This is a genomic window from Janthinobacterium agaricidamnosum NBRC 102515 = DSM 9628 (genome assembly GCF_000723165.1).
Classification (GTDB): Bacteria; Pseudomonadota; Gammaproteobacteria; order Burkholderiales; family Burkholderiaceae_D; genus Janthinobacterium; species Janthinobacterium agaricidamnosum.
Map to the genome: position 1 here is coordinate 2392917 of NZ_HG322949.1, position 84580 is coordinate 2477496.

The window sequence follows — 84580 nt, forward strand, 5'->3', positions numbered from 1 at the left end:
TGCGAGCCCTGATCCGAATGAACCATCACAGGATCGACCGGCTTGCGTCGCCAAACCGCCATCAGCAGCGCGTTCATCGCCAGTTCCGTATCGATCCGCGAACTCATCGACCAGCCGACGACCTGGCGCGAAAACAGGTCAAGTACCACTGCCAGGTACAGCCAGCCTTCATGGGTTCGAATGTAGGTGATGTCCGTCACCCAGACCCGATTTGGCTCAAGCACGTCAAATTGCCGCTGCAAATGATTCGGCGCCACCACCGATGGCGCGCTGCTACCTTTCCATTTGCGCTTACCGTATCCGGTTTGCGAGCGCAGGCCCGCTGAGCGCATGATGCGGTGAACGCGATTGATGCCGCATCGCTCTCCCAGGTCGCGCAGATCGTCGGAGACCTTGCGGTAGCCGTAGACCGCGCCGCTTTCCAGCCATGACTATTGAATGTGACCGAGCAGGCGCTTGTCTTCCTTGGTGCGCTTGCTTTCCGGCTGAAGGCGCCACGCATAGAAACCGCTGGGATGCACTCCCATCATCTTGCACAAACGCCGCACTGGAAATTCGTCCTGTACCTCTTGAATGAAGGCGTACCTTACCCGGACGTCTTGGCAAAGTACACCGCGGCCTTTTTCAAGATATCGCGCTCCTCGGTGACGCGCTTCAATTCCACCTTCAGTCGCCGCATCTCGTCTGATTGGGCGTCCTGGGCCTTGCGCTCGGCTTCTGGCACCTCGTACCGTTTTGTCCACGCATAGATGCTGTGGATACTGACGCCCAGCCGTTCAGCGACTTCGGCCGTTGGATGCCCACGCTCAACAACCTGCTTGACCGCAGCGACCTTAAATTCTTCCGTATAACGCTTACCCCTCATGATTTCTCCTTTGCCTAAATTATGGCTCAGGAGTATCTACGATGGTTGTGGCGATTCAGTTTTTACTAACTACGCTCTACTTTTGAATATGATCATTTGGTGGTGGTATTACCATGTCCACGTTATTTCAGAGCATTGCGCTCGTCGGCGATGTGGGAATTTTTCCGAAGCTGAAAAAGACCATGTACGAAAGTTGTCGAAAAAAATGTAGAGCCTCAACACTGTGACCGGTGATCGATGAGCATGCTTCTGCTGTCATAAACAAAAGCACATTCAGAACTTTTTGTCCTGAATTTTTCTTCGATATTTTTCGCCTATTCGCTACATTGCTCTCAAAACATGCAGACGAGATTGATCGAGATATCGCATATTTCGGACTGTACCATGACTGCCGTACGTCTCCCAGGGGCGAGGAGATGAGGTGCGGCCACTTATGATAGAGATATAACGTAGATTCAGGCGCTACTGGCATGCACAATAAGCTCAGCGCCCGCGTTCATCCGGTATGCTGCCCGCCGCATGCTTGCGTATCTGTTCCAGAAACAGCCGCGCGCCCTTGGCCAGCTTGGGCGAGCCATACACCGCATGGATGCTCGGATCGAGTCCCTTCGACGAGGTCAGGTGATAGGCCGCGCACACCCTCACCAGCTTGCCTTCCTTGACCAGCGGTTCGGCCAGCCAGCTGCCGAGACGGGCGATGCCGGCGCCTTCCAGCGCGACGTGCAGCACCGCGATGCCGGACGTAAAACGGTAGCGTGGCTTGACCTGGTAGCGCACGGTGCGCTCCAGCGATACAAAATGCCAGTCGCGCAAGATCCTCGGCGCGGTATGGATGACCACGTCGTACGCCGCCAGGTCTTCCGGTTCGTGCGGTATGCCCATGCGGTCCAGGTAGTCCGGCGACGCATACATATAGCGCCGGTATTTCCACAGTTCGTAGCCGATCAATTCGCTCGACCGGGGAAAGGCGCCGCGGATTGCGAAGTCGAGCTTTTCCTCGATCGGATCGACGGTCTTGTCGGTGAAGTTGATGTCGATCGACACGCTCGGATAGTCGCGCGAAAATTTTGCCACCACTTTGGGCAGGAATCCCAGGCTGAGGATTTCCGGCGCCGAAATGCGCACCCACCCTTGCGGCGAGTTGCTCAGTTCGGATAGCTGGTCTTCCGCCTCGGCCTGGGTTTCCAGCAATTGCTGGGCGAAGACGTGGTACGCCGTGCCGGCCATGGTCAGCGTGAATTGCTTTTGGGTGCGCAGTATCAGTTCGGCGCCGATCGCTTCTTCCAGGTACTGGATGGCGCGCGTCACGGCACTCGGCGAGCAGCCCAGCATGCGCGCGGCGTGGACGAAGCTGCGTTTGTCGACGACGGTGCAAAAGGCGCGGATTTCCCACATCAGTTTGATGGACATTATGCTCACTCCAGGACGATGCCTGCCAGTAGACCGCATCGCGGGTAATTCCGTCAAGCGCCATGGTTGATTGCGTTTTTCGCAATTTGAAGTTGCATCCAGAAAAGTATCCACCGCCTATACTCGGTTTGTCAGACTCATATTCAATCCAGGAACAGCGGCGATGCTCACGATTTCCCTTTTATGCATGTTCGCCTTTTTTGCCGGGCTGATCGATGCCGCGGTCGGCGGCGGCGGCTTGATCCAGTTGCCGGCGTTGTTCAACCTGATGCCGGGCATGGTCTCGACCTCCCTGCTGGGCACTAACAAGATCGCCTCCGCTTGCGGCACCGCGTTTGCCGCCCGTTCTTTCATCGGCAAGGTCAGCATTCCCTGGCTGCTGGTGCTGCCGGCGGTGGCCGCGGCGTTCGTCATGTCGTTCATCGGCGCGGCGGCGGTATCGTTCGTGCCGCAGCACGTGGTGCGCCCGCTGGTGCTGGTACTGATTATCGTGATGGCGATCTATACCTTCATCAAGAAGGATTTCGGCACGGTGCGCGAGAGCCGGCCGATCGGCCCGCGCGAACGGATACTGGCGATGGTGATCGGCGGCGCGATCGGTTTTTACGACGGCCTGTTTGGTCCCGGCACCGGCAGCTTCCTGATTTTCCTGTTTATCCGGGTGTTCGCCTTCGATTTCATCCTGGCGTCGGCTTGTTCGAAACTGGTGAATATCGCCACCAATATCGCGGCGCTGGCTTTTTTTATCCCGGCCGGCCATGTGGTATATGCGGTGGCCGCGCCGATGGCGGTCTTTAATATCCTCGGCGCGATGACCGGCACCTGGATCGCGGTGCGCCGCGGCGCGGCTTTTGTGCGCGTATTGTTCCTGGTGTTGCTGGCGCTGTTGATCGTCAAACTGTCGTACGACATATTCTTCCATTAAACAGGCGCGATCATGAAAAAGATCAAAGGCGTGCTGTGGGATAACGACGGTGTGCTGGTCGATACCGAGCGTTTATTTTATGAAGCTAACCGCCAGTTATTGCGGGAGCATGCAGTCGATTTGACGGAAAAACAATATTTCGACTGGTTTTTGGATGAAAATTACGGCGCCTGGCATTTATTAAGGGCCAAGGGCTATGGCGACGAGCGTATCCAGTTATTACGTATCGAACGGCGCCGGCGTTTCAGCGCATTGCTGCGCCAGGCGCAGCATGTGGCGATCCGCGATATGGAGCAGCTGCTGTCCCATTTCTGGCGCCGCATACCGATGGCGGTCGTCACCAGCGCGCATGGCGAGCATTTCCGGCAAAGCCATGCGACGTGCGCATTGCAGGGCTATTTCGATTTTGTATTGACGCGCGAAATGTATGCAAACAGCAAACCGGCGCCCGATGGTTATTTGATGGGCCTGCAACGCTTCGGCTTGCATCCCGATGAATGCATCGCGGTGGAAGATTCTCCGCGCGGTTTGCGGGCGGCCAATGCGGCGGGACTGGAATGCATCGTGGTGCGTAACAGTATGAACCGGCATTATGCGTTCGATCATGCTTTTTGCGTGGTCGACAGCGTGGCCGAGTTGCACGAAGTGATCGATTCCTTTGTGAATTAGAAGATATCCTCCCAATACGATCCGTTTGCCGGCGATTACAATTAGCCAACTCAGCAAACGGATGCCGTCCAGCCAGGCCGTTACCGGCGCTGGCGGCACAGATACTCATGACCAGACCGCAGTTACACTTCGCGCACGCCAATAGCTATCCGGCGGGCACTTATCGCCAATTCTTCGATTTGCTGGGCGAGCATTACCGGATCCAGGCGCTCGACATGCACGGCCATGATCCGCGTTATCCGGTCAGCACCGGCTGGCACGAACTGGTGCAGGAATTGATTGCCGACCTGGAACAACGTTATACCGAACCCGTCATCATGGTCGGCCATTCGCTGGGCGGCATGTTGAGTTTGATGCTGGCCAAGGCGCGGCCGGACCTGGTGCGCTGCGTGGTCTTGCTCGATGCGCCGGTGGTGGCGGGCTGGCGCGCGTGGTTCGTGCGCCTCGCGCGCGGCACCAGGTGGGGTGAGAGTTTGTCGCCGGCGCGGTTTTCGGCCAAGCGGCGCAAGCTGTGGCCCGATGCGCAAGCGGCGTATCGGCATTTCGCCGGCAAGGACCTGTTTGCGGCGTGGGCACCGCAAGTGTTGCGCGACTATATAGCTAACGGCCTGGCGCCGCATCCGGACGGTGTGCAACTGCGTTTTACGCGCGAAATCGAGACCCAGGTATATCTCGGTTTGCCGCATCATATCGGTGCGCTGGTCCGCGACGGCTTGCCGGTGCCGATCGGTTTTATCGGCGGCAGCGAGTCGGTCGAATGCCGCCAGGCGGGTCTGACCGCCACGCGCAAGCTGGTCGGGCGCTTTTTCCGGCAAGTTCCGGGCGGCCATTTGTTTCCGATGGAGTCGCCGCGGGTGGCGGCCAACGAGGTGCACAAGATGATTTCAGCGTTGCTTTCCACGTAGCATGCGCATTTTTTGAAGGAAAAGTAAGATGGAGAAGGCCAAAAGCAGGGTCTTTTCGCGTAAAATCCTGCCATCCGGGCCGCGCGCCCTCCAGTTGTTTCCCTCCGAAGCGCCGCGCAGCCCAGCCATTCCCCTGAAATTCTTAAGAAAATGCCTTTGCGATGACGATTAAAAGCGATAAATGGATACGCCGGATGGCGGAACAAACCGGCATGATCGAGCCCTTCGAACCGGGCCAGGTGCGCAGCGTCAATGACCGCAAGGTGATTTCCTACGGCACCTCGTCGTACGGTTACGATATCCGCTGCGCCGATGAATTCAAGATTTTCACGAATATCAACAGCACCATCGTCGATCCGAAAAACTTCGATTCGAATTCCTTCGTCGACGTGAAAAGCGATGTCTGCATCATTCCGCCGAATTCGTTCGCCCTGGCGCGCACCATCGAATATTTCCGCATTCCGCGCAGCGTATTGACGATTTGCCTCGGTAAATCGACTTATGCCCGTTGCGGCATCATCGTCAACGTGACGCCGTTCGAACCGGAATGGGAAGGTTATGTGACGCTGGAATTCTCGAATACCACGCCGCTGCCGGCCAAGATCTATGCCGGTGAAGGCTGCGCGCAAGTGCTGTTCTTTGAAAGCGATGAAGAGTGCGAAACCTCGTACAAGGACCGCGACGGTAAATACCAGGGCCAAAGCGGCGTAACGCTGCCGAAGGCTTGATGCAAGACAGCTCAAGCATGTATTCAGCGCAACTTTAATCCTGCTTCAGCGGCAGCAGGATTTCCACGCACAGGCCGCCGCCATCGCGGTTGTGCGCGCTGATCGTGCCGCGGTGGACTTGCACCACGTGCCTGGCGATCGCCAGTCCCAGGCCGTGGCCTTCGGTTTTTTCGGTATTGGCGGCCCTGAAAAACGGCTGGAAGATCGCCTTCAGGTCGGCCTGCGCCACGCCCGGGCCGCGGTCCAGCACCGCGATGCGCACCGACTGGCCGTGGTCCTGCACGCCGACTTCCAGTTCCACGGCGCCGCCCTCGGGACTGTGCTTGATGGCGTTGCGCACCACGTTTTCCACCGCGCGGCCCAATAGGTCGGCGTGGCCGGCGACCGTCACGTCGGCTTCGCCGGCCACGCCGATGGCGATAGTGCGGCTGGCTGCCTCGAAGCGGGCGTCGCCGGAGATTTCATCGATCAGGTCGGCGATACTGATGTCTTCACCCATCGCATGCAGTGCGCCGGCTTCCAGGCGCGACAGCGTCAGCAATTCTCCGACCAGTTTATCCATGCGCACGCTTTCGCGTTCGATGCGCTCCATCGACGCCGCCATCTTGTCGGGCTGCTGGTGCGCCAGGCCGATCGCCGCCTGCAGCCGCGCCAGCGGCGAGCGCAGCTCGTGCGACACATCGTGCAGCAAGCGGGTCTGGCCATCCATCAGGCTGCGCAGCCGGCCCGTCATGCGGTCGAAGTCGTATCCCAGCGCTTGCAGCTCGTCGCTGTGCTTGCCTGGCGGGCCGAAGCGCGGCGCCAGGTCGCCGCCCGACGCGGCTTCGAACGCTTGCCGTAATTCACGGATCGGACGCGAAAAATACCAGGCCAGCAAGAAGGCGAACAACAGGCTGGCCAGCGTCGCGCCGACGATCGGAATGACGCTGCGGAACGGCGAGTAGATCGGCACCGGCGGCAAGCCGCGCATGGCAGGGGGCCTGGCGCCGTCATACGCGGGGCCGGGGGCTGGATTGGGCTTGCCATCGGCCAATGGCGGGACCATCCCGCCGGGGAAAAACCTGCGGAAATGTTCGGAAAAGGGCAGGAATAGCAGGTAGCGGTGGCCGTCGGCGGCGCTGACTTCGCGCACCACCCGCTGTTTGTCGGGCTGGCCCAGCAAGTGGCGGGCTTGCAGCAGCAGCGCCGCCTTGACTTCACGCTGCAAGATGTCATGTCCGCTTTCATCGACCGCCATCACGCGGTGGCGCTGCATCTGGTCGAGGAACTGGCGCAGCGCGTCGGCGCCGCCGAATTGCAGCGTGGCGGCGGCCGCGTCGATCGCGCTCTGGGCCGGTGGGCTGCTGTCGATATCTTGCGCCTGTTGCAGGCGCATGGCGCGCTCCTTGAGCCAGAACGTGCCGCCGATGCCGATGGTGGCGGTCACCTGCGCCAGCAGGATCGACAGGAAAAACTTCCAGAACAGGCGGCCCACGGCTTATTCCTTGATCAGCTGGTAACCCAGGCGGTACACGGTTTGCAGGCACGAGCGGCCGTCGTCGAGCATGCCCAGCTTGCGCCGCAGGCTACTCAGGTGCACGTCGATATTGCGGTCGAAGCGCGCCATCGGCCGCCCCAGCCCTTGTTCCGACAGCAGGTTCTTGCTGACCGGCCGGCCGGCGTTGCGCACCAATACTTCGAGCAGGTTGAATTCGGTGCTGGTCAATTCCAGGTGCACGCCGGCCCACGAGGCGCGCCGCTGTTCCGGCCACATCGTCAGATGGCCGACGCTGAGCGGGGCCAGGCCCGGCGTTTCGCCCGGGCTGGCGTTGCTGCGGCGCAGGATGGCGCGGATGCGCGCCGTCAGTTCGCGCGGCGTGCACGGCTTGGTGACGTAATCGTCGGCGCCCAGTTCCAGGCCGACGATGCGGTCGGTATCGTCGCCGCGCGCGGTCAGCATCAGGATCGGCAAACGGCTGCCGGCGCGGATGCGGCGCAGCGTTTCCAGGCCGTTCATGCGCGGCATCATCACGTCGAGGATGGCGATCGCATACAGGCCGGTCAATGCTTCGGCCGCGCCGCTTTCGCCGTCATGCACGGCCTTGGCCTGGAAGCCTTCCTGCTCCAGGTATTCCTGGAACATGCCGACCAGTTCGATGTCATCGTCTATTAGCAATACTTTGCTCATGCGCCGCGCTTCTCTTCCGTCTGTGCTGTGGTGCTGTCCATGATATCAAACAAGGCTGCCGGGGCCGCTCCAATTTACGCGCTTTTACACGGCGATGTAAGCGTTTCGACACATTTTCTTTACATGATTTTACTTTACGCTAACGGCGCTTTACATGAGCCAGCCAGACAATCACCGTTCCGATTACTTTCCAGGACTCTCATAGTGAATCACTCGAAAAAACCGTTCAACATCCTGTTGCTGGCCGCCGCACTGGCATTGCCGGGTGCCGCCTGGGCCGATCAGCCACCGCCACCGGGCGGTCCCGGGCAGCATCCCGGCCCTGCCGGCGCGCCGCCGTTCATGCATCGCGGCCCGGGTCAGGGCCCGGGCTTTGGCCATGGCTTCGGTCATGGCTTTGGCGGTGCGCAAGGCCAGCCGCCATTCCTGCGCGGGCTGGACTTGAGCGAGACGCAGCAAGACCAGGTTTTTGCCATCACCCATGAACAGGCGCCGGCGTTGCGCGAGCAGCACAAGGCCGCCGCCAAGGCGCGCCAGGAATTGCGCGCGCTGAGCCGCGCCGCGCAATTCGACGAAGCCAGGGCCGCCGCGCTGGCCCAGGCCGAAGGGCAGGCGATTGCCGCGATCAGCCTGCAGCGCGCCCGTTCGGAACAGAAAATCCTGGCCCTGCTGACGCCGGAACAGCGCAAGCAGCTGGAACAGCGCTTCACCGGCCCGCAGCGCGGCCCGCGCCCACAATAAAAATTCTTTCACCACCGGCCACCAAGGAGACCGCCATGTCGATCAGCGCTCTTACGTCCAATAGCGCGGCGGCCCAGGCCAGCGGCAACCTGGTCAACACCACGGCTTGAGCATCATGCGCCGCAGCCCTGTCCCAATGCCGCTGTTGCTGCTGAGACTGGCGTTCTTTTGCGCCGGACTGAACCCGGTGCTGGCGGGGTTGCCGCATTTACTGGAATATGCATGGCATTACCGCGCCGCGCTGAGCACGGCCTGGCATCAGATCTGGAAGCGATGCCGGCCGGCCTGAAGCTCGGCCGGGCGGCGTCGCAGAGCAGCGCCGCCAACCTGGCGCAGAGCAGCGACGCCAGCGACGGCGTGTTCAACGACGGCTACGCGCTGACGCTGGCCGTCAACGGCTGCTTCCAGCCCCTCATCTTTTTCATCCGTTCGCCGCGCCGAACTGCGATTCGCTGAATCAGGCGCCGCGCACCCTGGGCCGAAAGGCGTTTCGCCGCCCCGTGAGCTGCGGCGGCCAGCCAGCCTTGCCATGCGCTGGCACGCCGCTTGCAGTACCGACGCTATCGGCGGCATGGCCCGCCTTCTTGCACCGGAGACTGCGATGAACCGCCGCCTGCTCGACTATATGCCCGTGATGGAAATCCCCGACCAGCCCGGGCTGGCCGACGCCGGCGAAACGGCGCGGCTCGACGATGAAAGCGAAATGGTGCTGGGCGCGCAATTGCTGGAAGTGCGCAACCCGGCACAGCTGGACCTGTTCCTGTCCGGGCTGGTCGCCGACACCGGAGCCGGCGCCGCCGCGCTGTCCGGCACGCCGCTCGGCGGCGCGCTGCTGCAAGCGTTGCGGCGCGCCGCGCTGGCCGTGCTGCCGATACGCGGCGCGCCGGCCGAAGCGCTGAAAAACCGCGCCGCGACCATCTTCGGCCTGGAACTGGAAGGCTTGAGCCCGGAAGACAAGGAATTCGAGCTGGCGCGCCATCTGGTGCGCTTCGCCGGCGCGGTGGCCGGCGATGTCGCCAACAATGTCGCCAAGAGCAGCCGCGCCGGCGGCGACCGGCCCCGGCGCCAGGTGCAGGCCGCGCTGCTGGACGCGGCGCGCAGCCATGCGCCCGGCCTGCTGGGCCTCGGCCAGGTGCGCTTGCGCGGCAGGCCGGGCGCCGGCCGCTGGCAGCGCCAGGGCAGCCACATCGTGGTGCTGGATGGTTGACCGGGGCGGGTGGTCCGTGCCGGGATTTTGTTGTTTCACCTTCACTGGAGCTCATCATGCATGACATTGATCGTACAACCTTGGAATACGGCCAGGAGATGTCTGGCTTTGAAGCGGAGCAGTTCGAATTCGGCCAAGGCGAGTGGAATCCCGAAACCGGGCAGCAAGGCATGTTTTCGGAAACCGAAGAAATGGAACTGGCCAATGAATTGTTGTCGGTTAGCAACGAAGCCGAGCTGGAACAATTCCTCGGCAATTTCCTGCGCAAGGCCGCTTCGGTGGCCGGCAACATCATCAAGTCGCCGGTCGGCCAGGCGGTCGGCGGGGTCTTGAAAGGCGTGGCCAAGAAGGCGATTCCGCTGGCCGGCGGCGCCATCGGCGGTTATTTCGGCGGCCCGCTGGGCGCCAGGATTGGCAGCGGCCTGGCCAGCGCCGCCGGCAGCGCGCTGGGGCTGGAAGCGGAAACCCAGTCGAACGAGGAACGCGAATTCGAGGGCGCCAAACAGTTCGTGCGGCTGGCCGCCGACACCGTCAACCGCGCCGCGTCGGCGCGCGGCAATGGCGACCCGCGCGCGATCGCGCAGGCCGCCGCCGCCGCCGCCGCGCGCCAGTTCGCGCCGGGCCTGCTGGGCAAGGGCGGCGGCCAGCTGGCGCTGCAAAACGGCAGCGGCATGGTGCGCGGCAATGCCGGCAGCGGCGGCCAGCGCGGCAATAGCGGCCGCTGGGCGCGCCACGGCCAAAAGATCATCCTCTACGGCGCCTGACTGCCATGGCCATCGATCCCTATGCCGCGTGGATGCTGGCGCAAGAGGCGCGCTCGCTGCTGACCCGGCTGGCGCGCGTCGAACCGTTCGCGCTGACCGAGCCGATGGTGCCGGCCGCCGCCTTGCTGCCCAGCGCGCAATCGGCGATCGAAAGCCATCTGGTGCGCGGCCGGCGCGAACTGCATGCGATGGTGGCCAGCTTCATGTTGTGGCTGCGCGGGCCGCAGGCGCGCGCCGGCAGCGCTGCCGACGCGCAGCGCCGCTTCACTTTCCTGCGCCTGAAATTCAACGCCACGCTGACCCAGTTCGACTTGTTCAACGACGTCATCACGCAGCGCAGCGAACATAACACCGGGGTCTGGCTGTCCGGGCTGGACGTGGTGTCGGCCGACGCGCTCCACTTGCCGGGCGATTATTACCAGGCGCCGCCGGTGATCTGCTACCTCGACCGCGGTCCCGGCGCGGCGATCCGGCGCGCCCGCACCCGCTTGCCGGGCGGCGGTGACAATCCGGTCGCCATCATCCGGGTGCCGCGCGAACGCATGATCGGCAGCGGCATCGCCTCGTCGCTGATCCATGAAGTGGGGCACCAGGGCGCGGCGCTGCTGGACCTGGTCAATTCGTTGCGCCCGGTGCTGCAATCGATGCAGCACGGCGGCAGCGGCGCGCCGCACGTGTGGCGTCTGTGGGAGCGCTGGATTTCCGAGATCGTCGCCGATTTCTGGTCGCTGCTGCGGGTCGGCGTGGTGGCGACGCTGGGCCTGATCGGCGTGGTCAGCCTGCCGCGCACCTTCGTGTTCCGCCTGAGCGCCGACGATCCGCATCCGGTGCCGTGGCTGCGCGTCAAGCTCAGTTGCGCGATGGGCCGGGCCGTGTACCCGCATCCGCAATGGGACCGCATCGAACAATTGTGGCAAGCGTATTACCCGCTGGACGGCGTGCCGGCCGCCCAGCGCCAGTTGCTGGAACAACTGCAGCGCGGCATGGCGGCGCTGGCCGGCTTGCTGCTGCATCACCGGCCGCCGGCGCTGCGCGGCGCCACGCTGGCCGAGGTGATGGACGTGGCGGCGCGCCAGCCGGCGGCGCTGCAGGCGCTGTACACCGGCTGGAACCGGACGCCGCAGCAAATGTACCGGACCGCGCCGTCGCTGGTGTTCGCCGTGATCGGCCAGGCGCGCGCCGACGGCCGCCTCAATCCCGAGGATGAAAGCACCTTGCTGGCGCGGCTGCTGACTTACTGGGCCTTGCGCAGCACGCTGGATACGTCGCAAAGCTGCGCCGGCATGGCGCGCCCGGAAAAGCCGGCCCGGCCGCCCTTGCACAGCACCGCGAACCTGCGCCGGACCTTTGAAGACGCTTGATTACCCTATGAGGAGATCGACATGAGCAGCAAAATTACGGCGGTCAAAAAAGCCCGCCAAGGCACTATCCAGGTCAGCGTGCATGACGAGGGCAGCGCCGCGGTGATCGTCAACGCGGCCATCAGCCTGTACCACGGCGGCGATGGCGGCTGCGCCAACTTCAATCCGGCCACCTGGACGCCCGACGGCGCGGTGCTGGCCGGCATGCGCTGGACCGACAATGCCGGCGCGGCGGTGTTCGCCAACCTGGAGCCGGCCGCCTATATCGCCGTCTACGAGAACTTCCCGGCCACGGATGCGCAATGCGCCGAAGTGCGGACCGGCTGCAGCGTCATGCTGTGCTTCGAGCCGCATATCGATCCCAAGGTGGCGCTGACGTTCGAGACCGGCGACTGCCAGCCCAGTAACTGCCGCACCGGCCGGGTCACCGACCGGGCCATCGCCAGCGTGACCTTCGACGGCGACCAGAGCAGCGCCGGGCGCGACCTGGTGCAAGTGGTGGCGGCGGCGCCGTGGACGCCGTTGCGCGGCGACGGCCATTCCTTCGGCAATACCTTGCGGCGCGTCGGTCCGCACCGCTTCACGGCGCAACTGATGCTGTCGCGGCGGCCCGAAATGAGTTCAGGCATCGCCATGCCGGAAGGCCCGAACAACGGACCGAACGCGATGCTGGCGCTGGCCGCCGAATTCGAGGCCGAGGAACGTCCGCCGCAGCCGGTCTCGGGCAGCGTCGGCGTGTCGCTGACGCGCACCGAAACCGAACCGACCGAGGATTTGCCGCTGTGGACGCTGATCCGCAACAGCACCGAGGCGATGTCGTTCACCAATTACCTGCATTTCATGGACAGCCTGTTTTGCAGCGACAGCAGCGGCGTGCGCGGTTTCGAGCAAGACCGCTTTGCGAAAAAGACCGAGCTGTTCCACCAGTTGCGCCAGCGCCGCGCATTGCCGTTTTCCGATGCCGACGCCTACCGCGTGCTGAAGGTGGCGACCGAGGCGTTCGTGATGGTCAATTGCGGCGTGCTGAACCAGCCGCTGGCCTTCAATCCGGCCGAAGACAACGCCTACCTGGACCGGCGCGACATTCCGCCCGGCCGCGACCTGGAAACCGTGCTGCGTACCGAGTACCTGGAAAATGTCGACGGCTTCCCGACCTTGCCCTACCTGGCGGTGATACGGCGCAAGCTGCCGGACATCCCGATCAGCATCCCGCGCGGCCAGGAAGGCGATGTCGATTTGTGCTTCGGCATCATCCAGGAAAAGCTGGCCAATCCCTGCCTGCTGGAGCTGATCTGGTCGTACTGGCACGAAGAGGGCATGCTGGTGCAAAGCATGAACGCGATCACCCAGCGCTTCCAGAACCTGCGCGCGACTAACATGGTCAACGACCCGCTGGCCAATACCGAGATCGACATGCTGCGCCCGTTGAACAACCTGTTGTGGGGCTATACCCAGGATGAACAGCACCGGCTGACCGTGGTGCGCCGCAATTACGAGTACGACCACCATTACGGCGTGCGGCTGGAAGGCAAGGCGGTGCAGAATTTCCGGCCGGCCGACAGCCGCTCCAAGTTTCTCGAAGCGTTCCACCATTTGCTGCGCTTGCTGACCTCGTTCTACAAGCAGGACGACGATACCACTGTCAAGGCCGACGCATTCCCGGTCCTGAACGCGCTGAAGGAAGTGCATCTGATCCTGTCGCAGGGCGCGCACAACCAGTTCGGCGACTTGCCGTCGACCGCGCGGATTGAAATGCTGATGCAGCAATGGCTGCTGGCGCGTCCCGAATTCCGCGAATTCCTGCCGACCCGGGTCATGGTGGCGTATCCGGAACCGTGGATGGACCGGGTCGACGCGATGAAAAAACTGCAGGGCTGGACCGATACCAGCGTGATGCATTTCCGCAGCCTGGCGATGTTCGGCGAACAGCTGCTGCTGTCCGTGCGCTACGGTAACTGGAGCGATATCTACGAACCGACCCAGGCGTTCAACTGGGCCCGTTTCTGGCGTCCGCAGGTGCAAGGCTATATCCACGCCTACCGCGCCGCCACCGGCGTCGATCTGTCGGTCGCGGTGGCCGACCCGAAGATGGAAGCGATGCTGCCATCGGCGCTGCTGCGCCAGCGGCTGAACCTGCAAGTGCGCAGTGCCTGAAGCGTCAGCACGTGGCCGACTTCACCAGCGCGCTATACCTCGGCATGCGCCATCCTTCGTCCGCGCTGGCTGGCTGGGATGCGCTGACGCCGGGCCGGCCGGCCGCGCTGCGCGAAGCGTCCGGCGCGCGCCGGCTGGCGCGCGAACTGGCGGCCTTGCAGGGCTGCGAAGCGGCCACCTTGCTGCCATCGACCTTGCACCTGTTCTGGGATGTATTCGGCATGCTGGCGCGCGAGCGGCTGGTGCTGCTGATCGATGGCGGCGCGTATCCGGTGGCAAGGTGGGGCGCCGAACGGGCCGCCGCGCTGGGCGCGCCGCTGCAGGTGTTTGCGCATGGCGACGCCGCCGCGGCGGCTGATCTGGCGCGGCGCTGGCTGCTGCGTGGGCGGCGGCCGCTGATACTGGCCGACGGGGTGTGTCCGGCCAGCGGCAAGGCGCCGCCGCTGGCCGCGTATGCGCACATCGCCGGCGCCGGCGGCGGTTACCTGGTGCTCGACGATACCCAGGTGCTGGGCCTGTCCGGGCCGCGCGGCGGCGGCTCCATGGCGCGGCATGGCTGGTCCGGCGACGGCGTGCTGGTCGGCGCTTCGCTGGCCAAGGCGTTCGGCGCGCCGCTGGCGGTGCTGAGCGGCAGCGCGGCGATGGTGGCGCGTTTCGAGGCGCACAGCCAGACCCGCATCCATAACAGCCCGCCGTCGTGCGCCGCGCTCGCCGCCGGGCAGCGCGCCTTGCGGCTGAACCGCAGCCATGGCGCCGTGCTGCGCCAGTTGCTGCGGCAGCGTATCGCGTGGTGGCGCGGCGCGCTGGCCGCGGCCGGCATCGCCTGCCGGGGCGGCGCTTTTCCGGTGCAAAGCGTGGTCCTGGCGGCGCACATCGATGGCGCCGCGCTGCAAGGCGCCTTGCGCGGCGATGGCATCGACGCCGTGCTGAGCGGGCGCCACAGGCTGACTTTTTTGCTGCGGGCCGATCACCGGCCGGGCGAACTCCGCGCCGCCGCGACGGCGCTCCGACATCATCTTCTGGAGGTGCTATGAACGAGGAATTTGAAACCCTGCCGTTTGCGGCGGAATGGAATCCCGAGGCGGATTTTGAAGAGGAATTCGAGCTGCAGGACGAGCGCGGCCGCCGGCCCGGACCAGTGCGCGGCGCAGCTGGACGCGCACGCGGCGGCGGCCGGCCGCTGCCGCTGCGCAAACCGGTCCCGCGCCGCCGGCCGCCGTTTTTCGGGCCGTATTACGGCGGCGCCTGGCCTTATGGCGCGCTGCCGCCGGCGCCCGTGGCGGAGCCGTTCCCGTATCCCGGGCCGCAGCCCGGGCCGTATCAAGACCAGGACCAGGACCAGGACCGGCAGTCCGGCGAGCAGGACGAAACCCCGGCCACCTTGAGCGATACGCTGGCGCGGATACCGGCCTCGCAGCGCCCCGATTACCAGCTGCTCGGGCCGATCGCCGATGCGGTCAAGGATGAGCGCACCAGCGGCGGCGGCCTGTACCTGATCGAATTCACCAGCAATGGCCAGCCGCGCGCCTACAGCGGCCAGACCGGCGACTTGCGGCGGCGCTTGCGGCAGCATGTATTGTGCGGCCAGATGATGGGGCTGCCGATGGGTGGCCACCGGGTGTACATCGCGCCGCTGGCCAAGGCCGGGCCGCGCCGCAGCATGGAGCGGCGCATCCACCGCGACATGCTGACCCGCCACAAGGGCGTGCTGACCAATCAGCGCCAGGAACTGGAAATGCAGTTGCTGGGCAGGGACTGGCTTTAATTATTGAGTCGACAGAGGAGAACATCATGCATGGAATGGGATGCAAATGCGGCGCTTGCCGTAATAGCGGCAGCGTCTTTGAAGTGCTGGAATGGGGCGGGGCCAGCGGCGAAACGCCGTTCAGCGAGGCCGAGGAGATGGAGCTGGCGATGGAATTGCTCGACGTGAGCAGCGAAGCGGAGCTGGAGCAATTCCTCGGCAAGATTTTCAAGGGCGCGTGGAAGGGCATCAAGAAGGTCGGCTCGGTGATCGGCAAAGTGGTCAAGCCGCTGGGCGGCGTATTGAAGGGTATCGCCAAGACGGCGTTGCCGTTTGTCGGCGGCGCGCTCGGCTCGATGATCCCGATTCCCGGCGTCGGCACCGCGCTGGGCTCGGCGCTGGGCGGCGCCGTCAGCAAGGCGCTGGAGCTGGAGTTCGGCGACCTGGAAATGGAACAGCAAGAGCTGGAATTTGAAATGGCGCGCCGCTTCGTACGCATCGCCCGCAGCGCGGCCGCCGAGGCGGCGCAGGGCGATGGCGGCCTGCAGGCGGTGCAAGGCGCGGTGCAGGCCGCGCTGCAACGCCATTTGCCCGGTTTTGCGGCATCGGGCGCGCAGGCGCAAAACGGGCGCTGGCGGCGGCGCGGCAATACCATCGAATTGTTCGGCGGCTGAGCTGAACGTGTTTGTCGTCAGCCATCCTTGCATGCCTCGGCGCGCGTCTTGCGGCGGATTTGCAGCGCGCGGTCGGTCACGCCCAGGCGCTGGGCGGCGCGCTGGTTGTTCTGGCCTTCCTGTTCCAGCACCAGCCGGATCGCCACGTCGGCCGCGCCGCGGCTGATGCGCGACATGCTGATGCCGAGCTCCAGCGCATGGCGGATCGCGGCCTCGAAATACTGGTCCGGCCAGGCCGCCTGGCCGGCCGCCAGCCGTTCGTCGGGCGGCACGTCGCCGATGGTGATCGGCCCCGGACCGCAGTGACGGTGCCAGATGCGGCACACGGTCTGGCGCAAGTCGCGCACATTGCCCGGGTAGTCGCGGGTCAGCAGATATTCGCGCACGGCCGGGTCGAGTTCCGGCTGGCCGGCCTGGGCCGACAGTTCGGCCAGGAAGTGCATCACCAGCGGCAGGATATCTTGCGGCCGTTCGCGCAGCGGCGGCGGCCGGCAGCGCCATCCGGCAATGCGGTAATACAGGTCGGCGCGGAACGCGCCATTGGCGACCTGCGTTTCCAGGTCGCGGTTGGTGGCGCACACCAGGCGGAATTGGGTCGGCTGCCAGGAATTGCCGCCGACCCGTTTGTATTTGCGCTCCTGTATCGCGCGCAGCAATTGCGCCTGCATCGTCAACGGCAATTCGCCCACTTCATCGAGGAACAGCACGCCGCCGTCGGCCAGCGCAAACGCGCCGTCGCGCGCGCCGGCCGCGCCGGTAAAGGCACCGCGTTCGTGGCCGAACAATTCGCTGCCCGCCAATTCCTGCGACAGCGTGGTGCAGTCGAGCACCGTCAACTCGCCCTTGCAGGCGCTGAGGCGGTGTATCAGCTGCGCGATCAAGTCCTTGCCGGTGCCGGTTTCGCCGGTGATCAGCACCGACGCCTGGGTGAAGGCGGCCACTTCGACCACGCCGCGCACCAGCGCGCGCCAGGCCGGACTGTCGCCGACCAGGCAACGCCGCACGCTGCTGGAATCGACCAGCTCCTGCACCGTGCTCCAGCGGCGCAAGCGCGCCAGCACCTGTTCGGCGCACAGCGGCGCGGGGCGCCAGCTCAGCAGGTCGGCAGCGCCGGCGCCGAGCACGGCGCGGATCTCGCCAGCGCCGAGCGGCCGGACGGCGATGGCCAGTACGGTGGCGCTGCAGCATGCGGTGCGCAGCATGTCGAGCAGGGCGCTATCGGGCCGCTCGAACAGCACGATGCCGAAGGCGGCGTGTTGCTGGTCGCACATATTAAGCTGAGCCTGCTTCAAGGCCGCCAGCAACGCTGCGCCGTTGCCGTGCGCGGTCTGGTGCAGGCATTCCAGCCATACCGAGAGCGCCATATGGTTGACCTGGGTCTGTTACTTCAGTCCGTTATCTAAGGCGGCCTTGACAATTGTCTGTGCCGATGTCATGGAGGGCGAGTATAAGGCGGCCGGTAGTGGCCGGGTTTGATGTGCGCCAAGCGGGTGGCGGGGCGCTACTGCAGACGTAAAAAAGCCGCCAAGGCGGCGGCTTTCTGGAACAACAAAGCAGTTTATTTTCCAGCTTACTGGCGCACGCAATCGACGAAATAACCGCGCTTGCCATCGACTTCGCGCTTGACCAGGCCATGCACGTCGGTTTCGAAGCCCGGGAAGCGTTCGTTGAAGTCGCGCGCGAAACGCAGGTAGTCGACGATGGTCTTGTTGAAGCGCTCGCCCGGGATCAGCAGCGGAATGCCCGGTGGGTAAGGCGTCAGCAGGATCGACGTGATGCGGCCTTCGAGGTCGTCGATCGCCACCCGTTCGATTTCGCGGTGCGCCATCTTGGCGAACGCGTCCGACGGTTTCATCGCCGGGATCATGTCCGACAAATACATCTCGGTGGTCAAACGGGCGACATCGTACGCCTTGTAGAAATCGTGGATTTGCTGGCACAGGTCGCGCAAGCCCATTTTTTCATAGCGCGGATTGGCCGCCGCGAATTCCGGCAGGATGCGCCACATCGGCTGGTTCTTGTCGTAGTCGTCCTTGAACTGTTGCAGCGCGGTCAGCAAGGTATTCCAGCGGCCCTTGGTGATGCCGATGGTGAACATGATGAAGAACGAGTACAAGCCGCATTTTTCAATGATGACGCCGTGTTCCGCCAGGTACTTGGTGACGATCGACGCCGGGATGCCGGTGTCGCCGAACTGGCCGTCCAGCGCCAGGCCCGGGTTGACGATGGTCGCCTTGATCGGGTCGAGCATGTTGAAGCCCGGCGCCAGCTCGCCGAAACCGTGCCAGTCGTCTTCGGCGCGTATCATCCAGTCGTCGCGCTCGCCGATGCCTTCTTCGGAGAATTTGTCCGGTCCCCATACCTGGAACCACCAGTCCTTGCCCCATTCCTGGTCGATCTTTTTCATCGCGCGGCGGAAGTCCAGCGCCTCGGCGATCGACTCCTCGACCAGCGCGGTGCCGCCCGGCGCTTCCATCATCGCCGCCGCCACGTCGAGCGAGGCGATGATCGAGTATTGCGGCGAGGTCGAGGTGTGCATCAGGTACGCTTCATTGAAGGCGTCCTGGTCGAGCTTGACCTTGTCCGATTCGCGCACCAGGATTTGCGACGCCTGCGACAGGCCGGCCAGCAATTTGTGGGTCGACTGGGTCGAGAAAATCATCGATTCCTTGGCGCGCGGGCGATCCTTGCCGATCGCGTGCATGTCTTTGTAGAAATCGTGGAAAGTCGCGTGCGGCAGCCATGCTTCGTCGAAGTGCAGCGTATCGATCTTGCCATCCAGCATTTCGCGCAGCACTTCGACGTTGTAGATCACGCCGTCGTAGGTCGATTGGGTGATCGTCAGGATGCGCGGCTTCTTGTTTTTTGCTTCGCGCGCGAACGGGTTGGCCTCGATCTTGCGGGCGATGCTTTCCGGCGTGAATTCTTCCAGCGGGATCGGGCCGATGATGCCCAGATGGTTGCGGGTCGGCATCAGGAATACGGGAATCGCGCCGCACATGATGATCGAATGCAAGATCGATTTATGGCAATTGCGGTCGACGACCACGATATCGCCCGGCGCGACGGTCGAATGCCACACCATCTTGTTCGAGGTCGAGGTGCCGTTGGTGACGAAGTAGCAATGGTCGGCATTAAAGATGCGCGCGGCATTGCGTTCCGACGCCGCCACCGGGCCGGTATGGTCGAGCAACTGGCCCAGTTCCTCAACCGCGTTGCAGACGTCGGCGCGCAGCATGTTTTCGCCGAAGAACTGGTGGAACATCTGGCCGATCGGCGACTTCAGGAACGCCACGCCGCCCGAGTGGCCTGGGCAATGCCAGGAATATGAACCGTCGTTGGCGTAATTGACCAGCGCGCGGAAGAACGGCGGCGACAGGCCGTCCAGGTACGCTTTCGCTTCGCGGATGATGTGGCGCGCGACGAATTCCGGGGTATCTTCGAACATATGGATGAAACCGTGCAGTTCGCGCAGGATATCGTTCGGGATATGGCGCGAGGTGCGGGTTTCGCCGTACAGGTAGATCGGGATGTCCGCGTTCTTGTAGCGGATTTCTTCGACGAAGGCGCGTAGCGACTTGAGCGCATCGTCGGTTTCCTGCACCGAACCGCCGCCGAATTCCTCGTCGTCGATCGACAGCACAAAGGCCGAGGCGCGCGACTGTTGCTGGGCGAACTGGGACAGGTCGCCGTAGCTGGTCACGCCCACCACTTCCATGCCTTCTTTTTCCATCGCATCGGCGAGGGCGCGGATGCCCAGGCCGGACGTGTTTTCAGAACGGAAATCCTCGTCGATGATGACGATAGGGAAACGAAATTTCATGGAAGTCTCCAAAGGGAAGAGCCGGCCCGCAAGCTTGTGGCCGGGACTGGCAGCTCGCCGCAAATGCGCCGAAAAAAATAAGAACCGGATTCTCGCAGAAATGACGGGTATCCGGTGAAAAAAATGGCTGTTATAAAACGTTTGTTGTACATCTGCCCGATTATCCGACAGACGCAGCGTGGATGCGGTGGTAGGTGACAAAAGCGTAGTGCAATCCGGTGCTGTCCGAATCATGCTCTTCACGCGCGCTTTCCTGCCACACCGCAGCATCGGGACGCGGGAAAAACGCGTCGCAATCGAAGGTCCGCGCGATCTCGGTGACGATCAGCCGATCGGCGACATCCATTGCCTGGGAGTAAATCTCGGCGCCGCCGATGATATACGCCGGCGCCGCGCCAACCAGGGCCACCGCCGCCGCCAGCGAAGTGACCGCTTCGATGCCGTCGCGCGACCAGTCAGGGTTGCGGGTGATCACGATATTGCGGCGGTTCGGCAGCGGGCGGCCGATCGAATCGTAGGTCTTGCGGCCCATGATGACCGGATGGCCCGACGTCAGGCGCTTGAAATGCGCCATGTCTTCCGGCAAGCGCCAGGGCAGGGTATTGTTGATGCCGATGCCGCCGCCAGCGTCGGTGGCGACAATGATATTAATCTGTGTCATAACGGTGTAATAAAGAAGTGATAGCAAAAAATGAGGCTGGCATCGCCGCCGTTGAGCGACGTAGACCGCCCGTTATGGCGCATGCGAGCGGTATTATCGGTCATTTTTGGCCGCTTAACATGGCCCCTGTCGGCCGCAGGCGTTTTTTGACGATTTTGCCGCTTTGCCGCCTTACATGATTGCGCCCATTTATATACTTTCCTAATTGCACAGGTTTATAGCCGGAAAGCGCTATTTGTTGCTCCGGTTCAATAGTGCGCAGGTATCGATATGGTAGGCTGGCAGCCGCACCCGCATCGAAGCGGAACGCTTGATGCCGCTTCGTTGCATGCCGATGTCAGTGGCCGATGCCGGCCTCCATTCACCGTGTCCAATAGAAGGGATTTACCATGGCAATCAGTCTGCAAAAAGGCGGTAACGTTAATCTGAGCAAGGAAGCGCCGGGCTTGAAAAAAATCGTCATCGGCCTGGGCTGGGATCCGCGCGCCACCGACGGCGCCGCGTTCGACCTGGACGGCAGCGCCTTCCTGCTGAAAACCGATGGCAAGGCGCGTTCCGACGCCGACTTCATTTTTTATAACAACCTGAAATCGGCCGACGGTTCCATCGTGCATGCCGGCGACAATACCACCGGCGGCGGCGATGGCGACGATGAAAAGATCAGCGTCGACCTGGCCACCGTGCCAGCCGATATCGATCGCATCGCGATTGCCGTGACGATCCATGAAGCGGACAGCCGCCGCCAAAACTTCGGCATGGTCGGCAAGGCGTATATCCGCTGCCTGAATGGCGACGGCGGCGCGGAAATCGCCCGCTACGACTTGTCGGAAGACGGTTCCAGCGAAGCGGCGATGATCTTCGGCGAGATTTACCGCGCCGGCAGCGAATGGAAATTCAAGGCCATCGGCCAGGGTTTCCAGGGCGGCCTGGGGCCGCTGGCGCGCTCGTTCGGCATCAACGCCTGAAGCAGGCATGGCATCCAGTTGCATCCGCTGGAAGGCGACACCCGTTACGGCAAGGCGATGCAGGCGCTCCGCGCGTTTTATTTCCCCGATGCGCAGCGGGCCATTCATGGCTGGCAAGGCAAAACGGCTTGCTGGCTTGAGATCAGCTTGAAGAGCCGGCGTTTGTCATTTTCTTGTAATGATTAAGTCATCTGGCTGACGGGGCGGGCCATGCATACTGGCCCCGTCACCATCACTTCAGTACCAGGAAATATCATGCGCTGCACTCTCTGTTGCCTCCTGCATCATGCCCTTGTACCGATATTGTCCCGGATCGTGAAATAATACGGAAAAATGCCGGGTAACAATTTTAGCTAAAAAGGGCATGTCATGAGAATCCTTGTCATCGAAGACGAACCCAAGGCCAGCGAGTACATGCGCAGCGGCTTGACCGAGGCGGGTTATGTGGTCGACGTGGCGCTCAACGGGCGCGATGGTTTGTTCATGGCGCAAGAATTGCGCTACGACTTGATCTTGCTCGACGTTATGATGCCCGAAATGGATGGCTGGGAAGTGATGCGCAAGCTGGACCAGCAAGCCAATACGCCGGTACTGTTCCTGACCGCGCGCGGCACGCTGGAAGACCGCCTCAAGGGGCTGGACCTGGGCGCCGACGATTACCTGGTCAAGCCGTTTTCCTTCGCCGAATTGCTGGCGCGCATACGCATCGCCTTGCGCCGCGGCACCCAGGTGCGTCAGGAAGACGTGCTGGAAATGGCCGATCTGCAAATCGATGTGCCGAAGCGCCGCGTGGTGCGGGCCGGCACGCGGGTCGCGCTGACCAACAAGGAATTCAATCTGCTGCACTTTTTTGTGCTGAACCAGGGACAGGTCTTGTCGCGCTCGCTGATCGCTTCGCGCGTGTGGGACATGAATTTCGACAGCGACACCAATGTGGTGGACGTGTCGGTGCGCCGGCTGCGCCAGAAAATCGACGAACCGTTCGCCACCCGGCTGATCCATACCGTGCATGGCGTCGGCTACCGTTGCGAAGTGGAGCCATGATCATGCGCGCCATGAAACGCTATTCCCTGGTCAGCAGGCTGGCGCTACTGTTTGCCTTGCTGTCGTTCAGCGTGCTGGCCGCGACCGGTTCCGCCTTGTATGGCGCGCTGGAAGGGCAACTGGTACTGCGCGACGATGCGGCGCTGGTCAACCGGGTCGACCAGATCCGCGCCGTGCTGCGCGATGTCGACGTGATGGATCTGATCGACCGCAAGCCGGAATTGTTCGCCAATATGATGGGCAACCACGAAGCGTTGCTGGTGCTGAAATTTCCCGGCCAGCCGCCGCTGATCGAAGTCAATCCCGGCAATCTCGTGGTGCCCGAAGTCAGGTCGGTCGCGGCCGACGCCACGCTGTCACTGGACGCGGTACACCACTCGCTGGGCAAGAACAATACGCCGTTTATCCTGTTGTCGGCCGCCGCGCTGACGTCCGAACCGCGGCACGAGTTGCAAATCATTACCGGCCGGCTGTTGACCGAGCGCACCCGCATGCTGCATGAATACCGCAATCACATCATCCAGGTGTCGCTGGCGGCGGCGGCGCTGATCGCGCTGCTGGCGTTCTTGATCGCGCGGCGCGGCCTGCGGCCGTTGCGGCTGCTGGCTGACCAGACCGCCGCCATCGGCATCCGCAACTTGTCGGTGCGCATCGATAGCCAGCATGCGCCGAGCGAATTGCTGCCATTGATCGACAGTTTTAACGGCATGCTGGACCGGCTCAATATCAGTTTTACCCAGTTGAGCCAGGTGTCGGCCGACATGGCGCACGATTTGCGTACGCCGATCGGCAATATGCTGGGCCAGACCGAGGTGGCGCTGGGGCAAAGGCGTGATGCGGCTTATTATGAAAGAGTGCTGGGCTCAAACTTCGAGGAATTGCAGCGCTTGTCGAAAATGACCGACAGCATGCTGTTCCTGGCGCGTGCCGAACACGCCGACCATGTGATTGAACGCAGGGCCATCGACGTCGGCGCTGAATTCCAGCGCATCGCCGATTATTTTGAAGGCCCGGCCGACGAGCGCAGCTTGCGGCTGGTGCTCGATGGCGGCGGCGTGGTGTGGGCCGACGCCGAGTTATTGCGGCGTGCGCTGGCGAATTTGCTGGCCAATGCGGTGCGTTACGCGCAGGCCGACACGGAAATCATCCTGATCTCCCGGCAAGACGCGACCGGCACCACGCTGAGCGTGCAAAACACCGGCACGACCATCGAAGCCCATCACCTGGCCCGCCTGTTCGACCGGTTTTACCGGGCCGACGCGGCGCGCCGCGAATCGTCGGCGTCCAGCGGCCTGGGCCTGGCCATCGTGCGCAGCATCATGTCGCTGCATCAGGGCAAGTGGAGCGCCGAGAGCCAGGAGCGCTGTACCCGGTTTACGCTATTTTTCCCGGCGAAATCTTGACCGCATTGCAAGGGCGGTAAATAAATCCAGCCGCACTTCCCCACCTTTTTTCCTGACAGATCTCCAGGCGGATAGCCAGCTGCTGGCCGCGTCATTGCGCCTGCTGCGGCGAGGCGGGTGGTCGCGAGCAATGGTCACCTTCCGGGGCGGCAAGGCCGCTTGTGCCGTCTACCCGCGCGATCTGTGTTGCAGGGTGACAGGACTGCAAGCTGATCGATCTGATCCTGTTTTGACTGTACCAACCACAAGGAGTATGCAATGCATTACGATAAACACCGCCGCCAGCTGTTCCGCATGGGAGCCGCGCTGGGCCCGGGCACCGCATTTTCACTCGATAGATGGATCCGGCAACTTCCGCATTGCTATCCAGCGCGTACTTCCAGTTTGAACACGATCCTTCCTTGAGGGCCGCGGTTCTGTTCGGCCATGGCCAGCATTTTTGCCAAGGGGTCGATGTCGCCGCGTGGGCGCCGCGGATCGCTGCGCATGGGGATGCCGTGGCGAAACCCGAGACCATCGATCCAGTGGGGAAAACCAAGCCTAGGCTGACGAAGCCGGTGCTGGTCGCGGTGCACGGCAATACCTGGAACCTCGGCCACGAGCTGCATCTGGCCTGCGACATTCGTATCGCGGCGGCGGACACCAGTTTTGCGCAGACTGAAAATACGCATGCCCGTTTCCCCGGCGGCGGCTCGACGATACGCTTCGTGCGCGAAGCCGGGTGGGCCCAGGCGATGCGTTATCTGCTCACCGGCGATGCATGGAGCGCGAACGATGCGCTACGCATGGGCATCATTCAAGAAATTGTGCCGACCGCGGACGCCGCGTTGCAGCGCGCCATTGAACTGGCCAATAAAATTGCCGCTTGCGCACCGTTGTCGATCAAGACCACCCTCGCATCGGCGCACCTCGCCCTGACTGAAGGAGAGGACGCGGCATTCGCGGCATTGGGGCCGCAGCGCAGCGCGCTGTATGCCAGCGACGATTTCAAAGAAAATCTGCGCGCCATCGCGGAACATCGGGCACCGGTTTATCAGGGGAAATAAAACACTGGCCCTGCCATGTCACGATCGGTGCATCTGGCTGGCCGGCCCTCGTGCGGCAAAGAGGCCGCGCGCCGCGACCAGCGGCAGCCGTCAGGCCCGCTGGAATGACACGGCCTCAGACCGCCATCGCCGCCTTGATCGGCGCGTGGTGCTGATACCCTTCCAGCGAAAAGTCGTCCGGTTCGATCCGTTCCAGCCATTCCGGTTCGTATTTGCCGGTCTTGGCGAAGTCCGGCACGCGCTCGGAAATGACGAATTGTGGCGCCGGGAACGGCGTGCGTGTCAATTGTTCCTTGACCATGTCGAGGTGGTTTTCATAGATGTGCGCGTCGCCGATGAAATACGTGAACCAGCGCGGCGTGTAGCCGGTCAGGCGTCCGACCAGGTGCAGCAGCGCCGCGCCTTCGGCCAGGTTGAACGGCGTGCCGAGGCCGATGTCGTTGCTGCGCACATACAGGCACAGCGAGATTTCGCGGGTGCTGGCGTTCGGGATGAATTGGTACAGCAAGTGGCAGGCGGGCAGGGCCACCGCGTCCAGGTCGGCCGGGTTCCAGCCGTGGAACAAAATGCGCCGGCTACCCGGATTGTGGATGATGGTGTCCAGGCACTCGCGCAACTGGTCGACGGCTTTGTACAGCAACACTTTTTGCACGCCTTCATCGAGCATGGTCGCCACCACCCGGAAGCCGTTTTTTTCAGCGTCGGCGATTTGCAGCGGCTGGTCGGCCGCGATCAATTTGTAGGCCGGCCAGCCGCGCCATTGCACGCCGTACACCGGACCCAGGTCGTCTTCGCCTTCGCGGTACGGATTGGCCAGCCATTGCGCATTTTCATTGGCGTTCTGGTCCCATACTTTACAGCCCAGCGCGCGGAATTCGGCCGCGTTGCGCGAACCGCGCAAGAAGGCGATCAATTCGCCGATCACCGATTTGAACGCCAGCTTCTTGGTCGTAACGGCTGGAAAGCCATCCTTGGCCAGGTCGAAACGCATCATCGCGCCCGGTACGCTGAGGGTGCGGATGCCGGTGCGGTTGTCTTGCCAACTGCCGGTGTCGAGCACGGTCTTGATCAAATCCTGATATTGCTGCATTGATTTCTCCAACGGAATAGGGGCTGGCGGCGCATTTGCAGCGTGTGCATGGGCGGCCTTGCCAGGCAGACAGCGATTGTAACGCAGGCGGGAGTTGCCGGCATAGGCCCGCGCGTGTGATTGGATGGCCGATAAAAGTGCTGCTGAAGTCACCGTAAGGCAACATTTCAATATCACTATGTGTTAATTTATGTGTCTGCATGGAAATAAAACATGGCTTCATGCTATTCCTGCACCGGCACCCCTGTTGCAGGCAAGAAAAATCAAAGTAGCAGCGAGATGATGAAATTCGATTTCCTGAAAAGCAATTTGCGCGTGGTGCTGGTGTGGCCGCTGGTCGGACTGGTCTTGTGCGCGTCGATGTGGGCCGTCACGCTGCTGCAATTGAAGGCGGAAAAGGTGGTCGCGGAAAAGCATGCGCTGGTGACGGTCGCATCGCTGTCGCGCGCCTATGCGCAGTATCTGGCGCGTACGCTGGAACAGATGGATCAGGTCACGCTGCAATTGAAGTATGAGTGGGAAAAGTCGCATGGCGCCTTGCGCCTGGAAGAGTTGAAGTACAGTGGTTTGTATGCCGGTCCGCACTATGCGATCGTCGCGGTGCTGGACCGCAAGGGCAATCCGCTGAGCGCCACCGCGCCGTTTTCGCGCTTGCGCAAGAGCGATATTACCGAGTATTTGCTGAAACACTGGCGCAACAAGACCGGCACCGTGCGCATCGGGCTGGGCCAAAGCCGCGGCGACGACAAGCCGCTGATCCATTTCACGCGCCGGCTGGAAGATGACAAGGGCGATTTCGACGGCGTGATCGTGGTGGCCATCGATCCGCTGCATTTGTCGGAATTTTATGACAGCGCCAATTTCGGCCAGTTCGGCCTGTCGGCGATGGTCGGCGAAGACGGCGAAGTATTCAGCACGCGGCTCGGTTCGAGCGTGCTGGACGCCAACCGCACGCCGTTTCTCGATACGTCCTTCCTGGAAAGCGACAGCGGTGCGCTGCAATCGGCGGGACGAGTCGCGTTTGCCGACAAGGAAAACCGTTTTGTTGGCTGGCAATCGCTGAAATCCTATCCATTCACCGCCGTGATCGGCCTGGCCGAGTCGGAGGTGTTGCGCCCATACCAGGAAACGCGCGCCATTTATATCGGCATCGCCAGCGCGGTCAGCGCCTTGCTGCTGGTATTCAGCGGCATCGCCTGCGGTTTGTCGCTGCGCCTGGCCTTGCGCCAGCAACAGTCGGAAGGCGTGCGCAACGCTTACCGCATGGCGACCGAAGGCACCAGCGACGGGTTTTATATTATTACCGCGATCCGCGATGCGGCGGGAGCCATCATCGATTTCGAATTGGTCGATTGCAATGAGCCGGGCGCGCGCTTCTTTGGCGTGCACCGCGAACAATTGCTGGGCATGCGCGTGCAATCGCGCATCCACGAGGCATATTTCCGCGATTTAATGCAGAGTTACCGCGAAGCGATGATCAGCGGTTTTTCCGAGCAGGAAATCGAACTGGCGGACGACAATCCTTTCCATTTGCGCTGGATCCGCCGGCGCCTGGTGCGCAGCGGCGACCGGCTGGCGGTGACCTTGCAGGATATCAGCGACGCCAAGTCGCATGAAGCCGACCTGCACCGGCTGGCCAATGAAGATGGCTTGACCGGCTTGCCGAACCGCCACTGGCTGGGCCGCTTCCTGCCGAACGCGCTGGCGCGGGCCCAGGCCGGCGAGAGCAGCCTGGCGCTGCTGTTCATCGACCTCGACGGCTTCAAGGATATCAACGATACCAAGGGCCACGCCGAGGGCGACAAGGTATTGCGCGCCGCATCGCAGCGCTTGAAATCGGTATTGCGTCCGAGCGACAACGTGGTGCGGCTCGGCGGCGACGAGTTTGTCGTGATCCTCGATCCGGTCGAGGACGATGCCCGCGCCGAACGCGTCGCCGAGCGCATCGCGGAAGCGTTCGACGAACCGTTTTATGTCGGCCTCGACCGTCACAAGATGGGCGCGTCGATCGGCATCAGCCTGTATCCGCGCGATGGGCTGGACACCGCAACCTTGCTCAAGAATGCGGATATCGCGATGTACGCCGTCAAGATGGCGGGCAAGGGCCATCACCGCTTTTACCAGCCGGAACTATATGAAGTGATACGCAACCGCCGCGATATCGAGCAAAACCTGGTCACGGCGCTGGAAGAAGACCAGTTTGTCGTGTATTACCAGCCGCGCGTCGATACCATGAGCGGCGAGTTGTGCAGCGTCGAAGCGCTGGTGCGCTGGATGCATCCGCAGCAGGGCATGGTGCCGCCGCTGGACTTTATTTCCGTCGCGGAAAGCAGCGGCCTGATTTCGCAACTGGGCGAAGTGGTGATCGAAAAAGTGTGCCAGCAAATGGCGCGCTGGAAAGCCCACGGCCAGTCACTGGTGCCGGTGTCGATCAACGTGTCGGCGCGCCAGTTCGGCCGCGGCGACGTGCACCTGGTACTGGCTGAAGCACTGGCGCGGCACGGTATCGACGCCCATTTGATCGAAGTCGAGATCACCGAATCGGCGATGATGGACCAGCAAAACCGCGCGGTCGAGCAATTGGCCGCGATCCGCGCGCTCGGCGTGCGCTTGCTGGTCGACGATTTCGGCACCGGTTATTCATCGCTGTCGCAATTGCAGAAATTCGCGATGGACGGCTTGAAGATCGACCGCGCCTTCACTACCGAGCTGGGGCGCTCGGAGCAGGGCGAGATTTTCATCCGCGCGATCTTGTCGATGGCGCATGCGCTGGGCATGAGCGTGGTGGCCGAGGGGGTGGAGAGCATGCGGCAGCTGGAAATTTTACGCAGCCTGCAATGTAATGAAATTCAAGGTTATTTTGTTTCCAGACCGGTTCCCGCCGAACAAATGCTCGGTTTAATGCGCAAACGTTTCTTGATTGATGCGCCGCAAGCCCTGCTGGCGCCATACTGCCCGATTTTTTAAAAGAACGACCGTTCGCTCTTTTTTCTAAAGTATTGTATGCTGCCATCAGGCTGTAACCACGGATCAAGCGTCGTTACAGACCAAGAGTGCCAAGTAGCATGCGCCGCCCCGCGGCCCGGCATCTGATCGCCCCTATAAAAAAGAGAGACCTATCTTGAAACACAAATACCTGTCCTTGATGATTGCCGCCGCATTGGCTGGCCTGTCGGCCACCGCCCAGGCGTCCGGCTACCGTTTCGGTTCGCAAAGCGTGTCCGGCCAAGGCACGGCCGACGCCAACGGCGCCGAAGCGGCCGACGCGTCGACCATTTTCTACAACCCGGCCGGCCTGTCGCGCCTGGACGGCGCGCAAATCGTCGGCGGCGCCACGGTGGTGGTGCCGCATTCGAGCTTCAACGACACCGGCTCGACGACCTTCCTCGGCAAGCCGAGCGGCGGTACCCCGGCCAGGGGTTACGCGCCCGGTTCGGTGACCGCGCCATCGCTGTACGCCAGCAAGAAAATCAACGATCAGTGGACCATCGGCGCGGGTGTGTTCGTGCCGTACGGCGCCAAGCTCGATTACGGCAATACCTGGACCGGCCGCTACGCGCTGACCGATATCGACCTGAAATCGGTGGCCATCAATCCATCGGTGGCGTTCAAGCTGGACCAGCACCATTCCTTCGGTTTCGGCATGAGCGCCGAATACATGAAGGCGGAACTGGGCCAGGCGGTCGACGTGCCGGGTTCGGTGGCCTACCTGGGCCAGCACGCGCCGGGCGCGGCCGCGGCCTTCCTGAACGGTATTGCCCAGTCGCAAGGTCCGGCCGCCGCGCAAGCCGCCGGTGCGGCCTTGCTGGGCGCCAAGGATGGCCATGGCTTGATGGGCGGCAGCGACTGGGGTTACGGTTTTAACGCCGGTTACCTGTTCCAGTTGAATGAAGCGACCCGTTTCGGGCTGGCCTACCGTTCGTCGATTTCGCACAAGCTGAAGGGCGATACCATCTGGGATTTCTCGGGCGTATCGAATAACGCGGCGGTGAATGCATTTATCGCAAAGGCGTCGAACAAGGTCAATTCGCAGGCGCTGGTCGAGTTGCGCACGCCGGAAACGCTGTCGGCCAACGTATTCCACCAAATTGACGCCAAATGGGCGGCGATGGCCGACGTGACGTGGAGCCGCACCTCGCGCCTGGATAACCTCGACATCCAGTTCCCGCCGACCGGCGAAGGCGCCGAACGCATCCGCCAGCAATGGAAAAACACTTATCGGGTATCGCTGGGCGGCAATTACCGCTACAACGAAAACCTGCTGCTGCGCGGCGGTATCGCCTACGACCAGGCGCCGACCCAGGGGCCGGAACTGAGCCATCCAGCGTTGCCGGACAGCGACCGTTACCAGTTCTCGCTGGGCGCCAACTGGAAATTGAACGCCAATTCGTCGATCGACCTGGCCTACAGCTACCTGAACTTCAAGGATACCAGCATCAATTACACCAACGCGTGTTCGCCGGTCACCCCTGGCTGCACCGGCAATGGCGAAACCACGCGCGGCAATTACCAGACCCATTTGCAACTGCTGGGCCTGGCTTATAACTACAAGTTTTAAGCCAGCACGCAAGTAGGCAAGTCGCGGGCATAAAAACGGGCGCCATCCAGGCGCCCGTTTTTTCATCGCGGCGCGCTTACAGCGCCGCCGCCAGCAGGCCGATGACGTCGCGCACGCGCTGGTCCGGCATGTTCAGCAAGTTGTCGCCGACATACAATTCGACCACGCTGTGGTCCGGCAGCGCCGCATGGCTGGCGCGGCCGAACAGCCAGACGCCGTCGCGTTCGGCGATCTGGTTGCGGATCTGGATCGCGCGTTCGCGGCTGACCGGCAAGTGCAGGTGCAGCATATTGGCGTGCGGCCGGGCCGGATTGGCCTTGATCGCCGGATAGTCGCGCAGCAATTCGTAAAACCACTGGGTGCGCTTGAAGTAGGCCGGCATGGCCGCCAGCCGGGTATCGAACTGCATCGCCGCCGCCACCAGGTACGGGGTGCGCTGGTACACATTGCCGCCCAGCCGGTGGAACCATTCGCGCGCCCGCGCAACGAAGCTGGCGCTGCCGGCCAGCATCGCGCCGCTCATGCCGCCGATGCCCTTGTACAGCGATAGATAGACGCTGTCAAAACCTTGCGTGATCTCTGGCAGCGGGCGCTCGAACGCGGCTTGCGTTTCCAGCAGCCGGGCGCCATCCATATGCAGGTGGATATTTTGCTCGTCGCAATAGCGCTTGATGTCGTTCAATTCTTGCCACGACGGACATTGGCCGCCGATTTCACGCGCCGGCAATTCGACGGCGGCCGCGCCCACTTGCTCGGGAATGGCCTGTAAATCGTTCAAGGTCCATGGCCGGTGCGCATCGCCGATCGGCAGCGCGGTGAAATGGTCCAGCAGCGCATGGTTGCCGCGTTCGTGCAGCAAGATGTGCGCAGTCGGATGCAAGGCCACCAGGCGGCTGCCGCGGTCCTGGCAAGCCAGCCGCAGCGCGGTCACTTGCGTCATGGTGCCGGTGATGCAAAAGACCGCCGCTTCGAAGCCCAGCAGGCTGGCGATTTTTTGTTCGAAAGCCTGTATCAACGTCCCCGAACCATAGACATCGTGGGCAACGTTATTGGTTTCGCACCAGGCCGCCATCGCGGCGAAGGTTTCGGCGGGCGAGGCCTGGCGGTGGCCAGGCAGGACGGTGTGGCATTGCAGGCGCAGTTCGGCGTCGGTCAAGATACTTTCTCCAGTCGGTGATTACAAAGTGGCGCTGGCGAGCTTGGCGCCAAAGCCGATGAACATGGCGCCGACTCCGCCCGCCATGCTGGTGGACAGGCGCCGGCGGCGGCGGAATGCCTCGGCCAGCCTTGCGCCGATCAGGATCAGGACGATCATATAGCTCCAGTTGATGATTTCGGCAACCAGGCCCAGCATTGCAAACGACAATGCCGGCGTGCTGAAATGCGGATCGACGAACTGGATAACGAAGGAAATGAAGAACAGGATCGCTTTCGGATTCATCAGGCCGATCACCAGCGCCTTGCGGAAAGGAGCGCTTTCCCTTTCTTTGTGTTGCGCGGCTTCGTCCGGTGTGTCTGCTGCGCCGCCGCGCAGGCTGCGCCAGCAAGAGAGCATCATGTGCAAGCCTATCCAGCAGAGGTAGGCTGCTCCGATATATTTGACCACATAAAATAGCGCCGGGCTGGCTTTCAGCAGCGATGCGACGCCGCAAGTGGACAGCAGCATCAACACGATATTACCGAGGCTGATGCCGGCCGCGCCTTGATATCCCTGGCGCGCGCCGCGCCGGGCCGCCAGGCTCAGGATATACATCGAGCTTGGGCCGGGCAAGACGATCAGCAAGGTGGTGCCCAGTAAATAAGTCCAAAAGTCGATAATGCCAAAGCTGGCGTGCATCAGGGCGTTCATGGCGTTCCAGAGAGTCGGTGATTACAAAGTGGCACTGGCGAGCTTGGCGCCAAAGCCGATGAACATGGCGCCGACTGCGCCCGCCACGCTGGCGGACAGGCGCCGGCGCCGCCGGAAGGTGTCGGCCAGCCGTGCGCCGAGGAAGATCAGGGCGGTCAGGTAGCTCCAGCTGAGGATTTGGCAAACCAGGCCCAGCAGCGCGAACGACAATACCGGCTTGCCGAATTCCGGATCGACAAACTGGATGAAGAAGGAAATGAAGAACAGGATCGCTTTCGGATTCATCAGGCTGATCAGCAGCGCCTTGCGGAACGGATCGCTTTCCTTCACCGGCTGCGTCACGGCCGGCGCAAGCTGCGCGTGGTGGCGCAGCTTGCGCCAGCAGCCGGCCAGCATGTGCAGGCCGATCCAGGCCAGATAGGCGGCGCCGATATACTTGACCACATAAAACAGCGCCGGGCTGGCTTTCAGCAGCGACGCCACGCCGCAGGCGGACAGCACCATCAGCACGATATCGCCGACGCAGATGCCGGCCGCGCCCTTGTAAGCCTGGCGCACGCCGCGTTGCGCCGCCACGCTCAGCACGTACATCGAATTCGGGCCGGGCAGGATGACGATGAAGACGGTGCCGAGCAAAAAGGTCCAGAAATCGGTAATGCCAAAGTGGGTCTGCATCAGGGTGTTCATCGGGTTCCGGATAAAAAGGTGGGGTACGCCGGCGGGCGGCGGCGACAGGCTGCTATTTTACTTGTTTGCTCACAGGCTTGCAGCGGAGCAAGTGAAAAGCCGGAACCATGCCGATAGCGGCGTGCCGCGGCGCCGGCTTCTGTTACAAGTGAGTGGTTCGCAACTGTATTTCTGCCAGTCAAACGATACCATCAAGGTAGGCAGCTGCGCGGTTTGAGCGGCAAATCCGGGAGTACAATAAAAGCCGTCGTGCTGTGGCGCTCGCTGGCGGCATTGCGCGCCTGGGCACGGCCATTGGAGAATGGTTTCGATGGAAACAATTTTCAGTTGATGCTAGCATACCGCGCGGCGATTTTTTTTCAATGGTGTTGAACCATTTCACGCCGACACGGAATAGACGGCTAGAAATGGAGAATTGTCGATGTTTGGATTACTCGGAAAGACCACTGAAACCCCGCGGACCAAGGCTGGCAGAGATGAATCCGCCGACTTGCGGCTGATCGGCCAGATCGTGGACGGCGACCGGCGCGCCTTTGAAACCTTGTACCGGGCGTATTTTTCGCGCCTGACGCGCTTTCTTGACCGAATGACGCATAATACGGCGATGATCGAAGAGATCGTCAACGATGCGATGCTGGTGGTGTGGCGCCGCGCCGACACCTTCGATGGCAGTTGCAAGTTGTCGACCTGGATTTTTGCGATCGCCTACCGTACCGCGCTGAAGGCGATCAAGCACCGCGACGAGCCGGTCGACGCCGATCCGGACTTGCTGTACGGCGACGAGACGTTCGAACCGGAAGCCGGTTTCAGCCAGCAGCAATTGCAAGACCGGGTGGCGCAGGCACTGGATGTGTTGCCGATGGAGCAGCGCATGGTGGTCAACCTGACGTATTACCACGGCATGGGTTACGAAGAGATCAGCGGCATCATGGAATGCCCGCTGAATACGGTCAAGACGCGTATGTTCCATGCCCGGCGCCGCTTGAAAAACCTGCTGGCCGATGATGCGGAGTGACTATTATGATGACAGGAAAAATCGTGGAATTCGAAGCATCGACCCACCAAAAAGTGCAAAAATTATTACCATGGATGCTGGAAGAGTCGCTGACCGGCGCTGAACTGTCGATGGTGCGCAAGCATTTGCTGCATTGCGAAGAATGCCGCGCCGACCTGGCCTGGCAGCGCCAGATCCAGGCGGCCCGGCCACCGATGCAGTCGGCCCCGGATGTCGACCGCGCGTTTGCGGCGCTCAGCGGGCGGCTGGAGCCGGTGGCCCGTGCGCGCCGTCCCAGGCACGCTGTATCTGAGTGGCTGCGCAATGCCGGGCAAAACCTGTGGCAGGGCGGCAACGGCGGCGCACAATGGCAGCGCTGGGCAATGGCGACGCAGTGTGCGGTCATCGCCGGCCTCGCGCTGGCGCTGCTGAAACCGGCCAGCGACGTACCGCAGCAATATCACGCGCTGTCGGCGGCGGGCTCGCCGGCGACAGCGGCCGCCGCAGCGTCCGGCAATGTGATGGTGCTGTTCAAGCCGGACACCACCGAGCGTGAATTGCGCCGCATCCTGCAAGCGAGCGGCGCCCACATCGTCAATGGCCCGACCGTCACCGACGCCTATCTGCTGTATTTGCCGCCGGCGGGGCTGCATGCGGCGCTGCTGGCGTTGCGCCGCGAGCCGGCGGTGACGCTGGTCGCGCCGCTCGACAGTGGAGCGGCGCGGTGAAGGCGAGCCTGCTCAGTCTGCTATTGACGGCGCTGCTGGCCAGCGCTTCGTTGCGGGCCAACGGCGCCGAGCCGCTTCAAGCGGTCCCGTCCCAGCCAGGCGCGGCGGCGCCGGGCGCGTATCGCGACGCCTCCGAGCGGCAAGTGCTGGTGATGCTGCACATGCCGGCGCCGCATTTCCGGCCCGATTCCGGTTATTCCGGCGCCTATACCGACAATAGCGGCCACAGCGCGCGGCGCCGCATCGCCGCCGAACTGGCGCAGCGCCATGGCTTGACGCTGTTGTCCGACTGGCCGATGCCGATGCTGGGCATCGACTGCTACGTGATGGAAGCGCCGCCCGGCGTGCAGCGCCAGGACGCGGTGAAAGAACTGGCGGCCGACCCGCGCGTCGAATGGGCCCAGCCGATCGCCAGTTTCAGCGCCCTCAATCATGGCGACAGTGCCCGCGATCCCAAGCTGCGCGATCCGCTGTATGCGACCCAGCCGGGCGCGAAATTCTGGCATATCGCCGAATTGCATACCCGCGCCTATGGCCGCAATGTGAAGGTAGCGGTGATCGACAGCGGCGTCGAGGACAACCATCCCGATCTGGCTGGGCAAGTCGCTGTGAAGGAAAACTTCGTCGATGGCTCGGCTTACGCGTCGGAAAAACACGGCACGGCGGTGGCCGGCATCATCGCGGCCAAGGCCGGCAACGGCATCGGCATCGAAGGCGTGGCGCCCGGTGCGCGGCTGATGGCCTTGCGCGGCTGCTGGGAAGAAGCCGACCACAGCACGCGCTGTAACAGTTTTACCTTGGCCAAGGCGCTCAACTTTGCCGTGGTCAACAAGGCGCAAGTGATTAACATGAGCCTGGGCGGTCCGCCGGATATCTTGCTGCGCCGCTTGATCGATGCCGCGCTGCAGCGCGGCGTGACGGTGGTGGCGGCGGTCGATCCGAATCTTCCCGGCGGCGGCTTCCCGGCCGCCTATCCGGGCGTGATCGCCGCCGCGGCCGAGCGCTCGCAGGCGCCAGGACTCGATCCGGTGCTGGCACCGGGCCAGGATATTCCCAGCACCGTGCCGGGCGGAGGCTGGGGCCTGGTCAGCGGCACCTCGTTTTCCGCCGCCCATGTGGCGGGCATGGCGGCCTTGCTGGAAGGGCTGCATCCAAAACAGTCTTTGCGACGTAACTCTTTTTTAGGTAGTGGTATTGGCAGCGCCGGCGGCTTTGACGCCTGCGCGACAGTGTCGCGTGCCACCGGAGATTGCGTCTGCGCCTGCGCTCCCGTACCATTGTTAAAGGCGAATAAATAATTTGACTACATGACCCTTGCCGTCCCGCGCCGCAGCCTGGCGATCTTGATGTTTTTTCAACTTGGCGGCGCGCTGGCCCAGGTCAGCACCAGTGTCGCCATCGTTTCCGATTATCGGGCGCGCGGGGTCTCGCTCAGCGACGGCAAGCCGACGCCGCAGCTGAGCATCGGCTACGACCACCCGGACGGCTGGTACCTGGGCGGTTTCGCTTCCCGCGTCACCTTGCGCGGGATCGATGACAGCAATCAGCTGATTACCTATGCCGGTTATGCGCACTTGCTGGCGCCCGGCCTGAGCTGGGAAGCCGGCGCCAGCAAGTCCATCATCCAGCGCGGTTCCGGGTTCGACTATGCCGAAACCTTCATCGGCCTGGCCAGCGACCAGCTCAGCGGCCGGCTCTCTTACGCGCCCCATTATTTAGGCAAGAAGGACGGCTCGCTGTATGCCGAATTGAACGGCAACTATCCATTGAGCGACCGCTTGCGCCTGACCGCCCATGTCGGCTTGCTGCGTTCGCCTTCGCCGCCGCAAAGCGCTACGCCGACCCAGCTCTACCGCGCCGACCTGCGGCTGGGGATTAATTTCGATATCGAAGCGTGGAAGCTGCAACTGGCCTGGCTCAGCACGCAAAAAAAACATCCGGCCTATGCTTACCGCGATGGCGGCAGTCCGCAAACCTGGACCGCCAGCGCCGGGTATGAATTCTGAGCGGCTGATTGGCCAGTTGGCTGGCGCAAAAAAAAATTTGATTTTTTGGGGATTTGATTGAAACCTTTCTTTTCGGCATAGGCATATACGGTGGCAAGTTCCTTCCACCGTATCCGACATAAGAGAGAAAAGCATGATCCAGCAACCTCAAATCAAACGTATCGCCGGCCTGTTGATGATCGCAGGTTTCGCCGCAACCCTGGCTGCTTGCGGTGGCGGCTCCGACAACAATGTGAGCCAGCCCGCGCCTCCAGCCGGTCCTGTGGCAGGCGCGACCTTCGCCGCCAAGGCGCTGGTCTCGGATATCGCCGGCGCCGCAACCACCACCGACGCCAGCATGATCAATGCCTGGGGCCTGGCGTTCAACCCGACCGGCGCATCGTGGGTGGTCAACGACGGCACCTCGACCTCGACCTTGTACGACGGTAACGGCGTCAAGCAAAACCTGGTGGTCAGCATCAATCCTGGCTCGCTGGGCGTGGCCAAGCCTACCGGCATCGTGTTTACCGGCAGCGCCACCGATTTCAAGATCAGTTCCGGCGGCAATACCGGTCCTAGCCGTTTCATCTTCTCGAACCAGGCCGGTACCATCGCCGCATGGGCGCCTACCGTTGACGGCACCCATGCATTGACCATCGTCGACAATGCCGCCAAGGGCTCGGTCTACAAAGGCCTGGCGATCGCCAACGCCGGCGGCGCCAACATGATTTACGCCACCGACTTCAAGAATAACCATGTCGATGTGTTCGACGCCAACTTCAATCCGGTCGCCTTGCCGGCCGACTTCAAGGATCCTGCCGTGCCGGCCGGTTTTGCGCCATTCGGTATTCAAGCCATCGGCAACAGCATCTTCGTGACCTACGCCAAGCAAGATGCGACCGGCCGCGTGCAAGTGAAGGGCGCTGGCCTGGGCATGGTCAGCCAGTTCGACACCAGCGGCAAGCTGATCAAGGACCTGGTGCTGCAGGGCGGTGCACTGAACGCCCCGTGGGGCCTGGCGGTGGCGCCGGCTAACTTCGGTTCGTTCAGCAACAACCTGCTGGTCGGTAACTTCGGCGACGGCAAGATCAACGCCTTCGATATCAACACCGGCAAGGCGCTGGGCAGCGTCAGCGACAGCACCGGCGCGCCGCTGGTACTGGACGGCTTGTGGGCATTGCAATTCGGTAACGGCGTCTTGAGCCAGCCAACCAACACGCTGTTCTACACCGCCGGCCCGCAAGGCGCTACGCATGGCCAGTATGGCCGGGTCGACTTCGTGAAGTAAGCCAGGGTGCCAGGTGATTAGCCGGCCAGACTGACCGGATTGAAAAAGCGGGAATGTACAAGCATTCCCGCTTTTTTTTTGCAGCGGTGCCGCTGGGGGCAGCGGCGACTGTCCCCATTTTTCCGCAAATGCATCTGTTTGTAACGATGGTTCGTATATTCAATGCTTCAGTAATTGGTCTGGAAAATACAAGAACCATGCTGGAGTCTGCCTAGCCACTCGGGAGTGGATGATGCCGCCAATAATAGTTTGAAATTTTAATGGATAATTAATATAGTGAAAGATATAACATTTGAAAGAAATCAGGAAGATGCGCCGTCTCGTGACCATATGAAGGTTCCCACTGAGAAAACCGAACGCATTTCTTCGCTGGATTTCTTGCGCGGTTTTGCGCTGCTGGGAATCTTGGCGCTGAATATAGAAAGTTTCGCGGGGCCGGAATCATTGCACGATATCCCTGTCGGCCTGGCCAAACCGGCTTTTGTCGGCTGGCACGCCCATCTTGACCTCGCGATCGTGACATTGAAGTGGCTATTTTTCGAAGCCAAAATGCGCGGCTTGTTCGCCATGCTGTTTGGCGCCGGCGTGGTGCTGTTTTGCGAACGGCTGCAGCGCAGAGGGGCGGATGCTCCGGTCGCCGACCTGTATTTACGGCGTTGCATGTGGCTCATGTTATTCGGACTGATCCATGGCGCGATGATTTGGGGCGGCGACATCTTGCTGCAATACGCACTGTGCGGTCTGATTTTTCTGTTTCCGTTTAGAAATCTCAGCGCCAAAAGACTGATACTGACAGGTTCCTTCATCTGGCTGGTCGGCGGAACGCTCGGCGTGTTCAATTTTGTCGATGGCGCTGGCGCCTTGAAAAAAGGTGCGCAGATGGAGGAAATTCACCATATCGTTGCGCGCGGCGGTGTGTTGAATGATGAACAGAAAACCATGCTCAAGGAGGAAAAAGACAGCGCCGAGGGAGCCGCGAAGAAAACCGAAAAGAGAATTCAGGAAGCCACCACGGGCAGTTATCTTGAAGCACTGCCGAAGCATGCGAGTGGATTTTTTGAAACGATCTCCAGTATTTTCTTCTCCGGCCTGGTGGCGGAAGTGATCGGTGCGATGTTGCTGGGAATGGGACTGTACAAGGCAGGCTTCCTGACCGCCAAGTGGCGTTCCAGGCATTATGCGCTGGTCGCGGCGATTGGGTATAGCATATCGATGCCCATCGTGTTATTTGGAATATGGAAACTCCAAGCCGATCAGTTCAGCATACTGTCGGCCATGAAATGGATGTACTTTCCGTATTCGGTGGAACAGGCGTTTGGTACGCTGGCGAATGTGTCGGTATTGATACTGCTTAGCCGCCTGGCGCTGTTCCAGCCATTGATGAACGGCCTGGCCAGTATCGGGCGCATGGCGTTCAGCAACTACATCCTGACCAGCCTGGTGTGCCAGACCGTCTTTATCTGGAGTTCCTTGAAGCTGTATGGCCAGCTTGAATACTATCAATACATGTATGTGGTGTTCCTGATGTGGGCCATCAACTTTGTCTTCAGCGCGATCTGGCTGCGTGTATTCAACTTCGGTCCGCTGGAATGGGTCTGGCGCTCGCTGACGTACTGGAAGCGCCAGCCTTTGTTCAAGAAGAAAACGGCGCCGAAAGAAGACCAGTTGGCCTGGTTGCCATAAACGCCATCTTCAGTGCTGGTCCATGGAAAAACGGGAATGCATGATGCATTCCCGTTTTTTTGTAAGGTTTCATGACGATACGCAGCCAAGCAAGGCAGGTGCCGGAAAAAGCGCGTCACTCCTGGGTGTTTTTTTGAAGGGAAAATGCGCGGGCTGTTCGCCATGTTGTTCGGCGCCGGCGTGGTGCGGTTTTGCGAGCGGCTGGAGCGCAGGCTGACGGCGGCGCCGGTCGCCGATCTGTATCTGCGGCGCTGCATGTGGCTGCTGTTGTTCGGGCTGATCCATGGCGCGCTGATAATACCAGCGGATTCTTTGACGGCTGGAGCCGCCGCTGGGGACGCTGGCGAATGTGTCGGTACTGATACTGATCAGCAGAGTGGCGCTGTTTATATACTGACCAGCTTGCTTTGCCAGACCGTCTTCATCTGGAATGGTGCTGGCGCTCCCTGACCTATTGGAAGCGCCAGTCTTTATTCAGGAACAAGACTGCCGTGCAAACGATGGCCTGAGCCGGCTGTTAATGCGTTGCCAGTCCGCTATGGAATTGCAGCGCCGCCAGGTTGGCGTAGATGCCGCCCAGCGCGACCAGGCTGGCGTGGTTGCCGGTTTCGACGATCCTGCCGTCTTCCATGACGATGATGCGGTCGGCCCGCTGCACGGTCGCCAGGCGGTGCGCGATGATGACGGTGGTGCGGCCGACCATCGCCGCTTCCAGCGCGCTTTGCACCAGGCGTTCGGATTCGGCGTCGAGCGCGCTGGTGGCTTCGTCGAGCAGCAGCAGCGGCGGATTTTTCAGCAGCGCGCGGGCGATCGCGATGCGCTGGCGCTGGCCGCCGGACAGGCGCACGCCGCGCTCGCCGAGGAACGATTGATAACCGTTCGGCAGGCGTTCGATGAATTCGTGCGCGGCTGCCATTTTGGCGGCCTGGATCACTTCTTCATCGCTGGCGCCGGCGCGGCCGTAGCGGATGTTTTCCATCGCATCGGCTGAAAAGATCACGGTATCTTGCGGCACGATGCCGATCGCGCCGCGCAGCGCATGCAAATCGAGTTGCGTGATATCGACGCCATCGAGCTTGATCGAACCGCGCTGCGGATCGTAGAAGCGCAGGAACAACTGGAACAGCGTGGTCTTGCCGGCGCCGGAAGGGCCGACCACCGCCACCGTTTCACCGGGTCTGATGTCGAGGCTGACGTGGCTCAGCGACGCGGTATCGGGCCGCGACGGATAAAAGAACGAGATGTCGTTCAGGCTCAGCGCCGCGCCGTTGGCGGTGCGCGGCGGCAGCGCCAACGGCTGGACAGGGGACTGGATCTCGGACTTGACCGACATCAGTTCCAGCAGGCGCTCGGTGGCGCCGGCGGCGCGCTGCGCTTCGCCCATCACTTCGGACAGCGCGCCGATGGCGCCGGCGACGATCGATGCATACAGGATGAACTGGCCGAGGTCGCCGCCGGTCATGCTGCCTTCCAGCACCGCCCGGGCGCCCAGCCACAGCACGAACACGATGGCGCCGAATACCAGCAAGATGGCGATCATGGTCAGCAGCGCGCGCGCGCGGATGCGCCGCATCGCGGTGCCGAACGCGCCTTCGACCGAGGCGCCAAAACGGTCCGACTCGATTTTTTCATGGGTGAACGCCTGCACGGTCGGCATCGCGTTGAGGATTTCGCCGGCCATCGCCGACGCGTCGGCGATGCGGTCCTGCGAATCGCGCGACAGCTTGCGCACGCGGCGGCCGAACATCACGATCGGCACCACCACCAGCACCAGCAAGCCGATGATGATGGACGACAGTTTCGGGCTGGTGACGAACAACATCACCAGGCCGCCGAGGAACAGCAGCACATTCCTCAGCGCCATCGAGATGCTGGTGCCGACCACGGCCTGTATCAGCGTGGTGTCGGTGGTGATGCGCGACAGGACTTCGCCGGTTTGCGTGGTTTCAAAAAATTCGGGGCTTTGCGTGACGACGTGGCGGTACACCGCGTTGCGGATGTCGGCGGTGACCCGCTCGCCCAGCCACGACACGGTATAAAAGCGCGCGGCGGTGGCCAGCGCCAGCACCGATGCGACGCCGAACAGCGCCAGGAACACCAGGTCGACGTGCTTGATGCTCTTGCTGCCGGCCGCGCCGCCGAAACCGAGGTCGATCATTTGCTTGAACGCGGCCGGTATCGCCAGCGTCGACGCGGCGGCCACCACCAGCGCGATGCCGGCCAGGATGAATTGACGGCGGTAGGGCAGCAGGAACGGCAGCAAGCCCCTGAATGCGGACAGGCTGCCTTTTTTGGGCTCGCTGCTGGCGCTAGTGCCGTGCTTGCCGGCTGGCGCCGCGTAGGGTTTTGCCAAGGTGTCGCCGGCGTTGTTATTGTTAGTAGTGCTGGTGCTGTTGGTCATCGTATTGGCAGTTCTCGGTGAACGTACATAAAAAATAAAAGTACATAAAACGTCTTACAACTTCATCGGCCGGTGGTAGCCGGTCAATTCCAGGTAGGCGCGGCCGGCGGGTTGGCCGTCGCGGCTGACCTTGACCGCACCTTCCCAGTACACCGCGCCGGTCGAACGGCGCGAATCGAGCTCCTGGTCCGGCTGCAATGGCGTGACGAGCCAGGTGGTGCCGCCAGTGACGATTTGCGTGGCGACCGGATACTCGGTGCTGGTGCGCGGCGAACGCCACAGCGTTTGCGGCGTAAAGGTGACCTGTTCCGGCGCGTATTGCGTAACCTTGCCCGCGGCGTCGCGCCAGCTCGCGTGCGCCCATAGTTTAGCACCTGTCTTGCTGCGGATCTGGAATGCCATCAGCGCGCCGCCGTCGTCCAGGTTGGCGCCGATCCAGTTCCAGCCGCTGGCGTCGGCATCGAGCACCTGGCTGGACCATTCGTGATCGAGCCAGGCGGTGCCGCTGACGCTGACTGTTTCCGGCTTGCCGCCGTTGCGGACTGGACGCGTCAGCGTGCCGCTGGCTTGCAACTGCGGCTGGCTGTAATAATAACTGGCCTGTTGCGGGCGCGGCCCCTTGCGCGAATAGCCGCCGGCGCCTTGCAGCAGCACCGGCTGGGCAGGGGACAAGCGCAGCTCCAGGCTGAAATCCTGCGCCTTGACGCTGACCTGGTACGCGCCGTCCGGACCGCGCTTCATGCTCCAGTCCTGCAATTTGACATCGGTGTCGCCGACTTTGGCGTAGGCCAGCCCGAACCCTTCGCGCGCGCTTTTCTGGTCGTGCAGCAGCTTGCCGACGGCCGGATCGGACAGCGCCGCGTGGCCGACGATCAATTGCCTGGGCGCGAAGGCGCTCGGATTGGCGTTATCGGCGCCGGTCGCGCTGCGGAAGAACGTCACCTGGAAACCGAGCGGCTTGCCGTCCGCCGTCGCCAGCCAGCCGGTGGCGTACCACCATTCGGTTTTATAGGCGGGATGGGCGCCGAAGTCGCGCGGCATGGACAGTGTCTGGCCGGCCGGCAGCGGCGTGACCGGCGCAAAGGCGGGCGGAGCGGCCAATGCCGCTTGCGCCAGCGCCAGCAAAAGCATCCCTATGAGTCGCATCACCAGTCCTCCCGCACCGCGCGGATAGGCCCGCCGGACAGCGCCTGCCGTCCCGAGACCAGCGCCGTCAGCGCCGCGGCGAGCAGCAGCGCCGCCGCGACGATGCCGATCAGCGGCCATGGCATATGCAGTTGCATGGTCCAGTGGAACGATTGCGGGTTGACGATGAACACCAGCACCAGGCTGATCACCAGGCCCAGCGCAAAACCGGTGGCGATGCCGAGCGCCGTCAGCGCCGCGCCTTCCAGCCCGAGGATGGCGAGGATTTGCGCGCGCGTCACGCCGATATGGCGCAGCATGCCGAATTCCCTGGCGCGCGCCAGCGTTTGCGCCGAAAACGTCGCCGCCACGCCGAACAGGCCGATCATGATGGCGATCGCTTCCAGCAGGTAGGTGACGGCAAAGCTGCGGTCGAAGATTTTCAGGCTCAAGGCGCGGATGTCGGACGGGGCGGAAATCTCCAAGGTGGCGCCGAAGGGCAGTTTTTTCAAGCGCTCCTGCACATCGGCCAGTCTGGCGTCCTTGGCCAGCCACAGCGCGACGTTGCCGATGTCGTTGTCGCCGGTCAGCTTGCGGTAATCGTCGAGGCGTATCAGCACCGAACCGGTCGAGCGGGCGTAATCGCGCCACACGCCGGCGATGAAGAATGGGTGCAGCGCGCCGTTCAGCGGCAATTGCATGCCGGCGCCCGGTTTCAAACGGTATAAGTCGGCCGCCGCTTCCGAGACCCACACCGGCATGGTATTGGCCGGCGGCGGCAGCGAGGGGCCGGCCAGCACCACCGATTTGCCTGGATCGCCGAGGTCGACCGGGCGCGCCAGCAGCGCCACATTGGGCCGGTCCGGCGCCAGCGAGATCGAGCGCACGCGCAGGAATTCGGCGCGGACCACGCCGGGCAGCGCCAGCAGCGCCGCCTGTTCGTCGCGGTTCAAGCCGCTGGCGGTGCCGGCCGCCGCGCTTTGCGCATACAGGTCGGCCGGCAGGATTTGCAGCAGCCAGTCGTCGACCGAGACGCGGAAACTCGACACCATGATCGCCATCGCCACCATCAGGCTGAAGCTCGACAGCACGCCGCCCAGCGCGATGCCGGCCTGGCCGGACGCATTCGCCAGCCGCGCCAGCGTCAGGCTGAGCACCGGCGAGCTGGCGTTGCGGCCGCTGGCCAGCCAAACCCGGTTCAGGAATCGGAACACCAGCGACGCCAGCAGCGGCATCAGCGCGATCGCGCCGATCAGCAGCAGCGCGATCGCCAGGTAGCCGAACAGCGGCAATTCGAATACCGGCGGCAGGCGGGTCGCCAGTCCGGCCAGCAGCAAACAGAGCAGCGCCGGCCAGCTGCGCGACAGCTTGCGCATCACCGCTTCTTCGGTACCGGACTTGAGCGCCACGGCGGGCGCGGCGCGCGCCGCTTCCCAGGCCGGCGCGGCGCAGCCAAGCAGCGCCACCCCCAGGCCGAGGCTGAAATACACCAGCGCGGCGACTGGCGTGAATTGCACTTGCGGCTGCACGCCTGAAAAATAACCGGCGCCGAGGTCGCCGCCAAAAAAATGCAGCGCCAACGCGGCCATCGCATAACCGGCGGCCACGCCGAGCGCGGCGCCAATCACGCCGAGGCTGGCCCCTTCCAGCAAGATCTGGCGCAGCAACTGGCCGCGGCGCATGCCCAGCACGCGCAGCAGCGCAAACTGGCTGCGGCGCCGTATCACCGACAGCGCCTGCGTCGAAAACACCAGGAAGGCGCCGGTGAACAGCGCCACCAGCGCCAGCACCGTCAGGTTGACGCGGTAGGCGCGGCTCAGGTTGTCGTTACGGCGCTCCTGGTTCTGGTCGTTCGGCTGGCTGACCTGGAAGCGGCCTGGAAAATCGCGTTCCAGTTCGCTGGCCAGGCGGGCCTGGAAGGCGTCGCGGTTGATCCCGTCTTGCAGCTTCAGGTCGATGCGCGACAGTTTGCCGAGCTGCTTGAAACGCCATTGCGCGGCGCCCAGGTCCATCACGGCGATGCGCTGGCCGACGCGGCTGCGCTGCAGCGAACCGGCGATGCGCAGTGCGGGCGTGCCGGCGCCGGCTTGCAGGACCAGTTGGTCGCCGGTGTTCAGATTGAGCCAGGTCAGCGCGGCCGGCGACAGGAAGATCGCGTCGTCGGCCAGCGTGTCGAACAGTTTGTCTTCGGCCGGCGCGCCGATCAGGTCAGGGGAGATCAAGCCGGCGCGAAAGACGTCCAGGCCGATGATTTTCAGCGCATCGCGGCGGCCCGGCAAGCCCGCGCCCAGTTCCAGCAGCGGCGAGGCGACGGCCACGCCCTGGCGCTGCGCCAGCCACGGGTAAATCGTTTCGTCGAACAGCGCCTCGCGCCCGGCCACCTGGATATCGGCGCTGCCGGACAGGTTCTTGACGGCGCTGGAAAATTCGTTGAAGGCGGCCGCATTGATCAGATGGATCGCAAAGCCGAGCGACACGCCGACCGCGATGGCAATGATCGCGACCAGCGCCCGTACCGGGTGCGCGCGCCATTCGCCCAGCAGCAGCCAGCGCGCCAGCTTGACGATGCCAGCGCTGCTGCCGATAGGGCTGTCGCGCTTCAAGCCGGACATTCCAGCGCCAGTTTCTCGGCGCCGCGCCGTGCTTTTTGGCGCAGGCTCTCCTGATCCTTGCCGGCGGCTTTGGCCACGTCTTCGCGGGCCCATTGCTGTTCCAGCTGCATGCTCGCGCAGCGTTTGCGCTGTGCCTGTGAAACGCCGCTGATGCGCTCCATTTCGGCGTTGGCGGCTTTATCTTGTTGCGCGCGCTCCCCGGCGAGCTGCTTCAGCACGCGCTGCTGGCGCAGCATGATGCTATTGTCCGGCTTGTCCGGGGCGCTCGGCACGTCCAGCACAGCGGACTTGCCGCCGGCGCAAGGCAGGTCGCTGAAAGTGGTCTTGCCATCGGCGGCCGTGCATCGGTAGACGGTTTGCGCCTGTGCCGCGGCGCTGGCGGCGATGCCGAGCAGGCATAAAATAACAGGCAGGAAGGTCACAGGATTTTCCCCGGATTCATGATGCCGAGCGGGTCGAGCGCCTGTTTGACGGCGCGCATCAGCTGCAATTCCAGCGCCGATTTGTAATGCGCCAGGTCGGCTTTTTTCAGCGCGCCGATGCCGTGTTCGGCTGAAATCGAGCCGCCGAACGCATCGACGCTGTCGTGCACCACGCGGTTGATGGCCTCCTGATTGCCGAGGAAATCGCGGTCGCGCATGCCGTCCGGCGGCGCCACGTTGTAATGCAGGTTGCCGTCGCCCAGGTGGCCGAAACACACCATCTGCGAACCGGGGAAGGCCTCGGCCAGTTGTTGATCCGTGACGGCGATGAAGTCGGCGATGCAGGAAATCGGCAGCGAGATATCGTGCTTGATATTCTTGCCGGCCGCCGCCTGCGCTAGCGGTATGTGTTCGCGCAATTGCCACAAGCCGTCCGATTGCGCCACCGAACTGGCGACCACCGCGTCTTCGATGATGTCTCCTTCCAGCGCCGCGCCGATACTGCTTTCCAGCAATTCGATCGCATGCGCCTCTGACTGGCTGCTCGATAATTCCAGCAGCACATATTGTGCGTACGGCGTGGCGAATGGCCGCGGCAGTTGCGGGTAGTGTTTTGCCACCAACTCCAGGCAAAATTGCGACATCAATTCAAAACCGGTCAGGCTGGCGCCGCAATGGTCTTGCATCAAGGTCAGCAATTGCAGCGCGTGGGCCGGCGACGGCAGCGCCGCCAATGCCGTGATGCACGCCTTCGGCTGCGGATACAGTTTCAGCACCGCGCCGGTGATGATGCCCAGCGTGCCTTCGGCGCCGATATACAGGTCGCGCAAGTCGTAGCCGGTATTGTCCTTGCGCAAGCCGCGCAAGCCGCTCCAGATCTCGCCTTGCGGCGTGACCACTTCCAGGCCCAGGCACAGTTCGCGGGTATTGCCGTAACGCAGTACGGCGGTGCCGCCGGCATTGGTCGACAAATTGCCGCCGATGGTGCAACTGCCTTCGGCGGCCAGCGACAGCGGGAACAAACAACCGGCCGCCGCCGCCGCTTCCTGGATATGTTGCAAGATGCAGCCGGCATCGACGGTGACGGTGCGGTTGACCGGGTCGAGCCGCCGTATCGCATTCAGGCGGGCCAGCGACAGCACCACGGCGGTGCCGGCCGCGTCGGGAATGCTGCCCAGCACCAGGCCGGTATTGCCGCCTTGCGGCACCAGCGGCACTTGCCACTGCGCACAGGCCCGCACCACCGCCGCCACTTGTCCGACTGATGCCGGGCGCAGCACCGCCAGCGCCTTGCCGGTGAAACGGTCGCGCCAGTCGGTCAGGAAGGGCGCCATGTCGGCGGCGCTGGTCAAGACATGGGGCTCGCCCAGCGCCGCGCGGCAGGCGGCAAGAAAGGATGCGGTATCGCTCATTTGGTGATGGTCGCCTTGTTGATTTTATCGAGTAATTCCTTGGCCATGCGCTTGGCGGCTTTCTTATACGGACGCAGGTACAGCAGGGCGCAGATAAAATAGATGCACACCAGAATGGTTTCACCCCAGGCCATGAAGGCCGATTTGCTGCTGGTGTCGCTGTAGGCGCGCACCACGCCTTCGGTGAAATAGAGCAAGATCACCATCGACGACCATTGCAGCGTGTACACGTCGCGCTTGATCACGCCGACCAGCGGGATCAGCAGCGGCGCCGCTTTCAGCGCCACCCAGGAACCGCCCGGATGCAGCGGCGCGACGACGATTTCCCACAACAGGCACCAGACGATCAGGATGAGCAGGCTGCCCATGGCGCCCCAGTGGAAATATTTGTGCATAGTCATTTCTGCATAGTCATCAGGTGCTGCGTAATTTGACGGCGGTTTCCGCCAGGCGCCGGCCCAGCGCGACGGCGAGGCGTTTTTCATCGTCGCTGAGCGGCTTGTCGCCGTCGATGCCGGCCCAGTGGCTGGCGCCGTAAGGCGTGCCGCCGCTGGAGGTGGTCATCAGCTCGGGGTGGGTGTACGGCAGGCCGAGTACCATCATGCCGTGGTGGAATAAGGGTATCATCATCGATAGCAGCGTCGATTCCTGTCCGCCGTGCAAGCTGCCGGTGGCGGTAAACACGGCGGCCGGCTTGCCGGCCAGCGTGCCGGCCAGCCACTGGCTGGCGGTGCCGTCCCAAAAGTATTTCATCGCCGACGCCATATTGCCGAAGCGGGTAGGCGAGCCCAGCGCCAAGCCGGCGCAGTCTTGCAAGTCGTCCAGTTCGACGTAGGGCGCGCCGGCGGCCGGCACTTCGGACTCGGTGGCTTCGGCCACGCTCGATACCGACGGCACGGTGCGCAGCCGCGCATCGCAGCCGGGCACGCTGTCTATGCCTTGCGCGATCAGCTCGGCGAGTTTGCGGGTGGCGCCATGGCGCGAATAAAACAAAACGAGAATAATCAGATTAGCTTGGTTCATCATTGATATTATAGGGCGCTTTACAGGGCGGCACGACGCTGCTTTTACGCCAGACCGTTTGGATTACATGTTTTCAAAAAATATACAGCCATTTATTAAATACATTTTACGAAACTGCAAACTGGGAATTTCCGCATTGCGCGGCCTGTCATGGCCGCAAGTGCGCGATCTGATCCAGTTTGCACGTCGCCGCGTGCGCGAAGAAAGCTTGCCGCAAGTGGCAGGCAGCCTGACTTTTGCCACGGTATTTGCGCTGGTGCCATTATTAACGCTGGCACTGGCGATTTTCACCACTTTCCCATTATTTGATACATTTCGCCAGGCGCTGGAACAATATTTTATCCAAAGCGTCATGCCTAAAGGGATATCCAATACCATCCTCGGTTATCTGACCACCTTTGCCTCGAAGGCGACGCGCTTGTCGGCGGTTGGCGCGGTGGCGCTGATTTTTACGTCGGTGACGATGATGGGCCTGATCGAACGGGTCTTCAACCAGATCTGGCGCGTGCGCAAGCAGCGCCGCTGGACCAGGCGCATGCTGGTGTACTGGGCCATCGTCACGCTGGGACCGTTGCTGGTCGGTATTTCGCTGACCGTCACGTCGCAAGTGTTCCTCGCCACTAGCGGCCTGGTCGGCCCGCTGCCGCTGCTGGGCGCGGTGTTTTACACGCTGGTGTCGGTGACGCTGACGATGGGCGCGTTCACCTTGCTGTACATGGCCGTGCCGAACCGCGATGTCGACTGGCATGACGCGGCGTGGGGCGGGCTGGTGGCGGCGATCGCGTTTGAAATCGCCAAGCGCGGTTTCGGGATATTCATCCAGCAATTTCCCACTTATTCGCGGATTTATGGCGCATTGGCGGCCTTGCCGCTGTTCCTGGTGTGGATATACCTGAGCTGGATGATCACGCTGGTCGGCGCCCTGATCGTCGCCGCGTTGCCGGTGGTGAAATACGAGCGCTGGTGGTACGAGGCGGCGCCGGGCAGCGAATTTGTCGACGCCATCGCCATATTAAAAGTGTTGCACACGGCTTGCCATTGCGGCGATAGCGCGCTGGTCAGTTCCGGCGCGATACGCGACAGCACCCGGCTGGGCTTCGAGGAAATGGGCATGCTGCTGGAAAAGATGGTGGCCCAGGGCTGGGTCGGCCGCGTCAATGTCGACGGGCCGGTGCGGGTGCAGTGGGGCAAGCGTATCAGCGACGGTTCCGATCACTGGGTGATGCTGGGCAATATGAACCGCATCACGCTGGCCGACGTCTACCGTTTATTCGTATTTGGCGGCATGCCGGTGAATGCCGGTTATCCGGCCGGCTCGACCGACGAGCGCGACCTGATCGCCAGCCAGGAAGCGGCCCGGCTGGCCGGACAAGTCGAAACGGCCGTCGAGCAGGGCTTGGGACAAACCCTGGCGCAGCATTTTGGCGCAGTGCGCTGCGCCTGATTTTTACTGTCCGACGGCAAACCCGTACAGCGTATCGAGCACGCTATCCGGCTGTTCCGCCATCATCGCATGGCCGCTGTCGAGCATCACCACTGTGCCGTGGCTGATGGTGGAGGTCAGTAACTGGCTCGATCTGGGCGGCGTCATCATATCGTATTGGCCGAGCATGAACAGCGTCGGGCATTGCGCCGCCCTGGCCGCCGCCTGACCGCCCGTGTAAGCGTTGCAGGCGCACAAGTCGGTATGCAGCACATTATCCGGGTTGATGTGCGCGATGCGCTGCTGCAAGCGCCGCGCGCCGCCCATCGTGTAAAAGCCGGGACCCGGGAACGCCGGCTTTTGCGCGATCGACGCATGCGACCAGATGGTGATCATGTCGATCGCGCCCGGTTCATCGGTCTTTGCCGCGTCCAGCAAGGCATCGGACACGCGCATCGGATAAGCCGCCCCCAGCAGCGCCAGGCGGCTGACCCGTTGCGGCGCGACCAGCGATGCCTGCAGCGCGATCAGCGCGCCCATGCTGTGGCCGACCAGCAGCGCCTGCTCGATACCGGCCGCATCCAGCAAGGCCAGCAGCCAGACCGCCAATGCCTCGACGCTGGTCTTGGCCGCCCCCTTGCTGCGGCCATGACCCGGCAAGTCGGGCGCCAGCACATTCCAGCCGTGATGGGCGAAATAGCGGGTTTGCAAGGCCCACACCGAATGGTCGTTTTGCGCGCCGTGGAGGAAGACGGCGCTCGGCTGGGCCGGATCAAACGGTTTGCCGCCGCTATAGCAATAGGCGTCCACGCCTTCTACCTGATACAGCATGTCACGCCCCTTTCTGCGACAGTTTCAAGGCGCGCGCCAGATCGTCGATCAAGTCGTCCGCATCTTCCAGGCCGACCGACAGGCGCATCGTGCCTTCTGTAATGCCGGCGGCGGCCAATTGTTCGCCGGGCACCCGGAAATGGGTGGTCGAGGCCGGATGGATCACCAGCGACTTGGCGTCGCCGACATTGGCCAGGTGCGAGAAAATGTTCAAGCTATCGACAAAACGCCGGCCCGCCGCGCGGTCGCCGTGGATGTTGAACGAAAACACCGCGCCGCAACCTTTCGGCAACAGCGTCTGGGCCAGTGCGTAATCCGGATGCGATTCCAGTTCCGGATACGATACGGACGCCACCGCCGGGTTGGACAGCAGGAATTGCACCACCTTGCGCGTGTTGGCCACGTGGCGGTCCATGCGCAAGCCCAGCGTTTCGATGCCTTGCAGGATGGCAAAAGCGTTGTGGGGACTCATCGCGGCGCCGAAATCGCGCAAGCCTTCGCGCCGCGCGCGCAGCGCAAACGGCGCCACCGTCGACTCCTCGGCGAACACCATGCCATGGAAACCGTCGTACGGTTCGCACAATTCGGCAAAACGGCCGGTCTTGTCGTACGCCGCCTGCCAGTCGAACGTGCCGCCGTCGACCAGCAAACCACCGATCGCGGTGCCGTGGCCGCACAGGAACTTGGTGGCCGAGTGGTACACCAGGTCGGCGCCATGCTCGAACGGCCGCAACAGATACGGCGTGGTGAAGGTCGAGTCGAGCAGCAGCGGCAGATGGTGTTGATGCGCGATGGCGGCCACTTGCGGGATATTGAGCACATCCAGTCCGGGATTGCCGAGGGTTTCGGCGAACAGCACCTTGGTGTTCGGCCGGATCGCCGCCTGCCATGCATCGAGGTCGCGCGGATCGACGAAGGTGGTCGCTATGCCGAAGCGCTTCAAGGTGTAGGCGAGCAGGTTTTGCGAACCGCCGTACAGGGCGCGCGACGCGACGATGTGCGAACTGGCGCCGGCGATGGTGCTCAAACCCAGGTGCAGCGCGGCTTGCCCGCTGGCGGTGGCGATGCCGGCCACGCCGCCTTCGAGCGCGGCGATGCGTTCTTCCAGCACCGCGTTGGTCGGATTCGAGAGACGCGTATAAACGTGGCCGGCGCGCTCCAGATTGAATAGCGACGCCGCGTGGTCGGAATCCTTGAAGGCGAACGACGATGTGAAATACAGCGGCGTGGCGCGCGCGCCGGTGGCTGGATCGGGCGCCGCGCCGGCATGCAGCGACAAGGTGTCAAAACCGGGATATTTCGGACCGCTCATTGCTGTCTCCGCCAAATTGTCATCGTGGCAAATGCTACCGTGATTCGGGTCGTAACAGAAGAGTATTGGCGAGTATTGCCGCGCTTATCGTCGCGATCATCGTTGGAGGTGCTATGATGGTTGGTCAGCGATATCAGCAAGCGGTGAAATCCTGGGCTTTTGACGATCTGTCGTTATGTACGTCCACCAGGAAAGAAGTGCCGCCATGCCCCCATTATCCTCCGACGCCATCGGCGCCGCGCTGACGCTGGCGCTGACCGACGGCTTGACCGCACATGGCTGGTCGCAACAAAATTTTTTCCTGCCCGACGATTTGACACTGGAACTGGCCGCGCAATGCCGCCTATTGCAGCGCGCTGGCGGCTTGACACCGGCGGCGGTGGGCCGTGGCGCGGCGCGGGCAGTGCAAGCCGGCATCCGCGGCGACAGCATACAGTGGCTCACGGCAGGTCAGTCGGCGGCCTGCGACCGTTACCTGCTCTTGATGGAAAGCTTGCGGCTGGCGCTGAACCGGACGCTGTTCCTCGGCCTGGACGACTACGAAAGCCATTTCGCGTGGTATGCGCCGGGCGCGTTTTACGCCCGCCACCTGGACCGTTTCCGCGACGATAACAAGCGCACCGTGTCGGTGGTGATTTACCTGAATCCCGATTGGCAAGCGGGGCAGGGCGGCGCCTTGCGCCTGTTTCCCGCAGGCGCAAGCGCACTCGACATTGCGCCGCAAGGCAGCCGCATGGTGCTGTTCCTGTCGGCCGACATGGCGCACGAAGTGTTGCCGGCCACGCGCGACCGGCTATCTTTGGCTGGCTGGTTCCGGCGCCGCTAACACTGCGCTTTAACCGTTAAAGGCGCGCCGCAACGCGGCGATATCGAGCTTCTTCATCCGCATCATCGCCGTCATCGCGCGCCCGGCCTTGACCGTATCGGGATCGGTCATGATCTCGATCAGCGCTGTCGGCACGATTTGCCATGACACGCCGAACTGGTCCTTGAGCCAGCCGCACTGCTTGGCGTTCTGGTCGCCGCCCTCGGACAGCTTGTCCCAGTAATGGTCGACTTCTTGCTGCGAATCGCAACTGACCTGGAAGGAAATGGCTTCGCTGAATGTGAACAGCGGGCCACCGTTCAGGCCGCTGAATCGCTGGCCGTCGAGTTCGAACACCACCAGCATCACGCTGCCGGGCTGCTGGCCATGCTGTTCACGGCCGGCTTCGGTATAGCGTGACACCTGAGTGATTTTCGAATTGGGGAAAATGCCGGTATAAAAGTTGGCCGCCTGTTCCGCATTGCCGTCGAACCACAGGCACGGACTGATTTTCTGTACGCTGCGCATGATGTTTCTCCTGGTCTAGACTTTCTTGACGGGGAAGGACAGCGCTCATGCTGCCACCGAATCGGCCGGGCGGCAAGGGCGATTCGATTGCGCCGCTGGCGGCCGCAAGTGCTGGATTTGATGTCGCACAAGACTGGATTTTTCGCCGGGCATAGGCTACATTCACCACTAAGGCTTACAATAACTAAAAAACCCATTCACGCGGACAGGACGGCCAAAATGAAAGTATCCGAAATTCTCCAAGTTAAAGGTAATATCCTTTACACAGTCACGCCCGACCATCCGCTGCTCGACGCGGCCAACACGATGGCGGAAAAAGACATCGGTTCGCTGGTGGTCATGGAATATGGCGACCTGGTCGGCATGCTGACGTTCCGCGAAGTGATCAAGGCCTTGCATGCGCACCAGGGCTCGGTGGCTGGCGCCGGCACCGTGCGCAAGCATATGGATGACCATCCGATCACCGTGACTCCCGATACCGAAGTCAATGAAGTGCGCCGCATCATGCTGGAAAAACATGCACGCTACTTGCCGGTGATGAATGCCAAGACCTTGCTGGGCATTATCTCGTTTTACGACGTGGCGCGCGCCGTGCTGGAAGCGCAAAGCTTTGAAAACAAAATGCTCAAGGCGTATATCCGTGACTGGCCGGCTGAAGCGTCGGAAGCGACGGATTAAGCAAACGCATATTTTATCTGTTTCATCAAAAACGCCGGTATCAACCGGCGTTTTTTATTTCTGATGAATAATCATTCATCAGGAAGATGTAATTTTATTAATAACATCTAATAAAATACCCGGGGCCGCAACCAGCGCTGACTGCGAATTCCTTGCAGCGCATCCGGTGCTGCTCCGTATAAATCAATTTCATTTTCCAGGCACTACCCGGCCTGAGCCGAGTGCCGTCGCCATGGCGCAATTATCGTCATCAGCTTTTTCTAGTGTTTTTATATCGCATATGATATGATCGGAACCGATGTAAATAACCGACTGAAAGCGAGCGCCTACCATGACCATGATTTCTAACGATGTCCCTGCAGCAGCTGTTTCCGTGCTCAGGGTCGATACCTACACCACCGGCCTGATCGGTCCAAGCCAAACCATGCTGGGGCCGCTGGCCGATGGCGGAACCTTGATTACGGGAACGCCGCCGGGTTGCTGGGGGCCGATGATCACGCCTGCCTTCCAGGGCGGCCATGAAGTGACGCAACCGGTCGCGATCGCCGGGGCCGAAGTCGGCGACGCCGTGGCGCTGAAAATTACCCGCATGCGTGTCACGTCGGCGGCGACCTCGTCCGGCGTGATGAAATTTGTCGATGGCCGCTATCACGGCGATCCTTTCGTATCGAAATTCTGCCCGGCATGCGGCACCGAGCATCCGGCCAGCCATGTCGAAGGAATCGGGGAGGAGGCGATCCGCTGCACGCATTGCAATGCCGAGGTGAGCGCCTTCCGCTTCAGCCACGGCTATGTCATCGTGTTTGACCAGGCCAATCAAGTGAGTCTTACCGTCAATCAGCAGGTCGCCGATACCCTTGCCGGCAAGGCATCCGCGATGTCGGCGCTGCCGGAATTTTCCGCCCAGCACTCCATCCTGTCGCTGGCGCGCGCCGACATCCCGGGCGTCGCCGCGCATATGCGGCCGTTCCTGGGAAACATCGGCACCACGCCGTCGCGCGATTTGCCGGACTCGCATAACTGCGCCGATTTCGGCCAGTACCTGGTCGGTGCGCCGCACCGCTATGGCATGACGGAAGACGAACTGCATCGGGCCAAGACCGATGGCCACATGGATACCAATTCCGTGCGCGAAGGGTGCATCCTGATTTGTCCGGTGAAGGTGCCCGGCGCGGGGGTGTATATGGGCGATATGCATGCGCAGCAGGGCAACGGCGAAATTGCCGGGCATGCCAGCGACGTTTCCGGCGAAACCGAAGTGCGCGTGGAAGTCATCAAGCACTTGGCCATCGATGGTCCTATCCTGCTGCAAAACCTGGATGATCTGCCGCCGATGGCCCGGCCGATGACGGCGCAGCAGCGCGCCGCAGTGAAGGAGCTGGGGCAGCGCTGGGGCCAGCACGAAATCGAGGCCAGCGGACCATTGACCTTCATCGGTAGTGGCCTCAACTTGAACGCGGCCACCGAAAACGGCTTGCGGCGCGCCGCGGCGGCCACCGGCCTGCCTTACGACGAGGTACTCAACCGTGCCACAATCAACGGCTCGATTGACATCAGCCGGCTGCCAGGCACGGTGCGCGTCACCTTCCTGTGTCCGATGCCTATCCTGGACCGGATGGGCATCGGCCACCTGGTGCGGGAGAAATACAATCTGGAATAAGGCCGGAGTCTTTCCGTTTTGTCAGGCGCTCTGAGCCGTACCCGCTATGGCCGGGCTTCGTTGCCCAGCCATGCATGCAGCGCGCCGGCGGTCATCGGGCGGGCGAATAAAAAGCCTTGCGCCAGCGGGCAGCCCAGCGATTGCAGGATCTGCGCCTGGCGTTCGTCTTCGACGCCTTCGGCAATGATCGACAGGCCCAGGTTGCGGCCCAGCTGTATCACCATTTCGGCGATGCTGCTGCCGCGCGCCGAGCCGGTGATTTCGGTGACGAAGGCGCGGTCGATCTTGAGCCGGTCGACTTGCAGCCGTTGCAGGTAAGACAGCGATGAAAAGCCGGTGCCGAAATCATCGATGGCGATGCTGACGCCGGTTTGCTTGATTTGCCACAGCATCTTGATCAGCAAGTCCGGTTCTTCCATCGCCATCGATTCGGTGATTTCCAGTTCGATGAATTGCGGCGGCGCCTGGGTTTCTTCCAGCGCGCCGCGCAGCATTTCCAGGAACATCGGATGGCGAAATTGCACCTGAGACACGTTGACCGACATCACGAAATCCTGGTGGCCGCGTTCGCGCAGCGTGACCAGCTCGCGGCAGGCGGTGCGCAAGACCCACTCGCCGAGGTCGATGATCAGGCCGGAATATTCGGCGATCGGTATAAAACGGTCCGGCGAAATGAATGTGCCGTCCGGCGTTTGCCAGCGCAGCAGCGCTTCGGCGCCGACCGGGCGGCGCGTGTCGAGGTCGATTTGCGGTTGGTAGACGACGAACAGCTGGTCTTGCCTGAAGGCGGTGCGCAGCGCGTGCATCATGCGCACCCGTTCGCGGATTTCGATGCCCATGCTGCGCGAAAAATAGAAATGGCCGGCGCGCTGCTGCATCTTGGCGCGCTTCAAGGCGATGTCGGCGTCTTTCAGCGCATCGGCGCCGCAGCCTTCGTGTTCGCCCAGGCGCAGCAAGCCCAGCGTGGCACTCAGCAGCACGTCCTGGCCGTCGATGCTGAACGGCTTCTGGAACAGCGCCAGGATCAGCTGCGGATTGACCTGGCTGGCGTCGCCCAGCACGCCGAAGATGTCGCCGCCCAGGCGCGCCACGGTCAGTTGTCGGCCCAGCTCGCTTTGCAGCCGCTGGCCGACGGCGACCAGCAGCAAGTCGCCGAATTTGTGCCCCAGCGCATCGTTGGTTTCGGCAAAGTGGTCCAGGTCGACCAGCGACAGCGTGGTGTCGTCGCGCGCCGGTCCGGCCAGCGTGGCATCGAGGATTTCCACCAGCCGGGTGCGGTTCGGCAATTTCGATAATTGGTCGTAGAACGCCGCATGCTGCAGGTGGGTCAGCAGTTCGACATTGTCGAGGCCGACTGCGACATTGCCGCAAAATACTTCCAGCAAGCGCTGGCCGATATCGCTGACCGGCCGCTGCAACGGCACATAGGCGGCGAAGTCGCGGCTGGCCTTGCCGGCGAAGAACAGGGTGGCGTAGTCGGGGTGGTAGCTATTGCGCCGCTGGGCCAGCGTGGCGGTTATCGCGGCGGCCATGTGCGGGTCGTCGTTGCCATTGATGTGGCGCTGGCCGATATCGGCAAAGCGGCCGGCGGCCGCGCTGACCAGCAATTCGTTGTATTTGCCGGCGGAACCATCGCGCACGCACAGGAGGCCGTCGGCCTTGATGCCCAGCAAGCCGGCGATCTGGACCAGCACGCCGGCCGAGAAATTCTGCACGCCGTGCAGCGCCATCAATTCGGTGCTGGCGTGAACGATCTGGTCCAGGCCGCGGCGGCTGCTGTTGATCGAACGAATTTGCTCGTAGGAACGAATTGCCGCCGTCACGGTGGTGAACAGCTTGATGCGCGTCAATTCGGACTTGGTTTTATAGTCGTTGATGTCGAAATCGCGGATTGCGTCGATTTCAGGCGCGTAACCCGGCTGGCCGGTGCGCAGGATGATGCGCACGTCGGCCAGCTTCAGCGTTTCGCGGATGTAGCGCACCAGGTGCAGGCCGGCATCGTCCTGTTCCATCACCACGTCGAGCAGGATCACGGCAATGTCTGTTTCTTGTTGCAGCAGTTCGCGGGCTTGCGCCGCGGAATAGGCATGCACGAATTCCAGCGGGCGCTGCTGCATGTCGAGGTTGCCCAGCGCAAAGGTCGTGGTCGAGTGCACGTCTTCGTCGTCGTCGATGATCATCACCCGCCAGACATGGCGCGTGGCCGGCGCTGGCGAGGTGGCAGTGGGCTCTTCCAGGAACACCAAGTCGTCGTGATCGTCCTTGCTGTGCTCAACAGAGGTGATCGGTGCGGGCATGTGTCGCTTCTCCAGTATGGATCGGTGTTCTTGTATGAAGTATATAGCTATTTAACAAGGACAACTCAGATTAGATATTTCCGACGTTTTGCTGCCACGCAGCTGTTTCGTGCTTGACATGGTTGCTTGGTAGTTTAATGTAAAAATATTATTTCTTATGTTCCGTTGACATGATGATCGCCAATCCGGGCAGTGGTGTTTTTGGCGTGTCCGCTGAAATTACCTGGCGATAGCGGCATGCGCGGTGCGGTTGGCTGGTAGAATTATCCGTTTCAGCCTCTCTCGCTCTCATTATGTCCGGCAACTCATTTGGCAAGCTGTTTACTGTTACTACCTTTGGCGAATCGCATGGTCCCGCGATTGGCTGCGTGATCGATGGCTGTCCTCCCGGCTTGCTGTTGTCGGAAGCCGATATCCAGCCTGAGCTGGACCGCCGCAAACCGGGCACGTCGCGCCACGTCACCCAGCGCCAGGAATCGGATACCGTCGAAATCCTGTCCGGCGTGTACCAGGGCGTCACCACCGGCACGCCGATCGCCTTGCTGATCCGCAACGAAGACCAGCGCAGCAAGGATTACGGCAATATCGCCGAAAGCTTCCGTCCCGGCCACGCAGATTACACCTACTGGCATAAATACGGCGTGCGCGATCCGCGCGGCGGCGGCCGTTCGTCGGCCCGCTTGACGGCGCCGGTGGTCGGCGCGGCGGCCATCGCCAAGAAATGGCTGTTGCAGCAGTACGGCACGGTGTTCAGGGGATGCATGAGCCAGCTGGGCGACATCCCGGTGCCGTTCGAGTCGTGGGAGCATGTGCATGGCAATCCGTTCTTCGCCGCCAGCAGCGATAGCGCCTTGATCTTGCGCATGGAACAGGCGATGGACCAGCTGCGCCGCGACGGCGATTCGATCGGCGCACGCATCGACGTGGTCGCGCACAATGTGCCGGTCGGCCTGGGCCAGCCGATCTACGACAAGCTGGACGCCGATATCGCCTACGCGATGATGGGCATCAATGCGGTCAAGGGCGTCGAGATCGGCGCCGGGTTCAACTCGGTGGCGCAAAAGGGCTCCGAGCATGGCGATGAATTGACGCCGGAGGGATTTGTCGGCAATCACTCGGGCGGCATGCTGGGCGGCATTTCAACCGGCCAGGACATTACCGTATCGATCGCCATCAAACCAACCTCGTCGATCCGCACGCCGCGCCGTTCGATCGACAAGGAAGGCAATCCGGTGATGGTGGAAACCTTCGGCCGCCACGATCCGTGCGTCGGCATTCGCGCCACGCCGATCGCCGAAGCGATGCTGGCGCTGGTGCTGATCGACCATGCATTGATGCACCGCGCGCAGTGCGGCGACGTGCGGGTGAACACGCCGAAGTTGTAATCCGGCTTCGGTGATATCGCCTTTACGCGACCTTATGCGCCACCAGCTCCAGCTGGTGGCGCATTTCCACCGATTGCACCAGCAGCGCGCGGATATCGTTGATCAGGCCGAATTCGGTCTGGTTCAGCTGGATAGCCGGGAAGCTGTCGTCCCAGTCGCCATAAATAAACCCGGTAGGGTGGCCGTTCGACGACAGCGGCACGATGACGAAGCTGCGCGCTTCGGGCAGCGTGGCTTTCCACCATTGCGGCAGCTTGGCCGCGAATTTCGGGTCGCGCGCATTGTCGATGAAGATCACCCGGTCGCTATTGAGCGCGGCGTGAAATACATTCGGTTCATAAGCATCGCCAAACACCATCAGCGGCTGCATTTGCTGCATCGCTTCGCCCAGGCTGAGGCGGGCTGAATACGTGCGTTCCTTGTGGTTGCGCACGAACGCCACCGAGCGCGAGAAATCGAAACCCTGGTGCAGCGTTTCCAGCGCCATCGACACCATTTGTCCCGGACTGGCGCTGCTGATCGCGCCGCGCAGGTCGGCCAGGCCGCTGACCAGGATGCGGTTGCCCTCGGCCCGCAGGCGGGTGCTGGCCAGCGCCTTGGCGCGCCGTTCGGCCGGCTTCGACAGCGGCGCGATCGACAGGTCGGCCGCCGCCATCGACTTGGCTTTTTCGACCGCCTCGAACAGGCCGTCCGGCGCTATGCCCAGCATGTCGGAATAATTGTCCACCAGCGCGCGCACTTCGGCCGCGCCGTCGGCGGCGTCGTGCCACAGCAAATCGGCGCAGCGCGCCGCCATCGTGCACAGGCCCGCCATCCAGTCGGCCCGGCTGACCGGCTCGCCCGGCGCGCTCGGCGCCACCGGGCGCATGCCGTTGATCAGGTGCTGCGGCAAGCCCCAGTGCGCCGCCGTCGCGTAGCCGACTTCTTCCAGGCTCAGGCCCAGCACTTCGGCCGCCGCCGCCGGCTCGTTGCCGATACCGGCCTGCGTTTGCATGCGGGCCCAGAAGTCGGTCATGTAAAAGGTCACCATCATGCGGCCCAGCGTGTGCAGCATCGAACAGACCACCGCCTGCTCGGCGTTCAGGCTCCTGGCGCTGGTCGCCACTTGCTGCGCGACCATGCCGGCCAGCACGGCTTTTTCCATTTCGACGTGGGCGCTGACCGAGTCCGGCGTCGCGTGCGACAATTCCTCGATCAGTTTCAAGCCCAGCGCCAGATGGCCGATGGCGTCGATGCCGAGCACCAGTACGGCTTTCGAGACGGTGTTGACGCGCTGGCCAAACGCCGAATACATGCCGCTGTTGGCCAGGCGCAGCACTTTGTGCGTCAAGACCGGGTCCGACAGCACGGTCTTGGTCATGTCGAATTCGTGGTCGTCCTCACCGCGCATGGCGCTCAGGATGGCGCCGATGGCTTTCGCGAAGCCCGGCATGTCGCCTTGCTGGCGGGTGCGCGACCATAACAGTTCGAGGGTGTTCCGGCCCAGGTGGGTGGATGGCGTGAAGGTGCCTGGAGTCATGGATTCCCCGTTCGCAGTTCCGCCGGCACCATCGCCGCGTAGGTTTTCTCGGTCAATGCCGCCAGTGCCGCGTGGGCCGGCATCGGCTTGCCGGTCAGGAAGCCCTGGATGTATTGGCAGCCGCGCGATTCGAGGAAGTGCAACTGCTCTTCGGTTTCGACGCCTTCGGCCACCACCGACAAGTTCAAGTGTTTTGCCAGGTCCAGCACGGTATTGCAGATCGCCGCGTCTTTCAGCGCGGCCGGCAAATCCTTGATGAACGTGCGGTCGATTTTCAGCACCGAAATCGGGAAACGTTTTAAATAGGCCAGCGAGGAATAACCCGTGCCGAAATCGTCGATGGCGATGCGGGCCTTGCGCCCGGCCATTTTTGTCAGGATCGTTTCGGCATGCACTGGATCGATCATCAGCGTGCCTTCTGTAATTTCTAAAACCAATTGCTCACCAAGTAGGCCGGAAAACGCGATGGCATCGTCGAGAATATCGAGGAATTTGTCGTTGCGGAATTGTCTTGGGCTGATATTAACAGAGATGTAAAGCGGCCGTTTGGCAACTTCCTCGAACTGCTTGAGCTGTACGCAAGCCGCTTTCAGCGCCCACGCGCCCAAGAGATTAATCAAGCCGTTGGCTTCGGCGATCGGGATGAAGCGCACCGGCGGCACCATGCCGAGGGTAGGGTGTTTCCAGCGCATCAGCGTTTCAAACCCCTGGATCTGGCGCGTGCGGGCGTCGACGATCGGCTGGTAATACAATAGGAACTCGCCTTCGCGGACGGCCTGGAACATTGCCGCTTCCAGCGAAATATCGTGTTCCGACGGGCCGTTCAGGCGCGGGCTGTAGACCAGGCAGCGCGCCTTGCCGGTTTCCTTGGCGCGCGACATGGCGGCGTCGGCCAGCGCGACCAGGCGCACTTCGTCTTCCGCGTGCTGCGGATAGACCGACACGCCGACCGAGGCGCCGATGTAGATCGTATGGCCGTCGACTTCGAACGGCGCTTGCAGCGTGGCCAGCAGGCGGCCGGTGACCAGCTTGATCTGGGCGTCGGTGGAGCTGCCGGGCAGCACCGCGACAAATTCATCGCCGCCGATGCGCGCCAGCGTGTCGCTGTCGCGCAGGGTCTTGCGCAAACGCGCCGCGGCCATGCGCAGCACCGAATCGCCGACCGGATGGCCGAGGCCGTCGTTGACTTTCTTGAAGCCGTCCAGGCCGATGGTGGCGACCGCGAAACCCTGGCCGGAACGGCTGGCCTGGGCGATCACCATGCGGATCCGGTCCGACAGCAGCAGGCGGTTCGGCAAGCCGGTCAACGCATCGTGGGTGGCCATGTGGCGCAGCCGCTCTTCGGTATTGTGCTGGGCCGACGTGTCGCGCCCGACCACCAGCAATTGCTGCTGGCCGGTCTGGCTCAGGTACGGCGAAATGCGTAATTCGAACCAGATTTCCTGGTCCGGCGTGCGCAGCTTGACCTCCAGCCGGGCCGGTTCCCGGGTGGCGTCTTGTAACGCGGCCTTTAATGCCACTTGGCAGCTTTCACTGGCCAGCGACAGGAACGGCGCGCCGGGCAAGCCATGCGCCGGCGCGGCCAGCATCGCGCTGCGCTTGCTGGCAAACAGGATTTGTCCGTCAGCGTCTAGCCGGAACACAACATCGCCAGCCTCTTCCATGAGGTTATCCAGCTCTTGGCGTGGTTCGCGGTGGGCAGCCGATGGGGTACTGGAAAACATGATGCTGGGTTAAACCTTTAATTTATTTCATGCCACAATTTCTACAAAAATCGTAGGCCGGGTTATTTTCTTTATATCGGCGCAGATGTGTCGGGCCAAATCAAGACGAAATGTATCATTGAACAGGGAACAATTACATGAAATATAGCAACATTGCTTCAGCTTTTAGGAATATCTATTGAGCTAAATGAAATAAATGTGCAGGAAATGGCGGAATCTATTCGCGACACTATCTTTTTAAGCGAACGATAATCATTTCATATAGCGTTACCTTGTTTTCATCATTTATTTATCGTCACGTATCTATCGTTATGCATCAGTCGTCATCCATCAATAAACCAGAGGTGAACCATGAATCCGTTCGATACGCATGAAATACTGAATCAGCCCGCACCATTTTCCGGCGTCAATCTGTTTGCTTGCGATCCCGCCTTGCAAGACGCGCTGATCCGTGAAGGCGGCGCCGCGGCGGCCGGTACGTTGAGTGCGCTGGGCGAGCAGTTTGGCCGCGCGGACCATCAGGAACTGGCGCGGCTGGCCAATCTGCATGGCCCCACGCTGGTCAATTTCGACCGCCATGGCCGGCGCATCGACGAGATCGAATTCCATCCGGCCTGGCATCAACTGATGGCCGTGATGGTCGGCGCCGGCGCGCATAGTTCGGCATGGGAGCAGCCGGGGCCGGGAGCGCAAGTGGCGCGGGCGGCATTATATATCCTGGCCGGCCAGTTGGAAAACGGGGTGCAGTGTCCGCTGACGATGACATACGCGTCGGTGCCGGCGCTGCGCCAGGCGCACAATTTGCCGCAGATCGCGGCGCGCTGGCTGCCGAAGATTTTATCGCGCGAGTACGATCCGCGTTCCTTGCCGGTCGAGCAAAAGCGCGGCGCGCTGATCGGCATGGGCATGACCGAAAAGCAGGGCGGTTCCGACGTGCGCAGCAATACCACCCGCGCCGAGGCGGTGCCGGCCGCGCAGGGCCGGCAACTGTTTGGCGATGAAGCGGAAGGGCTGTACCGGATTGTCGGCCATAAATGGTTTTTCTCGGTGCCGCAAAGCGATGCGCACCTGATCCTGGCGCAAACCGGCGATGAGGGCGGCGCCGGCTTGTCGTGTTTCTTCTTGCCGCGTTACTTGCCGGACGGTAGCCGCAACCAGGTCCGGCTGCAGCGCCTGAAGGATAAGCTGGGCAACCGCTCGAACGCGTCGTCGGAAGTGGAGTTCACCGGCGCCTATGGCTGGCTGATCGGCAAGCCGGGCCGCGGCATCCCGACCATTCTCGAAATGGGCAGCCATACCCGCCTCGATTGCGTGCTGGGCAGCACTGGCATCATGCGCGCGGCGCTGACCCAGGCGCTGCATCACGCGCGCCAGCGTTCGGCCTTCGGCAAGCCGCTGGCCGAACAGCCGCTGATGCAAAACGTGCTGGCCGACCTGGCGCTGGAATCCGAAGCGGCCACCGCGTTTGCGCTGCGCCTGGCGCGCTGCTTCGATGACGGCGCCGACCCGGAGCAGGCGCTGCTGGCGCGGGTGTTGATACCGGCCGGCAAATACTGGATTTGCCGGCGCGGCCCGGGTTTCGGTTTCGAGGCGATGGAGGTGATGGGCGGCAATGGTTATGTCGAGGACGGAGCGCTGGCGCGGCTGTACCGCGAATTGCCGGTCAACTCGATCTGGGAAGGATCGGGCAATGTGATGTGCCTGGACCTGCTGCGCGTGTTCGGCAAGGGGCCGGCGCCGCGCGACGCGCTGGCGCGCGAACTGGCATTGGCGGGCCAGGGCGACGCCGTGTTTGCCGCGTATGCGGCGGCCTTGCTGGCCGACCTGGATGCCGGCGCCGGCGATGAATATGACGCGCGCAAGCTGGCCGAGCGCATCGTGCTGGCCGTGCAGGCGGCATTGCTGCTGCGCCATGCGCCGCCGTTCGTCTCGTCGGCCTTTGTCGCGTCGCGGCTGGAGCAGGGCGTCGGCGGAGCGTATGGCCGCTTGCCTGCCGGTAGCGATTGCCCCGCCATCCTGGCCCGTGCGCTGGTGATTCCGTGATCGATGGCGACAGGATTAAAACGATGTTGTTAAGAAGTAATTGGTCGTAATAGTGCATAGCAATTATTTTCTAAAAAACAGGACAAACGGGCGCGTGGGCTGGGATAATGCCGGCATATACGGGCGCAGCAGGTTTTTCGAGGCGCCCATACCATTGATCGATCAAAAGGCGACCTGGCGGCGCAGTGAGGCCGCGGTCGTTCAAAGATACAAGAAAAGAGCAAAACCATAATGAAACAAGATCCGCGCTTCCCCAATCTGTTCATCACCGATCACCCGCTGATCCAGCACAAACTGAGCCACATGCGCGAACACGATACGTCGACGCGCACCTTCCGCGAATTGCTGAAGGAAATCACCTTGCTGATGGGCTATGAAATCACCCGCGACTTGCCGCTGACCACGCGCCAGATCACCACCCCGCTGGTGACGCTCGACGCGCCTGTGATCGCCGGCAAAAAACTGGCCATCGTGCCGATCCTGCGTGCCGGTATCGGCATGAGCGATGGATTGCTGAACCTGGTGCCGTCGGCCCGCGTCGGCCACATCGGCGTGTACCGCGATCCGGGCACTCATTTGCCGGTCGAATACCTGGTGCGCTTGCCGGACGTTACCGAGCGTACCTTCATCCTGTGCGACCCGATGGTCGCCACCGGCAATTCGGCGGTGTACGCGGTTGATGTGCTGAAAAAACGCGGCGTATCCGATGAGCAAATCATCTTCCTGGCGCTGGTGGCCGCGCCGGAAGGCGTGACGGTATTCCAGAACGCGCATCCGGGCGTCAAAATGTATGCCGCCTCGCTCGATTCGCACTTGAACGAGCACGCCTACATCGTGCCGGGCCTGGGCGATGCCGGCGACCGCATTTTCGGCACCAAGTAAGCGGAGACGAAGCATGGCGACCCCGATCGATCCCGATTTCCGCAGCCGCCTGCAAGCGTTGAGCGACAAGTTCGCGCTCGGCGTGCCGGCGCTGATGTCCGCCATCGGGCAAGCGCTGGCCGCTTGCCGTACCGAAGGCTTGGGCGCGCTGCAGTTGACGGCGCTGCATCGCGCCTTGCACGCGGTAGCCGGTTCGGCCGGCACCTTCGGTTTTGGTGCGCTGGGGCAGGAATGCCGCCGCATCGAGCAATTGCTGCGCCCGTTGATGGACGACGCCGCCGCCGCCGGGCGCGAATGGCCGCTATTGGCGCCGCAAATCGACCAATTGCTGGCCTGGGCGGCGGTTGATCCGAAGGCGACGCCATACGTGCCTTTGCCGGGCTGAAATGCCGATTTATTCGTTTGATATAGCGCAAAGCATAAAGGAGGCTGCTTGAGATATAGTGCACTCCATGCCTCTCGAAACAGGGGCTGCAAGACGGACAAACGACCATCAAAACAGCGAGCGCAAGTTTATTTTGCGTGAAAATGGTTTTTCTCTGTTTTGTTGGTATAATGCGGAATCGTTGGATTCGAGGTGGTAGTGCAGTTTGTCTGTCATTCCTTTCTTGCTTCAAACGATATAACGGGCGCAAGCCCAACTTAACTGAAATAGGAAATTGTAATGGCAACTGGCATCGTAAAATGGTTCAATGATTCGAAGGGTTTCGGCTTTATTACCCCTGACGAAGGCGGCGAAGATCTGTTCGCTCACTTCTCGGCTATCCAGTCGAACGGCTTCAAGTCCCTGCAAGAGAACCAACGCGTTTCTTTTGAAGTGACCGCTGGCCCTAAAGGCAAGCAAGCTTCGAACATTCAGCCAATCTAATACGCTGGATCAAACGAAATAAAGAAATCCTCGGTCTCCGGGGATTTTTTTTCGCCTGGAGGTTTGCGGGGCAAGGGGGACTGGCCAGCAGGTTTGCTGGAAAACGTTGGCTTACGCTGCGCTTAGAGCCTATCCCAGTAGTGAGCGTCTTGTTCTGGCCGCGCATCAGCAGCGCGGACCAGGCGTGAGGAGCAAGCGTGGCGAGCCACGCGACGACGATCAACGCAGTCCCCGCTACTGAGGGGCGCCAGAAGAGGGCGTATTCATCTACTGGGATAGGCTCTAAGCCAATCTAGGCTGATTTGCGCTGCTTATACAGCCCGTTCGCGCCAGTAATCCGGCTGCGCATAACTGTGCCGCAGGAAGTCGACAAAGGCCCGTATCCGCAGCGGCAAATGGCGGCGCTGCGCAAATACCGCGTAGATATCATTGCCTGGCGCCGCATACTGGTCTAGTGCGGTCTGCAATTGTCCCGCCTCGATTTCGGCGCCCACTTCCCACATCGAGCGCCACGCCAGGCCCTTGCCGGCCAGCGCCCAGTCGTGCAGCACTTCGCCATCGTTGCACACCATATTGCCCGACACTTTCAAGGTCACGTTCTTGCCATTGTCGTGGAAGGTCCAGCCGCGCTGGCTGCCTTCGCCGCTGATCACCAGGCAATTGTGCTTCATCAGGTCGTCGAGTATCAACGGCATGCCGTGGCGCTTGAAATAGGCCGGCGAGCCGACCAGCACGCGCTGGTTATCGGCCAGCTTGGTGCTGACCAGGCTGGAATCCGACAGGCTGGCGATGCGGATCGCCACGTCGATGCCTTCGCCGATCAGGTCGACCACGCGGTCGTTCAGGTTCAGCGCCACCGTCACGTCGCGGTGCTCGGCGAGAAACGACGGCAGCAGCGGCGCCACATGCTGGCGTCCGAAACCGGCCGGCGCCGAAATCAGCAAATGACCGCTGGCCTTGATGCTGCGCTCGGCGACCGCGTTTTCAGCGTCCTGCAATTCGCCGAGGATGCGCTGGCAATCCTCGAGGAAAGCCGCGCCCTCATTGGTCAGCGCCAATTTACGGGTGGTGCGTTGCAGCAGCTTGACGCCGAGCCGTTGTTCCAATGCGTCGAGGCGGCGGCCGATCATCGCCGGCGCGATGCCCTCGGCGCGCGCGGCGGCCGACAGGCTGCCCCTGGCGACGACTTCGACGAAGGTGGAAATTTGTCTGAACTGGCCCATGCTCCCGCTTTCACTTGTGATAAAAACGCATGGATGAAGTGATTTTTAATCTCGTTTCCATGCCTAATAGTGAATATACTGTATGAAAGATTAAGCGCCAAGCAAAGCATGCCTCAAGTTACTTAGCCTCAGCAAACCACCCGATTAGCCCGGCTACTATTTACACGGATATATTACTTTTTCTTATGGAGAACTTCATGACACAGTCCACCATCATTACCCCGGCCGGCATGCAGATCAGCGGCGACATCAAGCCCGGCTACGAGCAAGTATTGACGCCGGAAGCGCTGGCCCTGGTCGCCAAGCTGAGCCGTGCGTTCGAGCCGCGCCGCCAGCAATTGCTGGCCCTGCGCGTCGAACGGGCGGCGCGTCTGGATGCGGGCGAGCGTCCTGATTTCTTGCCTGAAACCGCGCACATCCGCAGCGGCGACTGGCGCATCGCGCCGATCCCGAAGGCACTGGAATGCCGCCGCGTCGAAATCACCGGCCCGGTCGAACGCAAGATGGTCATCAACGCCTTCAACTCGGGCGCCGACAGCTATATGACCGACTTCGAGGATTCGAATACACCGAACTGGGATAACCAGATTTCCGGCCAGGTCAATATGATGGATGCGGTGCGCAAAACCATTTCGCTGGAACAAAATGGCAAGTCGTACAAATTGAACGACAAGATCGCCACGCTGGTGGTGCGTCCGCGCGGCTGGCACCTCGATGAAAAACATGTGCTGGTCGATGGCAAGCGCGTGTCCGGCGGCATCTTCGATTTCGCGCTGTTCATGTTTCATAACGCCAAGGAACAATTGGCGCGCGGCGCCGGTCCGTATTTCTATTTGCCGAAAATGGAATCGCACCTGGAAGCGCGCTTGTGGAACGACATCTTCGTGATGACGCAAAACGAACTCGGCTTGCCGCAAGGCACCATCAAAGCGACCGTGCTGATCGAAACCATCCTGGCCGCGTTTGAAATGGATGAAATCCTGTACGAGCTGAAAGAGCATAGCTCGGGCCTGAACGCGGGCCGCTGGGATTACATTTTTTCGTGCATCAAGAAATTCAAGCTGGACAAGGATTTCTGCCTGGCCGACCGCGCCAAGGTGACGATGACGGCGCCATTCATGCGCGCCTACGCCTTGCTGCTGCTGCAAACCTGCCACAAGCGCGGCGCGCCGGCGATCGGCGGCATGGCGGCCTTGATTCCGATCAAGAACGATCCGGAGAAAAACGACATCGCGATGGGCGGCGTGCGCACCGACAAGGCGCGCGATGCGACCGACGGCTACGACGGCGGCTGGGTCGCGCATCCGGGCCTGGTCGAGCTGGCGATGGGCGAGTTCACCAAGGTGCTGGGCGACCAGCCGAACCAGATTGATAAACAGCGTCCCGACGTGGTTGTCAGCGCCGCCGACTTGCTGAACTTCAAGCCGGAAGCGCCGATCACCGAGGCGGGCTTGCGCTACAACATCAACGTCGGCATCCATTACCTGGGCAGCTGGCTGGCCGGCAATGGCTGCGTGCCTATCCATAACTTGATGGAAGATGCGGCCACCGCCGAAATCAGCCGCTCGCAAGTATGGCAATGGATACGTTCCGACAAGGGCGTGCTGGAAGACGGCCGCAAAGTCACGGCCGAGATGGTACGCGGCATGATCAAGGAAGAGCTGGTCAAGGTGCAGCGCGATGCGCCGGGCGGCAACGGTGCTAGCTATGTGCGGGCTGGTCTGATCTTCGAGGAAATGTCGACCTCGGCCTCGTTTGCCGAATTCCTGACCTTGCCGCTGTACGAAGAAATCTGAGTTTTTATGTTAAAACGAGCCCGCAGCGCGCTGTATGTGCGGTGCGGGCTGGTGTACACATTAAAAGGTGTTTTTCCACAGCCGCAGCGCGGCGAAGGCCTCGACCGGCGATGCGCCGCGCGCCAGCTTGCCGGCCGCGCGCAGGCTGGTCACGATTTCCGGCGCCTGATGACGCAGGAAGGGATTGGTGGCCTTTTCCAGGCCGATTGTCGACGGCACGGTCGGCACGCCTTGTTCGCGCTTGGCCGTATCGGCGGCGACGCGGACCTGCAGTTCGGCATTGCCAGGCTCCACCGCGCTGGCAAAACGCAGATTGGACAGCGTATATTCATGCGCGCAATACACGCGGCTAGCATCCGGCAAGCCGCTCAGCTTGCCCAGCGACTCGACCATCTGGGCCGGCGTGCCTTCGAACAGGCGGCCGCAACCGGCGCCGAACAGCGTATCGCCGCAAAACAGCCACGGCTCGACAGCATCGTCGCGTACATAGGCGACATGGCCCAGCGTATGGCCCGGCACATCCAGCACCGACAACGTTAAACCCAGTTGCGGCACGCTGACCGTATCGCCCTGGCCGACCGTGACGCTGACATTGGCGATCGCCTCTTTGCGCGGGCCGAATACCGGCACCGTAAAATGCTGTAACAATTCAGGAACGCCACCGGTGTGGTCAGCGTGGTGGTGGGTGAGTAAAATGGCGCACAAGGTCAATTGATGAGCTTGCAATGCCGCTAGTATCGGCGCCGCGTCGCCCGGATCGACGACGGCGGCATTGACGCCATCGTGGATCAGCCACAAATAATTGTCGGAAAAAGCGGGTACAGCCAGGACTGACAGGGTGTGCCTGGAAGTCGAAGAATTGGATGAAGTGGAAGAGTTGGTCATTAGAGTAGTGAAAGGCTTTGCATGGACAGTGCCGCATCCGAGAAATCCATTATAGCGTTAGACAGCTGGCTGCAAACGCCGGCCGGCCTGTACGTGCGGGCGTGGGAGCAGGCTTGCCTGGACAGTCTGACGGCCGATATCTTCGGCTTTAACGCCTTGCAGATCGGCATGCCGCATATCGACGCGCTGGCCGCCAACCGCATGCCGAATAAATGGGTGGCCGATACGCGGCTGCCGCCGCTGGTGGCTGGTCCAGGCGCGCGGCGCGCCAGCGTGATCCTCAATTTCGACGAGTTGCCATTCGCATCGCAAAGCCTGGACCTGGTGGTCTTGCCGCATGTACTAGAATTCGCCGCCGAACCGCACCAGGTGCTGCGCGAAGTCGAGCGGGTGCTGATCCCGGAAGGACAACTGATCATTTGCGGCTTCAATCCGACCAGCTTGTGGGGCGCGCGCCAGGCGATGGGGCGGGTGACCGGCTCGCGTTTCCTGCCGCAGGCGGGTGAATTCATCTCTATGCCACGCATGAAAGACTGGTTAAAATTGCTCAATCTGGGCGTCAGCCAAAGCCATGTCGGCGGCTACGCGCCGGCATGCAAGACCGATAAATGGCTGCACCGCTATGCGTTCATGGACCGCGCCGGTCCGCGCTGGTGGCCATATTTCGGCGCAGTCTATATAGTGCACGCCATCAAACGCGTCAAAGGGATGCGCCTGATCGGTCCGGCGTGGACCAAAAAACCGGCAAGCGCGTCCGCGGGCGTGCCGGTCACTAATAAAAGTAAAAGTAACAGCCACAAGAGGCGGGAACAACAAGATGGATAAAGTCGAAATTTACGCCGATGGCGCCTGCAAGGGCAATCCCGGCACCGGCGGCTGGGGCGCGCTGCTGGTGGCCGACGGCGCGGAAAAGGAATTGTTTGGCGGTGAATTAAACACCACCAACAACCGCATGGAATTGAAGGCCGTGATCGAAGCGCTGAATGCGCTGAAGCGGCCGTGCGCCGTGTTGCTCTACACCGACAGCCAGTACGTGCAAAAAGGCATTAGCGAATGGATACACGGCTGGAAGGCGCGCGGCTGGAAGACCGCGGCCAAGGAGCCGGTCAAGAACGTCGACCTGTGGCAGGCGCTGGACGCGGCCCAGGCCGTGCATCAAGTCGAATGGCGCTGGGTGCGCGGCCATTCCGGCCATGCCGGCAATGAACGCGCCGACCAGCTGGCCAACCGCGGCGTCGACACGGTGCGCCGCTAACAACCTATCCCAGCAGGGAGCGTCGCCGGATGGCTGGTCATCAGCAGGGTGGGCAAGGCGTGAGGAGGACGCATGGCGAGCCATGCTACGAGGAACAACGCAGATCCACGCTGCTGAGGGGCTGTCAGCAGACGATGTATTCTCTACTGGGATAGGTTCTAAGCCCGGTCAGCCGGCAAGGCGGGTGCGCTATACTGCGCGCCTGCCGAATTTTTACAATGAGTGATAGATGAGTACCGCGATGCGACAAATTGTTCTGGATACCGAAACCACCGGCTTGAACCCGAGGACGGGCGACCGTGTGATTGAAATCGGCTGCGTCGAGTTGAACAATCGTATGTTGACCGGCAATAACTTCCACCGCTACATCAATCCCGAGCGCGACTCGGAAGAGGGCGCGCTGGCGGTGCACGGATTGACCACCGAATTCCTTAGCGACAAGCCGAAATTCGCCGAAATCGTCGAAGAATTGCAGGCGTATATCGCCGGCGCCGAAGTCATCATCCACAACGCGCCGTTCGACCTGGGTTTCCTGAACGCCGAATTCAAGCGCCTGAACTTGCCGAGCTTTAACGATCACATCAACGGTGTCATCGATACGCTGGTGCAAGCCAAGGAAATGCATCCTGGTAAGCGCAACTCGCTGGATGCCTTGTGCGACCGCTACGGCGTTTCGAACTCGCACCGCAAGCTGCACGGCGCGTTGCTCGATGCCGAGTTGCTGGCCGACGTCTATTTGTCGATGACGCGCGGCCAGAACAGCCTCAGCATGGAAGAGGAAGTCGAAGTGGCGGTCGAAGGCGAGCCGCTGGAAATCGTGCCGCTGGCCGACGTCATTTTCCTGCCGGCCGCCGCCGACGAGCTGGCCGAACACCAAGCCACGCTGGCCGGGCTGGACAAGGCGGTCAAGGGGCAGTGCATCTGGAATGCGGTCAGCGCGCCCACGGCGTAAATCCAAGGCGTAAGTCCCCGACGTAAGTCCCCGACGTAAGTCCCCGGCGTAAGTCCACGGCATAGCCCGCGCCCTGGGTAAATTAGCCTGGCGGCATTAATTTTGCCACGGGCTTGCGGAAGCGCCGAACTTCATGCGATAATTCGCCCCGCTTCGGGAGGTTAGCTCAGGGGTAGAGCACTGCATTCACACTGCAGGGGTCGCAAGTTCGAAACTTGCACTTCCCACCAAAAATACATACAAAATAAAGGGTCGGCGAGAAATTGCCGGCCCTTTTTTGTTTTGCTCGCGCAGGCAAGAGCCGGCCAAGATAGCGGGATGATTCAGCTTTAAAACAAAGCATCCTGGACATGGATGCGCTAATATATGAACGTCTGTATAGACGTGATTCGGATCACGGTATAATCATCTTTATTCAATGGGGCATCAATTTCTCATTCACCCTTCTTATTCACCCTATGTGTGAGCAAAGGAGCCAGTATGACTAAATCTACCTTTTCTCGTAGCGATGTGGCCAAGATCAGTAGCAGGATGTCGCAGAATTTGGTGTACGCCGATGATACCGCGCCAATCTCGCGCGGACCGGCATCTTCTGTGGCGGCGAAGGTGATGCGGGATGTCGGCGTGTCGCGTGAAAAAATGCAACAAGCCTATACTGCGGCAAAGAAGACCGTCATCGCAAAGTAGTTTGCTGTCTCCATGGCACATAACACGATCTATGAGAAGTTGACGGCGAATCCGAACGACCCGGTTGGAGCATTTGCTTATATTATCTATAAGCAACAGAAGGTTGATTTTTGTAAATCCTTCGGGGGGCGCGATCCCACTCGGGAAGAGCTCGATAGTTTTCATTCCATTGCCAGACTCGATACCTCAATCGCGGCCTACCGCGCGCAAGGCGAGGCGATGGCCCAGGCTTTTCTCAATGCGGGCCTTGACGACTTGGTTGATCGTACCGAAGCCGCTACACGGCAAGACGTTCTTTACAGGCAGATCGAGGTAGTTCATGCCGGACTGGGCACCAAGATTGCTACCATCGATAACGCATTGCAGGCAAAACGCACTTTTGCGGGTTGGTTGCGCGATGTTATGGGGAATCTGCTGGTCAATCTGGTCACGATAGGCGTGCTTGGTGCACTCGTCTTGGGCTACCAGTTTAATGCAAGGCTACAGCAAAGTACCGAGAGCAAGGTTGGGCTGGCGCCTGTCGCGCCGCCAACAGAGGGGGGCGCACAAAATCGCGCGTCCATTCCGCCCGATTCCAGGTAATTCCATATTTCATCCCCCCGCATGGCCTGCAGTTTTCAGTGTGGCTAATCCTGCAAGACGTTGATCTGGCTCCGCCTCAAATGGCGTGGACACAGCCCGCCCGTGAAATAAACCAGGGCATTTTTTCTTGTCCGAATGTCGGAATAACAGGAAATGCAGGGCAGGTATCTGGCGATCATGTATTTTCTATTATTAATACTTCTAATCCTGCAATACCCATCCCTGGTACGGTGGAGTTTACACAAATAGTGCCGGGACAGTCTAAAATAGACAATTTGGCGAAGGAAGGCGTGCGCGCCTATACGTTAGCCGTCCAGGGCAAGGCCAACGCCATGTGTTGGAATGAAGTAAGCTATCTACCTTAATCACCCGGCATCACCGCATACGAGGAAATGAAATGGCAACACAAAAATCAAAAATCATCTACACGCTGACTGACGAAGCGCCAATGCTGGCGACGTATTCGCTGCTGCCTATCATCAAGAAGTTTACCGCGCCAGCCGGCGTCGACGTGGTTGCCAGCGACATTTCGGTCGCTTCGCGGGTGTTGGCCGAATTTCCTGAATTCCTGACTGACGAACAAAAAGTACCGAACACGCTGGCTGAACTGGGCAAGCTGACCCAGAACGCCGACACCAACATCATCAAGTTGCCGAACATCAGCGCATCGGTTGCGCAGCTGATGGCTTGCGTACGCGAACTGCAAGGCCGCGGCTACAAGCTGCCGGACTATCCTGAAGATCCGAAGACCGACGAAGACAAGGCACTGAAGGCACGCTACGGCAAATGCATTGGCAGCGCCGTCAATCCTGTGCTGCGCGAAGGTAACTCCGACCGCCGCGCGCCGAAGGCAGTCAAAGAGTTTGCACGCAAGCATCCGCATTCGATGGGCGAGTGGAGCCAGGCTTCGCGTACCCACGTTTCACACATGCATCACGGCGACTTTTATCATGGCGAGAAATCGCTGACGCTGGACAGCGCCCGCGATGTCAAGATGGAACTGATCACCGCTTCGGGCAAGACCATCGTGCTGAAACCGAAGGTGTCGCTGAAAGCCGGCGAAATCATCGACAGCATGTTCATGAGCAAGAAGGCGCTGCTGGAGTTCTACGAGAAGGAACTGGACGACGCGTACAAGACCGGCGTGATGTTCTCGCTGCACGTCAAGGCGACCATGATGAAGGTATCGCACCCGATCGTGTTCGGCCATTGCGTGCGCATTTTCTACAAGGATGCGTTCACCAAGCACGCCGCGCTGTTCGAACAACTGGGCGTGAACGTCAACAACGGCATGGTCAATCTGTACGACAAGATCGAAACGTTGCCAGCATCCCAAAAAGATGAAATCCTGAAAGACTTGCACGCCTGCCACGCCAACCGCCCGGAACTGGCGATGGTCGATTCGGCCAAGGGCATCACCAACTTCCATTCGCCAAACGACGTCATCGTCGATGCATCGATGCCAGCCATGATCCGTATCGGCGGCAAGATGTGGGGCGCCGATGGCCGTCCGAAAGATGCCAAGGCAGTGATGCCGGAGAGCACCTTCGCGCGCATCTATCAGGAAATGATCAATTTCTGCAAATGGCATGGCAATTTCGACCCGCGCACCATGGGCACCGTGCCTAACGTCGGCCTGATGGCGCAGCAAGCCGAGGAATACGGTTCGCACGACAAGACGTTCGAAGTCGCGGAAGCCGGCGTCGCCAACATCACCGACCTGGCCACCGGCGAAGTGCTGTTGTCGCAAAACGTGGAAGAGGGCGATATCTGGCGCATGTGCCAGGTCAAGGATGCGCCTATCCGCGACTGGGTCAAGCTGGCCGTCACCCGCGCCCGCAACTCCGGCATGCCTGCGGTGTTCTGGCTGGACCCGTACCGTCCGCACGAAAACGAAGTGATCAAGAAGGTCCAGACTTACCTGAAGGATCACGATACCAATGGCCTGGACATCCAGATCATGTCGCAAGTGCGCGCCATGCGCTACACGCTGGAACGCGTGGCGCGCGGCCTGGACACCATTTCGGTGACCGGCAACATCTTGCGCGATTACCTGACCGACTTGTTCCCGATCATGGAACTGGGCACCAGCGCCAAGATGCTGTCGATCGTGCCGCTGATGGCCGGTGGTGGCATGTACGAAACCGGCGCCGGCGGTTCGGCGCCCAAGCACGTCAAGCAACTGGTGGAAGAGAACCACTTGCGCTGGGATTCGCTGGGCGAGTTCCTGGCGCTGGCCGTGTCGCTGGAAGACATGGGCATCAAGACCGGCAACGCCAAGGCCAAGCTGCTGGCCAGGACGCTGGATGAAGCTACTGGTAAATTGCTCGACAACAACCGCTCGCCATCGTCGCGCACCGGTGAACTCGACAACCGCGGCAGCCATTTCTACCTGGCGCTGTATTGGGCGCAGGCATTGGCGGCACAATCCGATGATGCTGAACTGAAGGCGCATTTCGCGCCGCTGGCGAAAGTCCTGGCGGAAAATGAGGCGAAGATCGTCGAAGAACTGAAAGCCGTACAAGGCAATGCGATGGATATCGGCGGTTATTATTTCCCGGATCCGGCGAAAGCCGATGCGGTCATGCGTCCAAGCGCAAGCCTGAACGCGGCATTGGCGACCATCTGATGCAGCGGTAATCATGGGGCGGTTTATGCCGCGCTGTTTCTGGAATAGCGGTTTAAAAAGCCAGGCGGCGACGCCTGGCTTTTTTCGTTAACGTCGGCGCATGAATTTTCCTGTTCATTCCTCATGATTTGGTATTTTTGGACGTTATAGGTATATCTGTTGCAAGATCGGCTATCTTGAATGTACCACCTATTCTTCTTGAAAAAATTGATTATCAACTTCCATTACCTATTTCTCCCGTTTTCATCTGACAAGGAGGTACGGCCATGAGCGCCACTGTCTCGGCCATTCCAAGCTGGACGCCGCCGCCTCCTCTGCGTTCGTCCCCCGCGGCGAAGCAGGCGGGTTCGTCCCCGCCAGATCCGGCGGCGCCTTCCACCATCGTCACGCTGAGTCCTGAAAGCCTGGCCGTGGCGATGCAGAGCTCGCAAGGCAGCTCCTTGAGTTGGGAAAACAAGTCGCAGGACAAGGTCACGGCTATGATGGCCGGTAATTTTCCGTCGCTGTCGACGGCCGGCCGTTTTGGCGGCCTGGGCGCGCTGTTGCTGAATCAATTGAAGGACGGTGACGTTAATGTGTCGCAAACGGTGCGCCGTTTGCCGCAGGATGGCGCGGCGGCTTTGTACGGCGTGTCGGGCGTGGCGCCGCCGTCGGCGCTGCACGGGCGGGGCGACAACCAGGTCAGCTTTACCGTCACCACCGCAAGCGGGGTGAAGGTCAAGCTGGCGCTCGATAGCCAGAGCGACGGCCTGGCCGTCCAGATGAGCAGTAGCGGCGAATTGAGCGATGCAGAGCGCAGCGCGCTGGCCGGCCTGGCCGACGCATTTCAAGGGGCGATTGACGGCATGGCGCAAGGCAAGCCCCAGCTCAAGCTGGCGGGCTTGATGCAATTCGATCCGAAAGTGCTGGCGTCGGTGGATTTGCGCGTGGCGGTGCAATTGCCAGGCCAGGCCGATACCCCGCAAACGCTGGACTTTCATGCCGATAGCACACAGCGCAAGGTCAGCTTTGACGGGCCGTCCGGCAAGCTCGATGTCAGCGTCGACATGAGCAAGCTGGCCGGCGTTGGCGGCAAGGAGCAGCAAGCCAAGGCCATGGCCAGCTATATGAAACAATTTGACCAGGCCGCTTCGCGCGGACATGGCGACGCCGCCCTCGTATCGTTGTTCAAGGATGCGTTTTCTGCCGTGAACAGCAATTATGGCGCCGCCGCGTCGGGAGCCGCTTCGGGAGCCGCGTCGGAAACCACCTCCGGACGCTGGCCGCTGGTTGCCGAAGACCGCGCCGTGCTGACCGGTCTGGCCGATTTCAGCGCCTCGGTCAGCCAGGCATCGCAGTGGAGCAACCCGATGCGGCCGACGGAATCGGACAGTTTTTCCTATGAGGTATCGCAGAGCACGACGATGGCCGGCCCGAGCCAGAAAGACCGTTCCATTTCGCAGCAGCAGAAGTCGCAATTGACCGCCAGCTACCATATGCCGATCAAGCCAGGCGCCAAGCTGAAGCTGGATAGCACGGCCGAATCGCAAAACTACGATTATTTCCAGATCCGCGACTCGGCCAGCAGCGATGCGCGGGTGGCGTACAAGGATGGGCGGCTGGTCAAGGCCACGCTGGCGCAGTCGGCCAGCCTGTCTTCGCGCGCGATGCGCTATGAAATGGGCAAGCTGACTTCCGATGTCACCACGCCCGGGACATCGTCGGTGCAGCGCGACCTGATCGGCGCGCTGGCGCCTTACCAGAGCGGCGCGCCTGGCGACAGTCCGCAGCAAGTGGCCGAATGGCGCAAGCAAACGTTGTCGACTTTGAACGACCAGATCTTGCTGCAGGCTTATCCAGGCCAGGTAATGAATCTTTGGGCAGCCGATGCGCCCGGTAGTGCTGCGGAGTAAGTAAATCGGAGCAGCAGCGTGCGCACGCATCTGCGTCGATAGCCGAGGCCGGCAAGGACGCGAGGCTTGCAATCGGCGCCGCGTCCCGGCAGATTGCTCGCCTGATAACAGGTGCACTATTTTCCGATGCCTTGCCCGGCAGACTCAGCCTATCCATGGTACTGTCTACCTTGCGGCCGCAGTAATCACGCGCATGAATGAACTATTCCGGCCGTGCTAACAATAAAATATCTTCAGCGCTGCCAGCGGCGACATTGAAGATGCGGCATGGTTTTTCGTATCGGATAGAGAATGTTCAAGCAGCAAAATAGAACGCAGCCAGTCCTGGTCGGCGAGGATGGTTTGCCGCCAGGCGCGCGTGGCTGGGCCATGTTGTCGCTGGCTATCGGCGTCGGCATGGCGTCGCTGGACACTGCGATCGCCAATACCGCGTTGCCGGCGATCGCCAGCGAGTTGCACACCACGCCGGCGGCGTCGGTCTGGATCGTCAATGTGTATCAACTGGCCATGGTCGCCACCTTGCTGCCGTTATCAAAGCTGGGCGAGATCGTCGGCTACCGCCGTGTATTCATTGCCGGCATGTTTTTATTCACCGCCGCTTCGCTGGCGTGCGCGCTGGCCTGGTCGCTGCCGTCGCTGGTGGTGGCGCGCTTGTTCCAGGGCGTCGGCGCCAGCGCCATGATGGGCGTCAATACCGCGCTGTTGCGCTCCTTGTATCCGAAGCATTTGCTGGGCCGGGCGTTCGGCAATAATTCGCTGGTGGTGGCGGTCGCGTTCGCGGTCGGGCCGACGGCCGCCTCGCTGATCCTGGCCACGTCGTCGTGGCCGTGGCTGTTCGCCATCAACGTGCCGCTGGGCGTGATCGGCTTTTTCCTGGCGCGCCGGGTGCTGCCGGCGACCAAGCTGTCCGCGCACAAGCTCGATACCCGCACCGCGCTGTACAACGTCGGTGCGTTCGGCTTGCTGATCCTGCTGTTCGGCGATGCCGCGCATCACGCCGCCGCTTCCACGCTGGCGCCGGAACTGGCCGCGGTGGTGATGTTCTTTGTCTTGCTGCTGCGCCGCCAGGCCGGACATGCAGCGCCGATGCTGCCGGTCGACTTGTTGCGCCGTCCTCTCTTCCTGCTGTCGTCGCTGACCGCCATCTGCACTTTTGCCGCGCAAGGGCTGGCGTTTGTATCGCTGCCATTTTATTTCGAGGTTACGCTGGGCCGCTCGCCGGTTGAAACGGGTTTCTTGATGACGCCATGGGCGGCGCTGGTGGCGGTGATGGCGCCGGTGGCCGGCCGTCTCAGCGACCGTTATTCGCCCGGCGTGCTGGGCGGCATCGGGCTGGCGGCGCTGGCGTCCGGCTTGCTGACGCTGATCTGGATCCCGGTCCATCCGAGCGTGTTCGATATCTGCTGGCGCATGGCGCTGTGCGGCATCGGCTTCGGTTTCTTCCAGGCGCCGAACCTGAAGGCGATCATGGGCAGCGCGCCGCCGGAACGGGCCGGCGGCGCCAGCGGCGTGGTCGCCACTTCGCGCCTGATCGGCCAGGCCAGCGGCGCCGCGCTGGTGGCGTATTGCTTTACGGTGTCGGCGCTCAGGGGCACCACCTATGCGCTGTGCCTGGCGGCAGGCTTCGCGGCGCTGGCCAGCATCGCCAGTTTTTCGCGGCTGGTGGTGGCCCAGGCGCCATCGGCAAATAGCGGCCTGGCCGGCAAGCGCAACTGACCGTCATGCCGGTCGTGGCGGTTTAATCCTGTTTAGGTTGATCAGGCGGTGTCTTGTCCGGTCGCTTGAGTGGGTACAGCAACGCCGCCAACGGCACCAGTGCCGCTCCAACGGCGGTGATCGCGTCGATCCAGTCCATATTCGCCTCCATCAGCTGGTTTTATTGTGCCGCTTTCCATGATGGGACGGCGCCCGCATCGACTTTTTTCGGCAGCAGGTCGGCCCCGAAGAACGCAGCGGCAGAGGGCGAGTGATGGTCATGCGATGTGCACGCTTGCTGGATGAGTGGATGGCGTGACGATTGCAGGACGCCGGTGCGGCCGGCTGAACGAATCATTTCGTCTTTGAATATCGGTTTTTCGCGCATGACGCAGTCATACCGCGGGGTAATAGGCGGGCTCGGCTTTGCGCGCCACGCAAAGACTTGCCGGCCTTTGGCATGCGGCTGAAAAATGGAGGGATTTCATGAGCAATTTCAATTAAGTCCAATATTAGCCTTGGCATAATTGGTGCAAAGAAATTAATTGAGATTGATTTAACCATCACGCCATGGAAGGATGGTTTCATGAGCGCTGTCCTGTCTTCCCTGCAGGAATTGTCTGGCAGTCGCCAGCATCAACGCATCTTGCGGCTGTCGTTTCCCAATGACGACGGCCCTGACGCCGTTTTGCTGGCCAACCGGCTGGAAGCGGATGAGGGCTTGTCGCGCGACTTCGAATTCGTGGTTGAAGTGCTGGCCGACAATGCCGCCATTCCATTGAAAGCACTGCAAGGCAAGATGGTGGCGATCGAGCTGGTGCGCGGCGATGGCAGTCTGCGCTATTTCAACGGCATTGTGTTTGAATTCAGCCTGGTCAAGACCGATGGCGGGCTGGTGTTTTATTCGATGGTGCTCAGGCCCTGGCTAGCCTACCTGGCGCTGCGCAAAAACAACCGTTTGTTCCACGGCCGCAGTTTGCGGCAGCAGGCCGCCGATATCTTCGGCGATTATGGCACGCTGGCCGACTGGGACTTCAAGGTGAGCGGTGACGAAGCACTGACGATGGTCACCCAGTTCGATGAAAGCGACCATAATTTCCTGAGCCGGCGCTGGGAAGCCGCCGGCCTGTTTTACCATTACGAGCATGGTGCCAGCGGGCACCGGCTGGTGGTCGGCGACGATTCCGGCGCCGCCGCCGCGATCGACGGCGCCAGTCCGGTGATTCGTTTCCAGCGCCATGGCGGCGCGCGCGAAGAAGAGGCGATCGGCGAATGGATGGCGGCGCGCCGCTTGCTTGCCTCACAGATCGGATTGTCCAGCTTTAATTTCAAGCAGCCGATGCCGCTCCATGCGAATAGTCGATCGATTAATCAACAAGGGGATGTGCTGCCGGTCGAATCGTATGAATATACCGGTGCGCACGGTATCAAGAGCAGGCAGGATGGCGAAGATCAAGCCCGGCGGCGCATGGAAGAAATCGAAGTCGACGGCAAACACTACGCGGCCCGAGGCAACAATCGTTTTAGCATGCCCGGCCGTTGGTTCCGGCTGACCGATCATTTTAATGGCGCTGATGAAACATCAGGACAGCCCGATGGTGACGATGAATTCCTGATCGTCAGCGTGCATCACAGTGTCAGCAATAATTATCTGCAGAATGCGGAATTACCAGCCAGCTACGACAACCGTTTGCTATGCCTGCGCAAAAGCATCCCCTGGCGGCCGGGACGCGGTTTTAACAGTCAGCGCACAAAAATCCTGGCCCCGCAGACCGCCACCGTCGTCACGCCGCAAGGCGAAAACATATTGGTTGATGCGTTCGGCAGGATCAAGGTACAGTTTCATTGGGACCGGATCGGCCAGAACGATGAAAAAAGCTCGGCCTGGGTCCGGGTGGCGAGCGCCTGGGCCGGCGCCGAACTGGGCTGGAACGCGATACCCCGACATGGCATGGAAGTGGTGGTGCAATGGCTGGATGGCGAGCCGGATCATCCGCTGGTCACCGGGTGTGTGTATAACCAGCAAAACATGCCGCCCTGGAAATTGCCGGGCCAGCAAACGCTGACCGGCTTGCGCAGCCGCGAGCTGAGCCCCGATCATGGCAATGCACCGGGCGGCCGTGGTAATGCGCTGGTGCTGGACGATACCAACGGCAAGATCCAGGCACAGCTCAAAAGCGATCATCAGCATAGCCAGTTGTCGTTGGGCCATATCGCACGCATCGACGATACCACTGGGCGCAAGGATGAACGCGGTCAGGGATTTGCACTGGAAACCGGCGGCGCCGGCGCCTTGCGTGCGGCCAAGGGGTTGCTGCTTAGCACCGATGGGCGTGCTCGTGCCCAAGGCGGCGTACTGAGTCGCGACGAACTGCTGAGCTGCCTGGAGCAGGCGCTCGATATTGCCAGGGGATTGGGCAAGGCCGCGTCCAGTCAGCAAGGCGGCAAACGCGAAACCGGGGCCCAGCAAGGTTTGTTCGAGGCGGTCGCGAGCCTGGGCCATGGTGTCGGCAATGAAGCCGATGCCAGCGGACCGGCTGCAGCCGGACAAGCGGTGATCGCGCTCAGCGCCGTGGCCGGCATCGCCAGCGCCACGCCGAAGGATCAAACCCACTACGCCGGCCATAACATCGACACGGTGGCCGGGAAAAATCAGCAACACTATGCGATGGGCGACATTTTGCATACGGCCGCCAACAATATCGAACAATTCGCCGTCGATGGCGATGTGCGCCTGATCGCGCACAAAGGCAAGCTGATCCAGCAAGCCCAGCACAACAGCATGGAGTTGACGGCGGACAAATCGCTGACGCTCACCTCGGTCAATGACGGCATCTTGATTCGTGCCGAGAAATACTTGCTGTTGCAAGTCGGCAGCAGCTTTTTGCGCATGACGCCGGACCAGATCACGATTGACGCCAAGACGCTGAATCTGCAAAGCGACGCACCCAGCATCAGCCCGGCGCGCGGGGCCGCCACTGAAATGCCGACGTTCGAGGTGGGCGATGCGCAACGCAAGTTCGTGGCGCATTTCGACGGCGATCAAAGTGCGCGGGCCGCTGACTACCACTACAAAATAAAGTTGAAAGACGGAAAAGTCATCGAAGGTATCACCGATGCGGATGGACAGACCGAACTGGCGCAAACCGATGCGATCCATATCGCGGAACTCTCATTCTGGAAGCCGGCAACATGAGCGAAACCGAAGCCAACAAGGTTGTTCCCGGCAAACAGGCGCAGTGGCTATTGCCTGGCGGCGGCCTGGCGTATATTCCTCTGGTGCGTCCGGCGCCGTGCATCGTGATCCTGGTGCATGGCGTGAACGATATCGGCGAAGCTTTTCCTTTCCAGGAGCAAGGCATTTGCGCCGGCCTGAATCAGCGCCTGGACCGCAAGGATCATCTGCAACCGGCCAACTACACCTTGCCGCTCCAGCTGAAGGAAGGGGAGGCATTCACGGCACACGATATCAGCGCCGATCCGGATAAAGTGTACTTTTCGCGCTCGTCGGATAGCGTCACATCGCCGGTGATTCCGTTTTTGTGGGGCTTTCGGGAAGACACGCTGAAGGCGGATAGCAATCAGAAGCATGGCGAATACCTGGATCAATACGGCAATCGCATCGATAAGCGCTATGCGAAAAATGGCGGCCCGTTCGCCAACGCCACCAGCAACGTGCCGGACATGTTCGGGCCGGGATTCAGGCGTAACTGGGGCGTCAGGCGGGCCGACCCGGAAAGTCCGACCCACGCCTTGCTCGATGCGCCGCCTCGCAGCTATATGGTACTGGCGGCGCAGCGGTTGGCATCGTTGATACGCATCATCCGTAAAAAATCGAAAAACGAGCCGATTAACATCGTTGCCCATAGCCAGGGCTGTTTTGTCAGTTTGCTGGCGCATGCGATGCTGGCCAGGG

Annotated in this window: 74 protein-coding genes, 1 tRNA gene and 1 pseudogene (2 of these 76 only partly in view); 49 read left to right on the forward strand and 27 right to left on the reverse strand. The window is 61.7% G+C overall.

Going from position 1 to position 84580, the window contains the following annotated elements:
- Window positions 1-865 (reverse strand): annotated as a pseudogene (locus GJA_RS26645) (IS3 family transposase) (it extends 323 nt beyond the left edge of the window).
- Window positions 866-1348: 483 nt separating this feature from the next.
- Window positions 1349-2275, reverse strand: a complete 927-nt coding sequence (locus GJA_RS10255) for a LysR family transcriptional regulator (RefSeq protein ID WP_038491737.1) — start codon at window positions 2273-2275, stop codon at window positions 1349-1351.
- Window positions 2276-2438: 163 nt separating this feature from the next.
- Between GJA_RS10255 and GJA_RS10260 the strand changes: the two genes are divergently transcribed.
- The 4 genes from GJA_RS10260 (at window position 2439) to dcd (ending at window position 5502) form a co-directional block, all read left to right on the forward strand.
- The gene (locus tag GJA_RS10260) at window positions 2439-3200 is read left to right on the forward strand and encodes a sulfite exporter TauE/SafE family protein (protein ID WP_038491740.1); all 762 of its coding nucleotides are present in this window, start codon (window positions 2439-2441) and stop codon (window positions 3198-3200) included.
- 12 nt (window positions 3201-3212) lie between these two features.
- Window positions 3213-3869 carry an HAD family hydrolase gene (locus GJA_RS10265; RefSeq protein ID WP_038491743.1) on the forward strand — a complete coding sequence of 219 codons (657 nt, stop codon included), beginning with the start codon at window positions 3213-3215 and terminating at the stop codon, window positions 3867-3869.
- Window positions 3870-3976: 107 nt separating this feature from the next.
- Complete coding sequence (locus GJA_RS10270; RefSeq protein WP_038491746.1) at window positions 3977-4774, forward strand: alpha/beta hydrolase; 798 nt, start codon at window positions 3977-3979, stop codon at window positions 4772-4774.
- A 161-nt stretch (window positions 4775-4935) separates the two neighbouring features.
- The gene (gene dcd, locus GJA_RS10275; protein ID WP_038491749.1) at window positions 4936-5502 is read left to right on the forward strand and encodes a dCTP deaminase; all 567 of its coding nucleotides are present in this window, start codon (window positions 4936-4938) and stop codon (window positions 5500-5502) included.
- A gap of 34 nt (window positions 5503-5536) precedes the next feature.
- On the opposite strand, the gene GJA_RS10280 is transcribed toward dcd, so the two are convergent.
- A complete protein-coding gene (locus GJA_RS10280) occupies window positions 5537-6976 on the reverse strand; it encodes an ATP-binding protein (protein ID WP_038491751.1) in 1440 nt (479 codons plus the stop codon).
- Window positions 6977-6979: 3 nt separating this feature from the next.
- On the reverse strand, window positions 6980-7669 hold the full coding sequence (locus GJA_RS10285) for a response regulator transcription factor (protein ID WP_038491754.1): 690 nt from the start codon (window positions 7667-7669) through the stop codon (window positions 6980-6982).
- A gap of 204 nt (window positions 7670-7873) precedes the next feature.
- Between GJA_RS10285 and GJA_RS10290 the strand changes: the two genes are divergently transcribed.
- The 9 genes from GJA_RS10290 (at window position 7874) to GJA_RS10330 (ending at window position 16314) form a co-directional block, all read left to right on the forward strand.
- Window positions 7874-8410: a Spy/CpxP family protein refolding chaperone gene (locus GJA_RS10290; protein WP_242404506.1), complete on the forward strand. Its 537-nt coding sequence runs from the start codon at window positions 7874-7876 to the stop codon at window positions 8408-8410.
- A gap of 222 nt (window positions 8411-8632) precedes the next feature.
- A complete protein-coding gene (locus GJA_RS10295) occupies window positions 8633-8866 on the forward strand; it encodes a hypothetical protein (RefSeq protein ID WP_144241476.1) in 234 nt (77 codons plus the stop codon).
- A 145-nt stretch (window positions 8867-9011) separates the two neighbouring features.
- A complete protein-coding gene (locus GJA_RS10300) occupies window positions 9012-9617 on the forward strand; it encodes a hypothetical protein (RefSeq protein ID WP_038491761.1) in 606 nt (201 codons plus the stop codon).
- 56 nt (window positions 9618-9673) lie between these two features.
- Window positions 9674-10381: a hypothetical protein gene (locus GJA_RS10305; RefSeq protein WP_081905332.1), complete on the forward strand. Its 708-nt coding sequence runs from the start codon at window positions 9674-9676 to the stop codon at window positions 10379-10381.
- A 5-nt stretch (window positions 10382-10386) separates the two neighbouring features.
- Window positions 10387-11742 (forward strand): hypothetical protein, encoded by a 1356-nt coding sequence (locus GJA_RS10310; protein ID WP_038491764.1) that lies wholly within the window; start codon window positions 10387-10389, stop codon window positions 11740-11742.
- 21 nt (window positions 11743-11763) lie between these two features.
- The gene (locus GJA_RS10315; protein ID WP_051780608.1) at window positions 11764-13896 is read left to right on the forward strand and encodes a hypothetical protein; all 2133 of its coding nucleotides are present in this window, start codon (window positions 11764-11766) and stop codon (window positions 13894-13896) included.
- Window positions 13897-13907: 11 nt separating this feature from the next.
- Window positions 13908-14930, forward strand: coding sequence for an aminotransferase class I/II-fold pyridoxal phosphate-dependent enzyme (locus tag GJA_RS10320; RefSeq protein ID WP_038491767.1), 1023 nt, complete (start codon window positions 13908-13910; stop codon window positions 14928-14930).
- On the forward strand, window positions 14927-15661 hold the full coding sequence (locus GJA_RS10325; RefSeq protein ID WP_038491770.1) for a GIY-YIG nuclease family protein: 735 nt from the start codon (window positions 14927-14929) through the stop codon (window positions 15659-15661). The genes GJA_RS10320 and GJA_RS10325 overlap by 4 nt, the downstream gene beginning before the upstream one ends.
- Before the next feature lie 26 nt (window positions 15662-15687).
- On the forward strand, window positions 15688-16314 hold the full coding sequence (locus GJA_RS10330) for a hypothetical protein (protein WP_144241477.1): 627 nt from the start codon (window positions 15688-15690) through the stop codon (window positions 16312-16314).
- Window positions 16315-16331: 17 nt separating this feature from the next.
- Here the strand turns inward: GJA_RS10330 and GJA_RS10335 are convergent, their stop codons facing one another.
- From GJA_RS10335 to GJA_RS10345, 3 genes are all read right to left on the reverse strand, one after another.
- A complete protein-coding gene (locus tag GJA_RS10335) occupies window positions 16332-17678 on the reverse strand; it encodes a sigma 54-interacting transcriptional regulator (protein WP_038491773.1) in 1347 nt (448 codons plus the stop codon).
- A 206-nt stretch (window positions 17679-17884) separates the two neighbouring features.
- Window positions 17885-20137, reverse strand: coding sequence for an arginine/lysine/ornithine decarboxylase (locus GJA_RS10340; protein WP_038491775.1), 2253 nt, complete (start codon window positions 20135-20137; stop codon window positions 17885-17887).
- 160 nt (window positions 20138-20297) lie between these two features.
- On the reverse strand, window positions 20298-20798 hold the full coding sequence (locus GJA_RS10345) for a dihydrofolate reductase (protein ID WP_038491778.1): 501 nt from the start codon (window positions 20796-20798) through the stop codon (window positions 20298-20300).
- 389 nt (window positions 20799-21187) lie between these two features.
- On the opposite strand from GJA_RS10345, the gene GJA_RS10350 reads away from it, so the two are divergent.
- The 5 genes from GJA_RS10350 to GJA_RS10365 all read left to right on the forward strand — a co-directional run bounded on the left by GJA_RS10350 (window position 21188) and on the right by GJA_RS10365 (window position 25256).
- On the forward strand, window positions 21188-21763 hold the full coding sequence (locus tag GJA_RS10350; protein ID WP_038491780.1) for a TerD family protein: 576 nt from the start codon (window positions 21188-21190) through the stop codon (window positions 21761-21763).
- Window positions 21764-21781: 18 nt separating this feature from the next.
- Window positions 21782-21949: a hypothetical protein gene (locus GJA_RS27780; protein ID WP_156484143.1), complete on the forward strand. Its 168-nt coding sequence runs from the start codon at window positions 21782-21784 to the stop codon at window positions 21947-21949.
- A gap of 183 nt (window positions 21950-22132) precedes the next feature.
- Complete coding sequence (locus tag GJA_RS10355; protein ID WP_038491783.1) at window positions 22133-22807, forward strand: heavy metal response regulator transcription factor; 675 nt, start codon at window positions 22133-22135, stop codon at window positions 22805-22807.
- An 11-nt stretch (window positions 22808-22818) separates the two neighbouring features.
- Window positions 22819-24210, forward strand: a complete 1392-nt coding sequence (locus GJA_RS10360; RefSeq protein WP_197539788.1) for a heavy metal sensor histidine kinase — start codon at window positions 22819-22821, stop codon at window positions 24208-24210.
- A gap of 338 nt (window positions 24211-24548) precedes the next feature.
- Window positions 24549-25256, forward strand: a complete 708-nt coding sequence (locus GJA_RS10365) for an enoyl-CoA hydratase-related protein (RefSeq protein WP_038491787.1) — start codon at window positions 24549-24551, stop codon at window positions 25254-25256.
- Between the two features lie 115 nt (window positions 25257-25371).
- Here GJA_RS10365 and GJA_RS10370 read toward each other — a convergent pair whose 3' ends face one another.
- Complete coding sequence (locus GJA_RS10370) at window positions 25372-26346, reverse strand: thymidylate synthase (protein ID WP_038491790.1); 975 nt, start codon at window positions 26344-26346, stop codon at window positions 25372-25374.
- Between the two features lie 279 nt (window positions 26347-26625).
- Between GJA_RS10370 and GJA_RS10375 the strand changes: the two genes are divergently transcribed.
- Window positions 26626-29313 (forward strand): bifunctional diguanylate cyclase/phosphodiesterase, encoded by a 2688-nt coding sequence (locus GJA_RS10375; RefSeq protein WP_038491793.1) that lies wholly within the window; start codon window positions 26626-26628, stop codon window positions 29311-29313.
- Between the two features lie 154 nt (window positions 29314-29467).
- On the forward strand, window positions 29468-30904 hold the full coding sequence (locus GJA_RS10380; RefSeq protein WP_038491796.1) for an OmpP1/FadL family transporter: 1437 nt from the start codon (window positions 29468-29470) through the stop codon (window positions 30902-30904).
- A 76-nt stretch (window positions 30905-30980) separates the two neighbouring features.
- Here the strand turns inward: GJA_RS10380 and GJA_RS10385 are convergent, their stop codons facing one another.
- The 3 genes from GJA_RS10385 to leuE (GJA_RS10395) are packed head-to-tail and all read right to left on the reverse strand — an operon-like array spanning window position 30981 to window position 33440.
- On the reverse strand, window positions 30981-32060 hold the full coding sequence (locus GJA_RS10385) for a threonine aldolase family protein (RefSeq protein ID WP_038491798.1): 1080 nt from the start codon (window positions 32058-32060) through the stop codon (window positions 30981-30983).
- A gap of 21 nt (window positions 32061-32081) precedes the next feature.
- Window positions 32082-32753: a leucine efflux protein LeuE gene (gene leuE, locus GJA_RS10390; RefSeq protein ID WP_038491801.1), complete on the reverse strand. Its 672-nt coding sequence runs from the start codon at window positions 32751-32753 to the stop codon at window positions 32082-32084.
- 21 nt (window positions 32754-32774) lie between these two features.
- On the reverse strand, window positions 32775-33440 hold the full coding sequence (leuE, locus tag GJA_RS10395; protein WP_038491804.1) for a leucine efflux protein LeuE: 666 nt from the start codon (window positions 33438-33440) through the stop codon (window positions 32775-32777).
- A gap of 421 nt (window positions 33441-33861) precedes the next feature.
- Here leuE (GJA_RS10395) and GJA_RS10400 point away from each other — a divergent pair, with 421 nt between their 5' ends.
- The 7 genes from GJA_RS10400 to GJA_RS10430 all read left to right on the forward strand — a co-directional run bounded on the left by GJA_RS10400 (window position 33862) and on the right by GJA_RS10430 (window position 40568).
- Window positions 33862-34455 (forward strand): RNA polymerase sigma factor, encoded by a 594-nt coding sequence (locus GJA_RS10400; protein ID WP_038491807.1) that lies wholly within the window; start codon window positions 33862-33864, stop codon window positions 34453-34455.
- A 23-nt stretch (window positions 34456-34478) separates the two neighbouring features.
- A complete protein-coding gene (locus GJA_RS10405) occupies window positions 34479-35162 on the forward strand; it encodes a zf-HC2 domain-containing protein (protein WP_051780612.1) in 684 nt (227 codons plus the stop codon).
- Entirely contained in the window at window positions 35159-36460 is a 1302-nt protein-coding gene (locus tag GJA_RS10410) for a S8 family peptidase (RefSeq protein ID WP_242404507.1), read from the forward strand. The genes GJA_RS10405 and GJA_RS10410 overlap by 4 nt, the downstream gene beginning before the upstream one ends.
- A gap of 9 nt (window positions 36461-36469) precedes the next feature.
- On the forward strand, window positions 36470-37168 hold the full coding sequence (locus GJA_RS10415) for a TorF family putative porin (protein WP_051780614.1): 699 nt from the start codon (window positions 36470-36472) through the stop codon (window positions 37166-37168).
- A gap of 133 nt (window positions 37169-37301) precedes the next feature.
- A complete protein-coding gene (locus GJA_RS10420) occupies window positions 37302-38435 on the forward strand; it encodes a TIGR03118 family protein (RefSeq protein ID WP_242404508.1) in 1134 nt (377 codons plus the stop codon).
- A gap of 276 nt (window positions 38436-38711) precedes the next feature.
- On the forward strand, window positions 38712-40118 hold the full coding sequence (locus GJA_RS10425) for a DUF418 domain-containing protein (RefSeq protein WP_144241478.1): 1407 nt from the start codon (window positions 38712-38714) through the stop codon (window positions 40116-40118).
- A gap of 144 nt (window positions 40119-40262) precedes the next feature.
- On the forward strand, window positions 40263-40568 hold the full coding sequence (locus GJA_RS10430; RefSeq protein WP_038491812.1) for a hypothetical protein: 306 nt from the start codon (window positions 40263-40265) through the stop codon (window positions 40566-40568).
- Window positions 40569-40635: 67 nt separating this feature from the next.
- On the opposite strand, the gene GJA_RS10435 is transcribed toward GJA_RS10430, so the two are convergent.
- From GJA_RS10435 to wrbA, 7 genes are read right to left on the reverse strand one after another with little or no spacing between them, the layout of a single operon-like run.
- Window positions 40636-42519, reverse strand: a complete 1884-nt coding sequence (locus tag GJA_RS10435) for an ABC transporter transmembrane domain-containing protein (RefSeq protein ID WP_038491815.1) — start codon at window positions 42517-42519, stop codon at window positions 40636-40638.
- Window positions 42520-42573: 54 nt separating this feature from the next.
- A complete protein-coding gene (locus GJA_RS10440) occupies window positions 42574-43665 on the reverse strand; it encodes a lipocalin-like domain-containing protein (RefSeq protein WP_038491818.1) in 1092 nt (363 codons plus the stop codon).
- Entirely contained in the window at window positions 43665-46256 is a 2592-nt protein-coding gene (locus tag GJA_RS10445) for an FtsX-like permease family protein (protein ID WP_051780619.1), read from the reverse strand. The genes GJA_RS10440 and GJA_RS10445 overlap by 1 nt, the downstream gene beginning before the upstream one ends.
- Entirely contained in the window at window positions 46244-46678 is a 435-nt protein-coding gene (locus GJA_RS27785) for a DUF4124 domain-containing protein (protein ID WP_051780620.1), read from the reverse strand. Before GJA_RS27785 ends, GJA_RS10445 begins: the two co-directional genes overlap by 13 nt.
- On the reverse strand, window positions 46675-48090 hold the full coding sequence (locus tag GJA_RS10455) for an FAD-binding oxidoreductase (protein ID WP_038491821.1): 1416 nt from the start codon (window positions 48088-48090) through the stop codon (window positions 46675-46677). The genes GJA_RS27785 and GJA_RS10455 overlap by 4 nt, the downstream gene beginning before the upstream one ends.
- Window positions 48087-48491 carry a DUF2069 domain-containing protein gene (locus GJA_RS10460; protein ID WP_038491824.1) on the reverse strand — a complete coding sequence of 135 codons (405 nt, stop codon included), beginning with the start codon at window positions 48489-48491 and terminating at the stop codon, window positions 48087-48089. The genes GJA_RS10455 and GJA_RS10460 overlap by 4 nt, the downstream gene beginning before the upstream one ends.
- Window positions 48492-48504: 13 nt before the next feature.
- Window positions 48505-49113 carry an NAD(P)H:quinone oxidoreductase gene (gene wrbA, locus GJA_RS10465; RefSeq protein ID WP_038491827.1) on the reverse strand — a complete coding sequence of 203 codons (609 nt, stop codon included), beginning with the start codon at window positions 49111-49113 and terminating at the stop codon, window positions 48505-48507.
- Window positions 49114-49180: 67 nt separating this feature from the next.
- On the opposite strand from wrbA, the gene GJA_RS10470 reads away from it, so the two are divergent.
- Entirely contained in the window at window positions 49181-50557 is a 1377-nt protein-coding gene (locus GJA_RS10470; RefSeq protein ID WP_038499405.1) for a YihY family inner membrane protein, read from the forward strand.
- A gap of 3 nt (window positions 50558-50560) precedes the next feature.
- On the opposite strand, the gene GJA_RS10475 is transcribed toward GJA_RS10470, so the two are convergent.
- The gene (locus GJA_RS10475; protein WP_038491830.1) at window positions 50561-51367 is read right to left on the reverse strand and encodes an alpha/beta fold hydrolase; all 807 of its coding nucleotides are present in this window, start codon (window positions 51365-51367) and stop codon (window positions 50561-50563) included.
- A gap of 1 nt (window position 51368) precedes the next feature.
- Window positions 51369-52679: an O-acetylhomoserine aminocarboxypropyltransferase gene (locus tag GJA_RS10480; protein ID WP_038491833.1), complete on the reverse strand. Its 1311-nt coding sequence runs from the start codon at window positions 52677-52679 to the stop codon at window positions 51369-51371.
- A 205-nt stretch (window positions 52680-52884) separates the two neighbouring features.
- Here GJA_RS10480 and GJA_RS10485 point away from each other — a divergent pair, with 205 nt between their 5' ends.
- Entirely contained in the window at window positions 52885-53505 is a 621-nt protein-coding gene (locus GJA_RS10485; protein ID WP_051780622.1) for a 2OG-Fe(II) oxygenase, read from the forward strand.
- Between the two features lie 9 nt (window positions 53506-53514).
- On the opposite strand, the gene GJA_RS10490 is transcribed toward GJA_RS10485, so the two are convergent.
- Window positions 53515-54015, reverse strand: coding sequence for a VOC family protein (locus GJA_RS10490; RefSeq protein ID WP_242404657.1), 501 nt, complete (start codon window positions 54013-54015; stop codon window positions 53515-53517).
- Between the two features lie 216 nt (window positions 54016-54231).
- Between GJA_RS10490 and GJA_RS10495 the strand changes: the two genes are divergently transcribed.
- Both GJA_RS10495 and GJA_RS10500 read left to right on the forward strand, forming a co-directional pair.
- Window positions 54232-54690, forward strand: a complete 459-nt coding sequence (locus tag GJA_RS10495; RefSeq protein ID WP_038491839.1) for a CBS domain-containing protein — start codon at window positions 54232-54234, stop codon at window positions 54688-54690.
- Between the two features lie 331 nt (window positions 54691-55021).
- Window positions 55022-56350 (forward strand): acetamidase/formamidase family protein, encoded by a 1329-nt coding sequence (locus GJA_RS10500; RefSeq protein ID WP_144241479.1) that lies wholly within the window; start codon window positions 55022-55024, stop codon window positions 56348-56350.
- 44 nt (window positions 56351-56394) lie between these two features.
- Here the strand turns inward: GJA_RS10500 and GJA_RS10505 are convergent, their stop codons facing one another.
- A complete protein-coding gene (locus GJA_RS10505; RefSeq protein WP_038491842.1) occupies window positions 56395-58647 on the reverse strand; it encodes an EAL domain-containing response regulator in 2253 nt (750 codons plus the stop codon).
- Window positions 58648-58940: 293 nt separating this feature from the next.
- Between GJA_RS10505 and aroC the strand changes: the two genes are divergently transcribed.
- The gene (aroC, locus tag GJA_RS10510) at window positions 58941-60032 is read left to right on the forward strand and encodes a chorismate synthase (protein ID WP_038491845.1); all 1092 of its coding nucleotides are present in this window, start codon (window positions 58941-58943) and stop codon (window positions 60030-60032) included.
- A gap of 22 nt (window positions 60033-60054) precedes the next feature.
- On the opposite strand, the gene GJA_RS10515 is transcribed toward aroC, so the two are convergent.
- Window positions 60055-61551: an HDOD domain-containing protein gene (locus GJA_RS10515; RefSeq protein ID WP_038491848.1), complete on the reverse strand. Its 1497-nt coding sequence runs from the start codon at window positions 61549-61551 to the stop codon at window positions 60055-60057.
- Window positions 61548-63215 carry a putative bifunctional diguanylate cyclase/phosphodiesterase gene (locus GJA_RS10520; protein ID WP_242404509.1) on the reverse strand — a complete coding sequence of 556 codons (1668 nt, stop codon included), beginning with the start codon at window positions 63213-63215 and terminating at the stop codon, window positions 61548-61550. Before GJA_RS10520 ends, GJA_RS10515 begins: the two co-directional genes overlap by 4 nt.
- Window positions 63216-63626: 411 nt before the next feature.
- Between GJA_RS10520 and GJA_RS10525 the strand changes: the two genes are divergently transcribed.
- From GJA_RS10525 to GJA_RS10540, 4 genes are all read left to right on the forward strand, one after another.
- Window positions 63627-65318 carry an isovaleryl-CoA dehydrogenase gene (locus GJA_RS10525; RefSeq protein ID WP_038491854.1) on the forward strand — a complete coding sequence of 564 codons (1692 nt, stop codon included), beginning with the start codon at window positions 63627-63629 and terminating at the stop codon, window positions 65316-65318.
- A gap of 231 nt (window positions 65319-65549) precedes the next feature.
- Window positions 65550-66200 carry a uracil phosphoribosyltransferase gene (gene upp / locus GJA_RS10530; protein ID WP_038491857.1) on the forward strand — a complete coding sequence of 217 codons (651 nt, stop codon included), beginning with the start codon at window positions 65550-65552 and terminating at the stop codon, window positions 66198-66200.
- 13 nt (window positions 66201-66213) lie between these two features.
- Window positions 66214-66585, forward strand: coding sequence for an Hpt domain-containing protein (locus tag GJA_RS10535; RefSeq protein WP_038491860.1), 372 nt, complete (start codon window positions 66214-66216; stop codon window positions 66583-66585).
- Between the two features lie 279 nt (window positions 66586-66864).
- Window positions 66865-67068, forward strand: a complete 204-nt coding sequence (locus GJA_RS10540) for a cold-shock protein (protein WP_010398811.1) — start codon at window positions 66865-66867, stop codon at window positions 67066-67068.
- A 311-nt stretch (window positions 67069-67379) separates the two neighbouring features.
- Here the strand turns inward: GJA_RS10540 and GJA_RS10545 are convergent, their stop codons facing one another.
- On the reverse strand, window positions 67380-68291 hold the full coding sequence (locus GJA_RS10545; RefSeq protein WP_038491863.1) for a LysR family transcriptional regulator: 912 nt from the start codon (window positions 68289-68291) through the stop codon (window positions 67380-67382).
- 197 nt (window positions 68292-68488) lie between these two features.
- On the opposite strand from GJA_RS10545, the gene aceB reads away from it, so the two are divergent.
- Window positions 68489-70087: a malate synthase A gene (gene aceB, locus GJA_RS10550; RefSeq protein WP_038491866.1), complete on the forward strand. Its 1599-nt coding sequence runs from the start codon at window positions 68489-68491 to the stop codon at window positions 70085-70087.
- A gap of 60 nt (window positions 70088-70147) precedes the next feature.
- On the opposite strand, the gene gloB is transcribed toward aceB, so the two are convergent.
- Window positions 70148-70972, reverse strand: coding sequence for a hydroxyacylglutathione hydrolase (gloB, locus tag GJA_RS10555; protein ID WP_051780624.1), 825 nt, complete (start codon window positions 70970-70972; stop codon window positions 70148-70150).
- Window positions 70973-70993: 21 nt separating this feature from the next.
- Here gloB and GJA_RS10560 point away from each other — a divergent pair, with 21 nt between their 5' ends.
- The 10 genes from GJA_RS10560 (at window position 70994) to GJA_RS10595 (ending at window position 80685) form a co-directional block, all read left to right on the forward strand.
- Window positions 70994-71797: a class I SAM-dependent methyltransferase gene (locus GJA_RS10560; RefSeq protein WP_038491869.1), complete on the forward strand. Its 804-nt coding sequence runs from the start codon at window positions 70994-70996 to the stop codon at window positions 71795-71797.
- Window positions 71790-72227, forward strand: a complete 438-nt coding sequence (gene rnhA, locus GJA_RS10565) for a ribonuclease HI (protein WP_038491872.1) — start codon at window positions 71790-71792, stop codon at window positions 72225-72227. Before GJA_RS10560 ends, rnhA begins: the two co-directional genes overlap by 8 nt.
- A 241-nt stretch (window positions 72228-72468) precedes the next feature.
- Window positions 72469-73179 carry a DNA polymerase III subunit epsilon gene (gene dnaQ / locus GJA_RS10570; RefSeq protein ID WP_038499417.1) on the forward strand — a complete coding sequence of 237 codons (711 nt, stop codon included), beginning with the start codon at window positions 72469-72471 and terminating at the stop codon, window positions 73177-73179.
- 155 nt (window positions 73180-73334) lie between these two features.
- Window positions 73335-73409 (forward strand) — tRNA-Val (locus GJA_RS10575).
- Between the two features lie 250 nt (window positions 73410-73659).
- Window positions 73660-73866 (forward strand): hypothetical protein, encoded by a 207-nt coding sequence (locus GJA_RS27255; RefSeq protein WP_144241480.1) that lies wholly within the window; start codon window positions 73660-73662, stop codon window positions 73864-73866.
- A 12-nt stretch (window positions 73867-73878) separates the two neighbouring features.
- Entirely contained in the window at window positions 73879-74448 is a 570-nt protein-coding gene (locus GJA_RS10580; protein ID WP_038491874.1) for a hypothetical protein, read from the forward strand.
- 38 nt (window positions 74449-74486) lie between these two features.
- A complete protein-coding gene (locus GJA_RS27260) occupies window positions 74487-74813 on the forward strand; it encodes a hypothetical protein (protein WP_144241481.1) in 327 nt (108 codons plus the stop codon).
- 32 nt (window positions 74814-74845) lie between these two features.
- A complete protein-coding gene (locus tag GJA_RS10585; RefSeq protein ID WP_038491877.1) occupies window positions 74846-77077 on the forward strand; it encodes an NADP-dependent isocitrate dehydrogenase in 2232 nt (743 codons plus the stop codon).
- A gap of 266 nt (window positions 77078-77343) precedes the next feature.
- Complete coding sequence (locus tag GJA_RS10590) at window positions 77344-78969, forward strand: hypothetical protein (protein WP_051780626.1); 1626 nt, start codon at window positions 77344-77346, stop codon at window positions 78967-78969.
- A gap of 291 nt (window positions 78970-79260) precedes the next feature.
- Window positions 79261-80685 (forward strand): MFS transporter, encoded by a 1425-nt coding sequence (locus tag GJA_RS10595; RefSeq protein ID WP_051780628.1) that lies wholly within the window; start codon window positions 79261-79263, stop codon window positions 80683-80685.
- Between the two features lie 160 nt (window positions 80686-80845).
- Here the strand turns inward: GJA_RS10595 and GJA_RS10600 are convergent, their stop codons facing one another.
- Window positions 80846-81052: a hypothetical protein gene (locus tag GJA_RS10600; RefSeq protein ID WP_038491880.1), complete on the reverse strand. Its 207-nt coding sequence runs from the start codon at window positions 81050-81052 to the stop codon at window positions 80846-80848.
- 198 nt (window positions 81053-81250) lie between these two features.
- Here GJA_RS10600 and GJA_RS10605 point away from each other — a divergent pair, with 198 nt between their 5' ends.
- Both GJA_RS10605 and GJA_RS28680 read left to right on the forward strand, forming a co-directional pair.
- The gene (locus GJA_RS10605) at window positions 81251-83860 is read left to right on the forward strand and encodes a type VI secretion system Vgr family protein (RefSeq protein ID WP_051780631.1); all 2610 of its coding nucleotides are present in this window, start codon (window positions 81251-81253) and stop codon (window positions 83858-83860) included.
- Window positions 83857-84580 carry the 5' portion of a T6SS effector phospholipase Tle3 domain-containing protein gene (locus GJA_RS28680; protein WP_051780633.1) on the forward strand. Its footprint extends 20 nt past the window's final position, so 724 of the gene's 744 nt are visible here — the first part of the coding sequence; its start codon is at window positions 83857-83859; its stop codon lies off the right edge, out of view. Before GJA_RS10605 ends, GJA_RS28680 begins: the two co-directional genes overlap by 4 nt.

Bases quoted from the DNA above. Each gene is read 5' to 3' on its own strand.
- GJA_RS10255 (WP_038491737.1), bottom strand. From the start codon at position 2,275: ATGTCCATCAAACTGATGTGGGAAATCCGCGCCTTTTGCACCGTCGTC.
- GJA_RS10505 (WP_038491842.1), bottom strand. From the start codon at position 58,647: ATGCCCGCACCGATCACCTCTGTTGAGCACAGCAAGGACGATCACGAC.
- GJA_RS10340 (WP_038491775.1), bottom strand. From the start codon at position 20,137: ATGAAATTTCGTTTCCCTATCGTCATCATCGACGAGGATTTCCGTTCT.
- GJA_RS10350 (WP_038491780.1), top strand. From the start codon at position 21,188: ATGGCAATCAGTCTGCAAAAAGGCGGTAACGTTAATCTGAGCAAGGAA.
- GJA_RS10585 (WP_038491877.1), top strand. From the start codon at position 74,846: ATGGCAACACAAAAATCAAAAATCATCTACACGCTGACTGACGAAGCG.
- GJA_RS10500 (WP_144241479.1), top strand. From the start codon at position 55,022: ATGACCATGATTTCTAACGATGTCCCTGCAGCAGCTGTTTCCGTGCTC.
- GJA_RS10375 (WP_038491793.1), top strand. From the start codon at position 26,626: ATGATGAAATTCGATTTCCTGAAAAGCAATTTGCGCGTGGTGCTGGTG.
- GJA_RS10590 (WP_051780626.1), top strand. From the start codon at position 77,344: ATGAGCGCCACTGTCTCGGCCATTCCAAGCTGGACGCCGCCGCCTCCT.
- GJA_RS10540 (WP_010398811.1), top strand. From the start codon at position 66,865: ATGGCAACTGGCATCGTAAAATGGTTCAATGATTCGAAGGGTTTCGGC.
- GJA_RS10440 (WP_038491818.1), bottom strand. From the start codon at position 43,665: ATGCGACTCATAGGGATGCTTTTGCTGGCGCTGGCGCAAGCGGCATTG.
- GJA_RS10345 (WP_038491778.1), bottom strand. From the start codon at position 20,798: ATGACACAGATTAATATCATTGTCGCCACCGACGCTGGCGGCGGCATC.
- GJA_RS10580 (WP_038491874.1), top strand. From the start codon at position 73,879: ATGGCACATAACACGATCTATGAGAAGTTGACGGCGAATCCGAACGAC.
- GJA_RS10605 (WP_051780631.1), top strand. From the start codon at position 81,251: ATGAGCGCTGTCCTGTCTTCCCTGCAGGAATTGTCTGGCAGTCGCCAG.
- GJA_RS10470 (WP_038499405.1), top strand. From the start codon at position 49,181: ATGTTTTCAAAAAATATACAGCCATTTATTAAATACATTTTACGAAAC.
- leuE (WP_038491804.1), bottom strand. From the start codon at position 33,440: ATGAACACCCTGATGCAGACCCACTTTGGCATTACCGATTTCTGGACC.
- aceB (WP_038491866.1), top strand. From the start codon at position 68,489: ATGACACAGTCCACCATCATTACCCCGGCCGGCATGCAGATCAGCGGC.
- leuE (WP_038491801.1), bottom strand. From the start codon at position 32,753: ATGAACGCCCTGATGCACGCCAGCTTTGGCATTATCGACTTTTGGACT.
- GJA_RS10420 (WP_242404508.1), top strand. From the start codon at position 37,302: ATGATCCAGCAACCTCAAATCAAACGTATCGCCGGCCTGTTGATGATC.
- GJA_RS10475 (WP_038491830.1), bottom strand. From the start codon at position 51,367: ATGCTGTATCAGGTAGAAGGCGTGGACGCCTATTGCTATAGCGGCGGC.
- rnhA (WP_038491872.1), top strand. From the start codon at position 71,790: ATGGATAAAGTCGAAATTTACGCCGATGGCGCCTGCAAGGGCAATCCC.
- GJA_RS10325 (WP_038491770.1), top strand. From the start codon at position 14,927: ATGAACGAGGAATTTGAAACCCTGCCGTTTGCGGCGGAATGGAATCCC.
- GJA_RS10365 (WP_038491787.1), top strand. From the start codon at position 24,549: ATGGATCCGGCAACTTCCGCATTGCTATCCAGCGCGTACTTCCAGTTT.
- GJA_RS10415 (WP_051780614.1), top strand. From the start codon at position 36,470: ATGACCCTTGCCGTCCCGCGCCGCAGCCTGGCGATCTTGATGTTTTTT.
- GJA_RS10315 (WP_051780608.1), top strand. From the start codon at position 11,764: ATGAGCAGCAAAATTACGGCGGTCAAAAAAGCCCGCCAAGGCACTATC.
- GJA_RS10260 (WP_038491740.1), top strand. From the start codon at position 2,439: ATGCTCACGATTTCCCTTTTATGCATGTTCGCCTTTTTTGCCGGGCTG.
- GJA_RS10595 (WP_051780628.1), top strand. From the start codon at position 79,261: ATGTTCAAGCAGCAAAATAGAACGCAGCCAGTCCTGGTCGGCGAGGAT.
- GJA_RS10285 (WP_038491754.1), bottom strand. From the start codon at position 7,669: ATGAGCAAAGTATTGCTAATAGACGATGACATCGAACTGGTCGGCATG.
- wrbA (WP_038491827.1), bottom strand. From the start codon at position 49,113: ATGAACCAAGCTAATCTGATTATTCTCGTTTTGTTTTATTCGCGCCAT.
- GJA_RS10525 (WP_038491854.1), top strand. From the start codon at position 63,627: ATGAATCCGTTCGATACGCATGAAATACTGAATCAGCCCGCACCATTT.
- GJA_RS10520 (WP_242404509.1), bottom strand. From the start codon at position 63,215: ATGGAAGAGGCTGGCGATGTTGTGTTCCGGCTAGACGCTGACGGACAA.
- GJA_RS10335 (WP_038491773.1), bottom strand. From the start codon at position 17,678: ATGGCGCTCTCGGTATGGCTGGAATGCCTGCACCAGACCGCGCACGGC.
- GJA_RS10400 (WP_038491807.1), top strand. From the start codon at position 33,862: ATGTTTGGATTACTCGGAAAGACCACTGAAACCCCGCGGACCAAGGCT.
- dcd (WP_038491749.1), top strand. From the start codon at position 4,936: ATGACGATTAAAAGCGATAAATGGATACGCCGGATGGCGGAACAAACC.
- GJA_RS10300 (WP_038491761.1), top strand. From the start codon at position 9,012: ATGAACCGCCGCCTGCTCGACTATATGCCCGTGATGGAAATCCCCGAC.
- GJA_RS10310 (WP_038491764.1), top strand. From the start codon at position 10,387: ATGGCCATCGATCCCTATGCCGCGTGGATGCTGGCGCAAGAGGCGCGC.
- GJA_RS10560 (WP_038491869.1), top strand. From the start codon at position 70,994: ATGGACAGTGCCGCATCCGAGAAATCCATTATAGCGTTAGACAGCTGG.
- GJA_RS10305 (WP_081905332.1), top strand. From the start codon at position 9,674: ATGCATGACATTGATCGTACAACCTTGGAATACGGCCAGGAGATGTCT.
- GJA_RS10600 (WP_038491880.1), bottom strand. From the start codon at position 81,052: ATGCGCGAAAAACCGATATTCAAAGACGAAATGATTCGTTCAGCCGGC.
- GJA_RS10360 (WP_197539788.1), top strand. From the start codon at position 22,819: ATGAAACGCTATTCCCTGGTCAGCAGGCTGGCGCTACTGTTTGCCTTG.
- GJA_RS10495 (WP_038491839.1), top strand. From the start codon at position 54,232: ATGAAAGTATCCGAAATTCTCCAAGTTAAAGGTAATATCCTTTACACA.
- GJA_RS10430 (WP_038491812.1), top strand. From the start codon at position 40,263: ATGCGCGGGCTGTTCGCCATGTTGTTCGGCGCCGGCGTGGTGCGGTTT.
- GJA_RS10330 (WP_144241477.1), top strand. From the start codon at position 15,688: ATGCATGGAATGGGATGCAAATGCGGCGCTTGCCGTAATAGCGGCAGC.
- aroC (WP_038491845.1), top strand. From the start codon at position 58,941: ATGTCCGGCAACTCATTTGGCAAGCTGTTTACTGTTACTACCTTTGGC.
- GJA_RS10370 (WP_038491790.1), bottom strand. From the start codon at position 26,346: ATGCAGCAATATCAGGATTTGATCAAGACCGTGCTCGACACCGGCAGT.
- GJA_RS10270 (WP_038491746.1), top strand. From the start codon at position 3,977: ATGACCAGACCGCAGTTACACTTCGCGCACGCCAATAGCTATCCGGCG.
- GJA_RS10445 (WP_051780619.1), bottom strand. From the start codon at position 46,256: ATGTCCGGCTTGAAGCGCGACAGCCCTATCGGCAGCAGCGCTGGCATC.
- upp (WP_038491857.1), top strand. From the start codon at position 65,550: ATGAAACAAGATCCGCGCTTCCCCAATCTGTTCATCACCGATCACCCG.
- GJA_RS10295 (WP_144241476.1), top strand. From the start codon at position 8,633: ATGGCATTACCGCGCCGCGCTGAGCACGGCCTGGCATCAGATCTGGAA.
- GJA_RS10480 (WP_038491833.1), bottom strand. From the start codon at position 52,679: ATGAGCGGTCCGAAATATCCCGGTTTTGACACCTTGTCGCTGCATGCC.
- GJA_RS10535 (WP_038491860.1), top strand. From the start codon at position 66,214: ATGGCGACCCCGATCGATCCCGATTTCCGCAGCCGCCTGCAAGCGTTG.
- gloB (WP_051780624.1), bottom strand. From the start codon at position 70,972: ATGACCAACTCTTCCACTTCATCCAATTCTTCGACTTCCAGGCACACC.
- GJA_RS10545 (WP_038491863.1), bottom strand. From the start codon at position 68,291: ATGGGCCAGTTCAGACAAATTTCCACCTTCGTCGAAGTCGTCGCCAGG.
- dnaQ (WP_038499417.1), top strand. From the start codon at position 72,469: ATGCGACAAATTGTTCTGGATACCGAAACCACCGGCTTGAACCCGAGG.
- GJA_RS10455 (WP_038491821.1), bottom strand. From the start codon at position 48,090: ATGAGCGATACCGCATCCTTTCTTGCCGCCTGCCGCGCGGCGCTGGGC.
- GJA_RS10460 (WP_038491824.1), bottom strand. From the start codon at position 48,491: ATGACTATGCACAAATATTTCCACTGGGGCGCCATGGGCAGCCTGCTC.
- GJA_RS27255 (WP_144241480.1), top strand. From the start codon at position 73,660: ATGACTAAATCTACCTTTTCTCGTAGCGATGTGGCCAAGATCAGTAGC.
- GJA_RS10515 (WP_038491848.1), bottom strand. From the start codon at position 61,551: ATGACTCCAGGCACCTTCACGCCATCCACCCACCTGGGCCGGAACACC.
- GJA_RS10265 (WP_038491743.1), top strand. From the start codon at position 3,213: ATGAAAAAGATCAAAGGCGTGCTGTGGGATAACGACGGTGTGCTGGTC.
- GJA_RS10355 (WP_038491783.1), top strand. From the start codon at position 22,133: ATGAGAATCCTTGTCATCGAAGACGAACCCAAGGCCAGCGAGTACATG.
- GJA_RS10485 (WP_051780622.1), top strand. From the start codon at position 52,885: ATGCCCCCATTATCCTCCGACGCCATCGGCGCCGCGCTGACGCTGGCG.
- GJA_RS10435 (WP_038491815.1), bottom strand. From the start codon at position 42,519: ATGACCAACAGCACCAGCACTACTAACAATAACAACGCCGGCGACACC.